Raw genomic sequence first — 114468 nt, 5'->3', positions numbered from 1 at the left:
GCATCTTTGTAAATAACGGACTGCTTCGAAAAGGAGAGTTTGAGAGTGTTCTTGATCAATATAAGCACATGGGGCTCAATGTAAAAGGGGTAGATGCTTCGGCACGTTTCTTGGATGCTCTTAAAGGGGTTTCAGATCCTGAATTAAAAAGAAAAGCCATCGGAAATGCCTTTATTGAAGTCTTTGATGATGAAGCGCACCAAATTACGAATGTGAAATACCTTGCACAGGGAACGATTTATCCTGATGTTATTGAATCTATTTCGGTAAACGGGCCTTCGGCCACCATCAAATCACATCATAACGTTGGCGGTTTACCAGATTTTATGAAGCTAAAAGTTGTTGAGCCGCTAAGAATGTTGTTCAAGGATGAGGTGAGAAGAGTAGGGGCAGAAATGGGAATCGACGATGAATTGTTGGGAAGACATCCGTTTCCCGGTCCCGGACTGGCAATAAGAATTTTAGGAGATATCACGGCAGAAAAAGTTCGTATCCTGCAGGAAGTAGATCATATCTTTATCCAGGGTTTAAAAGACTGGATGTTGTATGACAAAGTATGGCAGGCTGGAGCGATACTGTTGCCGGTAAGCTCGGTAGGAGTGATGGGAGACGAAAGAACTTATGAAAAAGTGGTTGCTTTAAGAGCAGTGGAATCTACCGATGGAATGACTGCCGACTGGGTAGATCTTCCTTATGATTTTTTACAAAAAACCTCCAACACAATAATTAACAGAGTAAAAGGCGTTAATAGAGTAGTGTATGACATTAGCTCAAAGCCACCTGCCACTATTGAGTGGGAATAAAAATATATCTATGAAAAGAATCATTGTACTTTTTCTCTTTTTTCAAATGCTTTCGGGTGCTGCTTTCGCTCAGCAGTACAAGTATCACATTGTTGAAGAAGGGGAAACAGTAGAAAGTGTCGCCAGGAAATATAACACCACTAAAGAGGCTATCTACCAGTTAAATCCTGATGCCCGCAATGGCGTTAGGGCGAGTAGCAAACTTGTGGTGCCTATTGGAGAACAAGTAGCCGCGGAAAACAATGAAGTGAAATTTGAAACGCACCGCGTTCGGCGTAAGGAAACCTTGTTTAGTCTTTCCCAGCAGTACAATGTTGAAATCGAAGATATAAGACGTTACAACAAACATCTTTATTCCGAAGAATTGCGAAGGGGAGAAAAAATTCGAATTCCAATAAGTATTCAAAAGACTACTGAAATCCCTAATGAAAAATTTCAAGATGAGGAGAGTCCGGCAAACATTTTAAATCTTTCTGCAGGTGAACATGTGGTGCTGCCGCAGGAAACAATGTATGGAATTTCCAGAAAGTATAATCTCACGATTGAAGAACTGGAAGAGTTGAATCCCGGTCTTGATTCGCTTCGGCCCGGTATGATCCTTAAAATCTCTACAGAAGAAGACAGGACGGCTGCCGCGCTGGAAGACAGACTTTTCAAATATTACCAGGTGCAGCCACAGGAAACTTTGTTTAGTCTTACCCGCAGGTTCGGAATTAGTAAAGACTCCTTGATTGTGCTGAACCCGGCCCTGGCCGATGGTTTAAAATCTGGAATGGTGCTTAAAATTCCTAATTTGGACGCGAGATTAGAATCTTCATATGCCCCTGAGGAGAATATTGTAAACCTCGAAAACAGTATTTCCAATTACGAAACGAAAAATCTCGTGGTTATGCTGCCGTTTAACCTGAACAAGATTACCCAAACCGACACCAGCTCGAATGCACAGCAACAAATTAAGCGTGACAAAGTACTGCAGATCTCCCTTGATTTTTACAGTGGAGTTTTAATGGCAATCGATTCTGCCAAAGCGATCGGGTTGTCTTCCAAAGTTCAGATCTTTGATACACAGCAGAGTGTCTATGAAGTAAACAATATTATCAACACAAATGATTTTAGTGATGTAGATGCGGTTGTAGGTCCTATTTTACAATCTACGGCAGAGGCGGCTGCAGGAAAATTAAGGCCTCAGGGTATTCCGGTAATTTCACCCCTGACAAAAAGGGAAACCAGCCGACTGGAGAATTTTTATCAAAGCAGGCCTACAGATGAAATGCTGACAGATGTAATGATTTCCTATCTCTCAGAAAATTCGGCAGGAAAGAATTTTATTATTGTTGCAGATGGTTCCGAAGCAAGTAAAAAGCAGCAGCTTATATCAGCTTTTCCGGGCGCGCGCGTGGTCACTCCAAAGCAGGGGAATGTAGTGGATAGGAGTCAGCTGGCTTCGGTACTTGTGAAAGAGAGGTCTAATTGGGTCATTTTAGAAAGCAATAGCATTGGCGTGTTGAGTAACACGACTTCTTATTTGAATTCCCTTGCAGACGATTTTGATATTACTCTTTTTACGACCAACAAGAACAATTCTTTTGAAAGTGATAATATTTCGAACAGGCATCTTAGTAAGCTACATTTTCATTATCCTTCGGTTGACAAGGAGTATGAAAGGTCCGAAGCGAATGCCTTCGTGAAAAATTATTCGCAAAAGTACGGAGTGGAGCCAAATAGATATGCAGTGAGAGGCTTTGATGTGACGTACGATATTCTTTTGAGACTCGCTTCGTCTGGTAACCTTACCGAATCTATGGAAGCTGATATCACTACAGAATATGTTGAAAATAAATTCAGCTACGGAAAAACTCCTACGGGTGGTTATTTGAACCGCGCTATTTACATTATGTCTTATGACGACGATATGACCTTAAAAGTAGTAAGATAATGACCTCTAAAGTAACCTACCTCGGAAATTTAAGAACCGAATGTGAGCATATAAAAAGTAGCTCTACTTTAATTACAGATGCGCCTTTGGATAACAACGGCAAAGGAGAAGCTTTTTCTCCAACAGATACTGTGGCGACCGCCCTGGCAAGTTGTATGTTCACGATTATTGGAATTAAAGCCGAAGAACATGGTTTTGACATCAAAGGAGCTTATGCCGAAGTTACCAAAACGATGGCAGCCAATCCACGCCGTATTTCAGGGATAAAAGTTGAACTGAATTTCACTGGTTCTTATAATGAGAAGATCACTGCGATCATTGAACGATCTGCAAGAAATTGCCCTGTGCTTCAAAGCCTGCATCCCGATATTGAGCTGGATATAGAATTTGTGTACAACAAATAGCAGCTTGTTAAAATAAGCGGGAATTATTCATTTTTTATTTTTTTGGTTTGCTTCTTGTTTAGGAGAAAGTGAATTAAATATGCCATTTTTAGATGTACAGAATTTTTTTCTTTCTTTTCTTATTTTCAGGATTTAACAGTTTTTCCCAAAATGCTGAGGTAAAGATGCCGTGGAGTGCAGAAATGCCGCTTTCCTGGGAGAATTTTGAAGCAACACCCGATGAGAACAACCGGTTTTCGGCAATGACAAATACCGGAATTGCCTATTCCTGGTCTTTGAAGAGTTTTATGGGGAAGAACGACTTTCAATATGAAGTACAAAGCAATTTTTACCCCGGAAATTCCTGGGTAAAACCCGATAAAAAAGACGCTTATTTACTAGCCCATGAGCAGCTGCACTTTGATATTTCAGAATTGCATGCAAGAAAGCTTCGGAAGGCATTGGAGGAATATAAACTTACTAAAAATGTAAAACAGGATCTTCAGAAAATATACAAGGCTATTGAATTGCAAAGGCATGAAATGCAACAGAAGTTTGACCTTGAAAGCAGGCACAGTACGCAGAAAGAAGCCGAAGATAAGTGGCAGAAATTTGTAAGATCTGAGCTTGAAAAATATGAAGATTTCGCCCTTTAAAGCACAGCTGCTTCAGCTTTTGCTTCTTCAAATTCTGTTATTATATTTTTTACGATCTCTGCAGCCGGCTTAATGTCGTGAATTAGTCCGGCAATTTGCCCTATCTCAAGTTCTCCTTCTTCAAGATCTCCTTCAAACATCCCCTTTTTGGCCCTTGCACGGCCTAACAACTTGATGAGATCTTCTTTGGTAGGGTTGGAAGCATAGAGTTCTGTAACCTGCTCAAAAAACCTGTTTTTCAGCAATCTTACAGGGGCGAGTTCTTTGAGCGTAAGAGTGGTATCACCTTCATTTGCCTCGACCACACGTTGCTTAAAAGCTGCATGAGAACTTGCTTCATCACTTGCCACAAAGCGGCTTCCCACCTGTACGGCATCGGCGCCCAAAACCATTGCGGCAAGCATACCTTTCCCGGTGGCGATTCCCCCGGCAGCGATCAGTGGAATCTTTATTTTTTCCTTTACCATGGGAATGAGGGTGAAGGTGGTGGTTTCATCCCTGCCATTGTGCCCACCGGCTTCAAAGCCTTCGGCAACAACAGCATCTACGCCGGCCTGTTCTGCTTTTAGCGCAAACTTCACACTGCTCACCACATGTACTACTTTCATTCCCTTTTCCTGTAGATGGCTGGTCCAGGTTTTAGGATTTCCTGCAGAAGTAAAAACGATCTCAACACCTTCCTCGATAAGAATATCCATGATTTTTTCCAGGTTTGGGTAAAGCATTGGAACATTTACGGCAAAAGGATTACTGGTCGCTTTTTTACATTTTTTGATATGCTCTCTAAGCACTTCGGGATACATAGATCCTGCACCTATAATACCAAGTCCGCCGGCATTGCTAACTGTGCTGGCAAGTTTCCAGCCGCTGGCCCATATCATTCCTGCCTGGATTAGGGGATATTTTATGTTAAAAAGCTGCGTAATTCTGTTCGCCATAAATTTTTGAGATTTAATGAGAAGTTATGAAATTACGCCCGAGCCTACAAGTTCCTCTTCAAAATACCAAGCTACGAATTGTCCTTCGGTAATCGATGCCTGTGGTTCAGAAAATATAATGTACATGCCATTTTCCGTTTGATGCAGGGTGGCATCCTGCAGCGGTTGCCTGTACCGAATGCGTGCCTGCACCTTTAGGGTTTCATCGTTTTCAATACGTAAATCTGGCCGCACCCAATGTAATTCTTCATTTGAAACAAACAACCCGCGGCGGTAGATTCCCGGGTGATCTTTGCCCTGACCCGCGTAGATCACATTTTGATCTACATCTGTTTCAATGACGAAAAGTGGCTCCGGTGTGCCTCCAACTGCGAGACCTTTGCGTTGGCCCTTCGTGAAATAATGAGCGCCCTGGTGTTTTCCTACTACTTTGCCATCGTTAGGCTCATAAGTGAATTTTTTAGAAAGAAATTCCAATTCTTCAGTTTTGCTGCTGAAATCTTGTTGATTTTGTTCGTAAACTTTTGTTTCTGGATCTACTTCAACGATCACCCCTTCCTTTGGCTGTAATTTCTGCTGAAGGAATTCCGGAAGCCTTACTTTTCCAATAAAGCAAAGTCCTTGAGAATCTTTCTTATCAGCAGTAACAAGGTCTTGTTCAGAAGCTATTTTTCGCACTTCAGATTTTTGAAGTTCCCCTATTGGGAATAGGGTTTTCGCTAATTGTTCCTGGGAAAGTTGACACAAAAAGTAAGATTGATCCTTATTTTGATCTTTTCCCGAAAGCAGCTGATATTTTTTTTCACCATCGATTATGGTTTTTCCTTTGCGGCAGTAGTGCCCCGTAGCGACATAATCTGCTCCTAAAGAGAGGGCGATCTTCATGAAGACATCAAATTTTATCTCGCGATTGCAAAGTACATCGGGATTTGGAGTGCGTCCACGTTCATATTCATTGAACATATAATCAACGATACGCTCCTTGTATTCTGAACTAAGATCAACAGTTTGAAAGGGAATTCCCAATTTATCGGCAACCAGCATGGCATCATTGGAGTCATCCAACCAGGGACATTCCTTAGAAATCGTGACTCCTTCATCGTGCCAGTTTTTCATAAAAAGGCCAATGACTTCATAGCCCTGTTCTTTTAATAAATATGCTGAAACGCTGGAATCTACTCCTCCCGATAAGCCTACAACTACTCTTTTCATGCTTTACTTTTTTTTCCCGAAAATAAATTGTTCGTCAACTTCAGTATGGGTTTATAGACGGAAAAGGAGTTGCAAAATTACATAAAAAATCAAACTTTCTGTTCCATGGGTGTGGCGAGAAAAGATGAAAAAAGAAAGGGTAGCCAATAAGCCACCCTTCAAGAATTAGGATTGAAAACCCTATTTTTCAAAATATAATACTACCTGTAATCCATTATAAGAACTGGTGAAAGAAAATTCGTCTTCACTCTGGAATTCCACGGTGCCGTCAAAAGAACCATATCCTGGTATGCTTACGGAGTAATCATTACCATCTCCGGTCCATTCCCCTGAATCGGTTTCAGCCTGGCAGTCATTATCTGCATTGTAGAAGGTCCATTCAGTAGTATTGTTCTCATTAAACGTTATGGTGGGATTGTTAGGACATTCTTCCAAATCAAAGAGTGGAGGTTGTGAGGCTACTAAATCCCAGGTGGCTTTTATATCTCCGGTAGTGGTTCCATCATCATCGCTGCTGCAGGAAGTGAAGGAAAATGTCGCTGCTGCCAGTAAAATTAATAATACGTGCTTTTTCATAATTTTTTCTTTTTTAATTGTTGTAAAGGTAAAAAAACCTCAACTTAGTTTTGGCTGCTAAAGTCTTTTTCCTCTTTTAATTTTCCGTTTTCGTAGTATTTCCAGAGTCCGTGATGCATGTCATTCTTATAATTTCCTTCGGTTTCAAGTACTCCCTTTCCATTATAAAATTTTGCCGGCCCATGCAATTCTCCGTTTCTGTAGGTGAGATGTTCCAGAACAATCCCTTTTTCTGAGTACATGATCTTTTCACCCTCAAGTCGCCCATTGCTATAAAAGGTTCTTTCAGCCGGAGTGCCATTTTCATAATATGTGATCTTTTCACCTTCCAGATGGCCGTTCTTATAGTTTTCGGTCATCATCAGCTTGTCTGAATTTTGATGGTAATATTTCCACAAACCTATACGCAGACTATCCTTCATCTTACCTTCACTAATCAAATTTTTTCTTTGGGTAAAGAATTTTACCTCTACAGTATCATGCTGAACAGAAAATAGTTTGGTGGCTGCCGGATGCTCCTGCCCGGGTTGATAGAATCGAAAAATGCCTTTTTCCCTGCCATGCTCAAAGGTCCCTTCGTACCGAAGCTGGTTTTCATCTTTATCATAGTACTTTTTCCATAAGCCATGCCTGCGACCTTCGCTGTCGAGCTGATTAATTGATTCCTGTGCATGCGCGGTTATGCCAAAGATCAATAACAGTGAAAAAATAAATGCTTTCATTCTCAATTTTTGATTTGCGATGTAGTGTTAAAAATAATGATTTAAGAAGGCTATGGAAAACCATATGAATAATTAATATATTGTTTATATTAATGTAACTAAACTTAAACATAATATATTTTATATATAACTTAATTTTGGAATGATCATTAAAACTTATAGCATATGAAATCATTATTAAAACTTTGGAATGTCTTGCTCATGGTTCTTCTGCTTCCTGGAATAGCAGCCTGCAGCAATGACGATGATGACAATGGAATACCACCAACGGTAGAAACCAATACCATAGCGGATTTTGTAGCCTCAAATGAGAATTATTCTTCCCTGGAGGCTGCGTTGGAAGCCACTGGCTTAACAGAGACATTAGACAATTCTACTGAATACACTGTATTTGCACCTGATAATGATGCTTTTGAGGCTTTTTTATCGGCAAATGGTTTTGCTAATCTTGAGGAAGTTCCTCTAGATCTACTTACAAGGCTGCTTCTGAACCACGTACAGGCTGGTTCTATTTCTTCAGGAGATCTTACTACAGGATATATTGAAAGCATGGCCGTTGGAATGGCATTTGAAGAGAATCTTAGTATGTACATAGATACTTCAGATGGAGTCATGATCAATGGTGTTGCACGGGTAGTGACGGCAGATGTTGAAGTGGATAATGGGGTGATTCATGCAGTAGATGCTGTAATTGGACTTCCAGATATCACCACCTTTGCACTGGCAGATCCTACTTTTGAAATTCTCGTAAATGCACTAACTCGCGAAGAATCTTTCAGTTTCGTGGAAACGCTAATGATGACTTCAGATCCTGCACCATTTACTGTTTTTGCTCCTACCAATGATGCTTTTTCGATGCTATTAACTGAGCTTGATGCAGAAAGTCTTGCAGACTTCCCTACAGAGGTATTGCAAAATACATTAAGTTATCATGTCATTTCCGGAGCAAATGTGAGATCCTCAGATCTTATGGATGATATGCAAGCGGAAATGTTAAATGGGGAAATGGTAATTGTAAACCTTAGTGATGCAGTGATCCTTACAGATGTTAATGATAGAATGGCAACGGTGGTAGCAGCCAATGTGCAGGCTAACAATGGCGTTATTCACGTAATTGACACAGTACTACTGCCCTCCATGTAGATTGTTGTTTGTGTTAGATGAGGAAAGCCCGGTACAGAGATACCGGGCTTTTCATTCTTTTAATAAGGAGAAGAATATTATTTCTTTCCTTTCTTCTGCTGTTGCTCTGCCTGTTCCATCATCTCCTGCATCTTACGGGCAAATTTACCTTGCTTCTTAGGTTTCTTCTTGTTCTCCTGAATTTTTGCGTGGATCTTATCTTCATCAATAATAAAGTTTTTTATGATCAACACCAAAAAGATGGTAATTAGGTTTGAAGTGAGGTAATACAAAGACAAGCCACTCGCAAAGTTGTTAAAGAAGAACAACATAAAAATGGGTGACAGGTACATTAAAAATTTCATATTCGGCATCCCGGGTTGTTGTGCATTTTGCATTGTCTGCCCGGTTGTCATCATCATATAGATAAAGATGGCAATGGAAGCCAGGATAGGGAATAAGCTTATGTGGTCACCATAAAAAGGAATATTAAAAGGAAGATCTGCGATTTTATCGTAGCTTGAAAGATCCTCTGCCCATAAGAAGCCTTTTTGCCTCAAATCAAAAGCACTCGGGAAAAATTGGAATAAAGCGTAGAAAACAGGAAGTTGCATCAAAGCCGGTATACACCCGGCCATAGGGCTGGCACCGGCCTTGCTCTGCAGCTTCATCGTTTCCTGTTGTTTCTTCATCGGGTTGTCCTTGTACTTCTCATTAAGTTCATTGATCTCGGGGCGCAATACTTTCATTTTTGCCTGAGACAGGTACTGTTTATACTGAACTGGGGACAATAACAATTTAATCGCTACAGTCATTAAAATAATGGCAATTCCTGCAGGAAAATAATTAATTAAAAACCCGAAAAACGGAATGATCACATATTTATTGATCCATCCAAAGATACCCCAACCCAAAGGCATAATTTCATCCAAGTTGCGATCGTAATTGTTCAGAATTTGATAATCACTGGGACCATAATACCAATTCATGTTGTAGTTAAGCTCTCCACCTTTTAACTCCAGTGGAAAAGTAGAGGCAAAAGATTTAGTGTAAAGCGTGTCCACCTCTTCATCCTCAACCAGGTTTTGTGCGACGAATCGCCCCGTTTCAAAAGGAGTATCGGTTAAAAGAATGGAAGTAAAGAAGTGCTGTTTATAAGCAACATAGGTAACATCCTGTTCTTCATCTTCGCCATCGCTCACATCATCATCATTGCCGCCATCATATTCATAAACAAGTTCTGTGTAATTGTTTTCATAGGAAATACTTTTGGCATGACGATACCCCTTCAGCGCCCAGTCAAGGGTAAGATCGTTCGACGGATTGAACACATCATTAAGCCCCTGTGACCTGATGCTGAAATCCATCATGTATTCTCCCGGTTTCAGCACATAACGATATTCCAGGTACTCATTTTCTGAAACTTTTAATTTCATACTAAGCACCTCATTGTCGCCAACAGTGCTTACAGAAGGTTCAAAATAAAGATTCCGGGTGTCGAGGACGCGGCCATCTGTTGTGGCAAAATTGATATTGAAAGTGGCATTTCCATCCCTTATAAGATAAACCGGAATAGAATCATAGGTCTTATAATTCTTTAATCTCGCTTCGGAAATGTAACCACCCTTATTCGAGATCTTTAGTTCAAGAACATCATTGGAAATGGTAGTGATATTTTCTGTAGCTGAAGGTAAAGTAGCAGAATAACCAAAAGCTCCAAGTCTACTTTGCGCTGCGGCAATAGCAGCCGAATCTCTGGATGGTGTAATTGCCTTTGAGAGATCTTCCAAAGGATCTCCAGATTCTACCTGCTCTGTAATGATTTGTTCCTGATTATCAACTTCTTCGGCTTCAGGTTTATTGGTGTATAACATCCACAACAGGATTCCACCAATAAGAAGGAAACCTATGAGGGAGTTGACGTCGAATTTTTTTTCTTCCATTATATATTTAAATAAAGATTGCGGCGATAATCCGCTTTTTTAAGCTAGTCAATAAATTGACCACTTAAGATTTTTGTGCCAAGCTGGCAGCTTTTTTTTCTTCTGAGTATTCTTTTGCAGCTTTTACAAAACTGATAAACAATGGGTGAGGAGTGGCTACAGTACTTTTATATTCCGGGTGGTATTGTACTCCTAAAAACCATGGGTGCTCGGGGATTTCAATGATCTCCACCAGTTTTGTTTTGGGATTTATCCCGGTATTGACCATTCCTGCAGCTTCCAGTTGATGCGTATACTGGCTGTTGTATTCAAAACGGTGCCTGTGCCTTTCGCTTATAGAAGGTTTGTTATAGATCTTTTGAGCGAGAGAACCTTCCTTTAATTCACATTCCCAGGATCCCAATCTCATGGTGCCTCCTTTATGAGTGATATCTTTCTGTTCTTCCATAAGATCAATCACAGGGTGCGGTGTGTCAGAGTCCATTTCAGTGGAATTTGCATTTTTTAGCTGCAATACATTTCGTGCAAATTCAATTACCGCCATTTGCATTCCAAGGCATATTCCAAGAAATGGAAGCTTGTTTTCCCGGGCAAAACGCACGGCATCTATCTTTCCTTCAATGCCACGTTCGCCAAATCCCGGTGCCACGAGAACTCCATCCAAATGAGCGATTTTGTTCTTGATGGTAGTGTCATTGATGAATTCCGAATGAATACTTTCAATATTCACCTTTACCTCATTATGCGCCCCGGCATGTATAAAAGCTTCCAGAATAGATTTATAGGAATCCTGTAACTCCACATATTTTCCAATTAGCCCTATGGTAACTTCGTGCTTCGGATTTTTATGACGCTCCAAAAACTGGTTCCACTGTGTAAGGTTTGGTGATGTCTCGTCTGGCAGCGAAAGTTTCTTTAGCGTAACCGTATCAAGCCCTTCCTCTAACATAAGATTTGGAACATCGTAAATTGTGGAAGCATCAATAGATTGAATCACCGCTTCCTGTTTTACATTGCAAAACAAAGCCAGTTTCCTGCGGATGTCATCTCCTAACTCATGCTCTGTACGGCAAACAAGAATATCGGCTTTTATTCCGCTTTCCATTAGTGTTTTTATACTATGCTGACTAGGTTTCGTCTTAAGTTCCCCGGCAGCCGAAAGGAATGGCACCAAAGTAAGGTGAATGACCAGGGCATTTTCGTCGCCCAATTCCCATTTTAGCTGTCGCACTGCCTCGATATAAGGCAAAGATTCAATATCTCCTACAGTTCCGCCAATTTCGGTGATGACAATATCAAATTCTCCTGTTTTTCCGAAGATCTGGATACGTTCTTTGATTTCGTTGGTTATATGTGGAACTACCTGTACGGTTTTTCCCAGAAATTCGCCCCTGCGTTCTTTTTCAATCACACTCTGGTAAATTCTTCCCGTGGTAACGTTGTTGGCCTTTGAAGTATTTACATTTAAAAAGCGCTCATAATGACCCAGGTCGAGGTCGGTTTCGGCGCCATCTTCAGTGACAAAACATTCTCCATGTTCGTAAGGGTTAAGCGTTCCCGGATCAACATTAATGTATGGATCCAGTTTCTGAATAGTGGTCTTGTAACCTCTCGCTTGAAGCAATTTTGCCAAAGATGCGGCAATAATACCTTTTCCAAGGGAAGAGGAAACACCGCCTGTGACAAAAATGTACTTGGTTTCGGCCATTTTAAAGAATGATTTGCGTTGTTGTATTCAGGGCGCTAAAATACAAAGAAGAATAGAAAAAGAAACCATTCACAGGAGTTTATGTTATGAAAACTTTAAGGGTTTACTACCTCAAAATGGCATTTTGAGAATGCTTTCTATCTTGGATATTTAAGCCTTATGGCTCTTAAAATGTGTTCCATACCGTTTACCTTCAGTTCAAAAACCTGCTCAAGCTGTGAACCTAATTTTCCTTTTGGAAATCCCTGTTGCCGAAACCAAACCAGGTAAAACTCTGGTAATTCAGATAAATATCTTCCTTTATACTTCCCAAAGTGCATTTTAGCATGTGCAAGGTTGAGTAATTCTCTATGATTCGGCTGAATTTCCATGACTGCGAATTTCTAAAAAATTACTTCGGAAAAAATTAATTACTAAATATTATTTTTCGGCACGTTTTCTTCTGAAGATATAAAGCAGAATTGGGATTGCCCGCTTTTTTGCTATTTCAGAAGATTGAGGTGCGTGGCAAGTTCAGTAAATTTTTGTCTATTAAGAGGCTTGATCACGAAATCTACCACAAAAGGGTATTCCCGGGCCTTTTGTCGATCCAGTTCACTGGTGCTGGAGGTAAGAATAATAACTTTTTTATCTAATCCTATTAGCTGCATTTGATCTAAAAATTGCCAGCCATTCATTTGGGGCATATTGAGATCGAGAAAAATGAGGGCAGTACCTTTTTCTGTTTTCACTATTTCAAAAGCTTCCACAGGATTGGTGAAATCGTGGACGTTTTCCTCAAAACCTTCGATTTCAAGCAATTTTTTAGCTATAAAATTACCTATGGGTTGATCGTCTATTAAATATATTTTGCTCATGCATTTTCCCCTTTTAAATTAACAAGTTCACGGGAAGCTGTGTCAATTACTTCTTTTAAAACTTCATCCATTTCATGTGCCGAGGTGTTCAACTTTGGGATAAGTTCTTCCCTGCAGGATTTATCGTCCATAAATTCGAATAGCTGTGCGATCCCCTGTATCCTGGATAGTGGCTCGCGCACATTGTGAGCATTCAAGGCCAGGATATGAAGCAGTTTTTCATTTTTTTCTATTATTTCATGAGTTCGTTCTTTAATGATCTCTTTTTGGTTTTCGACGATTTCCTGTATTTGATCATTTTGTTCTTTGATGGTGCTGTAAGCCTTTGAAAGTGATTCATTTTTTTGCGCCAGTTGATTTTTCAGGAAGATCTCCTGGAATTTCGCTTCAAGACAGTCGGTCACTAATTTTAGAATTTCAACATCTTTGGATGCAAAAGGTTTGTTTTCATCTGCAATTAATGAAACCACAAAATATCGTTCGTTCTTTTCAAAAGACCAGCCCCACAACTCGGGATTTAATAATTCAGAAATTTTACTTTCATCTGTAAACATTTCCCGGGGAATTTCTGAAGTCTTTAAAGGAATGCCTTTTTCTAATAGTTTGATCTCATGAAGCAGCAGAGACTTTTTGTCAAAAATGTCATAATGAATGTCATTTCCGGATATCGATAAAAGTAAAAAATCTTCTTCCTGCTGAAGAACCAGTCGTAAATAATGGAAATTTAGCAGGTACTTTAAATGTCTTTGAAGATCGTCTACCACCTCTTCTAAAGATCCGCAGCGGTTAATTCCGTTGGCGAATTTGGAATAAGCCTCGTAGATAATCCTGTAGCGCTGTGATGTCTGGTTGTTCAATAGAGCAGCATTGGTTGCAAAAAGAAAAGGCTACTCGGCTGTTTCCAGTAATTCATTGTCGATCTTGATCCCCGAAACATCTGCGATAGTGTTTAGCATATTGACTAAATCTGCCTGTGCCATAAGTTCCTGGATTTCTCTCCTCGAGAATCCTGCTTCCTGCAGTTCAGTGAAATCTTCATCAGAAATATCCTGGTGGTGAAGTGCTGCTTTAGTCACGATATTTACAGCCGTACGATAACTTACCGGCATACTTGGGGAATCTATATTCTCTGTCGCTTTAAAACCTTCTTCTTCAGAGATCATAGAGCTCATGCTATCTGCAAATATGCCGTGGGCATGAGAACAATACTGGCATCCTCTCTTTTTGGAGACATTATAAATGATGAGTTGTTTAAGCACGTTTGGTACTTCACCCTCCATGAGTGTGTTTTTCAGTTTACTCCAGTTTCCTTTAAGCAGGGTGGCATTATCACCCTGGCATTTAAACCAGTTAAGAACGAACGGGAGTTGAAGGGTCTTCATGGTGTCATCATAAATGGCCTTAACTTCGTTAGAAGCCTGATTATATGGAACCATAGGGTAACGGGCATTCTGAGGGGCGTTTTCTGTAGTCATAGAAGGTAGGGGGTTAGCCTGCATGGCAGGTTGTTTATATAAGAAATTTGCGTTTTGTGCAAAATAAGGGAAAAAATTAAAATCCTGTATCTTTCAGGTAGAATTTTCATACGCTCAATAGAGCTGCAGGTATTCCATTTAGTTAAATTAATAATAATTGCTGAATGCTTTAATGCTGCTTTATGCAGTTTTAAATAACTTGAGCTCCACATAAAAATCATAGCACATGGCCATTATCGGTTCCTTAATTAAAGGATTGATTGATCTAAGAGATAAAGTTTTTTCTGAACCCGATCCCCTGCAGGCGCAGGAGAAAGTACTGCAGGATTTATTGGAAAAAGCAAAAAATACCGCTTTTGGTAAATATTATAAATTTGAAGAAATTCTTCAGGCAGAAGATCCTCGGGCAGAATTTGCTGCGAAAGTGCCCTTTTTTGATTATGATAAGATCAACCGCGAATGGTGGTATAAGATGCATGAAGCTGAAGTCGATGTGACCTGGCCGGGAAAACCACCTTATTTTGCATTAAGTTCGGGAACTACCGGGAAATCAAGTAAACGAATCCCCGTGACCGAAGATATGGTAGAAGCGATACGCCAAACCGGGATCAAACAAGTAGGAGCTTTGGCAAATTTTGATCTTCCTTCAGATTTTTATGAAAAGGAGATCATGATGCTGGGAAGTTCAACAGATCTCACCAAGAAAGAGGATCACGAAGAAGGAGAAATTAGTGGAATAAGTGCCAGCAATATTCCTTTTTGGTTCAGGAACTTTTACAAACCCGGAGTAGAAATCGCAGAAATCGACGACTGGGATGAAAGAGTTCTTGAAATTGCTAAAAATGCCAAAAATTGGGATATTGGAGCTATTACAGGTATACCTTCCTGGACCGAGTTAATGATGAAGAAGATCATTGAATATCATAAGGTAAACCATATACATGAAATATGGCCTAACCTGGAAGTTTATTCTACTGGTGGCGTTGCCTTTGAACCATATGAAAAAAGTTTTAACTCCCTGTTGGCGCATCCTGTGGTTGTGATTGATACTTACCTGGCTTCCGAAGGGTTTATGGCTTTCCAGTCCCGACCCGAGACGCGTTCTATGAAACTTGTACTGGACAATGGAATTTATTTTGAATTCGTTCCGTTTAAAGCAGAATATATTAATCAGGACGGCTCCTTAAAACCTGAAGCACCTGTTGTGTCATTAGAAGATGTGAAGGAAGAAGAAGAATATGTGCTGCTCATTAGCACGGTTTCAGGAGCCTGGAGATATCTTATTGGAGACACTATCAAATTCACAGATGTTGAACGGTATGAAATACGGATTACAGGACGAACAAAATTCTTCCTTAACGTTGTGGGTTCACAGCTTTCTGTGAACAAAATGAACGATGCCGTACAGGAACTTGAACAAAAATTCGGAGTGAAAATTCCGGAATTCACCATAGCCGCCATTAAAAAAGAAGGGGAATTCATTCATAAATGGTATCTTGGAATGGAAGGCGATGCTTCGGAAGTTGAACTGGCAACAGCATTGGACGAAAGCTTAAAAGAAGCCAATAAAAATTATAAAGTTGCACGTTCAAAGGCTCTGAAAGGCGTCGAAGTAGTAACGGTTTCCCCAGATGTATTCTATAGCTGGAGTGAGAGAAACAAGAAGAAAGGCGGCCAGGTAAAAATGGAAAAAGTTATGGACGAAGAAAAATTTGCCGATTGGGAAAGATTCGTGCAGGAAGAAAATGAAGGTTAACGCTCTTTTTCTTCCTCTTTCAAATCTTCTTCCAGTTCCTCTTCAAGCTCATTTACAAGAACCACGATTTCTTCAGGAGAAAGATATAATCTTGAAATTCTTTGTTTATAGGTGTCAGAAAGTTCGGAGTTATTAAGGATAAAATTTTTGGTCTTCAGGATATATTCTCCCATTCCCTGGTTAACGGCATAAGTATCTGCTGCTCTTTCAGCTTTTTTGATGTAGTTGGAAGAGGAAACATATCGTATTCCAAAAATTACCAACCCCATTGCAGATTTTTCCCGGTAGTCCATAATGTGCCCAAGTTCGTGGCCAAGCCAGCCGACAATTACATCTGAAGGAACATCATCTATAGAAAATTCTTCGCCCTCAATATTTAAATTCTCACTTATGAAGATGTAATAACCCCTGTTATTCTTTCCGCTAAAAAGGTTGGAAAATTTGGGCTGTGCCTGCATAAAAGATTTTTTTATTTTTTCCTTGAATCGGAATTCAATTTCCACATTTTCGAGCTGTGGGTAGTAAGAAAGGGCAGTTTTTGCCTCATTTTCAATCTTTGCAGGGATAATTTTGTTTTGCTGATAAGTTATTTTTTCTCTTTCCATGAATTTTTTTTGGCCGCAACCTGTGAGTATGAGCAAAAATATTATGCAACATACCGGTAAAATGGTGTTTTTCTTCTGCATTTTTAATTTTTCCTCTTTTAGTAATTTATCGATTTTCTTCGGAAAATGAAAATATAGATCAGGCTTATTTTGAAGCTTCAGCAGATTTATTTAAATTAAGGTGAATCTATCCAAACCTTTGTAATGCTCGAATTACCGGCGATTGCGCTTTTCCAAAAAATATGTAGATGATACCTCACTGCATCAAAAGATCACCAGGGTAGAATTTCCTGAGGCAAGCTTACTTCAAAACCCTCAAAAAGACTTCAAAAATGCCTTGGAAGGAAAAAGTTTTGAAGAAACCAGGCAACTGGGAAAATATTTTTTTCTGAGATTGGGAAAAGAATGCTGGCTGGTTTTTCATTTTGGAATGACCGGCAAACTGGAGTATTTTTCAAACCAGGAGCCGCCAAAATTTTCAAAAATGATTATTTCATTTGATAATAATTATCAGCTCGCGTTTGACTTGTCGTAGAAAACTGGGGAAGATTTATCTCACAACAGGTGTAGATGTTTTTGCAAAAGAACATTCACTTGGTAAAGATGCGCTGGAATTAAGGAAAGAAGAATTCGATAACCTACTTGAGGAGAAAAGGGGCAGTATTAAAGGTGCGTTGACAGATCAGCATTTGATCTCCGGAATTGGAAACGTATATGCCGATGAGATCCTGTTCCAATGTGAAATTCATCCAAAATCCAAGACTGAAAAACTTGCAAAAAAAGAGAATTCCGGTATTTATTCCAAGATGAGAACTGTTCTTAAAACGGCGATCAAAAATGAAGGCCAGCGATCTCAGCTTCCCAATACCTATCTTACGCCCCAAAGAAAAGAAGGTGCCCAATGCCCTAAATGCTCTGGAAAGGTCGAAAAGATCAAGGTTTCTGGCCGCAGCACTTATTTTTGCCCTAAATGCCAAGAGGAGCTTTTATGAAGGTGGCACCAGAAGATCTTAAATTCCGAAGCGAAGGAGGTATATATTTTTTTCAACAATGACATTCACGCCAATGCTCCTCAAAATGCCCGAAAGCTAAAAGAGTTATTCAAAAATGGCATTTAGAGACTAAATTCCAGTCCGTCGAAAGCCGGAATTACTCCAAGATGAGGAGTTGAAAAATCTTTAAGTATTTTCGGGCTTTTTTCTACATTTTCAAAGAACCAGTCTCCAAAATGGGTAAAGATGATCCTGTTGGTAAGCGGGCTCAGGATTCGCACCAGGTCGGGCACCCCTGTATGGCCAAAAATTTTGTCTTTTTTGCGGTTTATCCTTCCACCTTTGTTGATCATCGTGGCTTCGGTAATCACAACATCCACTTTTTCTATTTTCTGTAAATATGCTTTTTCAATCCAGGCGACATCACCAGTGAAAAATGCCCTTTTTTTGTCCTTTTCGACAATGTAACCCAGGGATTTCAGCTTCAATGCGTGAATAACAGGCACCGGTGTAAAGCTATAGCCAAGAATATCAAATTTACCGGAGATCAACTTCAGGTTTGGGATGAGCGGATGTTCCTGCGGCCCAAAAAGGGGAATTTCAGGAGTGAATTTTTTCTCTTCGGAAACAAAAAAGGCATGATCGGGATGAAAATGAGTGAACACGATCGCTTCAGGATTCGTTGTCATAAACTCTCTTTCTCCAACATCAATAAGAATTTTGTCGTCGATTAAGAATCCGCTGTGATTTTGATATTTTAGAGCAGAAGGTTCAATTTTTCCCCTGCTCCCAAGGACTTTTATTTTCATAATATTTTATATTCCGAAGGGATAAGTTTCGGGAGTTTTACTTCCGTCAGGTTTTAAATGTAGCGGATGCAGGCCGTGTGTTTTATCAATGTAGAGAAAAGCATCATATCTTTCTGAAAGTTTTGAAGGCACATAGTTTCCTCTTTCCCGGTGAGGATCGTACACAACGCCAACCGCCCGGTGGCCCGTGCGCTCCTGGAATGTCTTTTTTAAAGGAGAATCATCATCAAAAATGAGCAATTTATTAGTGGCGCCCTGCTTGTGTAACATTTTTTCCACACTTCCTTCAATGGCTTTAGGAAGCTCCATTTCCTGCATTTCTCCTCCCCAAAATTCTCCTGCGATGACAGATCCTTCATAAGAACCAAAACCGACTAATACCACCCCATCGTCCTGGTGTTGTTCCCGAACAAGCTGCCCCACATTATGCATTCCATGAGCGACCATATCTGTCGCACGCGCATCACCAATGTGGGTGTTGTGTTCCCAAACGATTACTTTCGCATCTTCATGGTGAAAGTTCATTAAGGTGTTTAGAGTCTCTACCATATGTGTATCCCGAACGTTCCACGAGGAATTATCAAAGGAAGACATGGCTTCGTAGTATTTTTCAGCATTTTTCATGACAAGTGTGTTAAGCTCTGCATTTAAGCCGGCTTCGCGCTCGTCATTATATTTTTCTACGTTTCCACGAACTTCTTTTAGTAACTGTACCACTTCATCGCGACAGTGTTGTTCCATTCCGCGGTAGGCAGTAACATAGGAGTCGTTTTTCCGGTAGGGTTCGAAACAGTCTGCAGCCTGTTTGGCAAGTTGTGCTGTTTGCGGATCTTCTTTTTCCAGATACTTTACTATGGATTCCAATGATTCCCACAAGCTGTAAACATCCAGCCCGTAAAAGCCAATTTTATCTTTAGGTTTTAATTCTCGGTTGTGGTTTTTCATCCATTCGGCAAAGGCAGCGATTTCCCAGTTTGCCCACATCCAGGTAGGCCAGCGTTTAAAATTCTGAAGTACTTCCTTTATGGAGTCGCCGGAATTGGGAAGATCTTTTACCCAGCGATTGATCATGTAACAATCTGGCCAGTCTCCTTCTACCGCGACAAAGGAGAATCCTTTTTCCTGAATGAGCCTTTTCGAAATTTCAGCTCTCCAGGTGTAATATTCATGGGTTCCATGACTGGCCTCACCAAGAAGCACATATTTGGAATCACCAATCCTGTCGAGTAAGGGATCAAGATCTTTAGAGTTTTCAAGGGGTTTTACGGGTGCTGAAGAAAGGTCGGGTTGAGAAGTGAAATTGGATGTAATTGTTGCCATAATTCAAATTTTTATGGTTAATTGGTTGATAACAATTAAGATACGTTTTTTAAGGGAGTGAATGAAGTGCAGCAGCAGTCTTGTCAAAATTTTAAGGTCTTATAAGATAATTTTAAGGGAGCTTTTAATTATCTTGTTTTTATGGAAATACAGGAAATCTTAATAATGAGTGGTGGATTCATACTCATGGGAGTAACTTTTTATGATTTTTTCCACACCACGCTTTCAGGAAACGGTTACTGGTATATTTCGGGAAGTATTAATAAATGGCTTTCCAGGATCATTCTTACCAACAAAAGCAGAAGTATATTTAACTTCTCCGGACTTATTCATTTATTAGTAACGACCCTTTGCTGGCTTGCACTACTCACAGGAGGTGCTTACCTTATTTTTTTAAGTGAAGAAAATATGGTGATCAATGGAGCAACAAAGTTGCCGGCAGATCTTACCGAACGATTTTACTACACCTGCTTTGTGCTTTCCACCCTCGGGATCGGAGATTTCGTCCCGGGGAATGATTTAAGCAGGTTTCTCTCGGGGCTTATTTCTTTTTCAGGTTTCATATTGTTGACAACGGCACTTGCTTATCTTTTGTCTGTGATCACTTCGCTTCTGGATAAGAAAAAGCTTGCTTTTTATATAGACACTATGGGGAGTGATATTGAAGAATTGTACAAATTCTTCACCGTAGATAAAAATCTTTCTTCCTTTACCGAAAAGAGTAGCGACCTACGGCAGCTTATTATTTCGAACTCCAGTAACTATCTAGCTTTTCCTGTGGTGAACCATTTTCTTACCCGTAAAAGGAATCATGCCATTGAAGTGCAAATAGCGAGCTTGTATGAGGTGCTTATGGTGCTTCGCAGTAACTATTCTGAAGATTCTGAGCAGTATGTAAGTATAAGTGCGGTACTTAGAACTATAGAGCACAATCTACGAATGAGCTTGGTGCATGCAGATGGCTATGAACATGATAGCGAGGAATTGTATCAATTAAGGAGTTTTTGGATGAAATATGGTGAGAATTATGACCAGAATGAGGAGAAGGACAGGCAAATTGGTGCGTCACTTCATAGCGCCGGCTGGGCATGGAAAGACATCTTTATGTTTAACAAGAAATTCATGGGGGAATAAATTACCCTTAAAATGCCCTTTTTGGATGCCAGGTAAATTAATCTTGGCTTTTGCTGAAACTGGAATTTAAAAGAGAGGCTGTTCAGAAATTAAATACAACAAAGTTATTCTGAACTTTTTTCAGAATCCAACGAGTTTTTTGAAATTTGTGTAGCACCTAAAAACCATCTGTTCAGGGTCAGCTTGCCGAAAAAATTCTGAACAGCCTCGTGATTTATTCGTTTTCCGCCGTCACTGTACTAAAATCTAAAGCTACTTGTCCTCTTAAAATGTCTTCAAAAGTTTCCCTTTTCCGAATGAGATGGGCTTTTCCTTCATACCATAAAACTTCAGGTGGGCGGAACCTGGAATTGTAATTGCTGGCCATGGAAAAAGAGTAAGCTCCTGCGTTGCTAAAAGCCAATATATCTCCTTCCTTAATCTCTTCAATCTTACGGTTACTGGCAAAAGTGTCGGTTTCACAAATGTAACCCACTACAGAGTAAAAGCGTTCCCGTCCTTTTGGATTGGAAATGTTATGAATCTCATGCCTGGAACCGTAAAACATTGGCCGTATTAGATGATTAAAACCACTGTCAACCTGTGCGAAAACCGTAGAGGTAGTTTGTTTGATGACATTTACCTTTACCAGGAATTTACCCGCTTCACTTACCAGGAATTTACCTGGTTCAAAGGCAAGAGTTAGGTCTCTTCCATAAGCTTTACAAAAATCTTTGAAGCGCTTTGTAAGCTTTTCGCCAAGTTCTTCAATATTCGTTTCAATATCCCCTTCTTTATAAGGCACCTTAAAGCCGCTTCCAAAATCAAGAAATTCCAGGTCTTTAAAATGCTTTGCAGTATCAAAAAGGATTTCAGAAGCATAAAGGAAAACATCAATATCCAGAATGTCACTTCCTGTATGCATATGAATTCCATTAATATTCATGCCCGTATTTTTCACGATCCTGAGGGTGTGGGGAATTTGATGGATGGAGATCCCGAATTTTGAATCAATGTGCCCCACAGAAATATTAGTATTTCCGCCTGCCATAACGTGTGGGTTAATGCGTATGCAAACCGGTACTTCCGGGTGTTTTGTTCCGAATTGCTCCAGGATGGAGAGATTGTCAATATTTATCTGAACGCCCAATACAGCAACTTCTTCAATTTCTTCCAAAGAAACTCCGTTGGGAGTATAGATGATCTTAGACGAATCGACACCGGCTTCCAGCCCCAGTTTTACTTCCTGAAGTGAAACAGTGTCCAGGCCTGAACCAAGTTTATTGAATAAGCGCAGTACCGAAATATTAGAAAGTGCCTTGACAGCATAATTTATTCGCAGGTCCTTAACTTCTTTAAAAGCTGATTGCAGCCGATTGTATTGGGAAATTATTTTTTCGGCATCATAAACATAAACGGGATGGCCGAATTCGTCTGCAACCTGAAGTAAATCTTGATGAGTCATCTTTTTAGCGTGAAAATTATAAGTGGCAAAAGTACAGGAGATTTCTCAAACTTTAACAAGGACCGACTTAAAAATAACGAATTCTAACAGATTGTTATATGCTGAAGTCGGCAATCATCTGCTCAAGAACATGAATAAGATTTTCAGGTTCTTAATTTTATTGATAAGATTTGAATCAGGTTTGAGCAAGAGCGACTTGATTTTTTCTTCTCATCATAATGATACCAAGCGCAATAAAAATTCCGGTGCCGGCCATTACAGCTCCCACGAGTGTAGCCGAAGTAAAGCCATACCCCATGGCAATAGGTAATCCTGCGAAGTAGGCTCCAGATGCATTCCCCATATTAAAAGCACTTTGATTCATAGAAGAACCCAGCATTTCTGAACCTTTTGCTGTATTGATCATAGCCATTTGTATTGGTGTGGAAATGGTAAAGGCTATTACACCTATTAAGAAGGTCATTATGAGAACACCTGTTTCATCCTGTGCTATAAAAGTATTGGCGACTAAAGCAATCACCATGAGGATAAGAGAAATGACTACGGCATTTATGGGGGAAAATTTTTCAGCCAGTTTAGCTCCTATGAGATTACCCACCACCATACCTGTGCCCGCAATTATCATGGCGTAGTTGACTACAGTTTCGGGATGACCGGCAACTTCAATTACCAAAGGTGCTATATAACTGTACCAGGCAAAAAATCCTCCGGTTCCGATGGTTGTCAGTAACACAACCATCCAAAGTTCTGCCCGCTTGAGAACACGTAGATCTTTCCGGAATCCTTCCGAAGAGGATTTTGGAAGGGCGGGCATCCAGAATTTTATGCTTAAGACGGCCAGTATTCCCACAAACCCTACTAGATAGAAAGAAACATTCCAGCTAAATTGTTGGCCGAGATAAGTTCCAAGTGGTACTCCCAGTACATTTGCTAACGTAAGTCCGGTGAACATAATCGCAATAGCTCTGGCAGATTTCCCTGGTTTTGCCAATCTCCCTGCCACTACAGCGCCTATTCCAAAAAAAGCACCATGAGGCAATCCAGAAAGAAATCGTGAAATGAGCAAAAGTGGGTAGCTGTTAGCGAATGCAGAAAGAGTATTAAATACCGTGAACCAAATCATCAATAACAATAGCATCTTATGTGCGGGCCATTTACCCCCAATCCCTGTTAAGACAGGTGCTCCCACCACCACACCAAGAGCATATGCCGAAATAAAATGACCTGCGGTGGGGATACTTATATCGAGGGCATTGGCAACTTCGGGTAAGATTCCCATAATGACAAATTCTGTCATCCCAATTCCAAAGCCACCAATGGCAAGAGCGAGTAATGCTTTTCTCATACTTCTAGAAATAAGGTGCAAAAGTAGAGGAGTTCTACGAGACATCACTTAATGAAAACATAAAAAAAGGATCAAGAAGATGTAGCGTCCGATAAATATCTAATTATTCATTTGTGAGAGCTACACCCACCTTGTCCCGATAATCTCGCTTTGGAAGCAGGGGTTTTCCAGAACTTTGATCACCAACGGCTATTCCCAAAAAAGATTGGTACATTCCTAGAACATTTGTTACTTTTGTGAACCATAACTAATACTGAAGAAACACCTCATTATGAATATACATGAATATCAGGGAAAAGAGATTTTAAGCAGTTTTGGCGTACGCATACAAAGAGGTATTGTGGCGCAGGATGCAAAGGAAGCAGTTGAAGCTGCGAAAAAACTCACAGAACAAACCGGTACGGGCTGGCATGTTATTAAAGCACAGGTTCATGCAGGTGGCCGCGGTAAAGGTGGCGGTGTAAAACTTGCAAAGAATCTTCAGGAAGTTGAAGAGATTGCAGGACAAATCATTGGGATGAACCTTGTGACACCTCAGACTTCGGCTGAAGGTAAAAAAGTTCACCAGGTATTGGTTGCCGAAGATGTATATTATCCTGGCGAAAACGAACCCGATGAATATTACATGTCTGTACTTTTAAACCGTGCTACAGGAAAAAACATGATCATGTATTCTACTGAGGGTGGAATGGACATAGAAACAGTAGCAGAGCAAACACCGGATCTTATTTTTACAGAAGAAATAGATCCTGCAACAGGATTGATGCCTTTCCAGGCACGAAGGATTGCTTTTAATCTGGGATTGAGTGGTGCTGCTTTTAAGGAGATGACAAAATTCGTAATGTCATTATACAAAGCCTTTGAAAAATCAGATTCTTCCTTGTTTGAAATTAATCCCGTGTTGAAGACCAGTGATGATAAGATCATGGCGGTTGATGCTAAGGTGACTTTAGATGATAATGCACTTTTCCGTCATAAAGATTATGCAGAAATGCGTGATACTCGTGAGGAAAATCCTGTGGAAGTAGAAGCCAAAGCGGTAGGACTCAACTATGTTGATCTAGACGGAAATGTGGGATGTATGGTGAATGGAGCCGGTCTTGCAATGGCTACCATGGATCTTATTAAGCAAGCAGGAGGAGAGCCTGCAAACTTCCTTGATGTTGGAGGTACTGCCGATGCAAAAAGAGTAGAGGAAGCATTTAGGCTTATCCTGAAAGACGAAAGTGTAAAAGCCATCTTGATTAACATTTTTGGAGGAATTGTACGTTGTGATCGCGTAGCACAGGGAATTGTTGATGCCTATAAAAATATGGGAGATGCAATCCAGGTGCCAATCATTGTACGCCTGCAGGGAACGAATGCTGATGTCGCCAAAGAATTAATTGACAACAGCGGACTTGCCGTAGAAAGTGCGGTGGAATTTCAGGAAGCTGCAGATAAAGTTCAAAAAGTACTTGCGTAAGCAACAAACTACCAGTTATATATTGAACCCCTGAAACTTCAGGGGTTTTTTTATGTCTTTTCAATAGATCTTAATGGTATGTTAAAATTATATTGAGGCTGTAACAATTGTTTCTTCCAAGCGGTCCTTATAATACTCATTCATTAATCAAAAATCAAACAGTTATGAGACATTTAAAACTTTTGTTCGCGGTAGTAGCAATGACAATGACAAGCCTTATGGCGGCCAATCCAGATCCTAAAGGAGGTGCTAAATCAGTTTCTTCTGAAATTGAAAAGATGTTAATTAATTCCAACCTAATTGTGGAAGACGACTTCACCTTAAGAATGGTTTTTTCATTATCTGAAGAGAAAGAAATTAAGGTTCATTCTATTGATTCAGAGAACCAGGAAGTAAATGATTTTCTTATGAAAAGATTGCAAAACCGCAGAGTCTTTGGAAGAAGTTGGGTAAAAGGAAAAATTTATGAGTTGCCTGTAAAAGTTGAGGCCGTTCGCTAAAAAAGGCATCTTATTTTAAAAAAACCGGGCTCATCACCCGGTTTTTTTAAGGATAGTAGTCAAAAATGCCATTTTAAAGGTGCAATCCACATTCTGTTTTAGGATCGTTGTTCCATCTTCCGCTCCTGTCTCCACCGGCAACCGTACAATGTTTGCAACCAATGGAATGGTATCCTTTTGCTACTAAAGGATGAAAAGGTAAATCATGTTTTTCTATAAAAGCATCCCGTTCCTCTTTTGTGACATCCAAAAGTGGATAAAATTTTAAAATATCACCTCTATTCTCAAAAATGTTAAGGGAGGCACGATGATCACTTTGCCATTCCATAAGTCCCGAAACCCAAACAGAGTAATTTTTTTTAATCATTTCTAGGGGTTTCACCTTATTAATCGAACAACAAAAATCAGGGTTCTTTTTCCATGTTTCATCTTGACGGGTAAAATCATGCTCCTCTTTTAAGGCACTTAAGGATTTTACATTCAAATTATACAGCTGAGATAACTTCTTTCTGTACTGCAGGGTTTCATCAAAATGATAGCCCGTATCGATAAAATATACTTTTTGATCATTATTAACTTCTGAAAAAAGCTTTAGCAGGAAAGCGGAAGTAGCGGCGAAGGAACTTGTAAGCATGATTTCTGAAGCATCAAAATCATCGTATAGTTCCTTGATACGCTCATTGAGTTTTAAGGGCTTGTATTTTTTATTTAGCCTTTGTACTTCAGCTGTAGACAGGATTCTTTTCTCTGCACTTACATTCATATTTCCTCCTATTTCTTCTCTTTTTTTGGAAGAGGACCTCGCATGTGAATGACAAGTCCGTTTAAAAAATTCCGAAGAAATTGGTCGCCACATTCCATATACTTAGGGTGGTCCTCGCTTCTAAAGATAGCTCCAATTTCACTTTTAGTAACCTTGAAATCTACGAGGGAGCAAATATGAACGATATCATCGTCCCGTAATTTTAAGGCGACCCTTAGTTTTTTAAAAATATCATTATTGGATAAAGCCATAGAGAGAAGTTTCTGATGCAAAAGTACGGAAGTAATGACAATATCTAAACCTGTTCGTTACTATTCACAGCATAATAATCATATAAACGTCTGAAATATGTCAAAATGACATTATTTGAGCGTTTCAGAATGACACAAAGGCATATTTTTCCCTCTGGTATTTAATTTGCCATGGAGTATGTGAATTAATAAAAGAAGTTAAACATTTAAAAATTATAAAATTATGAACTTAGTAAAAAGAAATCCGGACAATTGGCTTCCTTCAGTTTTTGATGATATGTTTAAGACAGATTGGTTAGGAGGCACTACTAATGTGAACAGTATTGGAACCAGTATTCCTGCAGTAAACATCCAGGAAACCGATGACAATTTTTTAGTTGCAGTGGCAGTTCCCGGTAAGACCAAAGAAGATTTCAATATCGAATTGGACAATGATGTTTTGACAATTTCATCTGAAGTAAAAAAGGAGAATGAAGTTTCTGAAAACAACGGAAAGTTTACGAGAAAGGAATTTAGTTACAGCAGCTTTAAAAGAGCATTCAGCCTTCCAGATACTGTAGACGGTGAAAAGATCTCTGCAGCTTATAACAATGGCGTACTTGAGATCAATCTTCCAAAGAAGGAAGAGGCAAAAGTACAGGCTAAAAGAATGATTGAGATTTCTTAAACTGTAGAATTTTAAAAAGAAAAACGCCCTGGAAAGGGCGTTTTTTGTTTCCTTTTTTTACCGGCTGATCACAATCCATCTGCCAGAGGTTCCTGTACTTTGTATGGTGAGGACTTCGCCGCCACTAATGGCAGTTACAGGCATATTCGTTCTAATATCCAGAAGATCATTGCCGGGAAGGAATAAGAGATTCTTCTGAGAGTTTCCTGGCCAACCTACCAGTACTATGACTCTTCCTTTGTTGCTGTTGGCATCGGGCAAGGTTATAGAGCTAAGGGTATTGTTGATACGTAGCGTATAAACATCATCTGGTATCATATAATTTCCTGTAATGGAAGTGGTTGAAGTGTAGTTTTGGTTTCCCTGATGTTTCCAGCTTAATTCTCCCGAAGCTTCCTGTACCAAGACCTGTCCTGCCTGGCCGCGTGCTCCGGGAAGAATGTATTCTTCGGTGGGAGAAAAGCCTATTCCCAAACGCCCTGCAAAGTAGCCGGCAAAAACGTTTTTCGGAAGATTTCCAAAGGCTGAACTATAGATCCCGTAAACCATACCATTTCCCTGAGAACTTCCGATAGTCGAATATATCCCGTAATGGTTTTTCGTAGCGCCAAATGTTTTTCCTACGCTGTTATAGATTCCGTAGATCTCTTCATTTGTTTTTTGAGAAGTTTCATTGAAAATACCGTAATGAATGCCTTCTCCTTCGGCACTTACAGAATTCTTTATTCCGTATTTTTTATCTGAAGTAACACTTTTGTTGGAGGAAAGAATTCCATAGGTGACATTTTTGGGTGAAGAGCTAAGGTTCTCTACTTCCAGGGCTGTCTTTGTATTATGATTTTCCTGGGCACTGAGAGTTACTTTTAGTTTTACAAAGTCAGATTCTGCGCCTACGCTTATGTTTCCAGTCCTGAAAATGGATTCATCAATGCTTTGGGAAGGTTGCTGAGTCCCTACTTTATAAAAGCTGGCAAAAACGTCGCCTATTATAGGTTTCCATTGTCCAAGTGTGTGGTTCCAGTAGTAGAAACCTTCCAGATGGCCCAGCTGACTTTTGTTGAGAAATACCATCATTCCATGCTGGTCTGCAGTAGGATTGCTGTTAGGGAAATCTGCTATTCTGGGAATAAGGATACCATCTGTAATACCCGGAGCAATTTCATTGCTGCTGGTAATATCAAGCTGAGCTTTAGGATCAATTGTATTTATTCCAACCTGTGCAAAAAGATTAGAAGAGAGCCCCAAAAAGAGCAAAATTAATGCGTATTTTTTTACCACAACAGTTCATCTTTGCGGGAGGCAAGAATTAGTTTTAGGTTGTAGGGAGAATTAAAAGTATTAAAACTATTTCATTAAAAATCAAGAAAATACTATAAGAAAAGTTAAAATTAATCGGCTTCCTGAACTTTTTCCTGTAACATTTTTATTTCATCTCTTAACCGTGCAGCAACCATAAAATCAAGTTCTTTGGCAGCAGCTTCCATTGCCTTTCTTTTTTCCCTGATCCTTTTCTCGAGCTGATTTTTACTGAAATACTCAGTTTCCTTTTCCGCAGCTTTAAGATCTGGTGCGATTTCTACTTCGTAGGGTTCGGCTTTACGCTTTACCAGGGAATTTTCAAATGACTTTTTCAAAGCAGTTGGTGTTATGCCATTTTTGGAGTTGTAGTTCATCTGCTTTTCCCGGCGATAATTGGTCTCGTCAATGGTCTTTTGCATGCTGTCGGTAATTTTATCAGCATACATAATAGCTTTTCCTTCCAGGTGGCGGGCCGCCCTTCCTATAGTTTGTGTTAAAGAACGGTTGCTGCGGAGAAATCCTTCTTTGTCGGCATCAAGAATAGCTACCAGCGAAACTTCGGGTAAATCCAATCCTTCCCGCAGCAGGTTGACTCCTACCAGTACATCAAAAAGGCCTTTTCTAAGATCCTGCATGATCTCCACCCTTTCAAGCGTGTCAACGTCGCTGTGGATATAACGGCATCGAATGTTGATTCGGGTAAGATATTTGGTAAGTTCCTCGGCCATTCTTTTGGTAAGGGTTGTCACCAGGATACGTTGATCTTTTTCAATGCGCTGCTGCATTTCCTCAATGAGATCATCAATTTGATTTAAACTTGGCCGTACTTCGATGATGGGATCTAAAAGTCCGGTGGGACGGATTACCTGTTCAATGTACAATCCTTCTGTTTTTTGAAGTTCATAATCTGCAGGAGTTGCACTCACATAGATCACCTGATTCTGAAGGGCTTCAAATTCTTCAAATTTAAGTGGACGGTTGTCCATGGCTGCGGGCAACCTGAATCCGTAATCCACCAATGTTTCTTTTCGCGACCTGTCACCACCATACATGGCGTGCACCTGCGGAATCGTAACGTGGCTTTCATCTACCACCATTAAATAATCATCGGGGAAGTAGTCAAGCAGACAGAAAGGGCGCGTGCCGGGCATCCTTCCGTCAAGATAACGGGAGTAGTTTTCAATTCCGGAACAGTAACCCAGTTCCCGTATCATTTCAAGGTCAAAATTGGTACGTTCATCCAGCCTCTTTGCTTCCAAATGTTTCCCTATATCCTGAAAATAATCTACCTGTTTAACAAGATCATCCTGAATTTCCCGAATTGCTCCCTGCAACACATCTGGTGAAGTCACGAACATATTTGCCGGGTAAATATTCAACCGGTCATATTTCTCAAGAACCTCGTTTGTTGCAGGATCAAAAGCTTCAATTTCTTCAATCTCATCACCGAAAAAATGGATTCTGAAGGCATTATCTGCATAACTTGGGAAAATATCCACTGTGTCACCTTTTATTCTGAAGTTTCCGTGGTTAAATTCTGCTTCGGTACGGGAGTAAAGGCTTTGCACCAGTTTGTGCAGTAGTTTCGTCCTGGAGATCTCCATATCCCTTTGAATGGAAACGACGTTCTTTTTAAATTCCACCGGGTTTCCTATACCATACAAACAGGAAACTGAAGCTACCACGATCACATCTCTTCTCCCGGAAAGAAGGGAAGAGGTGGTGCTTAAACGAAGCTTTTCAATCTCTTCATTAATGGAAAGATCCTTCTCAATGTAAGTTCCTGAAGTAGGAATAAAAGCCTCGGGCTGATAGTAATCATAGTAACTCACAAAATACTCCACCGCATTATCGGGGAAGAACTGCTTAAATTCTGAATAAAGCTGGGCAGCAAGTGTTTTGTTATGTGCCAGTACAAGCGTGGGCCGTTGTACCTCCTCAATAACATTTGCGACGGTAAAGGTTTTTCCCGATCCTGTTACCCCAAGAAGGGTTTGATAACGTTCATTCTTATCGATTCCCTGTACAAGCTGTTTGATGGCCTGTGGCTGGTCACCGGTAGGTTTAAATTCTGACTTTACACTAAATTTCATGAGGACTTGCTTAGTGCGCAAAAATACTGAATATTCCCGCCTATTCAAACTGCTGCCCCGGCTAAATATGTTAGCGTCAGGTTAAAGGAGCTTTATTTACTTCAGAAGAAAACCTGTTATAAATCCCTTTTTTTAAGCAGGGCATAGGCCAAGTAAACGAAGATCGCAGTCCAGATGATCACGATCAATAACTGGTACCAGTGAATGCCGTAATCTTTGCTGAATTCAGATCCTAATTGAGTTGCTGCCGTTTGCACTGCACCCAGCCTGGAAAAAGGTTCTTTTACCAGAATGCTCATGGATTCCAACGGAAAGAACTGAACGATATGATCTGCAGTGTCCTGCCCGCGGAAGACCTTCCATCGCAACAATCCGTTTACAATGCTTTCCAGGATCCACCAGATAAAAAGAAATCCCAGTGCAAAGGCCGACCGTTTTACAAGAACCCCCAGGAACATACAAAAGGTGAAAAAGCCGGTGAGTTTGATGAAGTAAGCGAAAAGATATTCCATATCTGAAAAGATGATGGAGATTTCGGTATAGTCTGAAAAACCTAAACCCAGGATGAGGGAAACTATAAAAAGAAATACTGTAGAAAGGAGTGAAAAAGCTAGTACTGTAAGAAATTTGGAAAGAACGAACTCTTTCTTGCTTAAGCCGTCAATCAGATTTTGCTTTAGCGTACGGTTGCTGTATTCGTTGGACATCATCGAAACAATGACAATGGCCAGGAAGAGCTTAAGAGTTGCGGCTATATAGCTATTAAAATGCCAGATGAACGGGAAATTAAAAATGCCCTGATCTGCAACACGAAAGTTGGCTCCTCCAAAACTAAATTCAATAGAAGCTATTAAAGCAATAAAAGTGATTAGAATAAAATAGGTGGTAACCAGCACTTTTGCTGATCTGCTGAAACGGAGTTTGTGGAATTCTATAGAGAGTAATCGTAACATTAAGCAGAAATTTGGTTGGTTAACTGTAAGAATTGTTCTTCAAGGCTTTCTTTGCGTTTCACTAAATGTGAAAGAACAATGCCTTTTTCAAAGAGGATAGAATTAAGGGTTTCGGCCTCCATGGGTTCATTTAAAAATGCAGTGACAGAATCCCCTTTTTGGATAATCTTTCCGAAGGAAGCATGCTCTTTTAATATGGTTTCTAGCAGAGAATTGTCGGCCGCCTTCAATTCAAAAAAGCCGTGGCTGGCGTTCATTTCATCCACGCGCCCGCTGTACAATTTTTCACCTTTTCTAATTATCACTACATGAGAACATACTTTTTCAACTTCATCGAGTAGGTGAGAGGCGAGTAAGATGGTGGTGCCGAGTGCAGCAATTTTAGTAATGATTTCCCTTATCTGGTGAATCCCCTGAGGATCTAGTCCGTTGGTGGGCTCATCAAGAATAAGGATTTCAGGATCGTTGAGCAGGGCAGAGGCGATTGCCAGGCGCTGCTTCATCCCGAGTGAGAAAGTCCGGAATTTGCTATCTTTTCGATCCAAAAGTCCTACGATCTCAAGCTTTTCATCAATTTTATCTGGAGACACATCTTTGATCTTGCAAACCAGGTTTAGGTTTTGCGAAGCAGTCATGTATGGGTAGAAATTGGGACGTTCAATAATGGCGCCCACTTTTTTTAAAGCTTCGTGCGTGGATTCGGTGCCGTTGAACCATTGAAAATCTCCCGAGGTCTTATTGACCACATTCAAGACGATTCCAAGAGTGGTAGATTTTCCGCTACCGTTAGGCCCTAAAATGCCGTAAACATTTCCTTTTTCAATAGTGAAGGAAAGGTCTTTAACGGCGGTAACAGGACCGTATTTTTTCGTGAGATTATTTAACGTAAGAATTGTTTCCAAAATAAGAGGCTGGTTTTTAACATTTGACGACCAAGTTAACGTTTTGTTACAAGGACAATAAAAAAGAAGTGCTATTTTTGAGGAAAACCATCCTGTATGCCCGAAAAATTAATGTCCAGAAAGAAGCCTTCCTTTCCCGTAAACGATCGTTTTCATAAATATCTGGCAAAGTATAATCGCAATATTAAAATTCCTGTTTTTTATGAAGATTTGCTGAGATTTTCGGGTTCTATTGTGGTGTATGACCAGCATGATGAAGATACTTTGTGGGTGCGATGTTATTATCCCGATTATGAAAGGGAAGAAATAGATATAAGTTTGAAAAAAGTGTATACTATCCTTCATTCTGATGGAAGTGATGATTCTCTGGAATTCCTGAACGTGGACGCTATTGATTACTGCACCTTTGGAAATTCTAAACCTTTCAGGGTGAAGATAAGGAACGTCCTCAACGATAGTTTTACCTATTTTTACGTAAAAAGAGCGGATGCCTCGCGAATTTACGGACTCGAATTTGAGCACATTCTTTCTCCTCACCGAATAAATTTCCTGGTATACAGAGACACCTTAATAGAAGAACACATCGCCGGAATTCCCGGAGATGTTTTTATAGATGATGAGCTCCCGGAATGTGATGACCGTGCAAAAACCCAAATTGCGAAACAATTTGTGAAATTTAATGAGCGGTGTACCATCAGGCTTCTTGGGGATATGCGATCTTATAATTACGTGATCATTCCTACCCATGACTTTGATCATGTGGAATACCAGATAAGGGCGATAGATTTTGACCAGCAGTCTTACGAAGGTAGTTTGAAGATTTACAGGCCGCAGTTCTTTAAAGAGAATTTTAAGATGGTGCAGCTGGTTGCAGATAAGCTTCAGGAATCTTCAATCGAGCAATACCGCAAAGAAGAACGTTCGTTACTCGCAAAAAGGATTATCAATGCGCAAACCAGGTACAAAGAATTGATGCGATGTATACTGAACGATGAGATCTCTACGCAGGACAATGTAAAAAAGCTCCGGAAGGAGCTTTATGAACTTTCTAATGATATGAAATTTAAGAGAGCGCGCTCCATGGGTCAAATTCTTCGTACTGCGCTTGATTTTGTAAAGCGCAATTACGAAGATGTGAATATGAAGCGGCTGGTGTAAATTAACTTTTCTGTTCTTTATTGAAATAGACGAGGTAATAATACATTTGGCGTTCTTCATCCCATCCTTTTTCCACGAATTTCTCAGCAGATTCCGGGTTGATAAAATCCATTTTTATCTGGATGTTCGTGTCCAGGATAATGTGATTCTTGATAGATTTTCTGGCTGCCGTTACTGCCGTGTTTGAAATAGGGAAATTAGTAAGATCTTCGATCTTGTATTTTGGAGCTTTTTCTGTTTTATAATTCTGAAATTCGGGAATAAGATCAGGGTTGTCCATTACCGAATTCAGGAAAGCAGTTTCTTCAAAGTCATCATTTTTAGCAAAGTAATCCACGCTTCGGTTCATGAACATCACTTCTTCTTTTTTATCTTCCGCAGGAAGAACCACATCTTTGGCAAAATTCTGGCAGAATTTGAGATATTTCTTGGTGTGGAAATTCTCATCAGCTAAAACATCTACTCCCAAAAAGTTCTCCAGCCAGTATTTCGTATCGTATTTATTTGAATCTACAGAAAGAATCTTATAGCCGTCTTCCCTGTTTTTATTGAAGATCAATGCACCTTTGTCAAGCTTACTAAGGTTGATTCCCTGCTGCACGATCATTTCCAAGATGGTTTCCTTTTCCCTGAACTGCAGGAAATCGTGTTTTAATTCGGATTTAAAAATGCCAATTGCAGATGTTTTTTCATTATCAAGCATTACATTGTCAAAATATACAACATAAACTTCCCCACTTTTGATGTGCGGATGGGAAGATTGCTCAAACAACAACGTGGTAATCTTTTTAGACATTGCATGAATGCCTTTTGGATCATCAAAAATTTTGTTGGCAATCTCAAAAAGGGGATTAAACTCTACATCAACTTCGTTAGTAAACTGAAAATAATTTTCTTCCTTTTCCCTGAAAGATTTCAGGAAATATTCCTTGATAAGAGGAGTGATCTCATCGTTTAACTGAAAAGGTTGTTCAGAAAGAAAAATATTCTCATTTCTGCTTTTGTTTCCCACCCTGTGGATGGATAGGGACTCAATTTGGGCATTATATAGATTAATCATATAAGAAATATGTTGTTTTTAGTCACTGTAAAGTTTCCATTATTGGCATTTCTGAAAAGAACCGCACCAAAAATAGCAGGCACAATGATAGCAAACTAGATAATGAGTTTTAGGAAATATTCTGAAAAATTATGAACAGGAAAGAGAGGGAAAAATACCCTTTTTGGATCCTCTGCTTTAGTTCCAGTTTTCGTCAAAAGAAAGGTCGTCAAAATCATCTATGTCAAGATCATCATCAAAACCTATGAGACCCTCATCTTCTTCGGCAGTAAATTCTTTTTCAGGAGCGCTGGTGGGAAGCTGCCCGTGTACGAACATAAGGTTGGGATAATCCATTCCGGCTTCAGGTTCAGCAATTTCAGCAAGTTCCACCATGAAGGTCCACATGCTTAGAAAGTCGTAGACGTAAAGAAGCTTGGTTTGTGTTTCGGAAACTACATCGTCGAGTGAAGTTTCATTCATAAGCCTTATGGAGCTTCCACCTTCGGCCATGTCAAACTGGGAAATTTCCTCGCCCTGGTTCCATTCGTCATCGCTAATATAAAATGAAGCCATTTCATTTCCGTCAAAACCAAAAGACTGGAGAATTGTATTGTGAAAATCTTCTAAAGTACTGTCAGACAATATTTCTATATCCCGAAACACATCTTCTTCCGCATCAAGAATTACTCTGAATCTGTAAAGCATAGTTGTAAAAATTTGGATTGCAAAGATACAGTTTTAGATGAGAAATCGAGATTATCTGCTAAATCTGTGCAAAGTGTATGTCATCGCCGTTAGCAGGAAAAATGCTCCCACCTGGTGAGCGACACCCAGCCAAACCGGAACGGCTAAGATCAGAGTAAATACTCCTAGCAAAAACTGAATAAAAACCAGGATTAACAAGCTGTTTATTCCCCTTTTCTGAAGTACAGATAGGTCCATTTTTCGCGCTCTGTACCAGATATAAAATATGAAACCAACCACAATATAGGCGAGATAACGATGAACGAACTGCACACCGCTTTTGCCTTCCACGAAATTCTTCCACATGGGGTTTTGCTCAATAAATACCGTTTCGTGAATCCATTTTCCCTCATTCATGGTGGGCCAGGTGTTGTGAATCCATCCGGCATCCAGGCCGGCCACAAAAGCTCCCCAAATAATCTGAACAATGAGAATGAGGAGTCCGGCGCGAACGATATTTCTAAATTTTTTGTTGATCTCCTTTCGTTTTGGATAAATAAGATCAAGCGCCACCCACAGGGTGTAGGCAAAAGTGAGGAATGCTGTGGTAAGATGCATCGCCAGTCTGTAATGGCTCACTGCAGGAATATCTACCAACCCGCTTTTCACCATGTACCATCCTAAAAATCCCTGGAAACCACCCAAAAAGAGCAAAACTAAAGACTTTTTTATGGTAGATCGTGAAAGCTGTCTTGTAAACAGGAAATACACGAAAGGAACAATGAAAACAATTCCTATAAAGCGGCCAATCACCCTGTGTATCCATTCCCAGAAGTAGATATCTTTAAAGTCCTCGAGGGTAAAGTGGTAATGCAGCTTCTGATACTCAGGAAATTGCTTATAATGTTCAAATTCTGCGATCCATTCTTGCTCGTTCATTGGCGGAATGGTACCGCTAATCAATTTATAATCTGAAATTGATAATCCTGAATGTGTGAGCCGTGTGATTCCGCCCACGATGACCATGATAAAGATTAGAAAGCAACCGGTAAAAAGCCAGTAGACTACTTTTTTATTGTCTTTCATTGAAATAATGTAATTTCTGTCCTTTTTGGGATATAAAAGTTATGAGGTGACGGGTTTTAAACCAATTTCTTTTCCTTTTTTCAGCATAAATTCTTTTGCGGCATCATATTCATTCGCAATTTCACCTTCAAGAATAGCTTCCTTGATGGCCTCTTTGATAATTCCAATTTCCCGCGAAGGTCTAATGTTGAAGGTTTCCATGATCTCCTCTCCTGAAACCGGCGGCTGAAACTGCCTCACATGGTCACGTTCTTCCACTTCTTTCATCTTTTCACGAACCAGCTTGAAATTATTGTGGTATTTCTTAAAACGCTTCGGATTTTTAGTAGTAATATCTGCTTCGCAAAGGGTCATGAGGTCTTCAATATCCTCTCCTGCGTCAAAAATAAGACGTCGTACGGCTGAATCTGTGACGATGTCTTGAGAGAGTACTATAGGCCGGGAACTCATTAATACCATTTTCTGAACAAATTTCATTTTTTCATTCAGCGGCATTCGCAGCCGTTTAAAAAGGCGGTAGACCATTTTAGATCCCACAAATTCATGTCCGTGGAAAGTCCAGCCAATCTTTTTATCAAATTTTTTTGTTGGTGCCTTTCCAATATCATGTAGCAGGGCAGCCCATCGAAGCCAAAGGTCTTCTGTATTTTCAGAAATATTGTCCACTACCTCGAGGGTGTGCCAAAAATTGTCTTTGTGCCGTTGTCCTTCAATTTCATCAATTCCCGCAAGTGCAGTCAATTCTGGCAAAATAAGCTTTAGGAGACCTGTTTTGTATAACAAACTAAAACCAATTGAAGGTTTTGGAGAAAGCAGCATCTTATTGAGCTCTTCCACAACACGTTCCCTGGAAATGATCTTTATCCTGTCTTTATTTTTTGTAATTGCTTCGAGGGAACTTCTTTCAATCCTGAAGTTTAACTGGGTTGCAAAACGAATTGCCCGAAGCATTCTAAGTGGATCATCAGAATAGGTTATATCTGGGTCTAAAGGGGTGCGAATGATCCCGTCCTGAAGATCTTTTAATCCGTCGAAAGGATCAAGCAGGTCTCCGTAAGTTTCACGGTTCAGGCTAAGTGCCAGAGCATTGATCGTGAAATCCCTTCGGTTTTGATCATCCTCTAAAGTGCCATTTTCGACTACCGGATTTCGGCTATCTTCCTGGTAGCTCTCTTTTCGAGCCCCAACAAACTCGATTTCCATGTCGTAAGCGCGGAGCATAGCCGTGCCATAGTTCTTAAAAACCTGCACCTTGGGCTTGTGTGAAAGGTTTTTTGAAACCTGCCGGGCAAGTTCAATTCCGCTGCCCACGGCCACCACATCTACATCTTTGGCTTTACCGCGTTTGAGAATAAAATCGCGCACAAAACCTCCAATGACGTAACTTTCCAGCTCAAGCTCTTTGGTAGAAAGGGAAATATCTTCAAAAATTCTATGTGTAAGGGCTTCTTTGTAATTCTTCACTTCTGTTATTTTATCTGCCTGAAAGGCACTGCAGATTTTCAAAAAAAATTAAGGTTTAAAACCTTTGGCATTCCTGGGTTTATCTATACTGACCCCAAATTTTATTAGCCGAAAATTCTGTGCTTTACTTCCGAATTACCTTCACCTTACCATCATTACTTAACTTTATAATGGCCGATGGTTTTGAGGTCTTCTTCGAGTGCTGCAAATTTACTACATAGTCCACACCCTTTAAAATTTCAGGGGAAATTTGAGCGAAAGATTCTGGAGTTTTTTCTCCACTAATGTTCGCTGATGTAGAAACTAGGGGCCTTTTTAGCTTTCGGATAAGTTTTGTGCAGAAATCATCTTTTGTGACGCGTATAGCAAGACTATCATCCTGGCCTACGAGATTGTCGGCCACACGAATGGGCCGGTCGTAGATAATCGTTGTTGGTTTTTCGGCATATTTGAGGATATCGTGGGCCACTTCAGGAACATTCTCAACATATTGGTTGAGCATTTTATAATCAGAAACCAGACATATCAATGCCTTTTCCTCGCTTCTTTTTTTTAACGCATAAACCTTATCTACAGCGGCGGCATTTGTTGCATCACAGCCAATCCCCCAAACCGTATCGGTAGGGTAGAGGATAGTTCCCCCTTTTTTGAGAATGTCAACAGCCTGTTCTATTTCTTCTTTCATTCTATAGGACTTTCTATTTCTAAATATTCAAATGCTTTTTGCGCGAATTTAAGGTTGATTTCCTTGCATTCCTCCAATACTCCGGAATAAGTTCTGGCTTTTTTTACATCTTCAATACATGTTTCAAATCTGGAAAAAATAGGTTGATATTTAAAATCAAAAAACTTGGAAGAATTTGGAATAACAACTACTTTTTTTTCCAGTAGTATAGCCCAATACATGGCGTGGTAGCTATCAGTTATTATAGTCTCAGAATTGCCAATAAATTCAATCAAACTCTCCAGGTTTGTAGTATTGGAAGTAGTAGGGAAGTCTTTGAATTTTGAAGTAATAGATTTGTTTTTCATAGTTTTCTTGTGAAATATCACACCAATCTCCTGAGAGGAATTATATACCTCATTGAAAACGGGATTCAGGCAACTTACACAGGGAACCCAAGTGTTTGAAGCTTTGTAATCCCGGGTTCCTACCAGTCCAAATCTATTTATATCTATAGTGTAATTAAGAATTTTTCCAAAGTCCTTGCGGTCTTTTGAATTATGACCTGCGCCCCAAATAACCATTTTCTTATTCTTATAAGAAAGGGATTCGAAAAGCTTCATTTGCTTTTGAAAGCTACCCCGATTAAGGATTCCTCCACCACCAATAATAAGAGCGTTGTGCGAGATGGTGTTGATCCAGTTTTCTGTTACTTTTTTGTCAGGAATTTTATAGTCAAAAATATCCAGTTTTTTATCATGGAGGGATTTGAAGTAAAGATGGGGCGCGCAGTAAAAATCACCTACGTTTTTTGAATCAATCCTGTGAATGTTCACTACATCATAGTTGCATTGTTTCTTTGTAGCGGCCTTTTTTAAGACAGTAGCTTTATTTACAGAACGGGAAGGGGAGGTGGCAATCCTTTTTAGAAATTTAAACATGCTCATGTCCTAAGGGAATTTATTATTTCACGATACTGCTCTAAAGTTTCCTTAGCCATGTTTTCTGAAGTATATTTAGGAATTAATATTTCATAACTTCTTTGTTTAAAGGAATCTGCCAGTTGTTTATCCTGAAGAATTCTTATAACATTTTTGGCAAGATTTTCGGCATCTTTGGACGCAGCCATCAACCCATTTTTTCCGTTAGTAATAATTTCGTTGACTCCTCCCACTTCTGTACTTACTACGGGAGTGCGATGATAAAAAGCTTCATATATTACCTGTGGCAATCCTTCACTTTGGGAAGTGAGAAGAAATACATCGAACTGTTTCATGAAATTTGAAGCCATGTTCATATACCCGAGAAAATGCACATGTTTCTCCAATTGAAGTTCCTTTATCCGTTCTTTAAGACTTGGAGTAAAACCTGTAAAGGAGCCTATTTGAATAAAGGTAATCCCCTTATGTTCTAATTTATTGACGATGATATCAATAGTGTCAATCCATGTATTCAAATCTTTAGGTTTTACATGGTTTCCTATGGTTCCTACAATTTTGTGCGCTTTGGGAATGCTGAACTTTTCTCTTAGCTGAAATGGAGTTTTGGTGTCTTTATTGTCAATCCTTGTACCGTGATAAATGGTCTTTAATTTTGATGTATCTTTGATGGAGGATGCTGAAATTTTCTTTACGGCATCAGAAACACATAAGATTTTTTTAATGTTAGGGTAATTGTACTTGTATAGCGTAATTTTCCTGTCTTTAATTGGGAACGAAGTTTTCTTACTAAAAATAAATGGAGGTAACTTTTTTATTTTATCAGCAATTACAGCGAGAGTTAGCGATGTAGAGCCGTGCAGATGAATAAGGTCAATTTTTTCCTTTTTACAGAGTCTTATTAATTTATAAACTGCTCGTGGATCTATCTTAAACTTAAGCGGTATAGTACAATAATTAAAATCACTATCCTTTAATCTTTCTTCAAACCGACCATTTGCTCCAATTACGATTAAATTTTTTACCTCGGGATTTGTTTTCGATAATTCATAGCAGAGATTTTCAATTTGATTTCCACCGCCTCCCCAATTCTTAACTGCAGAAAGGTGGAGCACGTTTAGAGATTCATTTTTATTTTTTTCTTGTTTTTGTCTGCTCATTTTCTGCTGATGTCATGGAATTCAAAGGGTTTTTTCAAAGGCAAATTTGAAGAATATTGTTGCTAGTAATGTATTCAAAATGGCCTTCAAAATTTCTTATGCAAAGGTAATTTTTTTGCAGCATATTTTCTCAGGTAGCCTAAGTTCCCATGGTTTATTGTAATTTTACGGTATGAAAGCAGTCTTTTCTGATGTTTACAATCAATCTGAAGAACAAATCAGGTATTATATAAAAAACTTTAAGGAGGATGGAGAAGTACTTGGAAGCCCAGCCCGAAATGTCATTAAAATTTTCAATTTAGAGGGGGAAAAGATCAATATCAAATCTTTTAAAATCCCGAACGCCGTTAATAAAATTGCTTATCGTCATTTTAGAAAGTCTAAAGCACAACGCTCCTTTGAATATGCACAACTTCTTATTTCCCTCGGTATAGGAACCCCAGCGCCCATTGCTTATTTTGAAGAGAAGTCAAAAATAGTATTTTTAAAAAGCTTTTATGTAAGCAGGCAGCAAGACTGTGATCTTACCTTTCGGGAACTTGTGAATGAACCAAATTTGCCCAATCATGAGAAGATCCTGAGGGCTTTCACAAGGTTTACACATGAGCTTCATGAGAAAAACATTGAGTTTTTGGACCATTCGCCGGGAAATACATTGATTCAGCTGAACGATGGGGACTACAAGTTCTTTCTGGTCGATTTGAACCGCATGAACTTTAAACCGCTCGATTTTGAAGCCCGAATGAAGAACTTTTCGCGGCTTACTCCCAAAAAGGAGATGGTAAAAGTAATGGCTTCTGAATATGCAAAGCTTATCAACAAACCTGAAGAAGAAGTCTTTCAAAAAATGTGGTTTTACACGAAGAATTTCCAGGAAAAGTTTAAGCGGAAGAAAAGACTGAAAAAGAAATTGAAATTCTGGAAAGCGAAGTAGTTTCGCTGCAGGTTCTAAAATATTCTATTCATTTTTCTCCGCATTTCAAGAATAGTTGTCTGTTTTCCCCAAACAAAGTGTTATTGTACATTCTGATTATGATCTCCCTTCCATGGATTTAAATGCAAAAATTCGTTTATATGTTCTTAAATTGAATATTTTCTCCTTAACCAGGTCCTGTGTTCATCCATCGAGTATAATTTCTTCTTCAAGAATATCTTATTTATTTTTCTTTTTGCAAGAAAATGGAACCATTCTACTAAAGGAATGAAATCTCGATGTCCAACACCATCAACTATTATTAATTCTATAGAGTTGTTTTTTAATATCTTACAGCAAATATTTGAACCGTTTAAATCACTGGCAAATATCTTATGCTCAATCATCTTTCTCTTTAACTTTTCCAATTCAGAAATAAATAATTCATCAGAGAAAGGAGAATCATCCATTTTTAAATAGTCATAAAGACTTAAAGAAATATTATTCGTTGTTTCATCTCTAATTAATTCATACATAGAAGCAACACCTAGGTTTGTGGGTTTCTCACCATAGTATTTTGCAATAAAAGGAATTTCAAATTTCTTTTGAATTTTTTTATAGTAAAAAATCTCTCTATTAACACGAGGATTTTTTTGATCTATATTTACTTTTAAACAAATTTTATCGTTATCAGGATGAACAAAACATTTTTGTAACTTTCCTTTTCCGATATAGTGTTTTTCTTCAATTTGAATCATTACAATATTAGATGTATAATTGACCTCATCAAAATTCTAAATCTCAAATTATTCGTTGTTCCACCTCTAATTTGACTTGATAATTTTCCCAGACTTTTTCCTGAATAACACTTATTAATTCCAGAATATCCTCTCCAGAAGCGTTGCCCTTATTAACAATAAACCCTGCATGTTTTTCAGAGACTTGTGCGCCACCCACTGATAAGCCTTTAAGACCCAGTTCTTCTATCATAGTTCCAACATAATATCCCTTAGGCCTCTTAAATACACTACCGGCGTTTGGAAAATCTTTTGGTTGTTTTGCCCATCGGCTTTCTTTGATCCTCTCCATGTCCTGTTGAATTTGAGTAGGATCTCCTTTTTTTAAATGCAACCATGCTTTAAGGATAATTTTATCTAAATTTTGCTGAAAAAAGCTATTGCGGTATTCGAACCCAATTTGTGCATTCAAAATTTCTTTTATCTGTAAATCTTCCAGATCTAAATAGCGCACTTTTACAAGTACATCCTTTATTTCAATACCACTGGCTCCTGCATTCATTACAACAGCCCCTCCTAAAGAACTGGGTATGTCATAAAACATTTCTAGGCCCATAAGAGAATTAGCTTGTGCCAGTTCGCTCAGGGATTTCATATCTAATCCAGCTTCCGCTTCAATGATTTTTTCATCAATAAAGTTGGATTTGGAAAAGGCCGGACCCAATAAAATGAAATCTTCTTCATAAAACGGTTTCGACAGAATTACATTAAAACCTCCTCCCAAGATAACTTTTTTTCTATCTGAATAATCCCTGTAAATTGTCACAAAATCTTCTTCGGTTTCAGGGAAAAATGCTCTTCTACATCGTGATGCTACTCTATAACTGTTATACAATTTGAGGTCCTGATCATTAGTGATTCTCATTGATTGTTCTTTGGATTAATCCTCAATATTTATTTCCACTCCTAATTTTTGCAATTTTTTTTGAAGATTATTGTAACCTCTAAGAGCCATTTCAACCTTCTTAATGGTAGATTCACCTTCGGCGAGTAAAGCTCCTAACACCAAGGCCATGCTTCCTCTTAAATCTGTAGAAATGACCGTTGAACTGCTTGGCACCATATCTTTGCTGCCTTTAGTAGTAATCTTACCTGTTTCCCAATCAATTTTGCCTGGGTACATTTTAATTAATTCCTCACAATATTTCAATCTTTTCGGGTACCTGTAATCAAATATTCTACTAATTCCATCTGCATGTAATCCTAAAAGGACATAAAATGGCTGCATATCAGATATAATACCAGGATGAGTTCCTGTGGCTAATTCGAACGGTTGTATAGCTCCGTTTAATAAACAATTGGGTGAAATATGTATATTCCTGCTATTTCTATAAAAATCAATTCCTGCTTCCTGGAGGTGCCGAAGTGGTATCTCCATAGTACTAAAAGGGACATCTTCTATAGTGATGTCTCCTTTAGACAAGGCTCCATACACAATCCAGGTAAGGGCTTCGATCCTATCGGGCATCACCTGAAATATGGAACCTTGCAAATAATCTTTTCCCGTAACCTCTACAAAGCTATTTCCAATCACTTTAATCTTTACTCCAAGAGTTCTCAGAAATTTAATAAGGTCTTCAACCTCTGGCGATATATAGGCATTTTTAATTATTGTGGTTCCTTCAGCTATTGAAGAACAAATCAATGCACTTTCAGTCCCACCGATTGTTGTGATAGGAAAATCAATTTCCCCTGCTTTTAAACCATCTTTGGCACTAACTTCAATGAAGTTTTGTTTTTCGACAACTTTTGCACCCAACCGTTCCCAAACCATTATATGAAGATCATACCCCCTATCACCAATCTTGCAACCTCCAGGGTAAGATATTTTTGCATTACCTGATTTTTTTAGCAAACCAGGTACTAATAGATAAGTAGTTCGGATTGGATAGTTGTAATCAGGCAGTAGCTTGTCTTCCAAAAGAGTAGAATCAACAAGAACAGTTTCTTCTTCTCTATTTACCTCTACCCGTCCACCACATGCTCTTATAAAATCGAACTTGTGGTTTGCATCCACAAGTTCAGTTGGAAAATTTTCAAGTCTTACCTCCTCATCCGCAATAAGGGATGCAGCTAATAGCCGGGTAGCGGAGTTCTTTGCACCACTCACCTTAACTTTTCCCTGGGGCACTTGTTTTCCTTTTATTATTGCAGTAAGATTTTCCATTTAAATTTTAAATTTTTAGAAATTAACCAATTACTAAAGCTGTTTTTAATTACTTAAACAGCTGAAAAAAATCAGTAGATATTAAAATGCTCGAGTTTTCCAGGTACAAAATTTTGTTTCTTATTTTATGATCAGAAACATCTTAACTTTTACTTAATCTATTTTCTATCCAGGATAATATGTAATCCAGAATTTGATCATTTGCCATATCCAAACTTTGAAATGTGATGAACAGTTTATTTTCGTCTTTTTTAAATTGCTTCAACTTTAACTTAGTCAACCATAAATTTTTGTAGGATCTGAAATATGTTAATTGTGAAGATTTCCGGTAATGAAAAGTGCCATTTTTTATTTCTAAATGCTCAGATAAGGAAGAAAGAAGAAATTGCTTCTTATTTCTAAACCTGTACTGTATGTTCTCTCTAAGTAAACTATTATTTTTAAAAAAGTTGGTTAAAGTGGACCTTCTCACACTCACCGGGGTGTGAAAACGTCTCACATAATTATCCATTCCAGCCAGTTTGGCGCTATTTTGTTGGCGCTCCTTAAAACTGATTTTGTCCTTTTTTATAGGAATGTTCAAAAAAGTCAACACTTGACGGTAGAATTTTCTTAATGTTCTATTTTCATTAAAATGTTGCCATTTACCTCTAATAATTGGTTCTCCATTAATAAAGAAATCATTTACCGATACTTCTTTCATGATAAAAAAATCATCATTTAAAATAATAAAGTGCTCAGATAAATTGGGTATTCTAAATAGCATAGAAATAATAGAGGAAGAGTTGAAGGTGGGTAAATATTCTTCATATCCATTAAAAATAACTCTATGATCAACCAGTTCTAAGTGAATACCTTTTTCTTGAGCTAATGACTTTAAGGAATCGAAGGATTCAGGGGATTGGTTATCGGTTACTAAGAAAATGTTTTTAATGAATGGAGCAAACTTAATTATTGACTTAATTGCAATATCAATTTCTCCAATTGAATTGTACCGTTTAAGATGATTTTCAGAAGAGAAATTTATTTTAGAATCGGAGTAAGAATTTATTTTTTCCTGCCAGTTTTTATCATCTCCATCCACCCAGGTTAAAACGGCATCAACTTGGATATTTTCTTGAGGTTCTGTCATTGTTATGAATTTAATCTAAATATTATGTTTTAGATCCCTTATATAAAAAAATCTCCGGTTTGTATCTCGAGCAAAACTTCTTTTAAAAAAAGTTTACTTACTACTGCTTTCTTTTCATCCTCAATATTAAATATGAGTGAGGACGCAGAATTTTGAAGAAAGTAGAACAAATTTTAAAATATCATGAATTTCTTTTAAACATCCTGTTTATTTTTCTCTTTCGCAGGAAGGAGAGACGACGATTTTCCGGTACACCGTGTTCTGCAATATATTGTTCCACCGCTTGAACCATTCTTTCGGCAGATTTGCCATCATGGTAAGGATGATAGCCTGAAATAATCTCTTTTCGTTCTTCCAGATAAGGATCTTTAGTTAAATTTCTTTCTACTGCCTCCTGCAGTTGGGAAGCATCTTTTATGTTGCTCCACAAGATGTTTTCGGAATTATTCCTGAAGGTGCTCACCGGCTTATCCAGTAACAGAAATTCATAAACTACAGACGAAGTGTCGCTTATTAGTAGATCAGCCATCAGCAGGAATTTCACAATATTCGGCTCCTCTTCAAAAATGATATTTGTATTGTGGGTTGCCAGTTTCCTGTACTGCTGAATCAATTCCGCGGACATTAAATCGTGAAATTTTATCAAGATGAGGTAATCTTTCTTCTTAGCCAACTTTTTAAGCTCCTTTAGCAAAAACGGGCCCGAGGTGAGGGAAGGAGAAAAAGTGGGGGCATAAAGTATCATTTTTGACGCCTGATGTTTTTCCAGTAATGCCCTTTTAGCAGCGTTGTATTGGTCTGTTTTCTTTCCGTAGATATCCAGTTTTGGCCAACCTGTTTCTATTACGTCAAAATCTTTATATTTCTGCTTTAGCTGAAGAAATTTTTCAGTAAAAAATGGGCCTTGTGTAAGGTAAAGATCAAAATAGTGTCGTATTTTAAAATGCCCTTTTTTCTCTCCTGCCAACCCGTGAAAGATTTGTACTTTAACACCACGCAAATAATGCGGCACCTCATTTCCGGGGCATAAAATGGCGTCGCTCTTAAAAATTGTCAGTTCTTCAATATCAAAAGTGTGCGGTTCTTGCAGATAAGGAAATTTGTCCGCCAGATTTGACGTCAAAAACCATATATATTGGTAATCTTTTTCTTTCAGGACCTGCATTATAGGTTCTAAAATGCCAAATGCATAAGCGTTTTGGCAGAACAAAGTAAACTTCATATTAAAACATTTTGTTGGCTGCCTCCAGGTCTTCTTTAAAATCTACTTCCATACAGCGATAGCGGGAAATGTCCAGCGGCTTTACCTTTAAATCGCTTTTATCTATAGCCATTTCAATCCCTCTTTCGAAGTAGTCATTGTCGTCGCAATTTTCCAGTTGATCAATGAAAAGCGAAATATCTTTTCTAGAAATAAAGTTAATTCCTACCGCTTCTCCCAACCCATTTTTGACCTCTTTTGAAAGCTGATCAATATACCCATTTTTGAGAGTGTATTTCACTTCTTCTTCAGCTACCCGAGAAGTGTTTACAGAAATAAAAGAATTGTTTTTGTTGATCTCCTCTTTGAGCTCAGTAAAAAGTTCGGCATCAAAAATAACATCTCCGTTAAGCCATAGCACATCCTCATCTCTATATTTTTTTAAAGCTTTTAACAAACTTTTCGCGGTGTTAGTAGCATCAAAAAATTGGTTGTAAATGTAGGAGAGATCTGGGAATCGTTCCATTATAAGATCTTTTTTAAAACCTACTACTACAGTAATATCATGTTCATTGAAATGTTGGGAAACATTCTGAATTTGCCGCTCCATGATACTTTGGCCGCCTTTTAACGGGGTTAAAGGTTTAGGAAAGGGATTGCCAAGTCGTGAACCAATGCCTGCTGCTAAAATAATGATCTTCATAAAGTTATTTTGTGCCGGTTTTCCCGGCGGCGGTTATTTCTTTTAAAAATTTGCTAAGAGAAGCTAAGATAAGGTCTGGTTCCAGCAGTTCATAAAATTCAGTACTTTTTTTTACTATCTCTTTTTTTGACAGGTTTTGGAGAATTTCTGGCCTATGATCTGCAAGGTGTACAGATGTGCTTACCGTCCCAACTTCATATGTGCTCCATGCCTCTTTCTTGATCCAGGGAGAAAAGATTGAAAAAGTGGGAATATTTAAAGCTTTTGCGATATTATTTCCGCCTCCTTCATTTCCAATAACGGCATCACATAGGGAAGAAATAGATATAAAATTTCGTAAGTTTTTTTCATAAACGTCATAAAAAATATGCTTTTGTACCTCTTCGGGACAGAGGATATATAGCTTTTTTGCTTCTCTTTCCTGGCTGGGCATATAATTGAATAGAAGCTGTGCATTTGGCATTTCTTCCACAATCCGATTGAGGATCTGGGTCATATACTTCAGTGGATAAGTTTTTTCAGGAGAACTTCCTAAAACATTTATCATGAAAAGAGGTTGATTTCTTGAAATACCGGCATTTTTTAACTGGCGTTCTGCTTCTGTTTTTTCACTTCTTGTGAGATATATCTTCGGTTTTAAAGCTAAGGGGAAATCTGGTGAAATGGCTTGTAATAAAAGCATACGATTCTCAATTGCTAATCCAGCATGGGTTTTCACTTTTGATGCTAACTCATATTTGTGAGTATATGCTCCCGAAGTATATTTTTTATAGTAGGAAATTCTTTGCTTAGCTCCTGAAAAGGCAGTGATCATCGCTGTGCTTATTTTAGCATAAACATCAATGACAATATCATACTTCTGCTTCTTTATTTTCTTTAACAAAGGTAACATTCCGGCAGGTTTCCCATGAATTGAGGGATCGAATAAAATGATCCTGTCTATGAAAGGATTGTGCTCTACAACGGGTAACGTATGGGTATTGATAAGATAGTGAAGTTCAAATGCCGGATACTTCTCTTTTAAAGCCTCAAACAAAATGGAGGAGGTGAGTACATCCCCAATCATTTTTTGCTGTATAATAAGTACCTTCAAAAGAGGGAGAATTAAAAATTAAAAATTGGCTGTTCAAAGATATCCTGTATAAATACGATGATCATCACTGTTTTTGAACAGCCAAAGAAATTAAACAGCTACATTGTATTCTCTTAATGCATCGTTTAATGAAGTCTTTTTATTGGTGCTTTCTTTTCGTGTACCAATGATCAAAGCACAAGGCACTTGGTATTCTCCTGCAGGGAATTTTTTTGTATAACTTCCCGGAATGACTACAGATCTCGCAGGAACCAATCCTTTCATTTCAACAGGCTCTTCCCCTGTGACATCAATGATCTTTGTTGAAGCTGTCAAAACAACATTTGCACCTAGCACTGCTTCCTTTTCTACCTTTACACCTTCTACAACGATGCTACGGGATCCCAAAAAGGCATTGTCTTCAATGATTACAGGAGCTGCCTGAAGCGGTTCTAACACGCCACCAATTCCAACACCACCGCTTAAATGCACATTTTTCCCAATTTGCGCGCAACTTCCAACCGTGGCCCAGGTATCCACCATGGTTCCTTCATCTACATACGCACCAATGTTTACATAACTAGGCATCATGATCACTCCGCTGGAAATATAAGCTCCATGTCTCGCAACGGCATTTGGCACTACGCGGATTCCTTTTTCTTTATAGCCTCTTTTTAAAGGCATTTTATCGTGGTATTCAAAAATTCCGGCTTCCAGGGTTTCCATTTTCTGAATAGGAAAATAAAGTACTACGGCCTTTTTCACCCATTCGTTTACTTGCCAGCCTTCAGAAGTTGGCTCTGCAACCCTTAATTTTCCTGCGTCGAGTTGAGAAATAACTTCCCTAATGGCGTTGGTGGTTTCTTGGTCATTTAATAATTCCCTGTTGTCCCAAGCCTTATTTATAATAGATTCTAAATTTGTCATTTATTCGCTTTTTTGCAAATATAATAGCTTCGGGACAATTATTGGACACATCCTAAATTTAACCTTACCTTTGCGAAAAAAATAATGGCAAGGATTTTGGCAATAGATTACGGGGTCAAGCGCACCGGTATAGCAGTGACAGATGAGCTGCAAATCATAGCTTCGGGACTTACAACTGTTGCCACTTCTGAACTTCTGCCTTTTCTGAAAAAATACTTTTCAGATGAAAATGTGGAATTGGTGCTGCTGGGGGAGCCTAAACAAATGAACAATATGGCTTCCCAAAGCGAAGAAGGTATTCAGAAGTTTCTTAAGAAATTTAGGGAGCAGTTCCCGGAGAAGGAATTGAAGAGAGTGGATGAACGTTTCACCTCAAAAATGGCAGTTCAAACAATGATTGACAGCGGACTTAAAAAGAAGAAGCGGCAAAACAAAGCATTGGTAGATGAGATTAGTGCAACCATTATATTGCAATCATACCTATATAAGTTATAAGCAAAGAATAGAATATACCTTGATTCCGAAAAGAACAGGAACAACATATTGAACGTTAAAATTTTAAAATGGTTTTACCTATAGTAGCATACGGCGATCCCGTATTACGTAAAAAAGCAAAGGAAATAACAAAAGATTACCCCAAGTTACAGGAGTTGATCGAAAATATGAAGGAGACGATGCACCAGGCATATGGGGTAGGGCTTGCAGCACCACAGGTGGGGCTGCCAATCAGGATTTTTGTGATTGACACTGCGCCTTTCGCTGAAGATGAAGAACTGGAGGAAGAGGAGCAAAACCAACTTCGCAGTCTTCAAAAAGTGTTTATCAATGCCCGAATTCTGGAGGAAGAAGGTGACGAATGGGCTTTTAATGAAGGTTGCCTTAGTATTCCCGATGTGAGGGAAGATGTCTTCAGGAAACCAGAAATCACCATTGAATACTACGATGAAAATTTTGAAAAGCATACAGAAAAATTTTCAGGGTTGGCGGCACGCGTGATTCAGCATGAATATGATCATATTGAGGGTGTTCTCTTTACAGACAAGCTTTCCAGCCTTAAAAAGCGCCTCATAAATAGTAAACTCCGTAACATTTCAAAGGGAAAAATTACAGTAGACTATAGAATGCGTTTTCCCGAAATGAAAAAAGGGCGTTAATAAGTTTTGAATTTTAGGGTATACATGAGATATTTGCCACCCACAATTTAAAAGAATATGGAATTAGATAAAGTGTTGTCAATTTCGGGAAAACCCGGATTATATGAGTTAAAAGCCCAAACCCGCGGTGGTTTTATTGCTGAATCCATGATGGACGGAAAGAAAATTTCTGTCAACATGCGCCACAATGTAAGCCTGTTAAGTGAGATCGCCGTCTATACTTATACAGAAGAAGTACCGCTACGGGAAATCTTTCAAAAGATAAAGGAAAAGGAAGATGGAGGAGAGGCCATAAGTCATAAGGAATCTAAAGCAAAACTAGAAGAATATTTCAGTGAGATTCTTCCAGATTATGATGTAGATCGTGTCTACATCAGCGATATTAAAAAGATCATTCAGTGGTATAATCTTTTGATTAATAAAGGAATTACTGAATTTGGAGACAGCAAGAAATCTGAAAAAACTTCCGACGAAGAAGAATAGGCTTCAGAAATGACATTTTAAAGGCTGATTCTAAAGAACAGTTTCGTGAAAGCACAAGGCGAAATTGTTATCTTTAGGATCAGCTTTTTATTTGCTCAGGTTCCAAAAAGAGCATTTTAATCACCTTTTTAAAAAATAACTTATGAATTCCCGAAAAGATCAACTCAAAGCTTTTGACCGTTTGCTCACCATTATGGATGAACTGCGGGAGCAGTGTCCCTGGGACAGGAAACAGTCAATGGAGTCACTTCGGCATTTAACTATTGAAGAAACTTACGAACTGGGTGATGCGATCCTGGAAAATGATCTTGAAGAGGTGAGAAAAGAGCTGGGAGATCTTTTGCTGCATATTGTTTTTTATGCAAAAATAGGGAGCGAAACTAGTGATTTTGACATTGCAGATGTGGCCAACGGAATCTGCGATAAATTGATTAGTCGGCATCCGCACATCTACAGCGATACAAAAGTTGAAAATGAAGAAGATGTGAAGAAGAACTGGGAAAATCTTAAGCTAAAGGAAGGCAAAAAGAGTGTTTTAGAAGGTGTTCCTGCGTCCTTGCCCGCTTTGGTTAAAGCCAGCCGCATCCAGGAAAAGGTTTCGGGAGTGGGATTTGACTGGGAACAACCGCGACAGGTGTTTGAAAAACTTAAAGAGGAACTGGAAGAATTTCAGGACGAGATAGATGCCGTCAACCCAGATGAAATGGAAGCTGAATTTGGGGATGTTTTGTTTTCTATGATCAACTATGCCCGCTTCCTAAATATCAATCCTGAAAATGCGCTTGAAAGGACTAATAAAAAATTTATTACACGCTTTCAGTATTTGGAAGAAAAAGCAAAAGAACATAACAAAGATCTTCGTGATATGACCCTGGCCGAGATGGATGTTTACTGGGAAGAGGCCAAATTGCTTTAGTGAAGTAATTGCATTAAAAATTAAAGGCCGTTCGTGATAATTTCGAACGGCCTTTAAAAATGACATTTTTGGTATTCTTTAGTACAGTGACTTTATTTTCTGAAGCTTCTCTTTCCAAATTTCCAGTTGCTCCTTGTGCTTTCGAATGTTTTCATGGACTTCTTTGACTAAAGGATTGTCTTCATCAACATTGCTGAAGAACTGTAAATTGTTCTCAAGCTGCCGAATCTCTCCTTTGGTTTCCTCAATCTTCTTTGTGAGGAAGTAGTGTTCATTGTTAATCTTACGATCATCATCAGCATCCTCCAATGCCTGGACTTTATTTTCGTATTTCAAAAGCTCCGTTTGCGTCTTGTCCATATCGAGTTTTTCAAACGCCTGGTCAAGTGCCTTGTTGAATTTGCCTTCAATGTAACGCTTGGAATGTGGAACTTTTCCAAGGCTTTTCCATTCCTCGATATAGTTTTTTATCACCGGAAGATCCTTTTTTCTTTCTCCTGAAAATTCCATGGCTTTAAGAGTGTCCAGTAATTCCTTCTTCTTCTCAAAGGCTTCGGTTTCTTCTTTATTCTCCTCATTTCTGGAGGCGTGAAGACGGTCGAAATAATGGTTGCAGGCACTTTTGAACCTTTTCCAGATCTTATCAGAATCCTTCCGTGGAACATGTCCAATTTTCTTCCAGTCGCTCTGAATCTTTTTCATGAGAGCTGTGGTAGCTTTAAAATCTTCACTGTCCTTATTGTCCTCGGCGATTTGTACTAGCTCTTGCTTTTTCTCCAGGTTTGCGTATTGTTCTTTTTTCTGGTCTTTATAAAAAGCATTTTTATTGCGGTTAAAGGTTCGAACTACCTCTTTGAACCTCTTCCAGGTTTTGTCATTCACCGCACGGGGAACTTTCCCGGCCTTAAAGAATTCTTCGCGCAGGGCTTCTACTTCTTTAATTTTTTGCTGCCATAATTTATGTGAAGAATATTTAGTTTCAGAGATTTTTTTTAATTTATTAATGATCTCTTCCTTTTTCTCCAGGTTCTTTTCGTATTCTTTCTCTTGCTGTGCAAAATATTCCTGTCGCTGATCATGAATTTTCTTCGTCGCTTCACTAAATTTTTGCCAAATATCTTCCCGGTACTCTCTTTCTACCGGTCCAAGATCTTCTTTCCACATCTTGTGCAGCATTTGTAATTCTCGAAAAGCCCGGTTTGTATCTTTTTCCTGGGTAAGTTCCTCGGCCCTGGAAATGATCTTAAGTTTTTGCTCCAGGTTGTGTTTGAAGTCAAGATCTCTAAACTCCCTGTTGAGGTGTAGAAAATCATAAAAATTCTCTACGTGATGGTGGTACGTGTTCCAAACGGTATTGTATTTATCCCGCGGAATGGCACCTGCAGTCTTCCATCTTTCCTGAAGTTCCTTAAAGTGGTTGTAGGTCGTATTAATGTTCTCCTCAACATCAATCAAACCTTTAAGTTCTTCAATGATCTCTACCCGTTTTTCCAGGTTCTTGTTGAGATCCTGCTTTAACTGCTGGTAATACTTATTACGTTTTTCTTTATAGTCAAAATAGACGGAATTGAATTCTTTTTTTAACGGAGTAGAGTAGTGGAAGTCAATGATGTTCCCGCCATCGGCAAGAAAATCTTCCTTCTTTTGCTCCATTTCTTCGTCAAACTTAGCATTGAATTCGGCCCTAATTTCATCTACATGTTCTTTGATCGCCTGTACTTTCTCATTTTGAACAAGCTTTTGAAGCTCTTGCAAAAGCGCTTCTTTGTTCATGGAGTGATAATCCTTTTTTGCAATACCATGGCGCTCTTCTGCACTTTCATCTTCACTATGCTCGGCAACAGAATCTTCCATTTCACGATGTGCGTCCTTAGGTTCAGAAAAAGATTCCTGTTCTTCTTCCTCAGATTTTTCATCATCTATCGCGGCTTCGGGAGAAATTGGATTTTGCGATTTCCGCTCTTCAGAAGCGGCTGCTTCTTTTAAATAAGCTTCACCCACATGATCTTTTTCCATAGCTTCCTTATCGCGAGTTTTCTGCTCCTCACTCTTAGCTCCTTCCAAAGCAGGTTCCTGTGCTGCTTTTGGGGCTTCCGCGACCTTTCGTGCAGCATCTTCTTTATAATCCCTCTCTATATCTTCCTGGGCAGAAAGATCCTTTTCTGATTCTCTTTTCTCAGTAGCAGAACTTTCATCCACCAATGCATCTCCAATATTTCGCTCTTCAGTTTCTTCTGAAGTAGATTGTTCTTTTCCTGCTGCCTGTGAAGATTTTTCCACAATGTGTTCTGCCGGCTGCCGGGCTCCCGCACCTTCTGTTCCTTCATTTTTCTGAAGGTTCTCATTTTCATTTTCGGGGAGATTTTTTTCTGGCCTTTTCTCGTTATCAGACATATCTTTCAATGTTAAAGTTCATCAATACGTAATAGATGTGAAAGATAACAACTCCCGTAAAACCTAACAAGGTTTTGCCTTTATTTGTAAAGCAGTAACAGAAGTCTTTACATTAAGAATGGTTCCAAATTTCCCAGGCACGTTCGGCCTGTAACTCGAGCATTCGTAAACCATTAGTAGTTGTCGCACCTTTTTCTGAAGCAAATTTCATCAACCTGGTTTCCGCCGGATTGTAAATTAAGTCATAAACAAGGTGCTGCGGTGTTAGGTGTTCTACCGGAATTGCAGGGAATTCTGCCGTTTTTGGAGAGGTGCCTAATGGTGTACAGTTGATGATTACGGTATAATCCTTTAAAATTTCTTCTGAAAGTTGGGCGTAAGAAATGGCATTTTTGGATGGTTTTCTGGAAACGTAAACACTCGATATTCCCATAGATTTTAAGGAATAAGCAACTGCTTTTGAAGCTCCGCCGGTTCCAAGAATGAGTGCTTTTGTATGCTGTTTCTTTAAAAATGGCTTTATAGATTCCGTGAATCCGAAGTAATCTGTGTTATAGCCCGCCAACTGGCCGTTTTTAGAAATTTTGATCGTATTTACGGCACCAATTTCTGAAGCTATAGGATGTATGGTATCCAAAAATGGGATTATTTGCTCCTTATATGGGATAGTGACATTTAATCCTTCCAGCTCTTCATTTTTTTCCAGAAGGAGCTTGAAATCATCCACTTTTGGAACATCAAAGTTGTCATAAGTGGCATCTATATCCAGGTTCTGGAATTTCTTCTTGAAATAAGTTCGGGAAAAGGAATAGGAAATGTCCTTTCCAAGTAATCCAAATTTACGCATAGTTTCGCTTGTTACGATTTTCATACCAGCCCAGCCAAATAACGAATAGAGCTCCAAAAATGATGAAAAGAACTGCCATCCACGTCTGTAAATTCAAAAGCTCTGGCAGGTAGCGGTCAAAATTATCTACGATAGGGTTGCCGCTTTGGTCCAGAACCAGCTTTCCGGAGGCATTTCTACGGAAAACCTCTTCTTTCCATGGCCATACAACCCCTAATGAGCCGGTAATGAAACCTATTATGACTGCAAAAGTGGCATTTTTATAATGTTTTAAGACATAACCTAAAATGTGAGATAGACTAACAAGCCCTGCTAAAGATCCGGCTGAAAAGACTAGTAAAACTTTTAAGAGTCGAATTCTTTCGGAATTGTGCACAAAAGAAAAATCCAAAAGCAGAATTTGGCTAAGGGTGTCAAAAAGGGCATTTACAGAGTCTACCAGTAGAAGGACGTAATTCCCAAGAAGAATTAAAATAAAAGAACCCGATAATCCCGGAAGTGTCATCCCCGAAACACCAATTATTCCGCAGAGAAAAACGAACCAGAGATTGTCATTTTCCTGGGCAGGTTCCAGCAGACTTATTCCTACGCCGGCTGCAACACCAAGAATAGCAAAAAGAATGTTTCGGCTGTTCCAGGCGTTAAAATCTTTACTAATGTAGTAAATGGAACCTATTATCATTCCAAAAAAAGAAGACCAAACGTAGAGTTCAAAATGCAGGATAAGGTAATCCAGAAGCAGGGATACACTAAAATAGCTGATGATCATCCCCAATATTAACAGGCTTAAAAACCTGCCGTTTATGTAATAGTAAAGGCTGCGAAACCTGCCATTGACTAACAGTTTAAAGGAATTATAATTAATGCGGCGAAGAGAAAAAATGAATTCTTCATAAAACCCGGCTACAAAAGCGACTACTCCGCCCGAAACTCCGGGGACTTTATTTGCGGCACCCATGGCCAGTCCTTTTAGGACTAAGAGAATTTTGTCGCTAAGCGTTCGGGTTTGCTGCATTTTCTTCGCTCTCTGGTTTACTTTCGGCCAGGCGCTCTAAGATAAGAATAAGCGCAAAACCAGCAAGCATCAAAGCAACTGCAGCCCATAAATTTGATTCTCCTGCAAAATTCCACGGCAGGACAGATTCCTCCCTAAGAACGACAGATTTGTCTCCGTATTGGGCTGTTTCGAGTACTTTCTTCCAGGGCCATATTTTATTAAGTGATCCAGCAATGAATCCGGTCAAAACTGCAAGAGTGATCGTACTGTAGTTGGCAAAGAGCCATTTGAGCAACCTTGAAAATGTCAATAATCCAAACACGGCTCCCACGCCAATAATACCCAGAGTTTTGAAGTCAAAATCATGCGTAGCTTCGCTCACGGTTTTATAAGCGCCTAAAAGAACAAGAATAAAAGACCCGGAAATACCAGGTAAAATCATTGCGCAAATTGCAATAGCGCCGGCAAAAAATAGAAAAAGATCACTTTGGGCAGCTGCCATTGGAGGCAGGGAAACGATATAAAAAGCAACAACAGCTCCTAAAAGTCCCCAGAGAACGATCTTAATATTCCATTTCGGAATTTGTTTGGCGACATAGAAGATGCTGGCGAGTACAAGCCCAAAGAAAAACGACCAGATTAGCACAGGATGATTTTCCAGAAGGTAATTTGCTAATCGCATTAATGAGAAGAAACTTACCAGAATTCCTGCGAAAAGTGCAAGGATAAAATTTCCATTGAGGGCTTTCCACATGGCAGAAAATCCTTTTTTGCGCCAAATTCCCAGCAGTGAAATATTCACACCGCTAATTGTGTGAATCAATTCCTGGTATATTCCCGATATAAAGGCAATAGTCCCACCTGATACTCCAGGTACAACATCTGCGGCTCCCATGGCCATACCTTTAAGACCTATGTTAAAATAATCCTTTAAGCTACGTCGCATTTCATTAATTTAAAACCTGCGCAAAGCTAAGAATTAACTGCATGCTTTAATGTGCGTGTTGATCTTATCTTTAATGGATTTGCGCGCAAATACCTTGGGGAATAGCTCTTCTATAATGATATAATATTCAGCGTCAAGATTTAAGCCATTATCAAGATGATAAAAGCCTTTTTCAGATTGCTGGAGAGTGAAAAAAAGGCCGGCAAGACGATAGTCTATTTCTGCGGTTTCTGGGTAGAATTCTGTGGCCTGCAACAGGTTTTGAATGGCAGCTTCATATTCTCCTAGTCCGGTTAAGATATCACATCTTCTAATCCAGGTTTCCAACTCATAATTCCCTAGTTCCAGGCTTCTTCTAAGTCCTTTTTCAGCTTCTTCATAAAACTTAAGCCTTTGATTAATTTTAGCGTACCTCTTCCAGTATAGCACGTTCTCCTCATCAATATTGATAGCCTTATTGATATAATACAAAGCTTTAGAATAGTTCTGCTTTTTTGTGAAGAAGTCGGTTATGGCGATCCATCCTTTGTCCAGAAGAGGGTCTTCATGCACCGTTTGTCTGTAATGCTTTAGGGCAAGCTCATCTGCTCCCAGTTTTTCATAACATTTACCAATTCGCAGGTAAGCAAAAGATGTTGGATCTTCAAGTTCTAAGGTGATGTTATAGTTTTCTATAGCTTCATTGTAGCGACCCAGCTTCTCAAGCACCTTTCCTTTTTCAAGGTAAGCGCCAATAAAATAATCGTCACTAATGATCGCGAAATCAAAAGCTGCAAGAGCTTTTTTATACTTTTTCAGGTCAAAATATTGTTTTCCAAGCTGGTGCCATGCAACTTCAGAATACGGACTATTATCAAGGAATTTGTTGAGATATTCTATTGCCTGTCCCTTCTGCTCAAGAAAATCAAAGCAGTACATCACATTATACAAAGCAGAATAATCTTCTTCATCAGACTCCAGGCATTTCATGAAACTTTGCTTTGCATTCTCAAAATCCTCGAGGAAAAGATATTCCATTCCCAGAAGAGAATAAACATCAGCTTCATCTAGAGTAATTTCCAGGGCCATCTCCAGCATTTTGATTGCACTGCTGTGATCATCTTTCTTGGAAAGAATATTAGCCTTTTGAATATATATCTCTTCATTGGAAGTTTCGAGATCATAAATTTCATCAAGAAGGCCATCGGCCAAGTCGAGTTTATCTTCAAAAACCAGAATTTCAACCTTAAGAAGTTTAAGATTTGTAGAGCCGGGATGTTGATTCAGACCCAATTTCACGGCCTTTTTAGCCAATGCAATCTTCCCGTTTTCAAGATAATAATGAATGATATTTTCGAATTCATTTGAATCAAAGAACAAAACGTCATTAGTCTTGAGCATGGATTCAAAGCGGGAGAGAGAGAAATTGTTTTCTTCGTTATGACTTAATTGCATAAGTACGGGGTTACTGATTTCTACAGTATTAAAGTTAAAAATGATAAGCAGCAGATGGGGCGGGGATGGCATTTGTTGTTAACAAAGTAATCAACAGCCTTTTTGCTACTTTAATTTGTCTAGAAGCGCAATAATTATGCCGCATCCTTCCCTTATTTCTTCTTCAGAAATGGTTAAAGGAGGAGAGATCCTTACGGCTCTTTTTTCAAACAGAAGCCAGAACAAGATTAAACCTTCTTCCTGGGCCTCTAGAATAAGCCGATTGGCTATTTCTTCAGTTTGTAAGATTGGAGCCAGCATAAGACCTTTTCCTCTTATTTCTGAAATTAAAGGATGTACTAGCAGCTCCCTAAAAAGTTTTTCTTTCTTAAGTGTACCTGCAATTAAGTCAGTTTTAGTTATTTCCTGTAAAGTTGCCAGTGCCGCCGATGCAATAACGGGATTTCCTCCAAAGGTGGTAATATGTCCCATTTTTGGATAGTCACTAAGAGAATCCATCATTTCTTCGGAAGCTGTAAAAGCACCAATTGGCAGTCCGCCGCCCATGCCTTTTCCCATGGCTACGATATCGGGTACCACTCCAAAATGCTGAAATCCGAAGAGTTTTCCGGTGCGGCCAAATCCGGGTTGTATTTCATCCAGGATAAGCAGAGCACCAACTTCTTCGCAGCGCTTTTTCACTTTCTGAAGATAATTATCTATCGGCAGAATGAAGCCTGCGCCACCTTGAATTGTTTCTAAGATGACAGCCGCTGTCCTGTTGGTGATTTTTTTTAGGTCCTCTTCAGCATTGAACTCTATAAAAGACACATCGCCTATCAAAGGCCTGAAAGGTTTTTGTCGCTCTTCGTACGTCATTAGGCTTAAAGAACCCATCGTATTTCCGTGGTATGCATTTTTTGCAGCAATGATCTCCGTTCTTTCTGTGTAGCGTCTTGCGAGTTTTAGGGAACCTTCAATTGCTTCGGTACCAGAATTTGTTAAATAGGTTTTTTCCAACGGCTTCGGAAGCTCCTGAGCGAGCAATTTAGATAATTGCACAGCAGGTTCCTGAGCATATTCGCCATACACCATTACATGTAGATACTTATCCAGTTGATTTTTTACAGCCTCTACCACTCGAGGATGGCGATGACCAAGGCTACAGGCCGAAACTCCGGCCACGAAATCCAGGTATGACTTGCCACTGGTATCATAGATGTAGGAACCTTCTGCATGTGAAATTTCCACCACGAGAGGATGTGGCGTCGTTTGCGCCTGATATTTAAAAAAATCTGATTTCAATAGTTATTCTTCCTTTTCGGCTTCAATGAGTGGCTCGGGTAAAATTTCTTCAGGCTGGGGCGCGATAGAATCTTGCTTTCTGGTTTTTAAATCTTCCGGGCGTAACCTGGATTTTTCATTTAGCAGCGGGTCATCTTTCTCCCGGTCTTCAAAAAATTCAGTTTCGGGGGAAGGTAAAGGAATTCCTTCAATTCGTGTCAATTCAAGTGGAGGCTCTCCTGCAAACAAATCATCTACCGATTCCAGTCGTTCTTCTCCACGCCAATTGAAACCTATCAATTCCCGTTCAAAAGGAGGTACTTCATTTTCCGGAGTTAAATTTCCGTCTATTTGTTTGTAATAATAAACATCCTGTACCACCTGCTCTTCCAGCAACACTTTAATGGAACTGGATAGAGTCTTGTTAATGCCAATAAGTTCCCCGGCATCATTCCTCATGTAATAAAGTGTTTCCGTATTCTTTAAAATATCAACCTGATATAAGTCGTTTTCTTTAAACAGGCCATAGAGTTCCTTTCCTTTTAATTGGTTGTAACCTTCAATGCTATCTTTCTGGATCATAAAGGCATTGTTGTAAACCTTTAAAGAGTCAAGTTCTTCTGTTTCCACATTATTCAAAAGATGAATTGTGTCGCCGGTAAGCTGATTATTTTGTGACCAAATAACCGGGTTTCCTATCATTTGGGTGAGCCCGGTAGTTTGCTGCACATGAATAGAATCACTCTTCCCGCTCATATTGCTTTTGAAAAGCCTTACGTCATAAAACCCTCTTATGATTCGGTCATCGGGTTTACCAGTGACCATAAGTGTATCACTGTGAATATAAACAGAATCTCTATCCTGCAAAGTCACGGCTAAAGCTCTTTTCGTAATAAAGACCGAATCTTTTTCCCTGTATACTTCGGCATAGTGCCCTCTAATGATACTGTTGTTCACCGTATCTGTCACCTTAATATTATTGGTGGCCGATGCAAAATTGGTATTTCGATTAAAGTAGAGGCTATCGCCTTCCAAAATACGTTGCTCATAATCTATACGGGAATTTTTCACAAAATATCCCGTGTCACCACGGGTATCGTAAAATCCGCGTTCGCAATAAATGGTACTTGTCTCACTCTCTATTGTGGTAGGGCCGTAAAAGAAAACATTTCCTGTTTCTGAATAAAAATCGAGCTGCGCCGAATTGATCACGTACTCTGGATTTGTAAGGACGACATCTGATGAAAAGGAGTATTTTTGACTTTCCAAAAAGTATCTTCCAACACGGCTTTTTAGAACACTGGCAGTATCCCGAACGGTGCCGCCACTTCGGTAGTAAGCCTGTTGTTTTGCACGATCAAAGAAAAGCGTGTCGGTAGTTAAAGACGTCTGCGGATTTCTCATTCGTACATTTCCGCTGGCAAAAGCAAATTCTGTATTCCCGTTATATTCCGCATACTGGCTGTTCATGGTGATCGTATCTCCCTGCTCCATGCGAACGTTTCCGAAGGCTTTAAAAAAGTTTTCTTGATCATAATGAATGGCCTGGTCGCACCAAATTTCAATGCCTTCGTGCGTAAAATGCACCTGCTCGTCCACTTTGCTCAAGATAAGTGCTCCCGGATATCTTTGTTCATCCCGAATCGTTCTGTCACTCGTGTAGTCGATCTTCCGGACTTCCTGGGCAAGTACAGAGGTCTCGCAAAAAAGCAGGAGCAAAAGAATACCAATGATTCGGAATTGTTTCAAAAAAGAAAATTTTGGTTCAAAAATAGCGAATTATTAAGGATTTAATTATTCATGCCCTTGAAATCTTTCAGGATCAAAACGCCATTTTTGGAGAGGTTCAACAACCGTTCCAACTTCTTTTCTGAGGGGAGAAAGGAACGCTAAACATCTTTTTTTTGAGAAAACCTGTGAATTGAAGAAATTGAAACTATAAATAGAAAATAGAATAGAAAGCGAAATCAGTTTAAAGAGATCAAAAAATGGTTTGGACAATAATCGTTCAAAAATGGCATTTTTGGCACTAAATATTTTCGCTCTTTTGAATAAAAAGAGGCTGCCTGAAAAGCATAACCTGCGTCAATTTAAACTTGTTTCAGGTCTCCTCAATGAGAACCACAGATTCGTGAGATTCTGAAAAAAATTCCGAATGACGTTGTACCGCTTTTCAGGCAGCCTTTATTTTTTTCTACTATCTGTTGATCGTCTGTAATCTGTCTGGTCCAACAGAGACTACTTTCACAGGAATATCCAGTTCTTTCTCAATAAAATCAATATACTCGTTCAGTTCCTTTGGAAATTCTGAAGTCTTCGTGATCTTGGTGATATCTTCTTTCCAGCCTTTGAATTTCTTGTACACCGGAGTAACATTTTCAGCTTCCAGATTAAACGGAAGATGATCTATTTCTTCCCCACGATAGTTGTAAGACGTACAAACTTTTAAGGTTTCGAATCCGCTAAGGACATCCGCTTTCATCATGATCAATTGGGTGACACCACTTACACGTACCGCATATTTAAGAGCTACAAGATCGAGCCATCCGCAACGGCGTGCTCTTCCGGTAGTTGCGCCAAATTCATTTCCTACACGCCCCATTGTTTCTCCGTCTTCATCAAAAAGTTCGGTAGGGAAGGGGCCGCTACCCACTCTTGTGGTATAGGCTTTAAATACTCCAAAAACTTCTCCTATCTGTCCGGGGGCAATTCCAAGGCCGGTGCAGGCTCCTGCAGCAGTTGTATTTGAGGAAGTAACGAATGGATATGTTCCAAAATCAATGTCTAAAAGTGATCCTTGTGCGCCTTCGGCCAGGATGCTTTTTGAATTTTTCTGTGCCTGGAACAGGTATTCTTCACTGTCGATGAACTTGAGGCTTTTTAGGACTTCTACGGCTTCAAAAAATTCTGTTTCAAGTTCCGGCAGGTTGTATTGTATGTCAACATCATAGAAGTTGATCATCGCTTCATGCTTATTTGCTAAAGAACGGTATTTTTCTTTCCAGTCGCTTAACTCGAGATCACCTACTCGAATACCATTTCGGCCGGTTTTATCCATATAAGTTGGACCAATACCTTTTAAGGTAGATCCAATCTTTGCCTTTCCTTTGGCAGCCTCGCTGGCAGCATCTAGTAAACGATGTGTAGGTAGAATAAGATGGGCTTTCCTGGAAATAAGTAATTTTGCTTTGTAATCAAGATCAAATTTATCTAGATTGTCAAGTTCTCTTTTAAAGATCACTGGATCAATAACTACCCCATTTCCTACGAGGTTTAAAGCATTTTCATGAAAAATACCAGATGGAATGGTGTGTAAAACATGTTTTATACCATCAAATTCCAGGGTGTGACCGGCATTAGGCCCACCTTGAAAACGGGCGATAATGTCATATTTTGAAGTTAAAACGTCTACAATTTTGCCTTTTCCTTCGTCGCCCCATTGTAAACCAAGTAGTAAATCTACTGCCATAAAAGTAATGAGTTATTCAGTTTCGGTTATCTTTTTATTTCCGTAGAAATAGAGAGAGTGGTTGGTGATCTCTATCCCAAAGACCTCTTCTATTGTTTGTTTAATTGAATGGATCCTGGGGTCACAGAATTCTATGACTTCCCCGGAATCGGTAAGTATAATATGATCGTGATTCTTATCGAAGTAGGATTTCTCATACTGCGCCTGGTTTTGCCCAAATTGGTGCTTTCGTACCAGTGCACATTCCAGTAGCAGTTCAATGGTATTATATAAAGTAGCACGACTTACGCGATACTTTTTATTTTTCATGTTGATATATAAGGACTCTATGTCAAAATGATCTTCACTGTCGTAGATTTCCTGAAGGATAGCGAAACGCTCCGGAGTTTTGCGGTGGCCCTTCTCTTCCAGGAACTTAGTGAATACATTCTTCACTATTGCCTGATCGTTCTTGCTTACTACTTTCTTGCTCATATAATGCTTGCAAAGGTATAAGATTATTCACGTGTCACCTTATCTATACCGTTTATTTTTTTAAGGTGTTCCATTAATTTTTTAAGAATCGTATTGTTTTTTACGATCACTGTAACTTTTCCTGTGAAAACACCATCTGTACTATCAAAGTTAATGTTTCGTATGTTGACACTCATGTTGCTGGAAATCTCTTTTGTTACGTCATTCACGAGCCCGAGATTATCAATTCCCTGTAATTTAATTACAGCTTTAAATTCTTCCTGTGAAGAATCCTTCCATTTCGCCTGCATAATCCGGTAAGCAAAATTACTTTGCAGCTGGATGGCATTGGGACAATCCTTCTTATGCACTTTTATGCCTTCACTTACGGTCACAAAACCAAAGACGCTGTCGCCGGGAATAGGGTTGCAGCAGTTCGCCAGTTTATAGTCAAGGACATCTTCCTCTTTTCCAAAAACCAGTTGATCATATTTTACGGTTATTTCATCCTTATCAATATCTTCAACCTTAGGCGATTTCTTGATCTTACTTTTGAAGAAACTTACCAGCGCATTACTTCGGGAGGCAGCATATTCTTTAAGTTTGATGTTGTCAATAATTCCCATTCCAACGCGGTAGAAGAGGTCCTGACTCGTCTTAAGTTTAAAAAAGACAACCAGTTCATTGACTGTTTTTTCATTAAATGGTATTTTTTGTGCCCTTAATTTCCTGGTGAGAATGACTTTTCCTTCTTCGGCAATATCTTTCTTTTCTTCTTTTAAAGAAGCTTTGATCTTTGCGCGGGCTCTTGCTGTGGTTGCGTAATCAAGCCAGTTGGAATTGGGCTTGGCCTTATCTGAAGTTATTACTTCTACCTGGTCACCGCTGCTAAGTACATGACTTAAAGGTACCAGTTTTCCATTCACTCTTGCCCCACGGGTATGATATCCTACTTCTGTATGAATATTGAATGCAAAATCTAGCGGAGTTGCTCCTTTTGGCAGAGATTTTAGATCTCCCTGCGGCGTAAAAACAAAGATCTCTTTGGAATAAAGGTTCAATTTGAATTGCTCTACAAAATCCACGGCGTTGCCTTCAGGATTTTCAAGTGCTTCCTGCAGGCGACGCACCCATTCGTCGAGTCCGTCTTCGTCATTGCCCTGTTTATATTTGTAATGAGCCGCATATCCTTTTTCGGCGATCTCATTCATGCGCTCACTCCTTATTTGTACTTCTACCCATCTTCCTTTTGGTCCCATTACCGTGATGTGAAGCGCTTCATACCCCGTAGATTTTGGGGAAGAGATCCAGTCTCTTAGGCGAGTAGGATTGGGCCTGAAGTGATCTGTCACGACAGAGTAGATCTTCCAGGCTAGAAACTTCTCATTGTTCGGGTTCGTTTTATATATAATCCTTACTGCAAACTTGTCGTAAACCTCGTCAAAACTCACGTTTTGGTTTTTCATCTTCCGACGAATGGAATATATGGATTTAGGACGACCTTTAATTTCATATTCTATTCCTTCCTGGTCTAATGATTGTTGGATCGTTTGGGTAAATGTATCTATGTACCTGTCTTGTTCTTCTTTGCTTTCTCTTATTTTAGTAAGAATGTCATTATAGACATCAGGTTCGGTATATTTCAAGCCCAGGTCTTCGAGTTCATTCTTTATGTTGTACAAGCCAATCCTGTGTGCAAGGGGCGCGTAGATATAGAGCGTTTCCGAAGCAATTTTTTCCTGCTTGTCTGCCCGCATGGCATCCATGGTCTGCATGTTATGTAGACGATCGGCAATCTTGATGATGATTACCCGTACGTCATCGTTGAGGGTAAGCAGCATTTTCCTGAAATTCTCTGCCTGCAACGAAACATCCTTATCCTTCTTCAGGTGAGAGATCTTGGTAAGTCCGTCGACGATCTTGGCGACCGTTTTACCAAACATTTCTTCAATATTCTCTAAAGTATATTCCGTATCCTCCACCACGTCGTGCAGCAGGGCAGCGGCAATACAGGTGGCATCCAGCCCAATTTCTGAAGCTACGATCTTCGCAACGGCAATAGGATGAAAAATATAGGCTTCGCCAGATTTTCTTCTTTGGTCCTTATGCGCATCAACAGCTGTATCAAAGGCTTTCCTGATGAGTTTCTTATCATCTTCAGAAAGTGTTTGATAGCTAATGCGCAACAGTTCTTTATACTGGCGTGCAATTTGTTTATTTTCCTTATCTATAGCAGCTTCGGTCATCATAAAATAAATGTACAATTAAGATACAAAAGAAACAAGACACATCACTTCTGTAAATTACCTATACGCTTGTAGAGCGGCGGATGAGAATAATTTACAAAAACATATGCAGGATGTGGTGTTAAATTGCTCAGGCTGTTTTTTGATAGCTTTTTTAGTCCCGTCACCAGCGGTTCTGCTTTGTAGGTATCCCTGGCAAAATCATCTGCCTGGTATTCAAATTTACGGGAGAGGTAATTCATTATTAAACCCGTTACTTCAGAAATCGGACTGTACAAGATCCCGAAGGCAATAAAACCAATATGAAAACCGGGAATTTCTACTCCCAAAGCTTCTGAAAGAAGTGGATTTCCCACGAACAAAGAAAGCAACCACAGCGTAAATCCTATTATGATCAAACTTGAGACCAAATTGATGATAATATGGTTCTTTTTGTAATGCCCTACTTCATGAGCTAAAACTCCCACAATCTCTTCATCTTCAAGATTATTTATAAGCGTATCGTAAAGCGTAACTCGTTTTTCATTTCCGAAGCCCGAAAAATAGGCATTTGCCTTCGTACTTCTTTTAGAACCATCAATCACAAATATCTTTTCCAGGTTAAAACCTTCCTTTTGCGCATAGGCTTCAATTTTGCTGCGTAGAGAACCTTCCGGCAGCGGACTTTGTTTGTTGAACAGCGGAACAATGAGCCGCGCATAGAACATATTTAAAAAAATACTGAATATCGCTACAAGAGCCCAGGTATACCACCAAAAATTATCTCCTGCCCATTGATAGAACCAGATGATCAAAGCCAGGATACCGCCGCCAAGAATGATCATCATGCCCCAGCCTTTCAGCTTATCCAAAAAGAAGGTTTTTTGGGTGGTTTTATTGAACCCGAATTTTTCTTCGATTACAAAGGTACTGTAGTAGGAAAAAGGCAGGGAAAGAATGTCACTTCCAAGCATGATGATTCCGAAGAAAACAAGTCCTATAAGAATGGAATTGTTAAACCAGTTACGTGCAATGGAATCTACAAAATCAAAACCGTCGAGGAAAAGGAAAATTAGTAGAACGGCAATAGAAAAGGTAGAAGAAATAAGTCCAAACCTGTGCCGCGTCTTTTTATACTGCTGCGATTTTTCATATTCTTCTTGGTTAAAAACATCCTGGAGATTCTGCGGAATGGGATCCTTAAAATGACGTGCATTCAATGTGTCCAGGATTTGGTCTACAATAAAATCTATTAGCACGACGGCTACGATAATGTAGAAAAGGCTATTTGGGTACATTATTTTTATGTTTATGATACTGGGAATTATTTGAAATTCCGCTGGCGTTTTGCTTCAAAAATAAGAATTCCGGCGGCAACCGAGACGTTCATGGAGTCTATTTCGCCCTGCATGGGAATTACGATATTTTGAGTCGTATTTTCAAGCCATTCATTACTTAATCCCGTGGCTTCAGTTCCCACAACAATTGCGCTTCCAGCTGTAAAATTAACTTCGTGGTAGGGTAAGGAAGCCTGTAATGCAGCTCCAAAAATGGCAATTTGATGTTCTTTTAAAAATGCAAGTATTTCTGAAGTGCCGGCTGCCGCGACCTGGTTCGTGAAGAGACATCCAATGCTTGAGCGAATGATATTTGGATTGAACATATCTGTTCTTGGATTGGCGATGAGAACCGCATCCACCTTTGCGGCATCGGCCGTGCGTAGTAGAGCGCCAATATTTCCTGGTTTTTCGGGAGCTTCGGCAACCAGGATCAACGGATTTTTGTTCGGAAGTTTTAAAGAAGAAAGATTCAAATCTTTCCCGACTGCAACGGCAAGAATTCCTTCTGTACTGCCTCTGTACGCTACTTTTTGATAAACTTCTGTAGAAACTTCCACAATATTTACTTCTGAAGGCATTTCCTGAAAGAGTTCTGCGGCATTTTCTGAAGAAAAAAGCGCACTGCAAAAGAAAAGTTCCCTGATCTCATAGCTACCTTTTAGCGCCAGCCGTATTTCACGCTGGCCTTCAATAATGAATAAATTTTCTTTTCTTCTTGCGCGGGATTTCTCCTGTAGCTGAAGCAATTTTTTTGTTGTTGGATTTTGAATGCTCGTAATTTGTTTCTGCATATAGCAAAGATAATAAAGTGAGACGGCTGTTAAGATGGAAGCTGTTTTTCTTCTTAAAGAAATATGAACTTCGTGCTTAAATGTTCTTAAAAAATGGCATTTTTGAAAAGGATTATTTCTAAAAGGCCTTTAAAAGTAGTATCTTAAGAACGTAAAAATTTAATCATGGAAAAGAAGAAAAAGAAAGATAATGTACTGCCAATCAAAGATGCTTTTAAAGTGCTGGGCTATATTTTTGCAGCTATTCTAATTTCGGCCTGCTCGGGAACACATCAATTTCCTACTTCTGAAGTATTGCCGGCGGCAGAGGCAAAGGTGGATATCAATCAAAATGAGAATCGCAACTATGAAATTGAACTGGAGGTTGAGAACATTGCTCGCCCGGATAGACTTACTCCCTCCCGAAATAATTATGTGGTCTGGATGGAAACCAAAGATCACGGAGTGGTCAATCTTGGAAACCTACGGATTAACAGTAAGAACAAGGCCTCTCTGGAAACGGTCACTCCTTACATCCCGCTACGGATTTTTATCACCGCAGAAAATGGACGCAACGTAATGCGACCTTCCACACAAGTGGTTCTAAACTCCGGAAATCTGAATATTGATTAAGATTTGCTGAAAAACCATAAATTAAGAAAGGCTGTTTGAAATGTCATTTTTGACACTTCAAACAGCCTTTTTTACTATGAATTTATACAAGTATTCTATTCCTCTCTTGCCGCTTCCACTTTATCTGAATAGCGTTTTGCAAGTTCCGTTTGATGACTTTCAAGGCTTATATCCCGTCCCTGGATAAATGCTTTTGTGAGTTTATTAGTCCTCATATCCAGCGCATCTCCTTCGCTGATAAAAAGCGTAGCATCTTTCCCTTCTTCCAGGGTTCCAACCTGCTGGTCTATTCCCAGGATCTTAGCTGTATTTAGCGTGATCATCTTCAAAGCTTCTTCTTTTTCAACACCGTGGGCAACAGCCGTTCCTGCATAAAAAGGAAGGTTTCGGGTGTTCATTCTTTCCATTCCGCCGCTAGTTTCAAGCGCAACAAGAACACCTTTGTCATTTAAAAGCTTTGCCATTTTATAAGGCAAATCATAATCTTCATCATCAAGGTTTGGCGTTTGGTGAGGACGGGTAATAAGAACCGGAAGCTTATGTTCCTTAATTTGATCGGCTACTTTAAATGCATTGTAAGCACCTACCAAAACCACATTTTCAAGACCCTGGTCTTCTTTGAAATTCAGAATGTCAACAATTTCCTTTTCCCCATCGGCATGGATAAATACCTTTTTCTCTCCGGTAAAAACCTTTTCCATCGCTTCGTAAGGCAGGTGTGTTTTTGAACGTGGTCCTGCTAAATAAGCTTTGGCATTGGTGAAAAAATCTTTTACTTCCTGTGTTTCCTTAGTGTAGCCATCGTTAGGTTTGATACCGGGCTCTTCGCCTGCCCACCATCGGCCACGTCTAAAACTATTAGGCCAGTTGATGTGGAGACCATCGTTCTCTTTCATTGTTGCGTCTTCCCAGTTCCAGGCGTCAAATTGCACAATAGAAGAGGTTCCTGAAATCCTTCCGCCTCTTGGAACAATTTGCCCAATAAGAACTCCGTTTGGGCGCATGCTTTCCACAACTTTACTTTCGGCGTTGTAGGCAATGATACTCCTTATATGAGGCAGGAATTCTCCTAACTCGTCTTCATCATCGGTTTGTCTTACCGCGTCAATTTCTACCAACCCCAGAGTGCTGTTGGGCGCAATGAAACCCGGATATACGTGTTTCCCTTCTGCCTGAATCACAGTTCCGCGGTAGGGCATTTTCGTGGAATTTGCGTCGGCAACGGACCTTATTTTACCGTCTTCAAGAATGATAAGACTTTTTTCAATTACTTCCCCGTTGCCAATATGAGCTGTGGCACCTACAATCGTAACTGCTTCAGTTTGTTGTGGCGCCGGAGTTTGCTGTGCATGCATGCTTCCCGCCATGAGCAGAAATGCAAAAAGTACTGCTGATTTTATATTTTTCATCTCGTCGTTTGCTTTTATAAATTAAAGAGAATTACAATGAAATTCTTCTTTTTTAGTAGATTTTACAGGCTGCGTCTTTACACCTTTGTTCTTGGCTTTCAGCATTTGGGTTGCCAGTAAGTTCTTTTGAATTTCAATTTCCTTTCTCATTTGTTCATCTCTCTCAATATCGAAATAAACGGCTCCTTCAATCATTGTTTTTTCAGCTTTGGCATATACCGAAAGAGGACTGTCTGACCAAAGAACCAGATCTGCGTCCTTGCCTTCTTTAATACTTCCTACGCGGTCGTCAATGTGCAGTAACTTCGCCGGATTTATAGTCACAAATTTCCAGGCTTCTTCTTCAGAAACATCTCCGTATTTGATACTTTTTGCAGCTTCCTGGTTCAGGCGGCGGCTCATTTCAGAATCGTCACTGTTAATGGCCACGGTTACTCCAGCATTGTGCATGATAGAAGCATTTTGAGGGATTGCGTCATTCACTTCGTATTTATACGCCCACCAGTCAGAAAATGTAGATCCGCCGGCACCGTGTTCAGCCATTTTATCGGCTAGTTTATAACCTTCTAAAATGTGCGTAAAAGTATTAATGTTGAACCCAAATTGCTCTGCAACTTCCATAAGCATGTTGATCTCGCTCTGTACATAAGAGTGGGCGGTCACAAAACGTTCCTGGTTCATCACTTCAATAAGCGTTTCCATTTCAATATCTTTTCGATAGGGTTGCCCACTGTTCTTTTTCTTTTCGTATTCTTTTGCACGTGTGAAATAGTCAACAAAAACCTGTTCTACACCCATTCGCGTTTGAGGAAACCTTGACTGACTATCCCAGTTAGCCTGCTTCACGTTTTCTCCAAGTGCGAACTTGATGTATTTTGGAGAGTTGTCAATGATCATTTCTTCAGGAGATGATCCCCATTTCATCTTCAAAATGGCAGAACGCCCGCCAATAGGATTTGCCGAACCGTGCAGTAACTGCATCGTCGTCACACCCCCGCCAAGATTTCTGTATATGCCGATATCGTCGGGGTCTACCACATCTTCCATACTTACTTCGGCAGAAGAATTATGTCCTGCTTCGTTCACACTGGATGCTGCAATGTGCGAGTGCTCATCAATGATTCCGGCGGTGAGATGTTTGCCGGTGGCGTCAATAACTTTTGCATTTCTGGCGTTGAGGTTTTTACCAACTTGGGCGATTTTTCCGTTTTTCACGAGAACATCAGTATTTTCGAGGACTCCCGCATCTTCACTGGTCCATACTGTGGCATTTCTGAAAAGAATATTTTCCTGCTTCGGAAGTGTTTCAAATCCGTAGGCTTTGTTCGGGAAAGTAACTGGTAAAACTTCCGGTTGTTCTGTTTCCTTGTCTTCTTCAGAATCTTCTGAAGCTGTCGCCGTTCTGGTTGCTGAAAAAGTGGTTTGAGTACCATCTTCTAAAATGGCTTTTCCATGGAACTTTTGTGAATTCTGAGGAATTCTGGCTGTAAGCCTTATATATGCTGTTTTTGTAGTGTCTGGCGAAGAAAGTAACAGGTTTAGCCAGTTGTTCTTATAGTTCACCTCTGAACCTATTTTTGCATCTCCGCTAGTTATCTCTGCTGAAGGCTTGGCAGGTTCTCCCGTGATCTTCATCTCATAGGTTTTTCCGGCTACAGAAACATCATAAGTACCTTTAAGGTTTACAGTGTTCATATCTTCTATGACAGACTTTCTACCTTGAACCCAGTTTTCGTAAAGTGTGGTTTCCTTATCAAAATAGTCGCCAGATGTGATGATGAAATTTGCCCAGGCACCTTCTTTTATGGTTCCCAGTTTATTTTCCTGCCCCATAAGTTTTGCCGGAACTAGTGTTAAAGCCTCCAGCGCTTTCCTCTTGTCCAGTCCGTATTCAATGGCCTTTAAAAGGTTGGTTTTGAATTCATTTTCAGAGCCGTAAGCGGTAAGAGTAAACGGAATGCCTTCTTCTGCCATCATTTTAAGATTTGCAGGTGCCTGGTTCCATTCTTTCATATCTTCAAGGCTGGCAAAGTTCGCCTGGTATGGATCTTCCAAATCAAAAGGTTTTGGAAAGGTGAGCGGCACAATATAAGTGGCATTTGAGGCCTTGATCGCTTCAAGTCTTTCGTACTCATTTCCTGTACCTGCAATGACGTACTGGATGTTGAATTCATCTCCTATTTTATCTGCGCGAAGTTCATCAAGAAGATTATCGGTCGCGAAGATTTGAACAAGATTCTTATTTCTGTTCAAAGCTTCAAGGGCTAGATCTTTGGTGTCACTGTTTCCTTTAGAATACCAGTCGGCATCGAGATAGGTCTGGCGTAATAAAGCCATGGCACCCATAATAGAAGATGGATAAACCTGCCTGGATTTTGCGCTTTTGTCAAAAGAAAGGTATTGAGCAGATCTTTGGTTAAGAATGCGGTCTCCTTCGGTTCCTTCGGAATTTAGCGCTACGAGCATTCCGGTGCCGCGAATTATTCCGTCGGGCATGTGTGTATTAACGACTCCAAATCCTAATTTTTGAAGTTTTTCGGCTTCCGAAGTATTGAATTTAAAATTTTCTAAGGCAGTAGTTTCTGGCCGAATGTGATCGTTCCAGTAATATCCCTCACGAGAAGCATCGTACTGCGGATTTCCACTATATGCGCTTCCGCTGCTTCTCTCAGGTTTTTCAATTCCGAAGCTGGTGAAAAGATCAATAAAAGATGGATAAACTTCCTTTCCTTCAAGATCAATTACTACACTGTTGTTAGGAATCTTAATGTTTTTACCGACTGCCGTGATCTTACCATCCTGTACCGCAAACATGCCGTTATCTATGGTTTTGGAAGGATCTACGTGAATTTTGGCATTTTTGAATACCGTATAATTGGTATTCACCCCGGCTTTCACACCGTCGTTTTTTGGAAAATACTCCTGTGCCTGCAGGCTTAGAGAAGCGCAAAACAAGGCGCAGAACAAGAACTTTAATTTCATAAAATTGGTTTGGCTAAAAGGGTTGAACTAAATAAAGTCCGGAAGTTAACAAATTTTTAGTAAGATTTCCTGTTGAAAATGCCCTTTTTAAATAGTTCAGGGAATCTTAAAGCTGATTTTCCTCCTGAAAATAATTGACCAGCAGTGCCACCACATAACTGTAACTTTTCATTCCTCCCTGCTGCGCATTTGCTTCTAAAAAGCTGTTATAGAATGCCATGAACAGCGGTTCAAATGGATTTTTATGAGCTAACCAGAATTCCTGTACTTCGGCGTAGTTCTTTCTTATTCCAGGGTTAATTTTCTCCACAAGCTGCTTTGCCAGCTCGGGTTCTCTTCTGTAAAGTTCGTTCATGCAGTAACTTAGAGCAAAGGTGTATCCCGAATATTGAAAATAAATATCTGGATGTCTCATGGTGGCAAGGCAGGCAATGAAATTGGCTTCATTTTCTGCAGCAAAACCCAGCTGGTGTCCCACTTCATGGCTTGCGGTTGTGGGTATCTTGAATGGAACGATCACCGTGTTCACCTGCCCTTCATTAGTAAGCGGGTTCAAATAACCGTTAAATCCCATATAAGAAAGAGGAACGCTGTATAAGGACCTTTTTAGGCTGCTGTGGTTGTAGGCGAGTTCTGGAAAATCTGTTTGTAGGTTTTCAAAACCGGCCAAGGTAAGAGCAAACAATTCATTTTTTGAGTATGGAATATCCACTTTTACGGTATCATTTTCGGTGATGGAAAAATGTATTTCGTTTGATCTTTTTACCAGTATTTCGGTTAATTGATGTAATTCCTCAGTAGAATATTTATGTGCGATCTCCAGGGTTTGGTGCAGGGGAGGCCGATAATAATTCAGGCCCCAGAAGATATTAAAGCAGGCATAGATAATCGAAAAAGTAGCGAGGGCTTCGAGCAGCCATTTAAGAGGCTTTCTAAACCTGTGCTTAATTCGAATTACCAGCCATCGAATTATAAGAACGACAAGGGCGGCATACAAAAGGTCGCCAAGAGAAAAAGGCAAAAATCCCAATCCCATTCTCATAAGGGAAGAGGTGTGAGGATAAATGCCCTTACTGTACCATTGCTCTACAAGATGTGGATAACCGGCCAGCATTCGTATAGCGATCACTTGAACAGGTAATAAAATGGCAAGAATTATAGCGGTTTTTTTCTTCACCTCCCAAAAATACAAAAATCGGCTTACGGCAAGCAAGAATGTTTCCACAGGTCTTACTTTAAAAAACCAGGAATATTATTTAAGCTTAAAAGGAACTTATATCTTTGTTTAGAATCAAAAATAAATCAAAATGAGCAACGAAATAAGAGCTTTGGAACCAAAGCAACTATGGAATAAATTCGCCGATCTTAACGCGGTGCCCCGTGCTTCGAAAAAGGAAGAACGGGTGATAGAATTCATGAAAAACTTCGGAAATAAGCTGGGCCTTGAAACATTGGTGGATGCTGTAGGAAATGTGATAATCAAGAAACCTGCAACTCCGGGAATGGAAAACCGTAAAAAAGTAGTGCTTCAGTCTCATTTGGATATGGTTCATCAAAAAAACAACAATTCAAATTTTGATTTTGAAAATGAAGGCATCAAAATGTATGTAGATGGGGATTGGGTCAAAGCAGAAGGAACCACTTTGGGTGCAGATAATGGCCTGGGCGTGGCGACGATCATGGCGATCCTGGAAAGTAATGAAATCCCACATCCTGCGCTGGAAGCTCTTTTCACGATAGATGAAGAAACCGGAATGACCGGTGCAATGGGGCTCGAGCCTGGCATGCTGGAAGGGGAAATCCTTCTTAATCTCGACACCGAAGAAGATGACGAAATAGGAATTGGATGTGCCGGTGGTGTAGACATTACGGCAATCAGAAACTATAAAGAAGAAGCAGTTCCGGAAGAATCAACAGCCTACAAGATCGTGGTAAAAGGATTAAAAGGCGGACATTCGGGAATGGATATCATCAAGGGCCTTGGAAATGCAAATAAATTGATGAACCGTTTTCTTTTTGATGGGTTTGAGAAGTTTGGGCTTCGTATCGCTGAAATAAATGGCGGCGGATTACGAAATGCAATTCCGCGGGAAAGTGTAGCAGTTGTTACCATAGATACTCTTCAAAAAGAGGATTTTCAGAAGGAATTTCAGAAGCTTCTGGACTTGGTCAAAGAAGAGTACAAAACTCTTGAACCGAATTTGGATGTGGTCATTTCCGAAGTAGAACTGCCGGGAAAAGTGATGGAATTGGGCGTGCAGGAGTTATTTGTCAAGGCAGTTTATGCCGCGCACAACGGCGTGTACAGAATGAGCCCGGAAATTGAAGGTTTGGTGGAAACCTCTAATAACGTAGCCCGGGTAGAACTCAAAAATGGCAAAATTGAGATCCTTTGTTTAACACGTTCCTCGGTTGAATCTTCAAAAATGGATCTTGCGAACAGTCTTCGTGCAGGATTTGAACTGGCAGGTTTTGAAGTGACACTTTCCGGGGAATATCCAGGGTGGGCGCCAAACAGGAATTCTGCTATTTTAAAAGTGCTGGATGAAATTTACCAGGATATGAACAATGAAAAGGCAGAAATCGCTGCATGTCATGCGGGGCTGGAATGTGGAATCTTAGGTAAAAATTACCCCGAAATGGATATGATCTCTTTTGGCCCAACAATTCGTGGCGCACATTCGCCAGATGAACGAGCAAGCATATCATCGGCCCAGAAGTACTGGAAGTTTGTGTTAAGAATCCTACAGGATATTCCGGAGAAGAATTAAAGCTTCGGAAAAGTTTAGAAATACAAAGGCTGCCTAAAAAGTCTGTTTTACGTCAACCTGAACTGGTATCAGGTTCTAATAATTCCGAAGATTGGAATGTTAAGATTCTGAAATAAATTCAGAAGGACGTATTTGCAGCTTTTTAAGCAGCCTTTAATCTGTTGTATACCTTATTCAGGATTTATTGAGCTTCTACTGCTTCAACTTCAAAAATTAGATCTGCATTTGGTGGGATCACTGGAGACGCACCGCGTTCTCCATATCCAAGGTGAGCAGGAATAAATAAAATTGCTTTGTCACCAGGATTTAATTGTTCAACACCTTCCCTAAAACCTGGAATTACACGTGCCCCGGGTCCTACTTCTACCGGCATTGGGCTGTATCCGTTCATAGCTTTTCTTTTTTGGTTGAACAGGCCGTATTCTTTTGAAAGTTCTTCAATATTGGTGTCAAAGATCTCTCCCGTGCTAAGATAGCCTGTGTAGTTCACTAAAAGAGTGTCGCCGGCAACAGGCTTTTGTCCTTCTACATCTTCGATATAGTAAATTTTCAACCCGCTTTCAAGTTCATTGGCTTCGGCTTTGCGTTCTTCAAAACGTTGTGCATTTGCCTTAATTTGCGAAGTCATTTTCTCTTCCTGAGCTGCAAGTTCTTCTTCGTATTGCTGTAATTCAGATTTTAATACTTCAGCAGCGTTGAAATTCTTGGCATCACTTCCTTTTCTAATGATGTTCACCTCTTTCATCACCACGTCATCCACGGGTTTATCACCTGCAGCAGTTTCAACAGATCCTATGGCTTCCACCACATCCATGCTCATTACTACTTCTCCAAATACGGTATGGATTCCGTCAAGCCATGGAGTTTCTTTTAAGGTAATAAAGAACTGGCTTCCGTTTGTGTCTGGTCCCGAGTTGGCCATTGATAATATACCTGCTGAATCGTGTTGTAAAGAATCTACGATTTCATTCGGAAATTTATAACCGGGTCCGCCGCTTCCTGTTCCCGTAGGATCACCTCCCTGGATCATGAAATCTTTGATCACCCTGTGAAATTTTAAGCCGTCGTAAAATTCTTTTCCCTGGTTCAGGGAATCTGTCATTTCGCTGGTTCCTTCTGCAAGAGATACGAAGCTGGCCACGGTCATAGGAGTGGCTTCATAAAATAATTCGGCTACGAAGGTTCCATGGGTGGTTTGAAATTCAGCGTACATGCCGTTTTCCAACTCTGGATATTCCTCATTGCATGCCGTAAGCGAAAATAAAATGCTGCATAAAAATAAAATAGATGCTTTTCTCATAGTTTTAATTCGTGTTTGTATTGCTTTCTTTTTGGTTGATGGTATTTAAAGTAACTGTAGATCTCAGCGGGACATGACTGCCAATGCGGTCTTTATCTCCATAGAAACCGAAGGCTTTGTGTGACGGAAAAAGAAATGTCACAGTTTCGCCTTCGTTCATGAGTTTTAAGCCTTCTCTTAATCCTGAGAAAAGCTCTTCCTGGTCCATAACGTAAGTCCTGGTATCGAGTTCTTCTTCAGAATAAATTGTTTGCCCGTCCAGGGTTTGTATGTTATAGTCAAATTCCACCACGTCACCAAATCCCGGTGTTACTGTGGCGGTTGTGTCTTCTTCCTTGTAATAGTACCAGAAGCCATTGGGCGAGGAGATATAGGTATTGGTACTGTCTATAGCGATGATCTCCTGAATGCGATCTTCTTCTGCGGCTACTATTTGCCGGTTGCGCTGTACAGAGGCATCAATGTATGAACCTGTTTTTTGCATCACCGGCCGGCGTGCTTCGGGCGATTTGCAGGATAGAATTCCCAAACCAACGAAAAGTAAGGCAATCAATTTTTTCATTTTGACAGACTTGTTTTGTATTCGGGTAAGATACTAATAAATTTCTCCACGGTTTCCTGCAGGGAAAGTTCACTTTTACCTCCTGCAGCGTTGGTATGTCCACCACCGCTAAAGTGTGTTCGGGAAAATTCATTTACCGAAAAAGTACCCTTGGAGCGAAGAGAGATCTTAATTATATTCTCCGCTTCGTTTTCAATAAAGATGGCAGCAAATACGATGCCTTCCAGGGAAAGCCCGTAGTTAACAAAGCCTTCCGTATCTCCCTTTTTGAAGTTATGCCTGTCCAGCTCTTCCTGTGACAACGTAATATATGCTGTGCGCAGGCCTTCTACAATTTTCAAATTATTTAGGGCTACCCCCAAAAGCTGAAGTTTGCTGTAGGTATTGGTATCATAAATATTTTCATGAATTGTTGTGTTGTCAGCTCCTTTTTCAATAAGATCGGCAATTACTTTATGCGTAAGACTTGTGGTGGACCTGTATCGAAAAGAGCCGGTATCGGTCATGATTCCGGTGTATAAACAGGTTGCTATTTGCGGCGTGATCTTATTTACATAACCCAGGTGTTCCATAAAATGGTAAACCATTTGGCAAGTGGAGCACATTGTGGGATCACTGTAAGTGATGTTCGCATAATCTCCCGGCTGTTGGTGATGATCTATCATTACAAAAAAAGAATCGGCGGCTTCCAGGCTTTCCTGCATTTCGCCAGCTCGGGAAAGATGGTTGAAATCGAGCGTGAAGATCGCATCAGCTTCTTTTATGTATTCGTTTGCACGCTCCCTGTTATTTTCATAAATAAGAATATCTTCCTGGTAGGGCATCCACTTCAAAAAATCTGGATAATTGTTGGGAGAAATAAGTTGTACATGGTGCTCCTGGGCTTCCAGGAAAAGTTTTAAGGCCAGCGTGGCTCCCATTGCGTCTCCATCGGGTCCTTTGTGTGGTACGATCACTATTTTCCTGGGGGTTCCCAGGAGTTCCTTTAATTCTGAAATATCTTCATTCTTCATAAGCGGCGAAGTTACCTAATATTTCAGGATTGCGAAACGGGAGAATTTGAAAATGTAAAATTCACCAGGAGATTTTGTGAAAGGATAAAATTACATTCAGGTAACATTGGGTTTCTTACTTTTGATCTTTTAAAAATGCCATTTATGAAACAGTTTCTTACTCTATTTTGCCTCATCGTGCTGTTGAATTCCTGTACTTCTTCCAAGAATTCTACAGGCTCATCTATTGAAAATACTACCGCCACTTCTAAAAAGGCCGATTTTACCATTGCTTTTGGAAGTTGTAACCGGCAGGATCTTTCACAGCCACTATGGGAACCAATTATCGCTCATAAACCTGATGTTTTTATTTGGGGTGGAGATAATATTTATGCAGATACTGAAGATATGGAGAAACTTGAAAGAGAGTATCAACTTCAGAAGCAAAATGAAGGCTATCAAAAACTGGTTTCAAATACAAATATTCAGGCTACCTGGGATGATCATGATTATGGGCAAAACGATGGCGGCAGTTCCTGGGAATACAAGAAAGAAAGTCAGCAGGAATTTCTCGATTTTTTAGAGGTACCGCTTTCTGATGCTCGAAGGAGTAGGGAAGGAGTGTATCACAGTAAAACGTATGAAAAGGAAAACGGTAGTGTAAAGATCATTTTGCTGGATACCAGATATTTTCGGTCTGCGCTAAAAGCAAGTGCAAAGGAGGGGAAAAGATATGATGCCGGAGCTAACGGAACCATTCTGGGAGAAAAACAATGGACTTGGCTGAAACAGGAATTGGAACAGAGTGAAGCAGATTTTAATATAATTATGAGCAGTATCCAGGTGCTTTCGGGGGAACACGGGTTCGAAACATGGGCTAATTTTCCGAAGGAGGTATCAAGGCTTCAGGATTTGATAGCTTCAACAACAGCCAAGAATATAGTGCTGCTGAGCGGTGACCGTCATATTTCAGAATTTTCCAGGAAAGAAATGCCGGCATTAAATTATCAACTGGTAGATTTCACCTCCAGCGGCCTTACGCACAGTTATTCAGATTTTTCAGGAGAACCGAATAAATACAGAGTAGGGGATGTGGTAAGTGATTTGAGCTTCGGGTTACTATTATTTGATTTCGAAAATAAAAAGATCAGGATGCAAATGCGTGGCAAGAAAAATGAAGTGCAGCAGGAACTCGTTCAGAACTTTTAAGAAACACAACTTGTAGAGAATAACGGAAATAGATTTGCGGGAACTCCTCAATTGTCTATTTTTGCCAAAAATTAAAATTGATATAATGGCAGGAAACAGAACTTTCACCATGTTAAAGCCCGATGCAGTTGAAAAAGGACACATTGGAGCAATTTTAGAGCAAATCACTGCTTCTGGGTTTAGAATCGTAGCATTGAAACTTACTCAAATGACTCAGCGTGATGCAGAGACATTTTATGAGATCCATAAAGAGCGTCCCTTCTTCGGGGAATTGGTTGAATTCATGACCCGCGGTCCTATTGTGGCTGCCATTCTTGAAAAAGAGAACGCAGTAGAAGATTTTAGAACACTTATTGGAGCTACTAACCCTGAAGATGCTGCGGAAGGAACTATTCGCAAGAAATATGCAGAATCTGTAGGAGAGAACGCCGTTCACGGAAGTGACAGTGATGAAAATGCTCAAATTGAAGGTGCTTTCCATTTCTCTGGAAGAGAAATGTTCTAATATTAAGCATTAGAAATAAATAAAAAACCACCCTTTCGGGTGGTTTTTTGTTTTACAAAAATACATCGAAAAAATGCCATTTTAGAACCTGTAGCCTGTAGAAAATTGAAATGCACCCTGGTGAATATTGATATCATACCCTAATACATTTGAGTAGTCAATATGGCTAATGTTGTTGATTCCCCAGTAATAGGATGCACTAAAAAACAACCCCATTTCAAATTGATAACCTACACCGCCGTTTAAACCAAAATCAAAAGGATCTAACTGATCTTTCACATCATTTTCGACAGATTCATATTCATCTTTGGCAGAAAGTAAAACGGAAAGTTGCGGTCCGCCATAAACATTTAAGCCTTTATATACATAGAACTTTGCCAACACGGGAAGGTTTAGGTAATCATATCGGCCTTTGGCCTCGAGATCTTGATTTTGTTGCTTCGTATAACTTTGCTTGAAATATCCCAGCTCTCCGGGAGGATCAATTGGTATGTATGCAATCGTTGTTGTTGCTCCTTGCTGTGAATAAAGCGCTTCTACCTGTAGTGCAAATAAATTGCTAAAGCGAAGTTCGCCAAAAGCACCGGCGTGAAAGCCAGTGCGGCTTTCTGTGATTTCATCTACAGGGGTATTCGAAGAATGCAAATTTGAAATGTTTAGTCCTCCTTTTACTCCAAAATTAATTTCCTGTGCTTTAACAGAGCCAAAAGTCAAGATTGAAAGGAATCCGAGCAGTAGGTGTTTTCTCATTGTTTAAAAATTTTCGCTAAAAATATTATTTTCTGATAAATAAAGAAGACAAACAGGAAAATTCCTGCTTTTCTTTCAAGCAATAAGTGAATGGGAAAGTATGCTTTCGGAATTTAATTACTTTCTGCTTTTCCGGTCATTGCAACAAAATTTACCAGGAGCAGTGTTTTTTCTTTAAATGAGTCTTTACCGGTCTTTTCCAGTAAAATCAGCTTCTGGCTATTTTCGCCAACAGGAGCGAGTAATTTTCCACCAATTTTTAATTGTTCCTTTAAGGGGTTGGGGATACTGGCTGGAGCAGCAGTGAGAATAATGGCATCAAAAGGTGCTTTTTCGGGCCAGCCGGCAAATCCATCGCCCTGGCGGGTAGTGATGTTTGGAACTTCAATTTTTGGAAGGCTTTCTTCGGCAAGTTTTGCCAGCCATTCAATAATTTCAACGCTGTATACGTGTAAAGCAAGCTTTGATAGAACTGCAGCGTTATAGCCGCAGCCGGTTCCTACTTCCAAAATGGTGTTTTTAGGAGATATTTCCAATTTTTCGGCCATATAGGCTACAATATATGGCTGGCTAATCGTTTGATCTTTTCCTATGGGCAGCGGGCGATCTTCATAAGCATGAGCTTTCATTTCTTCAGGAACAAAAAGTCTGCGATCAACTTCCTGCATCGCTTTAAGCACTTTTTCATCTGAGATTCCCCTGCTTTTAAGCTGTTTTTCTATCATTTCCTCCTGCGTGACCATAAATTACAAGTTAAGTGTTTGGTACTTAATTAAATATAATAATTATGAAATGTACAATGTGCTGCGTGGAAGAAATTTTAAGTGGCAATTCTGTGCCGATAGACCGGCGAAAAATAATGTGTCTAAATGCCATTTTTGGAACTGCAGTTTAGAAGCTTTTTCGGAAAAACAGAACTTAGAAATTTTATCGTAAAACCAGCTTTTTGACTAGTTCTCGTCCCAGCTCCTGGTTAAGCATTTTGATGATCTTCTCTTTTCCGTAGCTAAGTTCCTCCCTGAGAACAGATGAGCTTAGCTGCACATATAGCGTATTTCTTTCAAGCTTTAAGGCGGTGGTATATTTCTCAATAGCCGGACCCATTTGGCTGTTCCACACTTCCCTTACGTGAACTTTATCAAGTCCTTTTTGAAGTTTGTTGTCTTCTACGAATTCCTGCAGGGCTTCGCTAATGCTTAAATGTTCATTACTTCTCCTCGCCATAATCTTCAGTTAAATAGGGGCTAAATCTTTTGTAAGTGTAGATGGTCCCATATTGGTTTAACAATTGTATTTCGTCATCTTCCGAAGAAAGCAAAGTTTCTTTCCAGGAATCATATGGGGTCGTATAGTACAAATTTATGCTGTCATTTTCAATTTGCACTGATAATTCTTCGGAATTTTCTGTGCTTATAAAACTGCCGTCCAGCTGGGGCTTTACCTTCGTGCGAAAACCCGCACCATCTTTAATTTCGATATAATCCACCATTTCACTGAACCTGTATTCCGTAGGATTCTCATTTTCCTGTTCCACAGATTTAATTTCCCAGTACCCGTTGAGGTTTTGAATTTTCTCTTCTGAAGTTTGTGTATTGCAGCCAAGGCTGAAGATGAATAGAAGAAAAAGAAAATTTACCTTTTTCATAGTTCAAACATTTTATAGGATTGATTTGTGCCTTTAACAACTTTTTCTGTCCGGTCGCCATGAGTGTCACTAATAAAAAGCTGCCCAAGTTGATCTGTAGCCACAAGATCTACGATGTGAGCGACCCGGTTCTCATCAAGTTTGTCAAAAATGTCATCTAAAAGGAGGATTGGTGAGACCTTGTTGAGATCTTTGATAAAATCAAATTGCGCTAATTTTAAAGCGATCAAAAATGATTTTTGTTGTCCCTGCGAACCGAATTTCTTTACAGGATGGCCTTCAATTTCGAAATTAAGATCGTCTTTATGGGTACCCACACCAGTATATTGTAGGGCCATATCCTTTTGAAGGTTTTCTTCCAGGAGAGCGTAAAGCGGTTTTTCCTGTAACTGACTTTTATACACAATGTCCACTTGTTCCTTCTCGTTACTTATAGACGCATACCTGTTCCTAAAGATAGGAATGAAGGTTTCCAGGAATGATTGTCTTTTCTTATAAAGTGTACTGCCAAGTTCTTCCAGCTGCATATTATATATTGATAGGGTATCACGATCAAAACTATGATTGGCGGCAAAATATTTTAGAAGAGAGTTGCGTTGAGACAGGATCTTGCCGTAGTCTATTAGGCTGTTGAGGTAAAGATTGTCACCTTGTGAAATGACGCCGTCAATGAACTTTCTTCTGGTTTCGCTGCCTTCAATTATTAAATCACGATCTGCGGGAGAGATAATGACTGTGGGAATAAAACCTATGTGTTCGCTGAATTTTTCGTAAGGTTTATTGTTCCTTTTAATTACTTTTTTCTGTCCTTTTTTAGCGCTCACAAGAATATTTTCCTGCCGGTCTAATTTTTCAAATTCCCCTTCCACCACAAAAAAATCGGAGTTGTGCCGAATATTCTGACTGGTGATTGGGTTAAAATAACTTTTTCCGAAGGCGAGATGATAGATGCTATCCAGTACGTTGGTTTTACCGACTCCGTTATTGCCAACAAGGCAATTTATTTTAGGATCAAAATCAAAGTTTGCCGATTCGAAATTTTTGTAATTTAAAAGTGAAAGGGATTTTAGTTGCATAAAAAGCTGTGATTCAGCATTTTGAAATTATTCTTCTTTAGAGTGAACTGCTATCTTAATGAGGGCAAATTAGGATAAATAAACAAATATTTTCCCTTTTAATTTTCAATAAAAATTCTATTTTTGCCGTTCAATTAACATTTTTATGGCAACGTACAAGAAAAGAGGATATAAACCTGAAAATAAAGAAGAGCAGCAAAATAAGGTTGAAGACGAATCTACAACTGCAGAAGTATTTAACACTTTAGATGAAGGTGCCGGTAAAACCGAAGCCTGGGTCGCCAAAAATCAGAAATATATATTTATTATTATTGGTGCTGCAGCTATTATTATATTGGGATACCTTGCTTATAATGAGTTTGTGCAGGAGCCAAAAGAAGCCGAAGCAGCTAACGAAATGTTCCAGGCGCAGATCTATTTTGATTCGGCCCTAGATGCTACTGGAGCAGAAAGTGATTCTCTTTATAACCTTTCTTTAACGGGAGGAGAAGGAAAATACGGTTTTCTTGATATTATAGATAATTATGGTAGCACAAATGCAGCAAATCTTGCAAGATATTATGCGGGAATGGCCTACTTGAGCACTAATAATTACCAGGAGGCTATCAATCAGCTTGACGATTTTGAGAGTGATGATGAGGTAATTGCGCCATTGGCAAAAGGAGCATTGGGCGATGCATTTATGCAGCTAGAGCAGCCGGAAGAAGCTTTGAATTACTATGAAGAGGCTGCCACTATGAGAACAAATGAATTTACCACTCCTAAGTTTCTTCTAAAAGCGGCTATTACTGCACTTTCTCTTGGAGAAGGAGAAAAAGCTGAAGAATACCTGACCAGGATAGAGGATGAATTTCCAAATTCATCTCAGGCAGACATGGTTGCTGGATATCTTGGACAGGCACAGGCAATGCAATAATTTAAAGTATGGCTACCGAAGGTAAAAATCTTTCAGAATACGATAAGAACAACATCCCAAACGCGAAGGAATTCAGGTTTGGGATTGTTGTTTCAGAATGGAACGACAACATCACTGAAGGCTTATTTAAAGGTGCTTTTGAAGCCCTTCGTGATAACGGGGTACTAGAGCAAAATATCGTGCGTTGGAATGTTCCCGGCAGTTTTGAACTGGTTTATGGCTGTAAAAAGATGCAGGAAACCTATGATATGTTTGATGCCGTCATAGCTATTGGAAGCGTGATTGAAGGGGAAACTAAACATTTTGATTTCGTATGTGAAGCCGTTTCTCAGGGGATCAAGGACCTTAACGTGCATCAGGATATTCCTGTGATTTTTTGTGTGTTGACAGATAGAAACATGCAGCAGGCAATTGACAGGTCTGGCGGGAAACACGGCAACAAAGGAACTGAAGCTGCTATTGCAGCTATTAAAATGGCAAAACTACGGCAGGACGCTCGCCTGTAGCCTTAATTCTTGTAGCGGCATTGTTTTTGTTGTAGTTACTTTTATGACGGGAAACTTCTGTTTCTTGTGCATTTTAAGTAAATTTGAGTTTCCACAATTAAAGAAAGAGCATCTTGAAAATCAATCTATACAAAGCCAGAAAAAACGCTCGATATAATTATACTCCGCGGTATTATAAAGGTAAGGACGCGGGGAATATTTATGAATTTAATTCAAAATTCCATAAGTATAAAGAGACGACCAATGCTATAGATTTTGGTTCTCAATGGGCAGAAGCAAGAAACAGCAGTCGTAACAGGGGAAACCGCGAAATCAATACGCGCGTTTTGATCATTATAGCTATTCTAATCCTTATCTTCCTTTGGATCATAGATTTTGATTTGTCCATCTTTATGACGCCGAATTAAATGACTGATGTTATTCATCTTTTACCCGATCATGTTGCGAATCAAATTGCTGCGGGAGAAGTGGTGCAGCGGCCGGCTTCAGTTATTAAAGAACTTCTTGAGAACAGTATAGATGCCGGGGCAGGGCAAATCAAGGTCATCATAAAAGAAGCGGGTAAAACCCTTATACAGGTGATTGATGATGGAAAAGGTATGAGCCTTACTGATGCCAGGCTTTGCTTTGAAAGACATGCGACTTCTAAAATTCACGCAGCAGAAGATCTTTTCAGTTTGAAAACCAAGGGGTTTAGAGGGGAAGCACTGGCTTCTATTGCGGCAATTGCTCATGTTGAACTAAAGAGCCGGCAGGAGGATGATGAAGTGGGAACCTGTATTAAAATTGAAGGAAGCGAAGTAACTTCCCAGGAGCCTGTGGTAACTCCCGTTGGAACTTCCATATGCGTAAAAAACCTGTTTTATAATATTCCTGCACGACGTAATTTCCTTAAAAGTGACTCTGTTGAAACAAGACATATTATAGATGAATTTCAGCGGGTTGCTTTGGCGCATCCTGCTATTCAGTTTTCTCTTTTTCATAATGGGAGTGAGATGTTTCAATTACCGGGAAGTAATTACCGGCAACGGATTGTCAACATCTTTGGAGGTAAGACGAATGAAAAACTGGTGCCTGTAGAAGAAGACACTGAAATCGTGAAAATCCATGGTTTTGTAGGAAAACCGGAATTTGCAAAGCGCAGCAGGGGAGAACAATTTTTCTTTGTGAATGACAGGTTCATAAAAAGCCCTTACTTGAATCATGCGGTAGTTGCGGCTTTTGAAGGCCTTTTGAAAGACAAAGCATATCCCAGCTATTTTTTATACCTGGAGGTGGATCCAAAGAGTATTGATATCAATATACACCCCACCAAAACTGAAATAAAATTTGATGACGAGCACGCGTTATATTCTATTCTGCGGAGTTCTATCAAGCATAGCCTGGGGCAGTTCAATGTTGCGCCGGTATTAGATTTTGAAAGAGACCATACATTTGATACTCCTTATGAATTAAATAAAAAAGAAGTAACTGCACCAAAAATTGAAGTGGACAGGAGCTTTAACCCGTTTAAAGAAAACAGCGGTGGCTCTCGTGGTTCTTCATCGGGATATAGAAAGGAAAATACCGGCGGAAGCTGGGAAAGCCTCTATTCAGGACTGCAGCAAAAGGAATCTGGAGCAAGTTCATCTGAACTGCAGCATGTTGAATTCGAAAGCGATGAAGTGACAGGAAATCTTTTTGGTTCTTCCGCAGAAAAGGAGACGGGAAATACCACTTTTCAGCTGAATAAGAAATATATTGTCAGTACTCTCAAAAGTGGTATTTTGGTGATAGATCAACACAGAGCTCATACGAGAATTCTTTATGAAGAATTACTTAAAAGTATTACCGTAACAGCAGCCGTAAGTCAGCAGCTGTTGTTTCCACTAATGTTACAGTTCAATTCTCAGGAAATGTCGCTCCTAAAGGAATCAAAAGAATCTTTGGAGCACACCGGGTTCGTATTTTCTAAATTTGGAAAGAATTCTGTGGAGATTACGGGTATTCCCACACTTATTTCTGAAAGCGAAGTAGCGATCTTGCTTGAACAGCTTCTCTCAGACCTTGAAAATGAGGTTCCGGAGAGTAGTTTTTCCCAGGCAGATGTCCTCGCAAAATCTTTGGCAAAAGGAATGGCTGTAAAATCTGGTACTGTCTTGAACAACCTGGAACAACAAAATATTTTGAACAGTCTTTTTGCGTGTAAAGAAAGCACTTTAACGCCATATAATAAACCAGTCTTTATCACATTGACTGTAGACGAATTGGATAAAAAATTCATGTAATGGGAAGAATTACAGAGACTGTAAAGGTCCTTTTGATCATAAATATTATATTTTTTATTGGGGCTTATTCTTTGGGGCCACGGGCTGTAGGTTGGTTTGGGCTTTGGTTTTTTGAAAATGAAAATTTCGCTGTCTGGCAACTGGTTACTCATATGTTCATGCACGGCGGCTTTATGCATATTCTTTTCAATATGTACGCGCTCTGGGCTTTTGGCAGCCCTATTGAGCAAATTCTAGGACAGAAGAAATTCCTGTTTTTTTATTTTTCAGCGGGAATTGGTGCCGCAATAATTCATACTTTGGTAAATTATTACCAGGTAGAAACGGGTTATAATGCTTTATTGAATGCCGGAATGGATCCGCAGGCAATTCAGCAGATGCTGGAAACAGGACAATATTCTACCGGTATTTTAAATTCTGTTTCTAAAGAAGTGTTGACAGAATTTTATACCGCTTTTAATACTCCGGCAGTAGGAGCTTCAGGGGCAATTTATGGAATCCTGGTGGCGTTTGGAATGATGTTTCCAAATGTGGAATTATTTCTTTTATTTGTTCCCGTACCGGTCAAAGCGAAATATTTTATTCCTGCTTTGATCGCGATCGACCTGTTTTCCGGATTTACCGGTTACTCGTTGTTTGGTGGAGGAATTGCCCATTTTGCGCACGTGGGAGGAGCTTTATTTGGTTTTATAATGATGTGGTACTGGAAAAAAAATCAGTTTAATCAAAACCGCTGGGATTAATGAGAATGTCCAATAATTTCAGACATAAAATTAATACGGCAACGGTAAGCGAAAAGTTGATTGCCGTGAACGTTATTGTGTTTGTTCTTTTCTTCCTGTTCAGGACGCTGGCTTTTCTGTTTCAGTTTCCAGATAACTTTTTGCTTGAATGGTTTGTGTTTCCGAAAGAACCGGGTGAATATATTCTTAAGCCTTGGTCCATCATTACCTATGCGTTTTTGCACAGCGGCATCTGGCACATCCTGGGGAATATGCTTATTCTTTATTTTTCAGGAATTTACTTTCTGAATTATTTTTCAGGTAAAAAGCTGCTGAACTTTTACTTCCTGGGTGCCATTTTTGGAGCCCTGGTCTATATGTTGAGTTATAATTTGTTTCCGGCATTTTCGGGGCTGGGAAGATCTTATTTATTGGGAGCTTCGGCTGCAGTAATGTCGGTCCTGGTGGGAATTGCTACTCATATCCCGCACATGAGAGTTAGGTTACTGCTATTAGGTAGTGTAAAATTCTGGTGGATCGCGGCATTTTTGGTGATCCTGGACATTGTACAAATTCCCATAAGCAATCCCGGCGGGCATTTAGCTCACCTGGGTGGTGCTGCTTTTGGATATATCTATGCGACCCAACTGGGAAAAGGGAATGATTTTGCCTCTGGTTTTGAAAAGTTACTGGACTGGTTCAGCTCTTTGTTTGGATCATCTTCGAGTAGGTCGAACCGGGGGAGAAGCAACCTTAAAACCGTGCACCGGAAAAAGAATTCAGGGACAAACAGTTCCTTTGCCTCTCCTACCAGAAATAAGAAAGAAGAACAGGCAAAAGTAGATGCCATTCTTGATAAGATAAGCAAAAGCGGTTACGACAGTCTTACAAAACAGGAAAAGGATTATTTATTTAACGCCGGAAAAGAAAACTGATGAAAAATCTCCGCTGGTTTGACAAGTTTTTATTCCTGTTAAATTCGCTTTTCGCGGTGGCGCTTTTATTTTCCTATCTCCTTCCATTTATTCCTCCTAAGACATTCGCAATTCTATCTGTCCTGAGTTTGGCGGTTCCTATGTTGATCCTGGTAAATCTACTTTTTTTTGTTTACTGGGTGCTTCGGATGAAAAAGCAGTTGCTTTTGCCTTTGATCGTTCTTTTAATAGGATTTAATCATCTCACTTCCATCTATGAATTTTCAGCTTCAGAAGAAGATGAATTGGTAGGAGGAATTACTTTTTTGAGCTATAATGTTCGACAGTTTAACCAGTTTAGGTGGAGCGAAGAAAAAGATATCCCGCAAAAACTTTCAGCCTTTATCAAAGAACAGGATCCCGATATTCTTGCCATGCAGGAATATTACAAGGGAGAGCTGGACATAGCGATGGAGTTCCCTCATAAATATATCAAGCAGAAGGAGGAAAGTGCAGAATTTGGACTTGCGATCTTTTCAAAATATCCCATTGTCAATTCCGGCTCGCTTAATTTTTCCACCTCCAGTAATAATAATTCTATCTATGCAGATATCGTTATAAATAATGATACTGTTAGAGTGGTGAATGTGCACCTGCAATCCTTTACGGTGAAACCCAACATGAACAGGCTTGATTTGGAACAGGAGGAATCCAAAAGGGTTTTAAAAGGTATGGGACAAACCTTTGTAAAGCAACAGGAACAGTTAGAGAGAGTTATGGATGTTGTGCGGGAAAGCCTACATAAGGCAGTAATTATGGGAGATTTTAACAACACTGCTTATTCCTACATTTATAGAGAAATTAAATCGCTTGGTTTTAATGATGCTTATAAGGAAGAAGGAGATGGGTTTGGCCGTACCTTTGATTTCGATTATTTCCCCCTTAGGATTGATTATATTCTTCCGCAGGAGGGGATTGAAACTGTATATTTCACAAATTTCGATGTTCCCTATTCAGATCATTATCCAATCAAAGCAGTTCTTAAAATTGAGCCTTCAAAAATGTGATTTTATAAATATTTTCTTGAAGCTTAATTTTTAATTTTTCTCTGAATCTGGAAGAAACGAAATATCCTGCTGTTCCAGGTAACTTAATGCATTAGGGCCTTCATTAAAAATAAGGTCAATAATAGAAAGATTGTTGATAAAGCCGGTTTTACTTTCAAAAACCTGCGTGTAAGGAACAAATTCTGGTTGAGATTTCATTTTAGCATTCACAAGGAATCTGCCATCTACTACTGAAGACGGATTTTCGTTGTACGCTGTTGTTTTCTTAATCTCCAGGTCCATTTGAAGTGATTCCAACGCAACTGTGAGACAGTCGTAATTAAAATCTATCAAAAAGTCATATTTTTTAGTATATAAATGCTCGAAATCATCTTCATAAAATTCAAAGAAAGGAGAGGTGCGATAAGCAGATTGTAGTGATTTCCAGTGTTGTTTTTGCCAGTGAAAATCGTTCTCAATCCTTACATCCTTATATTTTTGATGCTGGCTCTTGTCACCGGTATGCTTTATGGGGATGTTTAGCAGCAACTTTCCATTTGCTCCATAAACATACATGCGGTTGCGATACGTTTGCTTCTGATAATTATCTTCATTCTCAAAAATGACTTCTGAAGCCTTGGCAAGTGCAACAAATTGGGAAATCGGTCCAAAATAACAGGGATGTAAAAGCAGCTTTTGCATACCAGGGAATTCTTCTTAGGATTTTTTTCTTTTTCTGAAGTAACCATACCCAAACCAGCCAACAAGTGCAATTAGGAAGTAAGGAAAATAAGAGACAGGTTCACCTTGTCCGCCCACTGTTGTAAACACTCGATCCCATCTTATTTTATTAAATCCTGAAGCATTGGGATCAAGACTAAGCCAAATAAAAACCGGTTTTCCAACCACATGGTTTTCAGGTACATAACCCCAATAGCGGCTGTCTTCGCTGTTATGGCGGTTGTCACCCATCATCCAGTAATAATCCTGTTTAAAAGTATAGCTGTCAAGTGGCTCACCATTTAAAAGAACCTGAGTTCCATTAACAGAAAGTTTGTTATCTACGCCCATTTCGCTGCCCTCATACACTTCAATAATACGGCGGTAAAGAGAAAAGGAGGTGAGGTTCATTTTCACTGTTTCCCCTCTTTTGGGAATATAAACTGCTCCCATGTTATCCTGGTTCCAGTTGACTTTCCGGTTGTTGGGAAATATTCTTTGATCTTTTTCACCTGCAGGAGTTAATACTTTTTCGATGGAAGAAATATTCGGATTGTTTTTTAAGCGCTGTAAAGCTTCATCAGACAAGGCTTGAATTACGAACTGATTTGTGTTGGGATCATAACCGTAGCCGTCTGTTATGCCATATTCCTGCATCATATTAGGATGTAACGCCTGTCCTGTAGTGGTTCCGAAGTAAGAATACTGCGGCTTCGCTCTGTCTGGCAAATTGAGAGGTTCTCCATTTATGATTACCCTGCCTTCTACAATTTTTATAGAGTCACCCGGCAATCCAACTGCCCGTTTGACGTAATTCGATTTTTTGTCAACAGGCTTGTCATAACTAATGCCTGATCTGTCTCTAAACATTCGTACCGTATCTACGGGCCAGTTGAAGACAACGATGTCGTTTCGTTCAATATCCTGAAAACCGGGTAGTCTAAAATAGGGAATTTGAGGCGCATTTAGATAAGACTTTACGCCAAGAAATGGAATTGTATCGTGAACCATTGGAAAAGCCACAGAGGTTAGCGGCGTCCTGGCTCCATAGTGGAATTTGCTTACAAACAGGTAATCGCCAACCAGTAAGGTTTTTTCAAGGGATGATGTAGGAATCGTAAAGGGCTGCATGACATAAGTATGGACTATGGTAGCTGCTATCACTGCAAAAAGAATGGAACTTATCCATTCTCCGGCAGCACTTCCCGGATGCAGGCTGCGTTCTTCCTTATATTTTACATCCGCTGCATAGTTGACGTAAAAAATATACAGTCCACAGGTGATAATAACCAGAATGGTATCTGTAGTGGAAGTTTTTCCGAAGCTTCTAATGGTTTCTACCCAAACCACAGGAAACATGATGAGATTCACAATGGGAATGAACAAAAGAATCGTCCACCACCATGGCCTGTGAATGATCTTCATTAAAACCACCGCATTGTAAACCGGAATTGCGGCTTCCCAGGCTTTTCTACCGGCTTTTTGATATAATTTCCATGTTCCCAGAAAATGAATTAACTGGATGATTAGGAAAAAGATGATCCATTCTAAAAATATCATTTGCGTGCTTTATGTTTATTGGTTTGAATTGAAGGAAAAGTGTTACATGTTCTGGAACAAAACATCTTTCATGCTAAAAATGCCATTTTTGCCATTCAGCCATTCGGCAGCAATAACCGCTCCCAAAGCAAATCCTTCACGGGAGTGGGCAACATGTTCTATTTTAAGGGTATCAACCTTAGATTCATAAGAGATGCTATGAGTTCCCGGTACGTTTTCTATACGTTTTGCTGTTAAAGGTATTTCGTGTTCTCCTGCATCTTCAAGCTTCCACCCGGTCTTATTACTGTTTTCAATGATTTGTTCGGCAAGTGTGATCGCTGTACCACTGGGTGCATCCAGTTTCTGCGTGTGGTGAACCTCTTCCATAGAGACTGAATAATCCGCTTCAAAAGGGCGCATCATTTCAGCTAACTTTTTATTCAGCTCAAAAAAGATGTTCACCCCAAGACTAAAATTGGAAGCATAAATAAAACCGGAGTTGTTTTCGTTACAGACTTTTACAGCTTCTTCATATTTTTCGAGCCAACCTGTGGTTCCTGAAACCACAGGAATACCGGCTTCAAAACAAGTGGTGATATTCTTAAAAGCGGCATCAGGAATACTGAAATCTATAGCAATATCCACTCCGTCAAGGCTATGGTTATTGATGTCGTCAGAGATCTTCAGCTTTATGTTATGGCCGCGGTCAAGGGAAATTTTTTCTATGGTTTTCCCCATTTTTCCGTAACCTATAAGTGCAATATTCATTGTTAAAAGTTATAATTTAAGGTAATGCCATATCCGGTCTTTCCGCTAAAGCGATCATAATCCAGTGCGGGTTTGAGAGAAAGGTCTTCGCTTACATTAAACTGCTGCAGGTGGGCATCCACATTGGCATCGATAATGTTCAGAGCATACATACCCACAAGCACAAGAATGGAGATCTCCTTGTTTCGTTGATAAAATTTTTGGGCGTCAATTAATCTTGGAGTAGATAGCAACGGGTTCCCATCTTCATCTAAAAATTCATCGTTTGTTCTTCCTGCTAACCGGCTTTTGTACGCATCCCGGTAGCGGTCATATTGCCTGTCGTTGTTGATGTAAAAGTAGACTCCCACCCCCAAAGCGGTGTAGACGATGGGAATTTTCCAGTATTTATCATTGTAAGCCTGGCCCAAACCGGGTAAAACAGCCGAATAAAATGCCGCCCTCGCAGGTGCTAAGGCATCGTAAGGCTTATAACCCAGCTCTTGTTCTTCGGGTACAATTAATTCTTCGGTTCTTACTGTAATAGAATCTTCTTGCGCAAACAGAGGTGTGGCAAATAGTGATAAAAACAACAATAAAAGGAGGTTTTTAATCTTCACCCTGAATGATCTTTTTGAGTCTTTTGAAATCCTCTTCAGAAGAGAATGGAATAATTAGTTTTCCATTTCCCTTTTTTGCTACCTGTACATCTACTTTAGCGCCAAGATGTTCAGAAAATTCTTTTACGCTTTTTCGCAATTCCTGGGGTAAAGAAATCTTTTGTTTAGCAGTTTTCTTTGCACCCGGTTTTTCTTCCTGAAAGCTTCTTACCAGTTTTTCAGTTTCTCGTACTGAAAGTGAATTAGCTAGGATTTTTTCGTAAATATCCAGCTGTTTTTGAGGGTCTTCAATATTAATGAGCGCACGCCCGTGTCCCATTGAAAGGAAACCGTCGCGCATTCCCGTTTGAATGATTGGATCCAGCTTTAGCAGCCTAAGATAATTGGCAATCGTTGAACGGTTTTTACCCACTCGTTCGCTAAGTTGCTCCTGCGTGAGATTTATTTCGTCGATGAGGCGCTGATAAGACAGCGATATTTCTATAGGATCAAGATCCTGTCGTTGAATGTTTTCTACTAATGCCATTTCCAGGCTCTCCTGGTCATTGGCAATTCGAATATAAGCCGGAATGGTTTCCAGGCCAATTAATTTGGAAGCTCTAAAACGTCTTTCCCCAGATACTAACTGGTATTGGTTATAATCCAGCTTTCGAACCGTGATGGGCTGTATCACACCCAGTTCCCGAATGGAAGATGCCAGCTCACGCAGTGATTCTTCATTGAAACTTGTTCTGGGCTGAAATGGATTGACTTCAATTGAATTGAGATCGAGCTCTACAATATGTCCTACAAGCTTATCGGCATTTTTGTCTTCAGCAGATTTTATATCATTTTGAGGATCCTTCAGCAATGCTGAAAGGCCTCTTCCCAATGCTTGTTTTTTGGTAGCCTTCGCCATGTTCTCCTAACTGTTTTTCTTAATTATTTCATGCGCCAGGCTCAAATAATTACTGGCTCCTTTACTTCCGGCATCATAATTAATAATGCTTTCCCCATAACTGGGTGCTTCACTCAAACGCACATTTCGCTGAATGATTGTTTTAAAGACCATTTCATCAAAATGTTTCTGCACTTCCTCCACCACCTGGTTAGAAAGCCTTAACCTGGAATCATACATGGTCAATAAAAGGCCTTCAATATCAAGATTCTTATTGTGAATCTTTTGCACACTTTTTATGGTATTGAGGAGTTTTCCTAATCCTTCAAGTGCGAAATATTCACATTGAATTGGTATGATTACTGAGTCGGCTGCAGTTAAAGCATTCAGCGTTAGCAATCCCAGGGAAGGAGCACAATCAATTAGGACATAATCATATTGATCCCGAAGGTGCGCAATGGCTTCTTTAAGCATATATTCCCGTTGATCCTGGTCTACAAGCTCAATTTCTATGGCTACAAGGTCAATATGCGCCGGAATAAGATCCAGGTTGGGAGATTCGGTCTTAATAATGGCTTCTTCAGCTTTAGAAGAATGTTCCAGCAGCTGGTAAGTTCCTAATTCTACCGTTTCCACATCAATTCCTAATCCCGAAGTGGCATTGGCCTGTGGATCTGCATCAATAAGTAAAACTTTTTTCTCCAGCACTCCCAGGCATGCCGCGAGATTTACCGAAGTGGTAGTCTTTCCTACACCTCCTTTTTGATTTGCAATAGCAATAATCTTACCCATTAAATATTTTTGGATTTAAGAGGTAAAAATACAATTTATTATAGGTTTACGAAAGGTAATTTGTTAACAGGTTTTTAATAACCTTTAGTTCCTGAAATTGGCTTATTTTCTGAAGTCTAACGTTATTCTGAAGAAAATATAATTATTAATAATAACCCAAAAATGTCATTTTTGGATGATATTTTTTGAACCTTCAACGATAGGTAAGAGTTTATTTCTTTTTGGCTTTTATCATTGCCTCCAGCTGGTCCCACATCTCCTCCGGAATTGCTTCCAGAAGGTTGAACTGCCCTGCGCCTTTAAGCCACTCGCCACCATCTATGGTAATGACTTCTCCGTTCATATAAGCAGAAAAATCTGAAACCAGATAAGCTGCTAAATTCGCCAGTTCCTGATGTTCACCGACTCTCTTAAGCGGAACTTTTTTGGAGAGGTCAAATTTTTCCTTTAGATCTCCGGGTAATAGTCTGTCCCAGGCGCCCTTGGTTGGAAACGGCCCGGGAGCGATGGCATTGGATCTTATGCCATATTTTGCCCATTCCACAGCCAGTGATCGGGTCATCGCTAAAACTCCGGCCTTCGCAGTGGCACTCGGCACCACATAAGCCGATCCTGTCCAGGCATAGGTGGTAACAATATTGAGTACAGTTTTATTGGTTTCACCCTTATCGATCCAGTGTTTTCCAAATGCCAGTGTACAATTCTTGCTCCCTTTTAGTACAATATCTATAATGGTGTCAAAAGCGTTTGCGCTGAGTCTTTCGGTGGGAGATATGAAATTTCCCGCGGCATTGTTCAAAAGGACATCTACGGCGCCAAAATTCTCTACCGTCTTCCGAAGCATTTCTTCTACCTTTTCATAATGCCTCACATCGCATTGTACAGGAAAACATGTGCCTCCGGTTTCCTCCTGAAGTTCTTTCGCCGTGGTTTCAAGTTTTTCAAGATTCCGCGACGTAATAGCCACATTTGCTCCCAGTTCCAGGAAATATCTTGTCATTGCTTTTCCTAATCCGCTACCACCGCCGGTAACAACAATAGTTTTACCCTTTAAGGCATCATCACGAAGCATTTTTTGTGTGTATTCCATAGTAGATGTGAGATTTTTAATGTGAGATATCAGATTAGAATTTTTTTAAGAACCAAGAACCAAGAATCAAGAACCAGAGCTTATTCATCGATGAGGATTTCCAGTAACTGAATCGCTGCATCACTAATTTTAGTTCCCGGGCCAAAAACAGCGACCGCACCGGCATCAAATAAATATTGATAATCCTGTGATGGGATCACACCACCTACAATGACCATAATATCTTCCCGATCGTATTTTTTCAGCTCTTCGATCACCTGTGGCACCAATGTTTTGTGCCCTGCGGCAAGGGAAGAAACACCCAAAATATGAACATCGTTCTCTATAGCTTGTTTTGCAGCCTCCTGCGCCGTCTGGAACAAGGGGCCAATATCTACGTCAAAACCAACATCTGCATAACCTGTAGCGACCACTTTTGCACCGCGATCATGCCCATCCTGACCCATCTTAGCGACCATTATCCTTGGTCTTCTTCCTTCCTGTTCAGCAAATTGGTTAGCCATTTGCCTTGCTTTTTGAAAGGAAGCATCTTCTTTAATTTCTTTTGAATACACCCCGCTAAATGATTGAATTTTTGCTTTATACCTGCCGTAAGCCTCTTCAAGCGCATTGCTGATCTCTCCAAGCGTAGCTCTTTCTCTTGCAGCCTCAACAGCTAAAGCTAATAAATTTCCTTTTTCTGTGCGAGCGGCTTCAGTCAAAGTTTTTAAAGCAGTATTTACTTTTTCAGAATTTCTTTCAGCTTTGATCTTTTCGAGAAGTTCCACCTGCTGCTTTCTCACTGTTTGGTTATCTACCTCAAGAGTAACAATAGGATCTTCTTTTGCAAGTCTGTATTTATTGACGCCCACAATAATATCCTGGCCGCTGTCTATTCGGGCCTGTTTTCTGGCTGCTGCTTCTTCAATACGTAACTTGGGGATACCTTTTTCAATGGCTTTTGTCATTCCGCCCAATTCTTCCACTTCCTCGATCAGGCTCCATGCTTTTTCAGCAATTTCATTGGTGAGGCTTTCTACATAATAACTTCCGGCCCAGGGATCAACTGTTCTGGTGATTTGGGTTTCCTGCTGAAGGTGAAGCTGCGTATTTCTCGCGATACGGGCAGAGAAATCTGTAGGAAGTGCGATGGCTTCGTCCAAAGCGTTGGTATGCAAACTCTGCGTTCCGCCAAAGGCAGCTGCTGCCGCCTCAATAGACGTTCTTGCCACGTTATTGAAAGGATCCTGCTCTGTAAGACTCCACCCACTGGTTTGGCAGTGGGTTCTCAAAGCCAGTGATTTTTCGTTCTTCGGATTAAATTGTTTCACCAGTTTTGCCCATAAGGCTCTCGCGGCTCGCATTTTTGCGATCTCGGTAAAATGGTCCAGACCTATAGCCCAGAAGAACGACAAACGTGGAGCGAAACTGTCTATATCCATTCCGGCTTCTAAACCTTTCCTGATGTATTCTAGTCCGTCGGCGAGGGTATAGGCCAGTTCAATTTCACTGGTGGCACCGGCTTCCTGCATGTGGTATCCCGAAATACTGATGCTGTTAAAGCGGGGCATGTTTTTGGAAGAATATTCAAAAATATCCGAAATTATCTTCATTGACGGAGTGGGAGGGTAGATGTACGTGTTCCTTACCATAAACTCCTTCAAAATGTCATTTTGAATAGTTCCTGAAAGCTGTTCCGGTTTTACCCCCTGTTCTTCGGCAGCAACGATGTAAAACGCCATGATCGGAAGCACGGCTCCGTTCATGGTCATGGAGACAGACATTTTATCTAACGGGATCTCGTTGAATAGGATCTTCATGTCCTCTACAGAATCAATGGCAACCCCAGCTTTTCCTACATCACCTACCACTCTTTCATGATCACTGTCATAGCCGCGATGCGTGGGAAGATCAAAAGCCACCGATAACCCTTTCTGGCCAGCAGCGAGATTTCTTCGGTAAAAAGCATTGCTTTCTTCAGCGGTTGAAAATCCGGCGTATTGGCGAATAGTCCACGGCCTACTTACATACATCGTACTGTAGGGGCCTCGCAGGTAAGGCGGAATTCCCGCAGCAAATTTGAGGTGCTCTAAACCTTCAATGTCTTCTTTAAAATAGGTCTTTTGCTCCCGGTTTTCAGAAGGGGCTGAAGTTTTCTCTTCCCTCGAAGCAGCTACTTTTCCTTTTAAATTTATATGCTGAAGATTCTTTCTGCTCATTTCTTAGATATTTACGACTGTCCCTTTTCCTGCTCTTTTTCAAGCCGTTCCTGCTCATGCTTTTCGGCTATTCTTCGTTCCAGGATTGGCTGGATCAACGTTTTTCTTGGATGCTTTTTTAGGAAGGGGAACAATTGCAGCTCATCTTTCATTTTATCTTCGTGATTCGCATATTTGTTCGTTCCAACCAGCACCAATTCGCCTTCCTTGAATTGTTCCTGTTGTTTTTTAGCACTCTCTGTGATCTTCTTCTGAATAGTTCCTTCTTTTAACTGGGTCAAAAATCCGCCGGCATTTTCAATTCCTTTAAAGATTTCCAATGCTCTTTCGGCAAATTGTTGAGTAAGAGTTTCTATATAATATGCCCCTTCCGCCGGATTTGCAGCTTTCTCGAAATAACTTTCATTCTTCAGGATCAATAATTGATTTCGCGCAATGCGGCGGGCAAAATCATTTTCTTTGTGAAAAACACTGTCATACGGAAGATTACAAATAGCATCGGCGCCGCCCAAAGCTGCGCTCATACATTCGGTCGTAGTGCGCAACAGGTTCACATTGTAATCGTAAATAGTTTTGTTTCTTTTTGATGGCTGCGCAAGGATGAAGCATTTTTCTGAAACGCCAAATTCTTCAGCCACGGTAGAAAATAACAGTCTTAATGCCCTTAATTTTGCTATTTCGAAGAAATAATTTGATCCCACGGCAGTCAAAAATGTCATTTTAAAAGCTTTTTTTCGAGCTGCTGAAAAATCTTTCTGTTTTTCAAAATCCTGAAGATATTCGGTAGCATGCGCAAGCGCATAAGCCAGTTGTTGCGGGATATTGGCTCCCGCGTTTTCATAAAGACCCATATTAACGCTCACGGCTGTTGGAAATACTTCAGTTTCTGAAACTATTTCATTAAGAAGTGAAAAATCTTCTTTTAAGCTCTTAAACCAGTTGCCGCTGCGGGCTAAGTTTCCAACAATATCTATTTGCAGGCTTACCTGATGTTCTTTTCCGGAGAAAAATTTCTTAAGCTTTGAAAAATAAGCTTCTGAAAGAAATTCGAAAGAAATATAAATTGGAGTAGTGCCAAGAGGAATATCCAAAAATAGCATTTCGGGCTCAATTTCTTCAGAAGAGATGTTGAACCAGAGGCTTTCAGCGCCTTTTTCCAGTGCTTCGAGTGCTTTCTTGTTGCTCTTTTCAGCAGAGGCTACAAAAATCTTTTCACAAATATTCCATCCTGAGGGTGCTTTGACCGAAACCGGTTCTGGAGAATCATCTGGATGATAAAAAGGATTTACAGCTACTCCATCGTTTGAGTTCCAAACCAAATTCTTGTTGTAGTCTGCTCCCTTAAGATCGTATTGTATCTTTTGTTTCCACTGTTTGGCAGAAACTTCATCAAAATCACTGAACAAATTATTACTCATTGTTTTGCAGGTTTTTCCAGCTGCCAAAATGCAGGATCTTATAATTAGTTGGTTTCTTTCGCGTGCTCTATAATAAAGATATCTTCATTTTCCCGCTTCATAAAATATTCCCGGCGAGCAAATTCCTCAAGCTCGAGCGAATCATCTAATTTACTGATGATGGCTTTATCATTTGATATCTGGTCGAGGTAGTATTTTTTATTCTTGTTGAGATCATCTATTTCGGCGTCCAGTTCATGATGAACCAGCCAGGAATTGCTGTCGAGAAAGAGCATCCAGAAGACAAAAGCCACAGTAACAAGCAGGTACTTGTTACTTGCAATCCTGAACCATTTTTGATTTCGCAGCGTATTTAGCTTCATAGCCGAAATATACGAAATTAGAGTAAACGCTGCCGTATGATTGTTTGAACGATATCAACAGCCACGGTATTATAACGGTTCGTAGGGATAATGATATCTGCAAATTCTTTTGTGGGCTCGATAAATTGCTGATGCATGGGCTTAAGGGTAGTCTGGTAACGGTTCAAAACCTCGTCAAGATCACGGCCTCTTTCGGCAATATCACGTTTTAACCTGCGTATTAAGCGCTCATCACTGTCTGCATGTACGTAAATCTTGATATCAAACATCTCCCTAATATCGGGATGAGTAAGAATAAGGATTCCTTCTACAATAATAACTTTCCGGGGTTCAATTTCAAGCGTTTCGCCGGTGCGGTTGTGTTCTTTAAAGGAATAAACCGGCTGTTGGATATTGTTTCCTGCCTTGAGCTCCTTTAAATGAGCTACCAATAAATCAAAATCTATGGATTTAGGATGATCAAAATTTATCTTTTTTCGATCTTCAAAGGAAAGGTGACTGGTATCCTGGTAGTACGAATCCTGAGAAATGACATCTACTTCCTCATTTTTTAATTCTTCAATAATTTGATTTACCACAGTGGTTTTCCCGCTTCCGGTACCGCCGGCAATGCCGATAATTAACATAGCTGAATAATTTGCTGCAAAGGTAAATTATTCTTTTAAAAGTGGAATTTCACTTTTTTTAGTATAAGGGTGAGCAGTTGCTCTTAATTTCTTTATTCTTTCACCTCTCTGACTTCTGCTAAAGTAGCCGGTTTCTCTACATTATTATCCCATGCGTAAAAAATATAGTTCAGCACATTTTTTACTTCTTCATCTGTAAGCTCCATCGAAGGCATAAGGCTATTATATTCAACTCCGTTAACTTCTATGTTGCCATTTAAGCCGTACTTCACTGCTTTAATAGTGGCTGCTCTTTTCTCTTTAAGCCAATTGGATTTATTGATAGGAGGGAAGGCGTTTGGAATGCCTTCCCCGCTAGCTAAATGACAGGTAGCACAAAAGTTATTGTAGATATCTGCTCCTTCAGGAAAGCTTTCGCTCACTTCAGGAAATTCTAAAGCCGACTTTTGTACTGTATTTCTTCTCCTTTATTCTTACATGCGGTACCAATTAAAAACAGGATGAGAATAAAAGATCTCTTCATACTACTCTTCTTCAGAAGCAGGAGTTGTAATCTTGATAATCCCTGTTCCTTCAATAGAAGCATAGATGTTTCCATCTGGCCCTTGAGCAAGGTCACGCAGGCGCCCCACTCCCGGAAGAATTTTTTCTCTTCCAACCACAGTTTTTCCTTCTAGTTTTAGGTGTTCGATGTACATAAATTTTAAAGAACCAACGAGAAGATCTCCCTGGAGTTCAGGATATTTATTGGAGGTGACATATACCATCCCGCTTGGGGCAATAGATGGTTTCCAGTAGAAAATAGGATCTTCAAATTCTGGTCTTGAAGTTTCGTCTGTGAAGGTGCTATTGTCATAATTGATACCGTAGGAAACTACAGGCCAACCGTAATTTTCACCTTTTTTGATCACATTGATTTCATCACCGCCCTGTGGCCCATGTTCATGAACCCATATCTCACCGGTATCAGAATTTAGGATCATTCCCTGCGGATTCCTGTGTCCGTAAGAATAGATAGCTTCTTTGGCATTTTCTTCACCTACAAAAGGGTTGTCCTGCGGGATGCTGCCATCGGGATTAAGTCTGTAAATTTTTCCGCCGTCACGGGTAAAATCCTGCGGGTTTTCATCGCGATTTCCACGATCTCCCACAGAGAAATAAAGGTATCCTTCGTTGAAAGTAATACGGGAACCAAAGTGTTGTCCCCTGGTGCTGTTTGGAACGGCCTTGTACAAATCTTCTTTTTGCACCAGCTGGCCGTTTTCCAGTTTAGCCCTCATAAGAGCTGTATTTCCACCTTCGCCTTCCCCTTCGGAAGAAGAATAGGTGAAGTAAATCCAGCCGTTAGACTCATAATCCGGGTGAACTGCAACGTCAAGGAAACCACCCTGGCCGCGGTTATACACCTCTGGTGCTCCCTGCACGATTCGTTTCTCTCCATTCGAGAAATGGATGAGATCACCGCCTTTTTCAGTAATTAGCATGCTACCGTCGGGTAAGAAATCCATACCCCAGGCGATCTGTAAATCGGGTACTACTACTTCATAGCCGTATTCGGTTTGGGAAGAGTCGGCAGGGAGGCTTTCCGAAGCAATGATGTTGGCAGTTGCAGTGGTGTCTTTAGTTATAGCCTGGCCCGTATCTCCTTCATTGGATTTGCCATTTTCGCCACATGCGACAAAAGAAAACGCAACAGATAAACTCAGTATAATTCGTTTCATATAAAAAGGTTTTAGACATTTAAAGTTTTCCCTTCAGAAATGAAGGGAAAATATGAGGCATCTAAGATATAAAAAATCAAAAGTTTTCATTGCAGAGTTAACATAATGTTTATCTTTGCAGCCACTTTGAACATGATCGCAGTTGCTAAACCTGTAGAGTCGTTGAAAAAGTGTTTTTTCGGGGTGTAGCGTAGCCCGGTTATCGCGCCTGCTTTGGGAGCAGGAGGCCGCAGGTTCGAATCCTGCCACCCCGACTACAGAAAACCCTACACATTGGTGTAGGGTTTTCTTTTATATGCTATTCTTGTTATATTTATTAAAGGATTTAGAATGAGTTGAAATAATAGCATATTTAGTCGAATGAGTAATGCGGAAAATTTTTCATATCTTATGAAAGATATGATGCTGTGTTGCGGTAAAATAGTCTCTAAAAACGCTATTTAAAGAGCTGTTTTTCCTGCTGCCTTTTATACCCAATAAAGGATAAACTTCAATAATATTTTGTGAAAGCTGTTTCACCGACTTTGTTGCAGCTTCGTGTACTTTCTGAATAAATTCTTCTGAAAAACTGGAGGTCCTTAATGTGATTTCTTCAATTTCCCTCGCGTAGAGAAAAAGCTGATTATTGGCTTCAAAAATGACATTTTTGAGATCCTTTATTTTTTGCGCTTGAAGTTCTTTAAAAGCTTCTTCATAAAAATGTTCGGCCATTCCTATATAATTGGTCCAAAGAGTGAGATCGGCAAAAAGGGAGAAATTGATTTTGAATATTGGCTGGGGAAGATAAAACTGGTCATATATAAAACTGTATTTCTCAGAGACTGTCACTTCCTTCACTTCAAAAGAGTGCGTTGCGGTAGCTTTAAGGCCCATGCTATTCCAGTCCTGAACTATCTGGACATCTTTTTTAGGAAGTACAAATGAAAGTATCTTCTGAGACCCATCATCATTTAGAACTTCCTTTCCTTCCTCCAGAATTTTGGCATTTAATGTGAAATGCGTTAGATAAGGAGCTCCCGTGGCGTAGCGCCAGTTTCCGGAAATGACATAAAGTGCTTCTTTTTTCTCAGCAGTTCCCAAAATGCCGCCACTTCCACCTAAAACAGGTTTTTCGGAATTAATGAAAATTTCTTTTGCTGCTTCGGGAGTTAAATTTCCAATAAAGTAGTTTGCACCGCTACATAAAGTAATCGTCCAGCCAAGACTGCCATCGATAAAAGCCAGTTCCTTCAATATTTGAAGACCTTCAGAAAATGACATTTCCAGTCCGCCATATTTTTTCGGTACCCACAGGTTCCATAAATTTTTTCTTTCTATAATACGAAGGACTTCCGGAGAAAAAAATGTTGCGTCAAAACCTTGTTTTTCAAGCTCCTGAAAATTGTTCTTTTGGTGCATTTTCTATTAATTTTTTCCATTTAAAATAACCTGAAGTACCTACAAGAAACAAGAAAACCGTTAGCCCAGCGTAGATGTACAGGTCCTTATAAATAAGCAGAGGGATGGCAATAATGTTGCTGATGTTTAGGTATATCCAATTTTCGATTTTTCTTTTGGCCATGAGCCACATTCCGGCCCATGCAAAAGCGCTTACCACAGCATCCCAAATAGGGACATCGCTGTTGGTGTGAAATACCAGCCACCATGCCATAAGAGCAAAGCAGCCTGTTGCAATTGCCAGTGCTTTAAAATGTTCAGTTCTGGTAGACCTTGATACTGGAGCAGACTGTTTCGCCTTACCAAACTTCCAGTAAAACCATCCGTAAATGCTCATTACCAGGTAGTATAAATGCAGCAGGATATCTGCGTACAGCCTGGATTCGTACAACACCCAGATACTGATGATTACTGAAATAATTCCGAATAAGTAATTGTGGATGTTATTTTTCCTTGCAAGAAGGACCTGAGCGACTCCAAAAGTAGTTCCTAAAAATTGCAACCAGGTTAAATGCATAATTGTGCCTTCATTATTATTTAAAAAAATAATGAGGTGATGAACCAGGTGCTGCTTTGCAAGATCTAAGCTGGAAAATAAATCCCTACGCCGGCATTACCCGGATCAGGTACAGAGCTTTGGTGCCCATGGGTATCATCTCAGCCGGCCGAAAAGGCAAGCACCCCATCTATATTGCAAATCTAAAGCGGTGCAATGGATTTCAAAAGAATTATCTGATTTTTTTTTATAAGATCGCTAGGGCGGGAAATTACTATTTCTGCTCTTTCTCTTTCTAGCATTCACTTAAATAACTTACAGAAAAAAGCCTGTACATTTGATTTTTTACAGGCTCTTTCTTATCGGTTTTATATATCTCAATAATTTATCTGCCGGTTCGTTCTTTCAGATGTTCTTTATCTGTTAGATCGAGGATCATAGGCGTGATACTGGTTTTGCCATTTCGTACTGCCCAACGATCTGTGTCTTCATCTACTTCCTCAATGGGAATCACTGTAAACCAGTAATTCTGTCGGCCCATGGGATCTTTTTGCTCCAGGACTTTCCCGTCGTAATGGCGTACCGATTGTTTTGTCCATACGATCTCTCCTTCTGGTTGCCGCGGAAAATTAATGTTGAGCAATTCCCGCTCTTTTTCATATACCACCTCATCGAGGGAAGCCTCCACATATGGAACAAGCGCTTCAAAATCTGGCTCGTCTTCTCCTACAGAAACACTAAGGGCAATTCCGCGGATGCCGAAGAGGACTGCTTGTCGTGCTGCGGAAAGTGTTCCGGAATGCCAGGCTGAATTTCCCAGGTTGGCACCTATATTGATTCCCGATAGTACCAGGTCAATATTTTCAAAAAGGTGAGCACCCAGAGCTACGCAATCTGCAGGTGTACCGCTTACCCTATAAGCTTCTATACCTTCAAAATGAATGGGTGATTTTTTATATTTTATGGGTTTGCCCGAAGTAATTGCCTGCCCCATAGAAGACTGTTCAATGTCGGGTGCCATAACGATTACTTCTCCATACTTCGTTGCAGCTTCGGCCAGGGATTTTAATCCCGGACTGTAAATTCCGTCATCATTTGTTACTAATATTCTCATATACGCTTTCTTTTTTTGTTCTCAACTCATTAATTTACAAAAAACTGCGTACAGAAGGCGGTGGTAGTTTTTGAAAAAGGGAAAAATTATGCAATTTTTAATATTCTTTCCTTTTCAGCCTTTAATTCAAATATTGTGGTAGAAAATAAATCATAAGGTATCGTTAATCAAAAAGAAATGTTCGTCGCGATCATTATTTTTACTTGAACCTTTAAATCGAGTATATGAAGACTGCGCAAATCGTCCACAATCCAACTTCGGGTGATGGAGAACACAGCAAAAAAGATATTTTAAAGTTCATCAAGCAAGGAGATTATGAAATTAATTATACTTCTACACATGATCTTTTGTGGGAGAAATTCATGGAAAATGACGCCGATGTCATCTTTTTAGCGGGAGGAGATGGCACCGTTCATAAATTGGCAGCTGTCTTACTCGACCAGAAGGATATTGTAAAATTGCCACCTGTCTATCTATTACCTATGGGGACAGCGAATAATATTGCGAAAACACTGCAGTTGGAGGGCAGGAACCTGAACGGAGACCTACGAATTCCTGAGAAAATAATCAATTTTGACCATGGGCTTATAAAAGGGATTCACGGGATTGAATTTTTTATTGAAAGCGTGGGAATAGGGATTTTTCCGAAGCTTATAAAGGAAATGAAAAATGAGAAGGAGTTGGATGATCCGGAAGAGAAACTGAAACATACCATACACGTCCTTCAAAAAATTGTAGGTGATTTTCAAGCCGAAGAAGCAGAAATAACGATTGACGGAGAAGCTATAAGAGGTTCATATCTAATGGTAGAGGTTATGAACATTAAATACATAGGACCAAATTTAAAAGTTGCACCCCATGCCAAGCCCGAAGATGGACTGCTGGATGTGGTACTTGTGCCTGTAGAAAACAGGGAAAAAATATTGAATTATCTTGAAGATATGGCGAAAGGCAAAGTGGAGGATGCAAAAGTAGACCAGTTTGGAAAGACTTATAAAGCAAAGAAAGTGTCGCTTAAATACAAAGGCGAAAATCTTCATGTGGATGACGATTTCATTGAAGACTTCTCAGGAGAGGAGATACAGCTTGAGACCGCCTCTGGGGGATTGAAATTTTTTTCTGAAAAATAGAATCAATTTTTGAAACTTTAGATTAGCATGGAAGGTTTAGAAAAAAGGATCTAAAAATGTCATTTTTGGATTCTATAAAATTCCCTTCAATTTATTCTTCACCTGCTTAAAACCTGTAACGGTAGCCTAAATTTGCCAGGAGCTGGTTACCTTTTATGGTGCCGGTTAATTCTTCTGTAAGATATCCTGCACTAACCTGAAAAATATGATTTAACCCCAGCGTTTTATTTATTCCGGCATATAAGTAATAAGCTTCAAGGCCAGGATATTGTACCTGCGTATAATCTGTACGTTCATCGGGAGAAATACCGCTTCCCACTCGTGCAAGCAGGTAATTATCGGCATTCCCGAAGTAGTAGCGTAGGTTAAACTGGTAATTCTGAATAACCTGATCAAGACGCTTAGGACCTACAAAAGTGCGGGCGTTGAGGTAAAATTTTCCGCGGTATGCGGTGAGACCAATTATTCCTGAAAAATAGCTCTGCTCTTCAAGTGCAATGAATCTTCCTCCCAATTCTCCTTCAAAAAATTTGGCGAAATTATAAAAGAAAGAAGCACTTCCTCGAAATTCCGGGAACATCTCCCCATTAGAAAATCCCAGGTTAATAAAAGCATAGCTGCGATCATTAAAGACAGGATAGGCTTCCAGCTCATAAAGATTTCCAGAGTTGAATTCCCTGTCGGCGTGATTCACTCTGCCAATAACGGCAGTGCGATTGAAGTTGTGTTGATATTCGACGCTTAAGGTGTGCCAGTTACTATAATTCCTGTAGGCTTCACTGAAGTTAATATAGCTGTAATTGACTCCTATTTCATTAGAAATGGTTCTGTTTAGCACAATCTGTAGAGCATAACGATCTTCTCCGGAAAGATTACTGTTCTTAATAAGCTCCTGCGCAAGCTCTCTGGCTTCAGCTCTTCGATGAGCTTTTAGCAATAACTGCGCACGATTAACTTGCAGGCTAATATCTTCGGGATAAATTTTCTGTATCCTGTTTAGAAAGACTAAAGCATTTTCATGCTTTGAAAATCTGGATATTCGTTGATGTACTAAAGGAAGGACATCCACATACTTCGGAGCTTCTTTCAGAAGAAAATCCAGATCTTCATCGGCGGCTTCAAAGCGTTCCAGGGCCCAAAGATTCCTTACCCGGAGTATTCTTATGTCATGATATTCCGGCGCCAGTTGCAGGCCGCGGTTGGTAAGCTGAAGGCTACGGGTAAAATCCTGGTTTTGATAAGCACGAAGCCCGATTTTATAAATTTCATCTGTATTGGTTTCAGTAATTTCCTGTGAAATCAATGCGCCAGAAAAAGATATCAATAAAATAATGCTGAAAAGGAGCTTTTTCATTGGGGGAAAAATTTGTTCAAAAGTAAAACATAAAAAAAGAATTGTTGCTTTTTAAGTCAAACAACTTAAATTTAAGGATTTACCCTTTGCTAGATCTGATTTTGAAAATAATGTTCTTCAGCCAAATCTTAAAATCAATTACATAAATACTTCTAAATCTTCTTTTTTCTTCAGAATGTCCAGATGGCTCGGAAAATTAATGAATAACGTCATTTTTAATTTCTGGATAATTTAAAGGAAAGACATGCGATTCATATTTCGGATGAGAAAGCTAAGGGGGTAATTTCACATCCTTTAATTTGTTCCTTAAAGGTTTAAAGAGAATGATTGGCAAAAATAGCATTTTTGTAAGTTTTTCTTTAACCCTATGTTAGAGAGGATGGGTGAATAGAAGGAAAAAATGCAGGTTTCCTTTTGAAAATAGCAAATAAGCTGCTTAATTTGCAATTCCAAATTTCGGGATGTGGCGCAGTCCGGTAGCGTATACGTCTGGGGGGCGTAGGGTCGCAGGTTCAAATCCTGTCATCCCGACTAAAAGCGATGTGAAAGCATCGCTTTTTCTTTTTTGAAAAAAAACTATAAACCGTAGTCCGTATGTGATCTGAAGTCTGTTTAAGTCGATTGAATCTTCATTGGAATTAAGCATTTGCAACATCGAAATTTTTATATCGTCTTTATAGAAGAAGAGAAAACTTTTTTTACTATGATCCGAAATGTAATTTTCATCGCCCTTTCACTGATGGTGATGATACTTTCCTATTTAATTCAATCTTTCGAGTTTATTTTAATTGGATTTATTGGTTTATCAATCATTTTCTTAGTCCTCGCTGGATTGATCCATATTTTCAGTAAGGTCAACCCAAAAATACTGAGAATTCCTCTTTTTATCATTGGCATTTGCGCATTAGGTATTGTAGCCTCTCTTTTTCGGCCTTATGATGAAGCTATTCTCAAAACAGGTAATGAGAGCGAAAAATTAGAATACGCTTATGAAACCGATCAAAAAGACAGGATGCAATTGAAGCCTTATATCTTAAATGATCTTCATGAAAGAGATGAAATAAGGCTGAAGCAGGTAAGAAACATCTACAACAGTGCAGAAGAGCTGGAGCCCATAGATAAATTTCACGCCGCTTTTGTCTACCATCACAGCGATAACAGCAATGATTATGAAATTGCTTCCAGCCTCGCTGCTGCAGCTGCAAAAGCGCCACATTTAAAAGATCATTATCAGGTGCAATGGTTGAGTAAAGCGGCTTATGACAGGTGGATGTTATCTATTGGTAAACCGGAGAAATATAATACTCAGAATAAATTTTCAATAGGTGTGGAATAGTTTATTCTGCTGTAAATGGCAATTTGCTTTTCAGAAGAAATGCATTTCAAAATCCCTTTTTTGACACTTTATATTTTCTGTTTTTCCAGGTAAAGCAAAAGCTGAGAAATGTACTGCAGCTTGAAGTGCATTTCAGCCACCAAAAGTTCAAATTCTTTCAGCACCCTCCATTTTTGCAGGGGTCATGTCCCCAATTCATTAAAGAATACCTCCAAGGAGAATCTTTTTTATTTGATGAAGGGCCTTGTGCGGTATGCCGACTTACATAACTATTAACCTTCTTCATATGTTCATAATCTCCCTGAGTTAATTCGTCTTTATTCTTATTTTTGATTTCAATGATCTTTTTGCCAGATTTGTGACCTATGGCTTCACCATCACCGCTGTCCTGTCCTACAGATTTAGACTCTTCTGTTTCCAGCCACTCCTCCAGTTCTTTGGGAGCCATATTTACATTGTCGTAAAATTCATTTCTAAGATTCTTTTCTTCTTCCTTATCCATAGTTTACTTTTTTTCAACCTCACTTTCCAGTTTAAGCACCTTATCCCCATCATCTTGTTTTATATAAAGTGCCTTATCATCTTTTGAACCGTGGCGTGTCACTTCCGAGCCTTTTATTTTACGTGTGGTAGATTCTGAATACGTTTTTTCTACTTCCCCTTCAGCGTATCCTTGTCCCCATTTCCATTTAACCTTATCTCCTTTTTTCATAGCGTTTGATGGATTTCAGTTATAAAATATACCTTCTTAAAATAAGAAAAATTCCTGGAATGCGGAAAAAGAACCTTGTGCTAAGAATCTCCAGTACGTTCAACAGCAGAAAACCTTCGGCGCATTTTATTTCTGAAGTAAACTGAAGAAGGAACTATCGGCCTATCAAAATGAGGGATCTTTTTTCCTTCAGCTGAAATCTGAACAGCAAAAGAGCACTAAAACTTAAACATACCAGTATTGTCAAAGCAAGAGGAATCATACTAGCACCCGTAAATTGACTAATCACGAAAGAGGCGACCGCACCAAGTATCATTTTCAAACTACCCACCAATGCTGAAGCGCGTCCCGCTCTGCGTTCAAACGGGTAAAGTGATAATGCCGTTGTATTCGGATTTTGAAAACCAAGGAGGAATAAAATAGAAAACAACAGGAAGAGTGTAATATAAAAATTGCCTATTGTAGCGGCATTTACGAGGAAGAATAAGGCCAGGACCACCAGTACGACGCTAGAAACAATGGTAATGCGAAAAGTACTATACTTTTTTAAAACCAGGCGGTTGATCTGGCTTCCGGCAATCAATCCGGCGGCATTTATTCCGAAGAGCCAGCCAAACTCTGTTTCAGAAAGATGATAAGTATCCATGAAAAGCACGGGAGCGTTTGAAATATAAGCGAACATTGCGCCTATTGTTAAACTTCCGGCAAGAGAAAAGGTCAAAAATATCTTATTTATAAAGATCCCGGTATATTTTGATAACACCCGGTTTAGTTTGAGCTCCACAGAATGATCTGGAGTGGAGCTTTCCGGAAGGAAAAAGGTGACACTTAAGATCATAAGTGCAGCAAATACGGCAAGAATTAAGAAGATTGCATGCCAGGAGAAATGGGTAATAACTATTCCGCCCACTGTGGGAGCAATTATAGGAGCGCCACCCATAATGAGCATTAAAAAGGAGATTGCACGCGCCACTTCTTCTGAAGGAAAAACATCTCTTACAACCGCTTTTGAAGCCACCATTCCTGCAGATGCTCCTACGGCCAGGAAAAACCGCGAAACAATAAGCCAGTTCAAATCTGGAGAGTAAAAGCAGCTAATTGCCGCCAACACGTAAATAATCAAACCTGTCAATAATGGCTTTTTTCGCCCGTATTTATCCATTATTGGCCCATAAGCCAGTTGGCCGAGTGCAATTCCAATAAAATAACTGGTTAAAGAGAATCCTACCTGACTTTTTGTGATCGAAAAATCCTGAGCGATGTTTTCGAAAGCGGGAAGGTACATATCAATAGAAAAAGGTCCCAAAGCAATGAGTGTCCCAAGGACCAATAAGATTATTCGCTCTTTCCTCTGGTTTCTTCCACTAATCTTTTTTTGCATTGTGCAAATTTCGCACTAACCCTGTTTAAAACCTAAGGCTATTTTTACCTTAACAAATAATTAGGCGAAAAGGTTTGAAAGTAAAATTTTCTGAAGTGTCAAAAAGGGTATTCTCGCACTGCATTCTTCAGGAAAAGTGCTTTTGAGAAAAGTATAATGAAAAACACATTTTTGAATGCTTATGCATATGAAATCATCAACCAAAGTATATAAAATTAAAAAACCTGCCGTTGCCGACAGGTTTTTGAAATTCAGAATGAAAGGCCTTAAAGTTTTACTTCAGAAAGTTCTACTTCTTCTCCCTGCTTGTTAAGCAGTTTCACTTCATCAAAGCCCATTTCTTTGAACTGCTCAAATTGTGTAGCTGCGTCTCCTACAACAAGATAAGCCATTTTGGACTCGTCAAGGTATTTTTGGGCAAGTTCTCTATGCTGCTCAAGAGTCATTGCTCCCACGATTTCTTCTTCTTTCTCGATATAATTTGGGTCGAGATCGTAAGCACTCATTTCCTGTAGCATACCAAGAAGTGATCCCTGAGTTTCAAAACGTCTTGCATTTGATTTTATTAATGCATTCTTGGTGAATTCAAGATCTTCTTCAGTAATTCCTTCCTTGTATTTTGCGATTTCATCACGGAAAATACCTACAGATTCTCCTGTAGTGTTGGTACGAACACTGGAAGAAGCTGTAAAGGTTCCGGGAATTTTAGATCCGCTAAAGCCTGAACGGGCACCGTAAGTGTATCCTTTTTCTTCACGTAAGATCAAATTCACATTTCCTGAGAAAGAACCACCCAGCTTATAGTTCATTACCTCTGCCGGAAAATAATCTTCACTGGTACGCGGTAAGGCAATGTAACCAATGTTGATCACAGATTGTTTCGCATTTGGAATATCGACAAAATATAAAGATGCCTTCTCACGGTCATTGCTCACTTCATATTCAGGAATAGTGACTTCCTTGGCTTCCCAGTTGGATTCAATTCCTTCGAGGGAAGCAAGTGCTTCAGACTGTGAAACAGCGCCTACTACGTGAAAAGTACTTACAGTAGGAGAGAAGTATTTATTATAATATCCTTTAAGATCTTCTATGGTAATAGCTTCTACAGATTCTACAGTTCCTGAAGTAGGATGTGCAAAAGGATGATCTTCACCATAAAGAATTTTATTGTAAACCTGGTTTGCAATCACGTTAGGATTGGCCTGGTTTCTTTGAATTCTGTTGATCGTACTTGTTTTGATTCGCGCAAATTCTTCTTCGTCCCAACGCGGTTGAAGCAGGATTTCCTGTACCAGTTCCATTGTTTCGTCAAAATTACGTTTTAAGGTGTTTCCGCGGATGATAATAGACTCATCTGTAGTGTACATATTAATGTTAGCACCCAAAAGGTCAATGGCTTCTTCCAGTTCTGCCGGAGTTTTGTTGGCGGTTCCTTCCATCAGGATATCTGTCATGAGGTTAGCAACACCATTTTTGCTTAGATCATCAAGTAGATGTCCTCCTTCCAGTACAAGGCTAAAATTCACAAGTGGTAATTCGTTTTGCTCAATACCGTAAACTTCAAGTTCGTTATCAAGCTCTACGGTCCAGGAGCTTGGCACGTTTAAACTTGGTGTTTCACCCATTTCGGGCTGTATGGAGCGATCGAATTTTGAAGGAGTTTTTTGAATTTCCTGCTCTGTTTCTACCACTTTGGTTTCAACATTTTCAGTGATTTCTTCCTCAACTACTTCTGCTTTTTCAGAATTTTCAGCAATAAGTTCCACTTCGCCTTTTGGTACAAAGCTGGTAAGGACAAATGGTTTTCCTTTGATATAGGTTTCATACACTCGCTGCACATCTTCTTTGGTGACCGCCTTGATGTTTTCAATATCTTCTTCGATATAACCGGGATCACCAGTAAAAACATCATACTGGGCCAACTGGAATGATTTTCCAAGAACACTGCTTATACCATTGTAGAAATCTGTTTCAAGTCCGGCTTTAATACGTTCAATATCACGATCAGTCACTCCTTCTTCTTCAAAAAGAGCAAAAGCTTCCTGGATTCCTGCCTCTACGCTGTCGAGATCTACTCCAGCATTTGCTGTAACCGAAATTTGGAATTTACCTGCAATTTGGCTTGCATTATTGTATGCGTAAGGTTGAGAAGTAAGTTCTCG

112 protein-coding genes and 2 tRNA genes (2 of these 114 running past the window's edge) are annotated in these 114468 nt (G+C 39.7%); 34 read left to right on the top strand and 80 right to left on the bottom strand.

All coding sequences use genetic code 11. The features are described from left to right. The 4 genes from guaA to ACOV1Q_RS11480 form a co-directional block, all read left to right on the top strand. On the top strand, positions 1 to 803 hold the 3' portion of the coding sequence (gene guaA, locus ACOV1Q_RS11495) for a glutamine-hydrolyzing GMP synthase (RefSeq protein WP_424494542.1). The gene continues 727 nt to the left of window position 1, outside the view; 803 of the gene's 1530 nt are visible here — the last part of the coding sequence; the start codon falls outside the window, past its left edge; the stop codon is at positions 801 to 803. A 10-nt stretch (positions 804 to 813) separates the two neighbouring features. Beyond that, on the top strand, positions 814 to 2739 hold the full coding sequence (locus ACOV1Q_RS11490; protein WP_424494541.1) for an amino acid ABC transporter substrate-binding protein: 1926 nt from the start codon (positions 814 to 816) through the stop codon (positions 2737 to 2739). Beyond that, on the top strand, positions 2739 to 3143 hold the full coding sequence (locus ACOV1Q_RS11485) for an OsmC family protein (protein WP_424494540.1): 405 nt from the start codon (positions 2739 to 2741) through the stop codon (positions 3141 to 3143). The genes ACOV1Q_RS11490 and ACOV1Q_RS11485 overlap by 1 nt, the downstream gene beginning before the upstream one ends. 92 nt (positions 3144 to 3235) lie before the next feature. Next, the gene (locus ACOV1Q_RS11480; RefSeq protein WP_424494539.1) at positions 3236 to 3778 is read left to right on the top strand and encodes a DUF922 domain-containing protein; all 543 of its coding nucleotides are present in this window, start codon (positions 3236 to 3238) and stop codon (positions 3776 to 3778) included. Here the strand turns inward: ACOV1Q_RS11480 and ACOV1Q_RS11475 are convergent. The 4 genes from ACOV1Q_RS11475 to ACOV1Q_RS11460 form a co-directional block, all read right to left on the bottom strand. Further along, positions 3775 to 4716 (bottom strand): NAD(P)H-dependent flavin oxidoreductase, encoded by a 942-nt coding sequence (locus tag ACOV1Q_RS11475; RefSeq protein WP_424494538.1) that lies wholly within the window; start codon positions 4714 to 4716, stop codon positions 3775 to 3777. The two genes, ACOV1Q_RS11480 and ACOV1Q_RS11475, sit on opposite strands and share 4 nt — an antisense overlap. 24 nt (positions 4717 to 4740) lie before the next feature. Then, complete coding sequence (gene mnmA, locus ACOV1Q_RS11470; protein WP_424494537.1) at positions 4741 to 5928, bottom strand: tRNA 2-thiouridine(34) synthase MnmA; 1188 nt, start codon at positions 5926 to 5928, stop codon at positions 4741 to 4743. Between the two features lie 180 nt (positions 5929 to 6108). Next, complete coding sequence (locus ACOV1Q_RS11465) at positions 6109 to 6504, bottom strand: lipocalin family protein (RefSeq protein ID WP_424494536.1); 396 nt, start codon at positions 6502 to 6504, stop codon at positions 6109 to 6111. A gap of 44 nt (positions 6505 to 6548) precedes the next feature. Further along, the gene (locus ACOV1Q_RS11460) at positions 6549 to 7226 is read right to left on the bottom strand and encodes a toxin-antitoxin system YwqK family antitoxin (RefSeq protein WP_424494535.1); all 678 of its coding nucleotides are present in this window, start codon (positions 7224 to 7226) and stop codon (positions 6549 to 6551) included. 165 nt (positions 7227 to 7391) lie between these two features. On the opposite strand from ACOV1Q_RS11460, the gene ACOV1Q_RS11455 reads away from it, so the two are divergent. Then, positions 7392 to 8369 (top strand): fasciclin domain-containing protein, encoded by a 978-nt coding sequence (locus ACOV1Q_RS11455; protein WP_424494534.1) that lies wholly within the window; start codon positions 7392 to 7394, stop codon positions 8367 to 8369. Between the two features lie 77 nt (positions 8370 to 8446). Here the strand turns inward: ACOV1Q_RS11455 and yidC are convergent, their stop codons facing one another. The 6 genes from yidC to ACOV1Q_RS11425 all read right to left on the bottom strand — a co-directional run bounded on the left by yidC (position 8447) and on the right by ACOV1Q_RS11425 (position 14355). Then, positions 8447 to 10291 carry a membrane protein insertase YidC gene (gene yidC, locus ACOV1Q_RS11450; RefSeq protein ID WP_424494533.1) on the bottom strand — a complete coding sequence of 615 codons (1845 nt, stop codon included), beginning with the start codon at positions 10289 to 10291 and terminating at the stop codon, positions 8447 to 8449. A 64-nt stretch (positions 10292 to 10355) separates the two neighbouring features. Next, the gene (gene pyrG, locus ACOV1Q_RS11445; RefSeq protein ID WP_424494532.1) at positions 10356 to 11999 is read right to left on the bottom strand and encodes a CTP synthase; all 1644 of its coding nucleotides are present in this window, start codon (positions 11997 to 11999) and stop codon (positions 10356 to 10358) included. 137 nt (positions 12000 to 12136) lie between these two features. Then, the gene (locus tag ACOV1Q_RS11440) at positions 12137 to 12370 is read right to left on the bottom strand and encodes a DUF3820 family protein (protein WP_424494531.1); all 234 of its coding nucleotides are present in this window, start codon (positions 12368 to 12370) and stop codon (positions 12137 to 12139) included. Between the two features lie 111 nt (positions 12371 to 12481). Beyond that, on the bottom strand, positions 12482 to 12856 hold the full coding sequence (locus ACOV1Q_RS11435) for a response regulator (protein WP_424494530.1): 375 nt from the start codon (positions 12854 to 12856) through the stop codon (positions 12482 to 12484). Next, entirely contained in the window at positions 12853 to 13713 is an 861-nt protein-coding gene (locus ACOV1Q_RS11430) for a histidine kinase (RefSeq protein WP_424494529.1), read from the bottom strand. Before ACOV1Q_RS11430 ends, ACOV1Q_RS11435 begins: the two co-directional genes overlap by 4 nt. Before the next feature lie 30 nt (positions 13714 to 13743). Continuing rightward, entirely contained in the window at positions 13744 to 14355 is a 612-nt protein-coding gene (locus ACOV1Q_RS11425; protein ID WP_424494528.1) for a carboxymuconolactone decarboxylase family protein, read from the bottom strand. Between the two features lie 202 nt (positions 14356 to 14557). Here ACOV1Q_RS11425 and ACOV1Q_RS11420 point away from each other — a divergent pair, with 202 nt between their 5' ends. After that, positions 14558 to 16087, top strand: a complete 1530-nt coding sequence (locus ACOV1Q_RS11420) for a GH3 family acyl-acid amido synthetase (protein ID WP_424494527.1) — start codon at positions 14558 to 14560, stop codon at positions 16085 to 16087. Here ACOV1Q_RS11420 and ACOV1Q_RS11415 read toward each other — a convergent pair. Beyond that, positions 16084 to 16692, bottom strand: coding sequence for a hypothetical protein (locus ACOV1Q_RS11415; protein WP_424494526.1), 609 nt, complete (start codon positions 16690 to 16692; stop codon positions 16084 to 16086). The two genes, ACOV1Q_RS11420 and ACOV1Q_RS11415, sit on opposite strands and share 4 nt — an antisense overlap. 223 nt (positions 16693 to 16915) lie before the next feature. On the opposite strand from ACOV1Q_RS11415, the gene ACOV1Q_RS11410 reads away from it, so the two are divergent. Genes ACOV1Q_RS11410 through ACOV1Q_RS11400 form a run of 3 tightly spaced genes read left to right on the top strand, consistent with a single transcriptional unit; the run spans position 16916 to position 17810 of the window. Then, positions 16916 to 17227 carry a DNA-formamidopyrimidine glycosylase family protein gene (locus ACOV1Q_RS11410; RefSeq protein WP_424494525.1) on the top strand — a complete coding sequence of 104 codons (312 nt, stop codon included), beginning with the start codon at positions 16916 to 16918 and terminating at the stop codon, positions 17225 to 17227. After that, entirely contained in the window at positions 17190 to 17684 is a 495-nt protein-coding gene (locus ACOV1Q_RS11405) for a zinc finger domain-containing protein (RefSeq protein ID WP_424494524.1), read from the top strand. Before ACOV1Q_RS11410 ends, ACOV1Q_RS11405 begins: the two co-directional genes overlap by 38 nt. Before the next feature lie 15 nt (positions 17685 to 17699). Continuing rightward, on the top strand, positions 17700 to 17810 hold the full coding sequence (locus tag ACOV1Q_RS11400; RefSeq protein WP_424494684.1) for a DUF72 domain-containing protein: 111 nt from the start codon (positions 17700 to 17702) through the stop codon (positions 17808 to 17810). Here ACOV1Q_RS11400 and ACOV1Q_RS11395 read toward each other — a convergent pair. Continuing rightward, positions 17807 to 18493 carry an MBL fold metallo-hydrolase gene (locus tag ACOV1Q_RS11395; protein ID WP_424494523.1) on the bottom strand — a complete coding sequence of 229 codons (687 nt, stop codon included), beginning with the start codon at positions 18491 to 18493 and terminating at the stop codon, positions 17807 to 17809. The two genes, ACOV1Q_RS11400 and ACOV1Q_RS11395, sit on opposite strands and share 4 nt — an antisense overlap. A 6-nt stretch (positions 18494 to 18499) precedes the next feature. Further along, entirely contained in the window at positions 18500 to 19813 is a 1314-nt protein-coding gene (locus tag ACOV1Q_RS11390; RefSeq protein WP_424494522.1) for an erythromycin esterase family protein, read from the bottom strand. Between the two features lie 141 nt (positions 19814 to 19954). Here ACOV1Q_RS11390 and ACOV1Q_RS11385 point away from each other — a divergent pair, with 141 nt between their 5' ends. Continuing rightward, entirely contained in the window at positions 19955 to 20947 is a 993-nt protein-coding gene (locus ACOV1Q_RS11385; protein ID WP_424494521.1) for an ion channel, read from the top strand. Positions 20948 to 21161: 214 nt separating this feature from the next. Here ACOV1Q_RS11385 and lysA read toward each other — a convergent pair whose 3' ends face one another. Together lysA and ACOV1Q_RS11375 are read right to left on the bottom strand one after the other, a co-directional pair. Beyond that, complete coding sequence (lysA, locus tag ACOV1Q_RS11380; RefSeq protein ID WP_424494520.1) at positions 21162 to 22391, bottom strand: diaminopimelate decarboxylase; 1230 nt, start codon at positions 22389 to 22391, stop codon at positions 21162 to 21164. A gap of 175 nt (positions 22392 to 22566) precedes the next feature. Then, positions 22567 to 23736: an MFS transporter gene (locus ACOV1Q_RS11375; RefSeq protein WP_424494519.1), complete on the bottom strand. Its 1170-nt coding sequence runs from the start codon at positions 23734 to 23736 to the stop codon at positions 22567 to 22569. A 271-nt stretch (positions 23737 to 24007) separates the two neighbouring features. On the opposite strand from ACOV1Q_RS11375, the gene sucC reads away from it, so the two are divergent. Together sucC and ACOV1Q_RS11365 are read left to right on the top strand one after the other, a co-directional pair. Beyond that, positions 24008 to 25201 (top strand): ADP-forming succinate--CoA ligase subunit beta, encoded by a 1194-nt coding sequence (gene sucC / locus ACOV1Q_RS11370; protein ID WP_424494518.1) that lies wholly within the window; start codon positions 24008 to 24010, stop codon positions 25199 to 25201. 164 nt (positions 25202 to 25365) lie between these two features. Next, positions 25366 to 25701, top strand: coding sequence for a hypothetical protein (locus ACOV1Q_RS11365; protein ID WP_424494517.1), 336 nt, complete (start codon positions 25366 to 25368; stop codon positions 25699 to 25701). Between the two features lie 73 nt (positions 25702 to 25774). Here the strand turns inward: ACOV1Q_RS11365 and ACOV1Q_RS11360 are convergent, their stop codons facing one another. Then, a complete protein-coding gene (locus ACOV1Q_RS11360) occupies positions 25775 to 26464 on the bottom strand; it encodes a phosphoadenylyl-sulfate reductase (protein WP_424494516.1) in 690 nt (229 codons plus the stop codon). A gap of 8 nt (positions 26465 to 26472) precedes the next feature. After that, the gene (locus ACOV1Q_RS11355; RefSeq protein WP_424494515.1) at positions 26473 to 26715 is read right to left on the bottom strand and encodes a DUF1456 family protein; all 243 of its coding nucleotides are present in this window, start codon (positions 26713 to 26715) and stop codon (positions 26473 to 26475) included. Positions 26716 to 26938: 223 nt separating this feature from the next. Between ACOV1Q_RS11355 and ACOV1Q_RS11350 the strand changes: the two genes are divergently transcribed. Beyond that, entirely contained in the window at positions 26939 to 27382 is a 444-nt protein-coding gene (locus ACOV1Q_RS11350) for an Hsp20/alpha crystallin family protein (protein ID WP_424494514.1), read from the top strand. Between the two features lie 57 nt (positions 27383 to 27439). Here the strand turns inward: ACOV1Q_RS11350 and ACOV1Q_RS11345 are convergent, their stop codons facing one another. The 4 genes from ACOV1Q_RS11345 to ACOV1Q_RS11330 all read right to left on the bottom strand — a co-directional run bounded on the left by ACOV1Q_RS11345 (position 27440) and on the right by ACOV1Q_RS11330 (position 32629). Further along, complete coding sequence (locus tag ACOV1Q_RS11345; protein ID WP_424494513.1) at positions 27440 to 28660, bottom strand: hypothetical protein; 1221 nt, start codon at positions 28658 to 28660, stop codon at positions 27440 to 27442. A gap of 110 nt (positions 28661 to 28770) precedes the next feature. Beyond that, positions 28771 to 30774, bottom strand: coding sequence for an excinuclease ABC subunit UvrB (gene uvrB, locus ACOV1Q_RS11340; RefSeq protein ID WP_424494512.1), 2004 nt, complete (start codon positions 30772 to 30774; stop codon positions 28771 to 28773). Positions 30775 to 30890: 116 nt separating this feature from the next. Then, entirely contained in the window at positions 30891 to 31727 is an 837-nt protein-coding gene (locus ACOV1Q_RS11335; protein WP_424494511.1) for an ABC transporter permease, read from the bottom strand. Further along, positions 31727 to 32629, bottom strand: coding sequence for an ABC transporter ATP-binding protein (locus ACOV1Q_RS11330; RefSeq protein WP_424494510.1), 903 nt, complete (start codon positions 32627 to 32629; stop codon positions 31727 to 31729). Before ACOV1Q_RS11330 ends, ACOV1Q_RS11335 begins: the two co-directional genes overlap by 1 nt. Positions 32630 to 32725: 96 nt before the next feature. On the opposite strand from ACOV1Q_RS11330, the gene ACOV1Q_RS11325 reads away from it, so the two are divergent. Beyond that, positions 32726 to 33787, top strand: a complete 1062-nt coding sequence (locus ACOV1Q_RS11325; protein ID WP_424494509.1) for a hypothetical protein — start codon at positions 32726 to 32728, stop codon at positions 33785 to 33787. A gap of 1 nt (position 33788) precedes the next feature. Here ACOV1Q_RS11325 and ACOV1Q_RS11320 read toward each other — a convergent pair whose 3' ends face one another. The 7 genes from ACOV1Q_RS11320 to ACOV1Q_RS11290 all read right to left on the bottom strand — a co-directional run bounded on the left by ACOV1Q_RS11320 (position 33789) and on the right by ACOV1Q_RS11290 (position 40825). After that, on the bottom strand, positions 33789 to 34847 hold the full coding sequence (locus ACOV1Q_RS11320) for a nucleoid-associated protein (RefSeq protein WP_424494508.1): 1059 nt from the start codon (positions 34845 to 34847) through the stop codon (positions 33789 to 33791). Positions 34848 to 35024: 177 nt separating this feature from the next. Continuing rightward, entirely contained in the window at positions 35025 to 35534 is a 510-nt protein-coding gene (locus ACOV1Q_RS11315) for an IS1096 element passenger TnpR family protein (protein WP_424494507.1), read from the bottom strand. 51 nt (positions 35535 to 35585) lie between these two features. Further along, positions 35586 to 36599 carry a COX15/CtaA family protein gene (locus ACOV1Q_RS11310; RefSeq protein WP_424494506.1) on the bottom strand — a complete coding sequence of 338 codons (1014 nt, stop codon included), beginning with the start codon at positions 36597 to 36599 and terminating at the stop codon, positions 35586 to 35588. A 39-nt stretch (positions 36600 to 36638) separates the two neighbouring features. Further along, the gene (locus ACOV1Q_RS11305) at positions 36639 to 38063 is read right to left on the bottom strand and encodes a CCA tRNA nucleotidyltransferase (protein ID WP_424494505.1); all 1425 of its coding nucleotides are present in this window, start codon (positions 38061 to 38063) and stop codon (positions 36639 to 36641) included. Between the two features lie 124 nt (positions 38064 to 38187). Further along, complete coding sequence (locus ACOV1Q_RS11300; RefSeq protein ID WP_424494504.1) at positions 38188 to 38748, bottom strand: L-threonylcarbamoyladenylate synthase; 561 nt, start codon at positions 38746 to 38748, stop codon at positions 38188 to 38190. Then, positions 38745 to 39674 (bottom strand): polysaccharide pyruvyl transferase family protein, encoded by a 930-nt coding sequence (locus ACOV1Q_RS11295; RefSeq protein WP_424494503.1) that lies wholly within the window; start codon positions 39672 to 39674, stop codon positions 38745 to 38747. The genes ACOV1Q_RS11300 and ACOV1Q_RS11295 overlap by 4 nt, the downstream gene beginning before the upstream one ends. Beyond that, positions 39671 to 40825, bottom strand: a complete 1155-nt coding sequence (locus tag ACOV1Q_RS11290) for a glycosyltransferase family 4 protein (RefSeq protein WP_424494502.1) — start codon at positions 40823 to 40825, stop codon at positions 39671 to 39673. The genes ACOV1Q_RS11295 and ACOV1Q_RS11290 overlap by 4 nt, the downstream gene beginning before the upstream one ends. Before the next feature lie 172 nt (positions 40826 to 40997). Here ACOV1Q_RS11290 and ACOV1Q_RS11285 point away from each other — a divergent pair, with 172 nt between their 5' ends. After that, on the top strand, positions 40998 to 41759 hold the full coding sequence (locus ACOV1Q_RS11285) for a lipopolysaccharide kinase InaA family protein (RefSeq protein WP_424494501.1): 762 nt from the start codon (positions 40998 to 41000) through the stop codon (positions 41757 to 41759). Between the two features lie 146 nt (positions 41760 to 41905). On the opposite strand, the gene ACOV1Q_RS11280 is transcribed toward ACOV1Q_RS11285, so the two are convergent. From ACOV1Q_RS11280 to ACOV1Q_RS11245, 8 genes are all read right to left on the bottom strand, one after another. Then, entirely contained in the window at positions 41906 to 42496 is a 591-nt protein-coding gene (locus ACOV1Q_RS11280; RefSeq protein WP_424494500.1) for a YrbL family protein, read from the bottom strand. Between the two features lie 43 nt (positions 42497 to 42539). Continuing rightward, positions 42540 to 43400 (bottom strand): UDP-N-acetylmuramate dehydrogenase, encoded by an 861-nt coding sequence (gene murB, locus ACOV1Q_RS11275; RefSeq protein ID WP_424494499.1) that lies wholly within the window; start codon positions 43398 to 43400, stop codon positions 42540 to 42542. A gap of 15 nt (positions 43401 to 43415) precedes the next feature. After that, positions 43416 to 44702: a UDP-N-acetylglucosamine 1-carboxyvinyltransferase gene (locus ACOV1Q_RS11270; RefSeq protein WP_424494498.1), complete on the bottom strand. Its 1287-nt coding sequence runs from the start codon at positions 44700 to 44702 to the stop codon at positions 43416 to 43418. Positions 44703 to 44844: 142 nt separating this feature from the next. Next, positions 44845 to 45834: a Stealth CR1 domain-containing protein gene (locus ACOV1Q_RS11265; RefSeq protein ID WP_424494497.1), complete on the bottom strand. Its 990-nt coding sequence runs from the start codon at positions 45832 to 45834 to the stop codon at positions 44845 to 44847. A gap of 181 nt (positions 45835 to 46015) precedes the next feature. Then, the gene (locus ACOV1Q_RS11260) at positions 46016 to 47056 is read right to left on the bottom strand and encodes a CDP-glycerol glycerophosphotransferase family protein (protein WP_424494496.1); all 1041 of its coding nucleotides are present in this window, start codon (positions 47054 to 47056) and stop codon (positions 46016 to 46018) included. Between the two features lies 1 nt (position 47057). After that, on the bottom strand, positions 47058 to 47738 hold the full coding sequence (locus ACOV1Q_RS11255) for a phosphocholine cytidylyltransferase family protein (RefSeq protein ID WP_424494495.1): 681 nt from the start codon (positions 47736 to 47738) through the stop codon (positions 47058 to 47060). 4 nt (positions 47739 to 47742) lie between these two features. Then, a complete protein-coding gene (locus ACOV1Q_RS11250) occupies positions 47743 to 48831 on the bottom strand; it encodes a glycosyltransferase family 9 protein (protein ID WP_424494494.1) in 1089 nt (362 codons plus the stop codon). Between the two features lie 90 nt (positions 48832 to 48921). Beyond that, positions 48922 to 49737, bottom strand: a complete 816-nt coding sequence (locus ACOV1Q_RS11245) for a 2,3,4,5-tetrahydropyridine-2,6-dicarboxylate N-succinyltransferase (RefSeq protein WP_424494493.1) — start codon at positions 49735 to 49737, stop codon at positions 48922 to 48924. Positions 49738 to 49821: 84 nt separating this feature from the next. Between ACOV1Q_RS11245 and ruvX the strand changes: the two genes are divergently transcribed. The 4 genes from ruvX (at position 49822) to mazG (ending at position 52290) form a co-directional block, all read left to right on the top strand. Then, a complete protein-coding gene (ruvX, locus tag ACOV1Q_RS11240) occupies positions 49822 to 50232 on the top strand; it encodes a Holliday junction resolvase RuvX (RefSeq protein WP_424494492.1) in 411 nt (136 codons plus the stop codon). A 68-nt stretch (positions 50233 to 50300) separates the two neighbouring features. Next, on the top strand, positions 50301 to 50891 hold the full coding sequence (gene def / locus ACOV1Q_RS11235) for a peptide deformylase (protein WP_424494491.1): 591 nt from the start codon (positions 50301 to 50303) through the stop codon (positions 50889 to 50891). 57 nt (positions 50892 to 50948) lie between these two features. Beyond that, positions 50949 to 51374, top strand: coding sequence for a DUF5606 family protein (locus tag ACOV1Q_RS11230; protein ID WP_424494490.1), 426 nt, complete (start codon positions 50949 to 50951; stop codon positions 51372 to 51374). Positions 51375 to 51516: 142 nt separating this feature from the next. Continuing rightward, positions 51517 to 52290: a nucleoside triphosphate pyrophosphohydrolase gene (mazG, locus tag ACOV1Q_RS11225; RefSeq protein ID WP_424494489.1), complete on the top strand. Its 774-nt coding sequence runs from the start codon at positions 51517 to 51519 to the stop codon at positions 52288 to 52290. Positions 52291 to 52368: 78 nt separating this feature from the next. Here the strand turns inward: mazG and ACOV1Q_RS11220 are convergent, their stop codons facing one another. From ACOV1Q_RS11220 to ACOV1Q_RS11165, 12 genes are all read right to left on the bottom strand, one after another. Then, on the bottom strand, positions 52369 to 54684 hold the full coding sequence (locus ACOV1Q_RS11220) for a DUF349 domain-containing protein (protein WP_424494488.1): 2316 nt from the start codon (positions 54682 to 54684) through the stop codon (positions 52369 to 52371). A gap of 112 nt (positions 54685 to 54796) precedes the next feature. Further along, a complete protein-coding gene (locus ACOV1Q_RS11215) occupies positions 54797 to 55531 on the bottom strand; it encodes a shikimate dehydrogenase family protein (protein WP_424494487.1) in 735 nt (244 codons plus the stop codon). Beyond that, positions 55524 to 56546, bottom strand: coding sequence for a DUF368 domain-containing protein (locus tag ACOV1Q_RS11210; protein WP_424494486.1), 1023 nt, complete (start codon positions 56544 to 56546; stop codon positions 55524 to 55526). The genes ACOV1Q_RS11215 and ACOV1Q_RS11210 overlap by 8 nt, the downstream gene beginning before the upstream one ends. Then, positions 56524 to 57474, bottom strand: a complete 951-nt coding sequence (locus ACOV1Q_RS11205; RefSeq protein WP_424494485.1) for a DUF368 domain-containing protein — start codon at positions 57472 to 57474, stop codon at positions 56524 to 56526. Before ACOV1Q_RS11205 ends, ACOV1Q_RS11210 begins: the two co-directional genes overlap by 23 nt. 33 nt (positions 57475 to 57507) lie before the next feature. Next, on the bottom strand, positions 57508 to 58908 hold the full coding sequence (locus ACOV1Q_RS11200) for a tetratricopeptide repeat protein (RefSeq protein WP_424494484.1): 1401 nt from the start codon (positions 58906 to 58908) through the stop codon (positions 57508 to 57510). Between the two features lie 105 nt (positions 58909 to 59013). Beyond that, positions 59014 to 60192, bottom strand: coding sequence for an aspartate aminotransferase family protein (locus tag ACOV1Q_RS11195; protein WP_424494483.1), 1179 nt, complete (start codon positions 60190 to 60192; stop codon positions 59014 to 59016). Between the two features lie 3 nt (positions 60193 to 60195). Further along, the gene (locus ACOV1Q_RS11190) at positions 60196 to 61920 is read right to left on the bottom strand and encodes an OstA-like protein (RefSeq protein ID WP_424494482.1); all 1725 of its coding nucleotides are present in this window, start codon (positions 61918 to 61920) and stop codon (positions 60196 to 60198) included. A gap of 448 nt (positions 61921 to 62368) precedes the next feature. Continuing rightward, entirely contained in the window at positions 62369 to 63640 is a 1272-nt protein-coding gene (locus tag ACOV1Q_RS11185) for an adenylosuccinate synthase (protein WP_424494481.1), read from the bottom strand. A gap of 12 nt (positions 63641 to 63652) precedes the next feature. After that, on the bottom strand, positions 63653 to 64114 hold the full coding sequence (locus ACOV1Q_RS11180) for a Fur family transcriptional regulator (protein WP_424494480.1): 462 nt from the start codon (positions 64112 to 64114) through the stop codon (positions 63653 to 63655). A 23-nt stretch (positions 64115 to 64137) separates the two neighbouring features. Next, positions 64138 to 66339, bottom strand: coding sequence for a RelA/SpoT family protein (locus ACOV1Q_RS11175; protein WP_424494683.1), 2202 nt, complete (start codon positions 66337 to 66339; stop codon positions 64138 to 64140). 44 nt (positions 66340 to 66383) lie between these two features. Beyond that, positions 66384 to 67616, bottom strand: coding sequence for a M48 family metallopeptidase (locus tag ACOV1Q_RS11170; protein ID WP_424494479.1), 1233 nt, complete (start codon positions 67614 to 67616; stop codon positions 66384 to 66386). Positions 67617 to 67642: 26 nt separating this feature from the next. Continuing rightward, positions 67643 to 68449, bottom strand: a complete 807-nt coding sequence (locus ACOV1Q_RS11165; RefSeq protein ID WP_424494478.1) for a TrmH family RNA methyltransferase — start codon at positions 68447 to 68449, stop codon at positions 67643 to 67645. A 165-nt stretch (positions 68450 to 68614) separates the two neighbouring features. Here ACOV1Q_RS11165 and ACOV1Q_RS11160 point away from each other — a divergent pair, with 165 nt between their 5' ends. Then, positions 68615 to 69061, top strand: a complete 447-nt coding sequence (locus tag ACOV1Q_RS11160; RefSeq protein ID WP_424494477.1) for a hypothetical protein — start codon at positions 68615 to 68617, stop codon at positions 69059 to 69061. A 95-nt stretch (positions 69062 to 69156) separates the two neighbouring features. Here the strand turns inward: ACOV1Q_RS11160 and ACOV1Q_RS11155 are convergent, their stop codons facing one another. The 3 genes from ACOV1Q_RS11155 to ACOV1Q_RS11145 all read right to left on the bottom strand — a co-directional run bounded on the left by ACOV1Q_RS11155 (position 69157) and on the right by ACOV1Q_RS11145 (position 74677). Further along, complete coding sequence (locus ACOV1Q_RS11155; protein WP_424494476.1) at positions 69157 to 70470, bottom strand: amidohydrolase family protein; 1314 nt, start codon at positions 70468 to 70470, stop codon at positions 69157 to 69159. Between the two features lie 21 nt (positions 70471 to 70491). After that, positions 70492 to 73452 (bottom strand): amidohydrolase family protein, encoded by a 2961-nt coding sequence (locus ACOV1Q_RS11150; protein ID WP_424494475.1) that lies wholly within the window; start codon positions 73450 to 73452, stop codon positions 70492 to 70494. A 106-nt stretch (positions 73453 to 73558) separates the two neighbouring features. Beyond that, positions 73559 to 74677, bottom strand: coding sequence for a DUF3810 domain-containing protein (locus ACOV1Q_RS11145; protein WP_424494474.1), 1119 nt, complete (start codon positions 74675 to 74677; stop codon positions 73559 to 73561). Between the two features lie 82 nt (positions 74678 to 74759). Between ACOV1Q_RS11145 and ACOV1Q_RS11140 the strand changes: the two genes are divergently transcribed. Next, a complete protein-coding gene (locus tag ACOV1Q_RS11140) occupies positions 74760 to 76223 on the top strand; it encodes an aminoacyl-histidine dipeptidase (RefSeq protein ID WP_424494473.1) in 1464 nt (487 codons plus the stop codon). 181 nt (positions 76224 to 76404) lie between these two features. Here ACOV1Q_RS11140 and ACOV1Q_RS11135 read toward each other — a convergent pair whose 3' ends face one another. Genes ACOV1Q_RS11135 through ACOV1Q_RS11125 form a run of 3 tightly spaced genes read right to left on the bottom strand, consistent with a single transcriptional unit; the run spans position 76405 to position 79098 of the window. Continuing rightward, positions 76405 to 77523, bottom strand: coding sequence for a peptidylprolyl isomerase (locus ACOV1Q_RS11135; RefSeq protein WP_424494472.1), 1119 nt, complete (start codon positions 77521 to 77523; stop codon positions 76405 to 76407). A 4-nt stretch (positions 77524 to 77527) separates the two neighbouring features. Then, positions 77528 to 78085 carry a gliding motility-associated peptidyl-prolyl isomerase GldI gene (gene gldI / locus ACOV1Q_RS11130; RefSeq protein WP_424494471.1) on the bottom strand — a complete coding sequence of 186 codons (558 nt, stop codon included), beginning with the start codon at positions 78083 to 78085 and terminating at the stop codon, positions 77528 to 77530. Further along, on the bottom strand, positions 78082 to 79098 hold the full coding sequence (locus tag ACOV1Q_RS11125; RefSeq protein WP_424494470.1) for a DHH family phosphoesterase: 1017 nt from the start codon (positions 79096 to 79098) through the stop codon (positions 78082 to 78084). Before ACOV1Q_RS11125 ends, gldI begins: the two co-directional genes overlap by 4 nt. Positions 79099 to 79242: 144 nt before the next feature. Here ACOV1Q_RS11125 and ACOV1Q_RS11120 point away from each other — a divergent pair, with 144 nt between their 5' ends. Beyond that, on the top strand, positions 79243 to 80286 hold the full coding sequence (locus ACOV1Q_RS11120) for an alkaline phosphatase D family protein (RefSeq protein ID WP_424494469.1): 1044 nt from the start codon (positions 79243 to 79245) through the stop codon (positions 80284 to 80286). An 85-nt stretch (positions 80287 to 80371) separates the two neighbouring features. Further along, positions 80372 to 80791, top strand: a complete 420-nt coding sequence (locus tag ACOV1Q_RS11115; protein ID WP_424494468.1) for a nucleoside-diphosphate kinase — start codon at positions 80372 to 80374, stop codon at positions 80789 to 80791. 81 nt (positions 80792 to 80872) lie between these two features. Here the strand turns inward: ACOV1Q_RS11115 and ACOV1Q_RS11110 are convergent, their stop codons facing one another. The 5 genes from ACOV1Q_RS11110 to recF all read right to left on the bottom strand — a co-directional run bounded on the left by ACOV1Q_RS11110 (position 80873) and on the right by recF (position 84262). After that, on the bottom strand, positions 80873 to 81541 hold the full coding sequence (locus ACOV1Q_RS11110) for a porin family protein (RefSeq protein ID WP_424494467.1): 669 nt from the start codon (positions 81539 to 81541) through the stop codon (positions 80873 to 80875). A 113-nt stretch (positions 81542 to 81654) separates the two neighbouring features. Continuing rightward, positions 81655 to 82284: a protein-L-isoaspartate(D-aspartate) O-methyltransferase gene (locus ACOV1Q_RS11105; RefSeq protein ID WP_424494466.1), complete on the bottom strand. Its 630-nt coding sequence runs from the start codon at positions 82282 to 82284 to the stop codon at positions 81655 to 81657. Positions 82285 to 82468: 184 nt separating this feature from the next. Then, a complete protein-coding gene (locus ACOV1Q_RS11100; RefSeq protein WP_424494465.1) occupies positions 82469 to 82765 on the bottom strand; it encodes a DciA family protein in 297 nt (98 codons plus the stop codon). Beyond that, positions 82749 to 83186 carry a lipocalin family protein gene (locus tag ACOV1Q_RS11095; RefSeq protein ID WP_424494464.1) on the bottom strand — a complete coding sequence of 146 codons (438 nt, stop codon included), beginning with the start codon at positions 83184 to 83186 and terminating at the stop codon, positions 82749 to 82751. Before ACOV1Q_RS11095 ends, ACOV1Q_RS11100 begins: the two co-directional genes overlap by 17 nt. Beyond that, positions 83183 to 84262, bottom strand: coding sequence for a DNA replication/repair protein RecF (gene recF, locus ACOV1Q_RS11090; RefSeq protein ID WP_424494463.1), 1080 nt, complete (start codon positions 84260 to 84262; stop codon positions 83183 to 83185). The genes ACOV1Q_RS11095 and recF overlap by 4 nt, the downstream gene beginning before the upstream one ends. Positions 84263 to 84407: 145 nt before the next feature. Between recF and ACOV1Q_RS11085 the strand changes: the two genes are divergently transcribed. The 7 genes from ACOV1Q_RS11085 to ACOV1Q_RS11055 all read left to right on the top strand — a co-directional run bounded on the left by ACOV1Q_RS11085 (position 84408) and on the right by ACOV1Q_RS11055 (position 90654). Next, complete coding sequence (locus tag ACOV1Q_RS11085) at positions 84408 to 85178, top strand: tetratricopeptide repeat protein (RefSeq protein ID WP_424494462.1); 771 nt, start codon at positions 84408 to 84410, stop codon at positions 85176 to 85178. Between the two features lie 8 nt (positions 85179 to 85186). Continuing rightward, positions 85187 to 85684, top strand: coding sequence for a 6,7-dimethyl-8-ribityllumazine synthase (gene ribH, locus ACOV1Q_RS11080; protein ID WP_424494461.1), 498 nt, complete (start codon positions 85187 to 85189; stop codon positions 85682 to 85684). Between the two features lie 113 nt (positions 85685 to 85797). Further along, positions 85798 to 86091: a hypothetical protein gene (locus ACOV1Q_RS11075; RefSeq protein WP_424494460.1), complete on the top strand. Its 294-nt coding sequence runs from the start codon at positions 85798 to 85800 to the stop codon at positions 86089 to 86091. Continuing rightward, a complete protein-coding gene (gene mutL, locus ACOV1Q_RS11070) occupies positions 86092 to 87951 on the top strand; it encodes a DNA mismatch repair endonuclease MutL (RefSeq protein WP_424494459.1) in 1860 nt (619 codons plus the stop codon). Next, the gene (locus ACOV1Q_RS11065; protein ID WP_424494458.1) at positions 87951 to 88694 is read left to right on the top strand and encodes a rhomboid family intramembrane serine protease; all 744 of its coding nucleotides are present in this window, start codon (positions 87951 to 87953) and stop codon (positions 88692 to 88694) included. Before mutL ends, ACOV1Q_RS11065 begins: the two co-directional genes overlap by 1 nt. Beyond that, positions 88694 to 89608, top strand: coding sequence for a rhomboid family intramembrane serine protease (locus ACOV1Q_RS11060; protein WP_424494457.1), 915 nt, complete (start codon positions 88694 to 88696; stop codon positions 89606 to 89608). Before ACOV1Q_RS11065 ends, ACOV1Q_RS11060 begins: the two co-directional genes overlap by 1 nt. Beyond that, the gene (locus tag ACOV1Q_RS11055; protein ID WP_424494456.1) at positions 89608 to 90654 is read left to right on the top strand and encodes an endonuclease/exonuclease/phosphatase family protein; all 1047 of its coding nucleotides are present in this window, start codon (positions 89608 to 89610) and stop codon (positions 90652 to 90654) included. The genes ACOV1Q_RS11060 and ACOV1Q_RS11055 overlap by 1 nt, the downstream gene beginning before the upstream one ends. A gap of 30 nt (positions 90655 to 90684) precedes the next feature. Here ACOV1Q_RS11055 and ACOV1Q_RS11050 read toward each other — a convergent pair whose 3' ends face one another. The 13 genes from ACOV1Q_RS11050 to ACOV1Q_RS10990 all read right to left on the bottom strand — a co-directional run bounded on the left by ACOV1Q_RS11050 (position 90685) and on the right by ACOV1Q_RS10990 (position 103346). Then, entirely contained in the window at positions 90685 to 91335 is a 651-nt protein-coding gene (locus tag ACOV1Q_RS11050) for a WbqC family protein (RefSeq protein WP_424494455.1), read from the bottom strand. A 15-nt stretch (positions 91336 to 91350) separates the two neighbouring features. Then, entirely contained in the window at positions 91351 to 92913 is a 1563-nt protein-coding gene (lepB, locus tag ACOV1Q_RS11045) for a signal peptidase I (protein ID WP_424494454.1), read from the bottom strand. A gap of 42 nt (positions 92914 to 92955) precedes the next feature. Beyond that, positions 92956 to 93663: a 4-hydroxy-tetrahydrodipicolinate reductase gene (gene dapB / locus ACOV1Q_RS11040; RefSeq protein WP_424494453.1), complete on the bottom strand. Its 708-nt coding sequence runs from the start codon at positions 93661 to 93663 to the stop codon at positions 92956 to 92958. 2 nt (positions 93664 to 93665) lie between these two features. After that, positions 93666 to 94238 (bottom strand): DUF5683 domain-containing protein, encoded by a 573-nt coding sequence (locus ACOV1Q_RS11035; RefSeq protein ID WP_424494452.1) that lies wholly within the window; start codon positions 94236 to 94238, stop codon positions 93666 to 93668. Positions 94239 to 94251: 13 nt separating this feature from the next. Then, on the bottom strand, positions 94252 to 95160 hold the full coding sequence (locus ACOV1Q_RS11030) for a ParB/RepB/Spo0J family partition protein (protein ID WP_424494451.1): 909 nt from the start codon (positions 95158 to 95160) through the stop codon (positions 94252 to 94254). Between the two features lie 6 nt (positions 95161 to 95166). After that, a complete protein-coding gene (locus ACOV1Q_RS11025; protein WP_424494450.1) occupies positions 95167 to 95931 on the bottom strand; it encodes a ParA family protein in 765 nt (254 codons plus the stop codon). A gap of 211 nt (positions 95932 to 96142) precedes the next feature. Then, complete coding sequence (locus tag ACOV1Q_RS11020; protein WP_424494449.1) at positions 96143 to 97021, bottom strand: SDR family oxidoreductase; 879 nt, start codon at positions 97019 to 97021, stop codon at positions 96143 to 96145. 80 nt (positions 97022 to 97101) lie between these two features. Continuing rightward, positions 97102 to 99219, bottom strand: coding sequence for a methylmalonyl-CoA mutase (gene scpA, locus ACOV1Q_RS11015; RefSeq protein WP_424494448.1), 2118 nt, complete (start codon positions 99217 to 99219; stop codon positions 97102 to 97104). A gap of 11 nt (positions 99220 to 99230) precedes the next feature. Beyond that, positions 99231 to 100637 (bottom strand): methylmalonyl-CoA mutase subunit beta, encoded by a 1407-nt coding sequence (locus tag ACOV1Q_RS11010; RefSeq protein ID WP_424494447.1) that lies wholly within the window; start codon positions 100635 to 100637, stop codon positions 99231 to 99233. Positions 100638 to 100681: 44 nt separating this feature from the next. After that, on the bottom strand, positions 100682 to 100999 hold the full coding sequence (locus tag ACOV1Q_RS11005; protein ID WP_424494446.1) for an FtsB family cell division protein: 318 nt from the start codon (positions 100997 to 100999) through the stop codon (positions 100682 to 100684). A 17-nt stretch (positions 101000 to 101016) separates the two neighbouring features. After that, on the bottom strand, positions 101017 to 101625 hold the full coding sequence (udk, locus tag ACOV1Q_RS11000) for a uridine kinase (protein WP_424494445.1): 609 nt from the start codon (positions 101623 to 101625) through the stop codon (positions 101017 to 101019). Positions 101626 to 101717: 92 nt separating this feature from the next. Continuing rightward, a complete protein-coding gene (locus ACOV1Q_RS10995) occupies positions 101718 to 102047 on the bottom strand; it encodes a c-type cytochrome (protein ID WP_424494444.1) in 330 nt (109 codons plus the stop codon). Between the two features lie 102 nt (positions 102048 to 102149). After that, entirely contained in the window at positions 102150 to 103346 is a 1197-nt protein-coding gene (locus tag ACOV1Q_RS10990; protein WP_424494443.1) for a PQQ-dependent sugar dehydrogenase, read from the bottom strand. 179 nt (positions 103347 to 103525) lie between these two features. Between ACOV1Q_RS10990 and ACOV1Q_RS10985 the strand changes: the two genes are divergently transcribed. Then, positions 103526 to 103600 (top strand) — tRNA-Pro (locus ACOV1Q_RS10985). A 127-nt stretch (positions 103601 to 103727) separates the two neighbouring features. Here the strand turns inward: ACOV1Q_RS10985 and ACOV1Q_RS10980 are convergent. The 3 genes from ACOV1Q_RS10980 to surE all read right to left on the bottom strand — a co-directional run bounded on the left by ACOV1Q_RS10980 (position 103728) and on the right by surE (position 106393). Further along, positions 103728 to 104744 (bottom strand): acyl-CoA dehydrogenase family protein, encoded by a 1017-nt coding sequence (locus ACOV1Q_RS10980; RefSeq protein ID WP_424494442.1) that lies wholly within the window; start codon positions 104742 to 104744, stop codon positions 103728 to 103730. After that, positions 104713 to 105300 (bottom strand): nicotinamide riboside transporter PnuC, encoded by a 588-nt coding sequence (gene pnuC, locus ACOV1Q_RS10975; RefSeq protein WP_424494441.1) that lies wholly within the window; start codon positions 105298 to 105300, stop codon positions 104713 to 104715. The genes ACOV1Q_RS10980 and pnuC overlap by 32 nt, the downstream gene beginning before the upstream one ends. Before the next feature lie 364 nt (positions 105301 to 105664). After that, complete coding sequence (gene surE / locus ACOV1Q_RS10970; protein WP_424494440.1) at positions 105665 to 106393, bottom strand: 5'/3'-nucleotidase SurE; 729 nt, start codon at positions 106391 to 106393, stop codon at positions 105665 to 105667. A gap of 224 nt (positions 106394 to 106617) precedes the next feature. Between surE and ACOV1Q_RS10965 the strand changes: the two genes are divergently transcribed. Beyond that, positions 106618 to 107523, top strand: coding sequence for a diacylglycerol/lipid kinase family protein (locus tag ACOV1Q_RS10965; RefSeq protein ID WP_424494439.1), 906 nt, complete (start codon positions 106618 to 106620; stop codon positions 107521 to 107523). 106 nt (positions 107524 to 107629) lie between these two features. Here ACOV1Q_RS10965 and ACOV1Q_RS10960 read toward each other — a convergent pair whose 3' ends face one another. Then, positions 107630 to 108877, bottom strand: a complete 1248-nt coding sequence (locus ACOV1Q_RS10960; RefSeq protein ID WP_424494438.1) for a YaiO family outer membrane beta-barrel protein — start codon at positions 108875 to 108877, stop codon at positions 107630 to 107632. A gap of 457 nt (positions 108878 to 109334) precedes the next feature. Here ACOV1Q_RS10960 and ACOV1Q_RS10955 point away from each other — a divergent pair. Both ACOV1Q_RS10955 and ACOV1Q_RS10950 read left to right on the top strand, forming a co-directional pair. Continuing rightward, a tRNA-Pro gene (locus ACOV1Q_RS10955) sits at positions 109335 to 109408 on the top strand. A 172-nt stretch (positions 109409 to 109580) separates the two neighbouring features. Then, on the top strand, positions 109581 to 110213 hold the full coding sequence (locus tag ACOV1Q_RS10950) for a sulfite exporter TauE/SafE family protein (RefSeq protein ID WP_424494437.1): 633 nt from the start codon (positions 109581 to 109583) through the stop codon (positions 110211 to 110213). A 157-nt stretch (positions 110214 to 110370) separates the two neighbouring features. Here ACOV1Q_RS10950 and ACOV1Q_RS10945 read toward each other — a convergent pair whose 3' ends face one another. The 4 genes from ACOV1Q_RS10945 to ACOV1Q_RS10930 form a co-directional block, all read right to left on the bottom strand. Next, entirely contained in the window at positions 110371 to 110715 is a 345-nt protein-coding gene (locus tag ACOV1Q_RS10945; RefSeq protein WP_424494436.1) for a DUF3140 domain-containing protein, read from the bottom strand. A gap of 3 nt (positions 110716 to 110718) precedes the next feature. After that, positions 110719 to 110925 carry a hypervirulence associated TUDOR domain-containing protein gene (locus ACOV1Q_RS10940; protein WP_424494435.1) on the bottom strand — a complete coding sequence of 69 codons (207 nt, stop codon included), beginning with the start codon at positions 110923 to 110925 and terminating at the stop codon, positions 110719 to 110721. Between the two features lie 154 nt (positions 110926 to 111079). Continuing rightward, positions 111080 to 112306, bottom strand: a complete 1227-nt coding sequence (locus ACOV1Q_RS10935; RefSeq protein WP_424494434.1) for a multidrug effflux MFS transporter — start codon at positions 112304 to 112306, stop codon at positions 111080 to 111082. A 266-nt stretch (positions 112307 to 112572) separates the two neighbouring features. Continuing rightward, positions 112573 to 114468, bottom strand: the 3' portion of a protein-coding gene (locus ACOV1Q_RS10930) for a M16 family metallopeptidase (RefSeq protein WP_424494433.1). 978 nt of this gene lie beyond the right edge of the window; 1896 of the gene's 2874 nt are visible here — the last part of the coding sequence; the start codon falls outside the window, past its right edge; the stop codon is at positions 112573 to 112575.

The sequence above is a fragment of the Salinimicrobium maris genome (assembly GCF_049680855.1).
Lineage (GTDB): Bacteria > Bacteroidota > Bacteroidia > Flavobacteriales > Flavobacteriaceae > Salinimicrobium.
This window is presented reverse-complemented; position numbering and strand designations above follow the sequence as displayed.

What these genes read in the sequence shown, in the direction of transcription:
- ACOV1Q_RS11490 (WP_424494541.1), top strand. Translation starts at nt 814, where the DNA reads ATGAAAAGAATCATTGTACTTTTTCTCTTTTTTCAAATGCTTTCGGGT.
- ACOV1Q_RS11485 (WP_424494540.1), top strand. Translation starts at nt 2,739, where the DNA reads ATGACCTCTAAAGTAACCTACCTCGGAAATTTAAGAACCGAATGTGAG.
- ACOV1Q_RS11480 (WP_424494539.1), top strand. Translation starts at nt 3,236, where the DNA reads ATGTACAGAATTTTTTTCTTTCTTTTCTTATTTTCAGGATTTAACAGT.
- ACOV1Q_RS11475 (WP_424494538.1), bottom strand. Translation starts at nt 4,716, where the DNA reads ATGGCGAACAGAATTACGCAGCTTTTTAACATAAAATATCCCCTAATC.
- mnmA (WP_424494537.1), bottom strand. Translation starts at nt 5,928, where the DNA reads ATGAAAAGAGTAGTTGTAGGCTTATCGGGAGGAGTAGATTCCAGCGTT.
- ACOV1Q_RS11465 (WP_424494536.1), bottom strand. Translation starts at nt 6,504, where the DNA reads ATGAAAAAGCACGTATTATTAATTTTACTGGCAGCAGCGACATTTTCC.
- ACOV1Q_RS11460 (WP_424494535.1), bottom strand. Translation starts at nt 7,226, where the DNA reads ATGAAAGCATTTATTTTTTCACTGTTATTGATCTTTGGCATAACCGCG.
- ACOV1Q_RS11455 (WP_424494534.1), top strand. Translation starts at nt 7,392, where the DNA reads ATGAAATCATTATTAAAACTTTGGAATGTCTTGCTCATGGTTCTTCTG.
- yidC (WP_424494533.1), bottom strand. Translation starts at nt 10,291, where the DNA reads ATGGAAGAAAAAAAATTCGACGTCAACTCCCTCATAGGTTTCCTTCTT.
- pyrG (WP_424494532.1), bottom strand. Translation starts at nt 11,999, where the DNA reads ATGGCCGAAACCAAGTACATTTTTGTCACAGGCGGTGTTTCCTCTTCC.
- ACOV1Q_RS11440 (WP_424494531.1), bottom strand. Translation starts at nt 12,370, where the DNA reads ATGGAAATTCAGCCGAATCATAGAGAATTACTCAACCTTGCACATGCT.
- ACOV1Q_RS11435 (WP_424494530.1), bottom strand. Translation starts at nt 12,856, where the DNA reads ATGAGCAAAATATATTTAATAGACGATCAACCCATAGGTAATTTTATA.
- ACOV1Q_RS11425 (WP_424494528.1), bottom strand. Translation starts at nt 14,355, where the DNA reads ATGCAGGCTAACCCCCTACCTTCTATGACTACAGAAAACGCCCCTCAG.
- ACOV1Q_RS11420 (WP_424494527.1), top strand. Translation starts at nt 14,558, where the DNA reads ATGGCCATTATCGGTTCCTTAATTAAAGGATTGATTGATCTAAGAGAT.
- ACOV1Q_RS11415 (WP_424494526.1), bottom strand. Translation starts at nt 16,692, where the DNA reads ATGGAAAGAGAAAAAATAACTTATCAGCAAAACAAAATTATCCCTGCA.
- ACOV1Q_RS11395 (WP_424494523.1), bottom strand. Translation starts at nt 18,493, where the DNA reads ATGAAAATAAAAGTCCTTGGGAGCAGGGGAAAAATTGAACCTTCTGCT.
- ACOV1Q_RS11390 (WP_424494522.1), bottom strand. Translation starts at nt 19,813, where the DNA reads ATGGCAACAATTACATCCAATTTCACTTCTCAACCCGACCTTTCTTCA.
- ACOV1Q_RS11385 (WP_424494521.1), top strand. Translation starts at nt 19,955, where the DNA reads ATGGAAATACAGGAAATCTTAATAATGAGTGGTGGATTCATACTCATG.
- lysA (WP_424494520.1), bottom strand. Translation starts at nt 22,391, where the DNA reads ATGACTCATCAAGATTTACTTCAGGTTGCAGACGAATTCGGCCATCCC.
- ACOV1Q_RS11375 (WP_424494519.1), bottom strand. Translation starts at nt 23,736, where the DNA reads ATGAGAAAAGCATTACTCGCTCTTGCCATTGGTGGCTTTGGAATTGGG.
- sucC (WP_424494518.1), top strand. Translation starts at nt 24,008, where the DNA reads ATGAATATACATGAATATCAGGGAAAAGAGATTTTAAGCAGTTTTGGC.
- ACOV1Q_RS11365 (WP_424494517.1), top strand. Translation starts at nt 25,366, where the DNA reads ATGAGACATTTAAAACTTTTGTTCGCGGTAGTAGCAATGACAATGACA.
- ACOV1Q_RS11360 (WP_424494516.1), bottom strand. Translation starts at nt 26,464, where the DNA reads ATGAATGTAAGTGCAGAGAAAAGAATCCTGTCTACAGCTGAAGTACAA.
- ACOV1Q_RS11355 (WP_424494515.1), bottom strand. Translation starts at nt 26,715, where the DNA reads ATGGCTTTATCCAATAATGATATTTTTAAAAAACTAAGGGTCGCCTTA.
- ACOV1Q_RS11350 (WP_424494514.1), top strand. Translation starts at nt 26,939, where the DNA reads ATGAACTTAGTAAAAAGAAATCCGGACAATTGGCTTCCTTCAGTTTTT.
- uvrB (WP_424494512.1), bottom strand. Translation starts at nt 30,774, where the DNA reads ATGAAATTTAGTGTAAAGTCAGAATTTAAACCTACCGGTGACCAGCCA.
- ACOV1Q_RS11335 (WP_424494511.1), bottom strand. Translation starts at nt 31,727, where the DNA reads ATGTTACGATTACTCTCTATAGAATTCCACAAACTCCGTTTCAGCAGA.
- ACOV1Q_RS11325 (WP_424494509.1), top strand. Translation starts at nt 32,726, where the DNA reads ATGCCCGAAAAATTAATGTCCAGAAAGAAGCCTTCCTTTCCCGTAAAC.
- ACOV1Q_RS11320 (WP_424494508.1), bottom strand. Translation starts at nt 34,847, where the DNA reads ATGATTAATCTATATAATGCCCAAATTGAGTCCCTATCCATCCACAGG.
- ACOV1Q_RS11315 (WP_424494507.1), bottom strand. Translation starts at nt 35,534, where the DNA reads ATGCTTTACAGATTCAGAGTAATTCTTGATGCGGAAGAAGATGTGTTT.
- ACOV1Q_RS11310 (WP_424494506.1), bottom strand. Translation starts at nt 36,599, where the DNA reads ATGAAAGACAATAAAAAAGTAGTCTACTGGCTTTTTACCGGTTGCTTT.
- ACOV1Q_RS11300 (WP_424494504.1), bottom strand. Translation starts at nt 38,748, where the DNA reads ATGAAAGAAGAAATAGAACAGGCTGTTGACATTCTCAAAAAAGGGGGA.
- ACOV1Q_RS11295 (WP_424494503.1), bottom strand. Translation starts at nt 39,674, where the DNA reads ATGAGCATGTTTAAATTTCTAAAAAGGATTGCCACCTCCCCTTCCCGT.
- ACOV1Q_RS11290 (WP_424494502.1), bottom strand. Translation starts at nt 40,825, where the DNA reads ATGAGCAGACAAAAACAAGAAAAAAATAAAAATGAATCTCTAAACGTG.
- ACOV1Q_RS11285 (WP_424494501.1), top strand. Translation starts at nt 40,998, where the DNA reads ATGAAAGCAGTCTTTTCTGATGTTTACAATCAATCTGAAGAACAAATC.
- ACOV1Q_RS11280 (WP_424494500.1), bottom strand. Translation starts at nt 42,496, where the DNA reads ATGATTCAAATTGAAGAAAAACACTATATCGGAAAAGGAAAGTTACAA.
- murB (WP_424494499.1), bottom strand. Translation starts at nt 43,400, where the DNA reads ATGAGAATCACTAATGATCAGGACCTCAAATTGTATAACAGTTATAGA.
- ACOV1Q_RS11270 (WP_424494498.1), bottom strand. Translation starts at nt 44,702, where the DNA reads ATGGAAAATCTTACTGCAATAATAAAAGGAAAACAAGTGCCCCAGGGA.
- ACOV1Q_RS11265 (WP_424494497.1), bottom strand. Translation starts at nt 45,834, where the DNA reads ATGACAGAACCTCAAGAAAATATCCAAGTTGATGCCGTTTTAACCTGG.
- ACOV1Q_RS11260 (WP_424494496.1), bottom strand. Translation starts at nt 47,056, where the DNA reads ATGAAGTTTACTTTGTTCTGCCAAAACGCTTATGCATTTGGCATTTTA.
- ACOV1Q_RS11255 (WP_424494495.1), bottom strand. Translation starts at nt 47,738, where the DNA reads ATGAAGATCATTATTTTAGCAGCAGGCATTGGTTCACGACTTGGCAAT.
- ACOV1Q_RS11245 (WP_424494493.1), bottom strand. Translation starts at nt 49,737, where the DNA reads ATGACAAATTTAGAATCTATTATAAATAAGGCTTGGGACAACAGGGAA.
- ruvX (WP_424494492.1), top strand. Translation starts at nt 49,822, where the DNA reads ATGGCAAGGATTTTGGCAATAGATTACGGGGTCAAGCGCACCGGTATA.
- def (WP_424494491.1), top strand. Translation starts at nt 50,301, where the DNA reads ATGGTTTTACCTATAGTAGCATACGGCGATCCCGTATTACGTAAAAAA.
- ACOV1Q_RS11230 (WP_424494490.1), top strand. Translation starts at nt 50,949, where the DNA reads ATGGAATTAGATAAAGTGTTGTCAATTTCGGGAAAACCCGGATTATAT.
- mazG (WP_424494489.1), top strand. Translation starts at nt 51,517, where the DNA reads ATGAATTCCCGAAAAGATCAACTCAAAGCTTTTGACCGTTTGCTCACC.
- ACOV1Q_RS11220 (WP_424494488.1), bottom strand. Translation starts at nt 54,684, where the DNA reads ATGTCTGATAACGAGAAAAGGCCAGAAAAAAATCTCCCCGAAAATGAA.
- ACOV1Q_RS11215 (WP_424494487.1), bottom strand. Translation starts at nt 55,531, where the DNA reads ATGCGTAAATTTGGATTACTTGGAAAGGACATTTCCTATTCCTTTTCC.
- ACOV1Q_RS11210 (WP_424494486.1), bottom strand. Translation starts at nt 56,546, where the DNA reads ATGCAGCAAACCCGAACGCTTAGCGACAAAATTCTCTTAGTCCTAAAA.
- ACOV1Q_RS11205 (WP_424494485.1), bottom strand. Translation starts at nt 57,474, where the DNA reads ATGCGACGTAGCTTAAAGGATTATTTTAACATAGGTCTTAAAGGTATG.
- ACOV1Q_RS11200 (WP_424494484.1), bottom strand. Translation starts at nt 58,908, where the DNA reads ATGCAATTAAGTCATAACGAAGAAAACAATTTCTCTCTCTCCCGCTTT.
- ACOV1Q_RS11185 (WP_424494481.1), bottom strand. Translation starts at nt 63,640, where the DNA reads ATGGCAGTAGATTTACTACTTGGTTTACAATGGGGCGACGAAGGAAAA.
- ACOV1Q_RS11180 (WP_424494480.1), bottom strand. Translation starts at nt 64,114, where the DNA reads ATGAGCAAGAAAGTAGTAAGCAAGAACGATCAGGCAATAGTGAAGAAT.
- ACOV1Q_RS11175 (WP_424494683.1), bottom strand. Translation starts at nt 66,339, where the DNA reads ATGACCGAAGCTGCTATAGATAAGGAAAATAAACAAATTGCACGCCAG.
- ACOV1Q_RS11170 (WP_424494479.1), bottom strand. Translation starts at nt 67,616, where the DNA reads ATGTACCCAAATAGCCTTTTCTACATTATCGTAGCCGTCGTGCTAATA.
- ACOV1Q_RS11165 (WP_424494478.1), bottom strand. Translation starts at nt 68,449, where the DNA reads ATGCAGAAACAAATTACGAGCATTCAAAATCCAACAACAAAAAAATTG.
- ACOV1Q_RS11160 (WP_424494477.1), top strand. Translation starts at nt 68,615, where the DNA reads ATGGAAAAGAAGAAAAAGAAAGATAATGTACTGCCAATCAAAGATGCT.
- ACOV1Q_RS11155 (WP_424494476.1), bottom strand. Translation starts at nt 70,470, where the DNA reads ATGAAAAATATAAAATCAGCAGTACTTTTTGCATTTCTGCTCATGGCG.
- ACOV1Q_RS11150 (WP_424494475.1), bottom strand. Translation starts at nt 73,452, where the DNA reads ATGAAATTAAAGTTCTTGTTCTGCGCCTTGTTTTGCGCTTCTCTAAGC.
- ACOV1Q_RS11140 (WP_424494473.1), top strand. Translation starts at nt 74,760, where the DNA reads ATGAGCAACGAAATAAGAGCTTTGGAACCAAAGCAACTATGGAATAAA.
- ACOV1Q_RS11135 (WP_424494472.1), bottom strand. Translation starts at nt 77,523, where the DNA reads ATGAGAAAAGCATCTATTTTATTTTTATGCAGCATTTTATTTTCGCTT.
- gldI (WP_424494471.1), bottom strand. Translation starts at nt 78,085, where the DNA reads ATGAAAAAATTGATTGCCTTACTTTTCGTTGGTTTGGGAATTCTATCC.
- ACOV1Q_RS11125 (WP_424494470.1), bottom strand. Translation starts at nt 79,098, where the DNA reads ATGAAGAATGAAGATATTTCAGAATTAAAGGAACTCCTGGGAACCCCC.
- ACOV1Q_RS11120 (WP_424494469.1), top strand. Translation starts at nt 79,243, where the DNA reads ATGAAACAGTTTCTTACTCTATTTTGCCTCATCGTGCTGTTGAATTCC.
- ACOV1Q_RS11115 (WP_424494468.1), top strand. Translation starts at nt 80,372, where the DNA reads ATGGCAGGAAACAGAACTTTCACCATGTTAAAGCCCGATGCAGTTGAA.
- ACOV1Q_RS11110 (WP_424494467.1), bottom strand. Translation starts at nt 81,541, where the DNA reads ATGAGAAAACACCTACTGCTCGGATTCCTTTCAATCTTGACTTTTGGC.
- ACOV1Q_RS11105 (WP_424494466.1), bottom strand. Translation starts at nt 82,284, where the DNA reads ATGGTCACGCAGGAGGAAATGATAGAAAAACAGCTTAAAAGCAGGGGA.
- ACOV1Q_RS11100 (WP_424494465.1), bottom strand. Translation starts at nt 82,765, where the DNA reads ATGGCGAGGAGAAGTAATGAACATTTAAGCATTAGCGAAGCCCTGCAG.
- ACOV1Q_RS11095 (WP_424494464.1), bottom strand. Translation starts at nt 83,186, where the DNA reads ATGAAAAAGGTAAATTTTCTTTTTCTTCTATTCATCTTCAGCCTTGGC.
- recF (WP_424494463.1), bottom strand. Translation starts at nt 84,262, where the DNA reads ATGCAACTAAAATCCCTTTCACTTTTAAATTACAAAAATTTCGAATCG.
- ACOV1Q_RS11085 (WP_424494462.1), top strand. Translation starts at nt 84,408, where the DNA reads ATGGCAACGTACAAGAAAAGAGGATATAAACCTGAAAATAAAGAAGAG.
- ribH (WP_424494461.1), top strand. Translation starts at nt 85,187, where the DNA reads ATGGCTACCGAAGGTAAAAATCTTTCAGAATACGATAAGAACAACATC.
- mutL (WP_424494459.1), top strand. Translation starts at nt 86,092, where the DNA reads ATGACTGATGTTATTCATCTTTTACCCGATCATGTTGCGAATCAAATT.
- ACOV1Q_RS11065 (WP_424494458.1), top strand. Translation starts at nt 87,951, where the DNA reads ATGGGAAGAATTACAGAGACTGTAAAGGTCCTTTTGATCATAAATATT.
- ACOV1Q_RS11060 (WP_424494457.1), top strand. Translation starts at nt 88,694, where the DNA reads ATGAGAATGTCCAATAATTTCAGACATAAAATTAATACGGCAACGGTA.
- ACOV1Q_RS11055 (WP_424494456.1), top strand. Translation starts at nt 89,608, where the DNA reads ATGAAAAATCTCCGCTGGTTTGACAAGTTTTTATTCCTGTTAAATTCG.
- ACOV1Q_RS11050 (WP_424494455.1), bottom strand. Translation starts at nt 91,335, where the DNA reads ATGCAAAAGCTGCTTTTACATCCCTGTTATTTTGGACCGATTTCCCAA.
- lepB (WP_424494454.1), bottom strand. Translation starts at nt 92,913, where the DNA reads ATGATATTTTTAGAATGGATCATCTTTTTCCTAATCATCCAGTTAATT.
- dapB (WP_424494453.1), bottom strand. Translation starts at nt 93,663, where the DNA reads ATGAATATTGCACTTATAGGTTACGGAAAAATGGGGAAAACCATAGAA.
- ACOV1Q_RS11030 (WP_424494451.1), bottom strand. Translation starts at nt 95,160, where the DNA reads ATGGCGAAGGCTACCAAAAAACAAGCATTGGGAAGAGGCCTTTCAGCA.
- ACOV1Q_RS11025 (WP_424494450.1), bottom strand. Translation starts at nt 95,931, where the DNA reads ATGGGTAAGATTATTGCTATTGCAAATCAAAAAGGAGGTGTAGGAAAG.
- ACOV1Q_RS11020 (WP_424494449.1), bottom strand. Translation starts at nt 97,021, where the DNA reads ATGGAATACACACAAAAAATGCTTCGTGATGATGCCTTAAAGGGTAAA.
- scpA (WP_424494448.1), bottom strand. Translation starts at nt 99,219, where the DNA reads ATGAGCAGAAAGAATCTTCAGCATATAAATTTAAAAGGAAAAGTAGCT.
- ACOV1Q_RS11010 (WP_424494447.1), bottom strand. Translation starts at nt 100,637, where the DNA reads ATGAGTAATAATTTGTTCAGTGATTTTGATGAAGTTTCTGCCAAACAG.
- ACOV1Q_RS11005 (WP_424494446.1), bottom strand. Translation starts at nt 100,999, where the DNA reads ATGAAGCTAAATACGCTGCGAAATCAAAAATGGTTCAGGATTGCAAGT.
- udk (WP_424494445.1), bottom strand. Translation starts at nt 101,625, where the DNA reads ATGTTAATTATCGGCATTGCCGGCGGTACCGGAAGCGGGAAAACCACT.
- ACOV1Q_RS10990 (WP_424494443.1), bottom strand. Translation starts at nt 103,346, where the DNA reads ATGAAACGAATTATACTGAGTTTATCTGTTGCGTTTTCTTTTGTCGCA.
- ACOV1Q_RS10980 (WP_424494442.1), bottom strand. Translation starts at nt 104,744, where the DNA reads ATGCACCAAAAGAACAATTTTCAGGAGCTTGAAAAACAAGGTTTTGAC.
- pnuC (WP_424494441.1), bottom strand. Translation starts at nt 105,300, where the DNA reads ATGCATTTAACCTGGTTGCAATTTTTAGGAACTACTTTTGGAGTCGCT.
- surE (WP_424494440.1), bottom strand. Translation starts at nt 106,393, where the DNA reads ATGAGAATATTAGTAACAAATGATGACGGAATTTACAGTCCGGGATTA.
- ACOV1Q_RS10965 (WP_424494439.1), top strand. Translation starts at nt 106,618, where the DNA reads ATGAAGACTGCGCAAATCGTCCACAATCCAACTTCGGGTGATGGAGAA.
- ACOV1Q_RS10960 (WP_424494438.1), bottom strand. Translation starts at nt 108,877, where the DNA reads ATGAAAAAGCTCCTTTTCAGCATTATTTTATTGATATCTTTTTCTGGC.
- ACOV1Q_RS10950 (WP_424494437.1), top strand. Translation starts at nt 109,581, where the DNA reads ATGATCCGAAATGTAATTTTCATCGCCCTTTCACTGATGGTGATGATA.
- ACOV1Q_RS10945 (WP_424494436.1), bottom strand. Translation starts at nt 110,715, where the DNA reads ATGGATAAGGAAGAAGAAAAGAATCTTAGAAATGAATTTTACGACAAT.
- ACOV1Q_RS10940 (WP_424494435.1), bottom strand. Translation starts at nt 110,925, where the DNA reads ATGAAAAAAGGAGATAAGGTTAAATGGAAATGGGGACAAGGATACGCT.
- ACOV1Q_RS10935 (WP_424494434.1), bottom strand. Translation starts at nt 112,306, where the DNA reads ATGCAAAAAAAGATTAGTGGAAGAAACCAGAGGAAAGAGCGAATAATC.